Origin of the sequence: Paraburkholderia aspalathi (assembly GCF_905220735.1) — a bacterium.
Lineage (GTDB): Bacteria > Pseudomonadota > Gammaproteobacteria > Burkholderiales > Burkholderiaceae > Paraburkholderia > Paraburkholderia aspalathi.
Map to the genome: position 1 here is coordinate 1 of NZ_CAJNBA010000006.1, position 115,343 is coordinate 115,343.

94 protein-coding genes, 1 tRNA gene, 1 pseudogene and 3 riboswitches (1 of these 99 running past the window's edge) are annotated in these 115,343 nt (G+C 61.9%); of the genes and pseudogenes, 41 read left to right on the forward strand and 55 right to left on the reverse strand.

Annotated elements, in window-relative coordinates; genetic code table 11:
- Positions 1-379: 379 nt before the first annotated feature.
- The 7 genes from fliL to fliR are packed head-to-tail and all read left to right on the forward strand — an operon-like array spanning position 380 to position 5,006.
- Entirely contained in the window at positions 380-886 is a 507-nt protein-coding gene (gene fliL / locus KHO30_RS29250) for a flagellar basal body-associated protein FliL (protein ID WP_200653292.1), read from the forward strand.
- A gap of 53 nt (positions 887-939) precedes the next feature.
- Complete coding sequence (gene fliM, locus KHO30_RS29255; RefSeq protein WP_093640885.1) at positions 940-1,938, forward strand: flagellar motor switch protein FliM; 999 nt, start codon at positions 940-942, stop codon at positions 1,936-1,938.
- Positions 1,931-2,395, forward strand: a complete 465-nt coding sequence (gene fliN, locus KHO30_RS29260; RefSeq protein WP_093640882.1) for a flagellar motor switch protein FliN — start codon at positions 1,931-1,933, stop codon at positions 2,393-2,395. Before fliM ends, fliN begins: the two co-directional genes overlap by 8 nt.
- Positions 2,392-3,027 (forward strand): flagellar biosynthetic protein FliO, encoded by a 636-nt coding sequence (gene fliO / locus KHO30_RS29265; RefSeq protein WP_093640879.1) that lies wholly within the window; start codon positions 2,392-2,394, stop codon positions 3,025-3,027. The genes fliN and fliO overlap by 4 nt, the downstream gene beginning before the upstream one ends.
- Complete coding sequence (gene fliP / locus KHO30_RS29270) at positions 3,027-3,869, forward strand: flagellar type III secretion system pore protein FliP (protein WP_093640876.1); 843 nt, start codon at positions 3,027-3,029, stop codon at positions 3,867-3,869. The genes fliO and fliP overlap by 1 nt, the downstream gene beginning before the upstream one ends.
- 38 nt (positions 3,870-3,907) lie before the next feature.
- Entirely contained in the window at positions 3,908-4,177 is a 270-nt protein-coding gene (fliQ, locus tag KHO30_RS29275; RefSeq protein WP_093640874.1) for a flagellar biosynthesis protein FliQ, read from the forward strand.
- Positions 4,178-4,223: 46 nt separating this feature from the next.
- On the forward strand, positions 4,224-5,006 hold the full coding sequence (fliR, locus tag KHO30_RS29280) for a flagellar biosynthetic protein FliR (protein WP_200621685.1): 783 nt from the start codon (positions 4,224-4,226) through the stop codon (positions 5,004-5,006).
- 76 nt (positions 5,007-5,082) lie between these two features.
- Here the strand turns inward: fliR and flgL are convergent, their stop codons facing one another.
- The 12 genes from flgL to flgB all read right to left on the reverse strand — a co-directional run bounded on the left by flgL (position 5,083) and on the right by flgB (position 17,569).
- The gene (gene flgL, locus KHO30_RS29285; RefSeq protein ID WP_093640868.1) at positions 5,083-6,303 is read right to left on the reverse strand and encodes a flagellar hook-associated protein FlgL; all 1,221 of its coding nucleotides are present in this window, start codon (positions 6,301-6,303) and stop codon (positions 5,083-5,085) included.
- Positions 6,304-6,313: 10 nt separating this feature from the next.
- Positions 6,314-8,296 carry a flagellar hook-associated protein FlgK gene (flgK, locus tag KHO30_RS29290; protein WP_093640865.1) on the reverse strand — a complete coding sequence of 661 codons (1,983 nt, stop codon included), beginning with the start codon at positions 8,294-8,296 and terminating at the stop codon, positions 6,314-6,316.
- Between the two features lie 145 nt (positions 8,297-8,441).
- Positions 8,442-9,215, reverse strand: coding sequence for a flagellar brake protein (locus KHO30_RS29295; protein WP_200653296.1), 774 nt, complete (start codon positions 9,213-9,215; stop codon positions 8,442-8,444).
- 410 nt (positions 9,216-9,625) lie between these two features.
- On the reverse strand, positions 9,626-10,624 hold the full coding sequence (gene flgJ / locus KHO30_RS29300; protein ID WP_093640860.1) for a flagellar assembly peptidoglycan hydrolase FlgJ: 999 nt from the start codon (positions 10,622-10,624) through the stop codon (positions 9,626-9,628).
- A 12-nt stretch (positions 10,625-10,636) separates the two neighbouring features.
- Complete coding sequence (locus KHO30_RS29305; RefSeq protein WP_244864160.1) at positions 10,637-11,833, reverse strand: flagellar basal body P-ring protein FlgI; 1,197 nt, start codon at positions 11,831-11,833, stop codon at positions 10,637-10,639.
- Positions 11,834-11,835: 2 nt separating this feature from the next.
- Positions 11,836-12,534, reverse strand: coding sequence for a flagellar basal body L-ring protein FlgH (gene flgH, locus KHO30_RS29310; RefSeq protein WP_093640857.1), 699 nt, complete (start codon positions 12,532-12,534; stop codon positions 11,836-11,838).
- 36 nt (positions 12,535-12,570) lie between these two features.
- Positions 12,571-13,359 (reverse strand): flagellar basal-body rod protein FlgG, encoded by a 789-nt coding sequence (gene flgG, locus KHO30_RS29315; protein ID WP_054038459.1) that lies wholly within the window; start codon positions 13,357-13,359, stop codon positions 12,571-12,573.
- Positions 13,360-13,418: 59 nt separating this feature from the next.
- A complete protein-coding gene (gene flgF, locus KHO30_RS29320) occupies positions 13,419-14,177 on the reverse strand; it encodes a flagellar basal-body rod protein FlgF (RefSeq protein WP_093640854.1) in 759 nt (252 codons plus the stop codon).
- A gap of 20 nt (positions 14,178-14,197) precedes the next feature.
- Positions 14,198-15,709: a flagellar hook protein FlgE gene (locus KHO30_RS29325; RefSeq protein ID WP_093640850.1), complete on the reverse strand. Its 1,512-nt coding sequence runs from the start codon at positions 15,707-15,709 to the stop codon at positions 14,198-14,200.
- 43 nt (positions 15,710-15,752) lie between these two features.
- On the reverse strand, positions 15,753-16,475 hold the full coding sequence (flgD, locus tag KHO30_RS29330) for a flagellar hook assembly protein FlgD (protein ID WP_093640847.1): 723 nt from the start codon (positions 16,473-16,475) through the stop codon (positions 15,753-15,755).
- A 10-nt stretch (positions 16,476-16,485) separates the two neighbouring features.
- Complete coding sequence (gene flgC, locus KHO30_RS29335; RefSeq protein WP_093640844.1) at positions 16,486-16,911, reverse strand: flagellar basal body rod protein FlgC; 426 nt, start codon at positions 16,909-16,911, stop codon at positions 16,486-16,488.
- A gap of 163 nt (positions 16,912-17,074) precedes the next feature.
- A complete protein-coding gene (gene flgB / locus KHO30_RS29340) occupies positions 17,075-17,569 on the reverse strand; it encodes a flagellar basal body rod protein FlgB (protein ID WP_054038465.1) in 495 nt (164 codons plus the stop codon).
- A 218-nt stretch (positions 17,570-17,787) separates the two neighbouring features.
- Between flgB and flgA the strand changes: the two genes are divergently transcribed.
- The 5 genes from flgA to KHO30_RS29365 all read left to right on the forward strand — a co-directional run bounded on the left by flgA (position 17,788) and on the right by KHO30_RS29365 (position 21,313).
- A complete protein-coding gene (gene flgA, locus KHO30_RS29345; protein ID WP_211703066.1) occupies positions 17,788-19,323 on the forward strand; it encodes a flagellar basal body P-ring formation chaperone FlgA in 1,536 nt (511 codons plus the stop codon).
- A 198-nt stretch (positions 19,324-19,521) separates the two neighbouring features.
- Positions 19,522-19,875, forward strand: coding sequence for a flagellar biosynthesis anti-sigma factor FlgM (flgM, locus tag KHO30_RS29350; RefSeq protein ID WP_093640838.1), 354 nt, complete (start codon positions 19,522-19,524; stop codon positions 19,873-19,875).
- A 94-nt stretch (positions 19,876-19,969) separates the two neighbouring features.
- Positions 19,970-20,416, forward strand: coding sequence for a flagella synthesis protein FlgN (locus KHO30_RS29355; protein WP_211703067.1), 447 nt, complete (start codon positions 19,970-19,972; stop codon positions 20,414-20,416).
- Between the two features lie 307 nt (positions 20,417-20,723).
- A complete protein-coding gene (locus KHO30_RS29360; RefSeq protein ID WP_028198502.1) occupies positions 20,724-20,906 on the forward strand; it encodes a type II toxin-antitoxin system HicA family toxin in 183 nt (60 codons plus the stop codon).
- On the forward strand, positions 20,903-21,313 hold the full coding sequence (locus KHO30_RS29365) for a type II toxin-antitoxin system HicB family antitoxin (RefSeq protein ID WP_093640832.1): 411 nt from the start codon (positions 20,903-20,905) through the stop codon (positions 21,311-21,313). Before KHO30_RS29360 ends, KHO30_RS29365 begins: the two co-directional genes overlap by 4 nt.
- A 57-nt stretch (positions 21,314-21,370) precedes the next feature.
- Here KHO30_RS29365 and KHO30_RS29370 read toward each other — a convergent pair whose 3' ends face one another.
- The 20 genes from KHO30_RS29370 to flhD form a co-directional block, all read right to left on the reverse strand.
- Entirely contained in the window at positions 21,371-22,105 is a 735-nt protein-coding gene (locus KHO30_RS29370; protein ID WP_054038479.1) for an RNA polymerase sigma factor FliA, read from the reverse strand.
- A gap of 28 nt (positions 22,106-22,133) precedes the next feature.
- Positions 22,134-23,003: a nucleotide-binding protein gene (locus KHO30_RS29375; RefSeq protein ID WP_093640829.1), complete on the reverse strand. Its 870-nt coding sequence runs from the start codon at positions 23,001-23,003 to the stop codon at positions 22,134-22,136.
- Positions 22,996-24,897: a flagellar biosynthesis GTPase FlhF gene (gene flhF, locus KHO30_RS29380; protein ID WP_211703068.1), complete on the reverse strand. Its 1,902-nt coding sequence runs from the start codon at positions 24,895-24,897 to the stop codon at positions 22,996-22,998. The genes KHO30_RS29375 and flhF overlap by 8 nt, the downstream gene beginning before the upstream one ends.
- A 350-nt stretch (positions 24,898-25,247) precedes the next feature.
- Positions 25,248-27,350, reverse strand: a complete 2,103-nt coding sequence (gene flhA / locus KHO30_RS29385) for a flagellar biosynthesis protein FlhA (protein ID WP_211703069.1) — start codon at positions 27,348-27,350, stop codon at positions 25,248-25,250.
- Positions 27,347-28,558 (reverse strand): flagellar biosynthesis protein FlhB, encoded by a 1,212-nt coding sequence (flhB, locus tag KHO30_RS29390; RefSeq protein ID WP_211703070.1) that lies wholly within the window; start codon positions 28,556-28,558, stop codon positions 27,347-27,349. Before flhB ends, flhA begins: the two co-directional genes overlap by 4 nt.
- A gap of 229 nt (positions 28,559-28,787) precedes the next feature.
- Positions 28,788-30,077: a DUF3443 domain-containing protein gene (locus KHO30_RS29395; protein ID WP_211703071.1), complete on the reverse strand. Its 1,290-nt coding sequence runs from the start codon at positions 30,075-30,077 to the stop codon at positions 28,788-28,790.
- Between the two features lie 15 nt (positions 30,078-30,092).
- A complete protein-coding gene (locus KHO30_RS29400; protein ID WP_093640815.1) occupies positions 30,093-30,638 on the reverse strand; it encodes a DUF2844 domain-containing protein in 546 nt (181 codons plus the stop codon).
- A 287-nt stretch (positions 30,639-30,925) separates the two neighbouring features.
- Positions 30,926-31,636, reverse strand: coding sequence for a protein phosphatase CheZ (gene cheZ, locus KHO30_RS29405; RefSeq protein WP_054038491.1), 711 nt, complete (start codon positions 31,634-31,636; stop codon positions 30,926-30,928).
- Position 31,637: 1 nt separating this feature from the next.
- A complete protein-coding gene (gene cheY / locus KHO30_RS29410; protein ID WP_093640812.1) occupies positions 31,638-32,033 on the reverse strand; it encodes a chemotaxis response regulator CheY in 396 nt (131 codons plus the stop codon).
- A 116-nt stretch (positions 32,034-32,149) separates the two neighbouring features.
- Positions 32,150-33,238 carry a protein-glutamate methylesterase/protein-glutamine glutaminase gene (locus tag KHO30_RS29415; RefSeq protein WP_167378470.1) on the reverse strand — a complete coding sequence of 363 codons (1,089 nt, stop codon included), beginning with the start codon at positions 33,236-33,238 and terminating at the stop codon, positions 32,150-32,152.
- A gap of 5 nt (positions 33,239-33,243) precedes the next feature.
- A complete protein-coding gene (gene cheD / locus KHO30_RS29420) occupies positions 33,244-34,014 on the reverse strand; it encodes a chemoreceptor glutamine deamidase CheD (RefSeq protein WP_200653302.1) in 771 nt (256 codons plus the stop codon).
- Positions 34,011-34,976, reverse strand: a complete 966-nt coding sequence (locus KHO30_RS29425) for a CheR family methyltransferase (RefSeq protein WP_211703216.1) — start codon at positions 34,974-34,976, stop codon at positions 34,011-34,013. The genes cheD and KHO30_RS29425 overlap by 4 nt, the downstream gene beginning before the upstream one ends.
- A gap of 204 nt (positions 34,977-35,180) precedes the next feature.
- Positions 35,181-37,079 (reverse strand): methyl-accepting chemotaxis protein, encoded by a 1,899-nt coding sequence (locus KHO30_RS29430; RefSeq protein WP_211703072.1) that lies wholly within the window; start codon positions 37,077-37,079, stop codon positions 35,181-35,183.
- Between the two features lie 49 nt (positions 37,080-37,128).
- Complete coding sequence (gene cheW / locus KHO30_RS29435) at positions 37,129-37,659, reverse strand: chemotaxis protein CheW (protein WP_054038497.1); 531 nt, start codon at positions 37,657-37,659, stop codon at positions 37,129-37,131.
- Between the two features lie 51 nt (positions 37,660-37,710).
- A complete protein-coding gene (gene cheA, locus KHO30_RS29440) occupies positions 37,711-40,038 on the reverse strand; it encodes a chemotaxis protein CheA (protein WP_093640801.1) in 2,328 nt (775 codons plus the stop codon).
- A 98-nt stretch (positions 40,039-40,136) separates the two neighbouring features.
- Positions 40,137-40,514, reverse strand: a complete 378-nt coding sequence (locus KHO30_RS29445; RefSeq protein WP_093640799.1) for a response regulator — start codon at positions 40,512-40,514, stop codon at positions 40,137-40,139.
- Positions 40,515-40,598: 84 nt separating this feature from the next.
- Positions 40,599-41,606: a flagellar motor protein MotB gene (gene motB / locus KHO30_RS29450; RefSeq protein WP_093640796.1), complete on the reverse strand. Its 1,008-nt coding sequence runs from the start codon at positions 41,604-41,606 to the stop codon at positions 40,599-40,601.
- A 21-nt stretch (positions 41,607-41,627) separates the two neighbouring features.
- A complete protein-coding gene (motA, locus tag KHO30_RS29455) occupies positions 41,628-42,488 on the reverse strand; it encodes a flagellar motor stator protein MotA (RefSeq protein WP_006050895.1) in 861 nt (286 codons plus the stop codon).
- Positions 42,489-42,727: 239 nt separating this feature from the next.
- Entirely contained in the window at positions 42,728-43,288 is a 561-nt protein-coding gene (gene flhC / locus KHO30_RS29460) for a flagellar transcriptional regulator FlhC (RefSeq protein WP_054038502.1), read from the reverse strand.
- A gap of 51 nt (positions 43,289-43,339) precedes the next feature.
- Positions 43,340-43,660, reverse strand: coding sequence for a flagellar transcriptional regulator FlhD (flhD, locus tag KHO30_RS29465; protein ID WP_093640793.1), 321 nt, complete (start codon positions 43,658-43,660; stop codon positions 43,340-43,342).
- Positions 43,661-44,363: 703 nt separating this feature from the next.
- Here flhD and KHO30_RS29470 point away from each other — a divergent pair.
- Positions 44,364-45,428: a glycosyltransferase family 4 protein gene (locus KHO30_RS29470; protein ID WP_154559871.1), complete on the forward strand. Its 1,065-nt coding sequence runs from the start codon at positions 44,364-44,366 to the stop codon at positions 45,426-45,428.
- Positions 45,429-45,730: 302 nt separating this feature from the next.
- On the opposite strand, the gene KHO30_RS29475 is transcribed toward KHO30_RS29470, so the two are convergent.
- The gene (locus tag KHO30_RS29475; protein WP_093640787.1) at positions 45,731-46,033 is read right to left on the reverse strand and encodes an H-NS histone family protein; all 303 of its coding nucleotides are present in this window, start codon (positions 46,031-46,033) and stop codon (positions 45,731-45,733) included.
- Positions 46,034-46,322: 289 nt separating this feature from the next.
- Between KHO30_RS29475 and aqpZ the strand changes: the two genes are divergently transcribed.
- The 3 genes from aqpZ to KHO30_RS29490 all read left to right on the forward strand — a co-directional run bounded on the left by aqpZ (position 46,323) and on the right by KHO30_RS29490 (position 48,510).
- Positions 46,323-47,063 carry an aquaporin Z gene (gene aqpZ / locus KHO30_RS29480; protein ID WP_093640785.1) on the forward strand — a complete coding sequence of 247 codons (741 nt, stop codon included), beginning with the start codon at positions 46,323-46,325 and terminating at the stop codon, positions 47,061-47,063.
- Positions 47,064-47,226: 163 nt separating this feature from the next.
- Positions 47,227-47,922, forward strand: a complete 696-nt coding sequence (locus KHO30_RS29485) for a histidine phosphatase family protein (protein WP_211703073.1) — start codon at positions 47,227-47,229, stop codon at positions 47,920-47,922.
- A gap of 285 nt (positions 47,923-48,207) precedes the next feature.
- Entirely contained in the window at positions 48,208-48,510 is a 303-nt protein-coding gene (locus KHO30_RS29490; protein WP_211703074.1) for a hypothetical protein, read from the forward strand.
- Positions 48,511-48,595: 85 nt separating this feature from the next.
- On the opposite strand, the gene KHO30_RS29495 is transcribed toward KHO30_RS29490, so the two are convergent.
- Positions 48,596-49,417 carry a Cof-type HAD-IIB family hydrolase gene (locus KHO30_RS29495; protein WP_200620180.1) on the reverse strand — a complete coding sequence of 274 codons (822 nt, stop codon included), beginning with the start codon at positions 49,415-49,417 and terminating at the stop codon, positions 48,596-48,598.
- A gap of 87 nt (positions 49,418-49,504) precedes the next feature.
- Positions 49,505-50,386, reverse strand: coding sequence for a glucosamine kinase nucleotide-binding domain-containing protein (locus tag KHO30_RS29500; protein ID WP_200653784.1), 882 nt, complete (start codon positions 50,384-50,386; stop codon positions 49,505-49,507).
- Positions 50,387-50,526: 140 nt separating this feature from the next.
- On the opposite strand from KHO30_RS29500, the gene KHO30_RS29505 reads away from it, so the two are divergent.
- Positions 50,527-51,123 (forward strand): DNA-3-methyladenine glycosylase I, encoded by a 597-nt coding sequence (locus KHO30_RS29505; protein ID WP_200653785.1) that lies wholly within the window; start codon positions 50,527-50,529, stop codon positions 51,121-51,123.
- A 327-nt stretch (positions 51,124-51,450) separates the two neighbouring features.
- The gene (locus tag KHO30_RS29510) at positions 51,451-51,876 is read left to right on the forward strand and encodes a hypothetical protein (RefSeq protein WP_093640769.1); all 426 of its coding nucleotides are present in this window, start codon (positions 51,451-51,453) and stop codon (positions 51,874-51,876) included.
- 130 nt (positions 51,877-52,006) lie between these two features.
- On the opposite strand, the gene rpsU is transcribed toward KHO30_RS29510, so the two are convergent.
- Positions 52,007-52,219, reverse strand: a complete 213-nt coding sequence (rpsU, locus tag KHO30_RS29515) for a 30S ribosomal protein S21 (RefSeq protein WP_006050883.1) — start codon at positions 52,217-52,219, stop codon at positions 52,007-52,009.
- A gap of 358 nt (positions 52,220-52,577) precedes the next feature.
- Positions 52,578-53,519 (reverse strand): aldo/keto reductase, encoded by a 942-nt coding sequence (locus KHO30_RS29520; protein WP_211703075.1) that lies wholly within the window; start codon positions 53,517-53,519, stop codon positions 52,578-52,580.
- A 267-nt stretch (positions 53,520-53,786) separates the two neighbouring features.
- On the opposite strand from KHO30_RS29520, the gene KHO30_RS29525 reads away from it, so the two are divergent.
- The 6 genes from KHO30_RS29525 to KHO30_RS29550 all read left to right on the forward strand — a co-directional run bounded on the left by KHO30_RS29525 (position 53,787) and on the right by KHO30_RS29550 (position 61,467).
- Positions 53,787-54,935: a flagellin gene (locus KHO30_RS29525; protein ID WP_200653787.1), complete on the forward strand. Its 1,149-nt coding sequence runs from the start codon at positions 53,787-53,789 to the stop codon at positions 54,933-54,935.
- A gap of 156 nt (positions 54,936-55,091) precedes the next feature.
- Positions 55,092-56,606, forward strand: a complete 1,515-nt coding sequence (gene fliD, locus KHO30_RS29530) for a flagellar filament capping protein FliD (RefSeq protein ID WP_211703076.1) — start codon at positions 55,092-55,094, stop codon at positions 56,604-56,606.
- A 3-nt stretch (positions 56,607-56,609) separates the two neighbouring features.
- Positions 56,610-56,924: a flagellar protein FliT gene (locus tag KHO30_RS29535; protein WP_200620174.1), complete on the forward strand. Its 315-nt coding sequence runs from the start codon at positions 56,610-56,612 to the stop codon at positions 56,922-56,924.
- A gap of 308 nt (positions 56,925-57,232) precedes the next feature.
- On the forward strand, positions 57,233-59,578 hold the full coding sequence (locus KHO30_RS29540; RefSeq protein ID WP_425312924.1) for an O-linked N-acetylglucosamine transferase, SPINDLY family protein: 2,346 nt from the start codon (positions 57,233-57,235) through the stop codon (positions 59,576-59,578).
- 46 nt (positions 59,579-59,624) lie between these two features.
- Complete coding sequence (gene vioA, locus KHO30_RS29545; protein WP_211703078.1) at positions 59,625-60,773, forward strand: dTDP-4-amino-4,6-dideoxy-D-glucose aminotransferase VioA; 1,149 nt, start codon at positions 59,625-59,627, stop codon at positions 60,771-60,773.
- A gap of 31 nt (positions 60,774-60,804) precedes the next feature.
- The gene (locus KHO30_RS29550; RefSeq protein ID WP_211703079.1) at positions 60,805-61,467 is read left to right on the forward strand and encodes an acetyltransferase; all 663 of its coding nucleotides are present in this window, start codon (positions 60,805-60,807) and stop codon (positions 61,465-61,467) included.
- Positions 61,468-61,488: 21 nt separating this feature from the next.
- Here the strand turns inward: KHO30_RS29550 and KHO30_RS29555 are convergent, their stop codons facing one another.
- The 6 genes from KHO30_RS29555 to KHO30_RS29580 form a co-directional block, all read right to left on the reverse strand.
- Positions 61,489-63,861 carry a carbohydrate-binding family V/XII gene (locus KHO30_RS29555; RefSeq protein ID WP_211703080.1) on the reverse strand — a complete coding sequence of 791 codons (2,373 nt, stop codon included), beginning with the start codon at positions 63,859-63,861 and terminating at the stop codon, positions 61,489-61,491.
- A gap of 170 nt (positions 63,862-64,031) precedes the next feature.
- Complete coding sequence (locus tag KHO30_RS29560; protein WP_200620192.1) at positions 64,032-64,760, reverse strand: CatB-related O-acetyltransferase; 729 nt, start codon at positions 64,758-64,760, stop codon at positions 64,032-64,034.
- A gap of 281 nt (positions 64,761-65,041) precedes the next feature.
- A complete protein-coding gene (locus KHO30_RS29565; protein WP_093640733.1) occupies positions 65,042-66,013 on the reverse strand; it encodes a SphA family protein in 972 nt (323 codons plus the stop codon).
- Between the two features lie 101 nt (positions 66,014-66,114).
- Positions 66,115-67,602, reverse strand: coding sequence for a DUF1254 domain-containing protein (locus KHO30_RS29570; protein WP_093641138.1), 1,488 nt, complete (start codon positions 67,600-67,602; stop codon positions 66,115-66,117).
- A 28-nt stretch (positions 67,603-67,630) separates the two neighbouring features.
- Positions 67,631-69,055 carry a DUF1254 domain-containing protein gene (locus tag KHO30_RS29575; protein ID WP_211703081.1) on the reverse strand — a complete coding sequence of 475 codons (1,425 nt, stop codon included), beginning with the start codon at positions 69,053-69,055 and terminating at the stop codon, positions 67,631-67,633.
- Positions 69,056-69,092: 37 nt separating this feature from the next.
- Positions 69,093-69,887, reverse strand: a complete 795-nt coding sequence (locus KHO30_RS29580; RefSeq protein ID WP_167378469.1) for a hypothetical protein — start codon at positions 69,885-69,887, stop codon at positions 69,093-69,095.
- 642 nt (positions 69,888-70,529) lie between these two features.
- Here KHO30_RS29580 and KHO30_RS29585 point away from each other — a divergent pair.
- Entirely contained in the window at positions 70,530-71,588 is a 1,059-nt protein-coding gene (locus tag KHO30_RS29585; RefSeq protein ID WP_211703082.1) for an HAD family hydrolase, read from the forward strand.
- A gap of 59 nt (positions 71,589-71,647) precedes the next feature.
- Here KHO30_RS29585 and KHO30_RS29590 read toward each other — a convergent pair whose 3' ends face one another.
- Entirely contained in the window at positions 71,648-72,658 is a 1,011-nt protein-coding gene (locus KHO30_RS29590) for a sodium:calcium antiporter (RefSeq protein WP_211703083.1), read from the reverse strand.
- A 100-nt stretch (positions 72,659-72,758) separates the two neighbouring features.
- A riboswitch (yybP-ykoY riboswitch) is annotated at positions 72,759-72,930 on the reverse strand.
- A gap of 160 nt (positions 72,931-73,090) precedes the next feature.
- Between KHO30_RS29590 and KHO30_RS29595 the strand changes: the two genes are divergently transcribed.
- The 3 genes and pseudogenes from KHO30_RS29595 (at position 73,091) to KHO30_RS29605 (ending at position 76,743) form a co-directional block, all read left to right on the forward strand.
- Positions 73,091-74,110, forward strand: coding sequence for an NADP-dependent oxidoreductase (locus KHO30_RS29595; RefSeq protein ID WP_093640720.1), 1,020 nt, complete (start codon positions 73,091-73,093; stop codon positions 74,108-74,110).
- A gap of 86 nt (positions 74,111-74,196) precedes the next feature.
- Positions 74,197-74,319: pseudogene (locus KHO30_RS39785) on the forward strand (tyrosine-type recombinase/integrase); the annotation flags it as partial.
- 807 nt (positions 74,320-75,126) lie between these two features.
- Complete coding sequence (locus tag KHO30_RS29605; protein ID WP_211703084.1) at positions 75,127-76,743, forward strand: TIGR04141 family sporadically distributed protein; 1,617 nt, start codon at positions 75,127-75,129, stop codon at positions 76,741-76,743.
- A gap of 351 nt (positions 76,744-77,094) precedes the next feature.
- Here the strand turns inward: KHO30_RS29605 and KHO30_RS29610 are convergent, their stop codons facing one another.
- Positions 77,095-78,807 carry a hypothetical protein gene (locus tag KHO30_RS29610; protein ID WP_211703085.1) on the reverse strand — a complete coding sequence of 571 codons (1,713 nt, stop codon included), beginning with the start codon at positions 78,805-78,807 and terminating at the stop codon, positions 77,095-77,097.
- Positions 78,808-79,092: 285 nt separating this feature from the next.
- Here KHO30_RS29610 and KHO30_RS29615 point away from each other — a divergent pair, with 285 nt between their 5' ends.
- Positions 79,093-84,948 (forward strand): ATP-binding protein, encoded by a 5,856-nt coding sequence (locus tag KHO30_RS29615; RefSeq protein ID WP_244864161.1) that lies wholly within the window; start codon positions 79,093-79,095, stop codon positions 84,946-84,948.
- A 334-nt stretch (positions 84,949-85,282) separates the two neighbouring features.
- Here KHO30_RS29615 and KHO30_RS29625 read toward each other — a convergent pair whose 3' ends face one another.
- Both KHO30_RS29625 and KHO30_RS29630 read right to left on the reverse strand, forming a co-directional pair.
- Complete coding sequence (locus tag KHO30_RS29625) at positions 85,283-86,425, reverse strand: hypothetical protein (RefSeq protein WP_211703086.1); 1,143 nt, start codon at positions 86,423-86,425, stop codon at positions 85,283-85,285.
- A gap of 187 nt (positions 86,426-86,612) precedes the next feature.
- Positions 86,613-88,955 carry a YecA family protein gene (locus KHO30_RS29630; RefSeq protein ID WP_211703087.1) on the reverse strand — a complete coding sequence of 781 codons (2,343 nt, stop codon included), beginning with the start codon at positions 88,953-88,955 and terminating at the stop codon, positions 86,613-86,615.
- Positions 88,956-89,864: 909 nt separating this feature from the next.
- Between KHO30_RS29630 and KHO30_RS29635 the strand changes: the two genes are divergently transcribed.
- Entirely contained in the window at positions 89,865-90,275 is a 411-nt protein-coding gene (locus KHO30_RS29635) for a hypothetical protein (protein ID WP_211703088.1), read from the forward strand.
- A 30-nt stretch (positions 90,276-90,305) separates the two neighbouring features.
- Here the strand turns inward: KHO30_RS29635 and KHO30_RS29640 are convergent, their stop codons facing one another.
- The gene (locus tag KHO30_RS29640; RefSeq protein WP_211703089.1) at positions 90,306-91,592 is read right to left on the reverse strand and encodes a tyrosine-type recombinase/integrase; all 1,287 of its coding nucleotides are present in this window, start codon (positions 91,590-91,592) and stop codon (positions 90,306-90,308) included.
- Positions 91,593-91,764: 172 nt separating this feature from the next.
- Positions 91,765-91,840 (reverse strand) — tRNA-Arg (locus tag KHO30_RS29645).
- Positions 91,841-92,136: 296 nt separating this feature from the next.
- On the opposite strand from KHO30_RS29645, the gene KHO30_RS29650 reads away from it, so the two are divergent.
- Entirely contained in the window at positions 92,137-93,036 is a 900-nt protein-coding gene (locus tag KHO30_RS29650; RefSeq protein WP_211703090.1) for a c-type cytochrome, read from the forward strand.
- A 95-nt stretch (positions 93,037-93,131) separates the two neighbouring features.
- Here KHO30_RS29650 and KHO30_RS29655 read toward each other — a convergent pair whose 3' ends face one another.
- Both KHO30_RS29655 and KHO30_RS29660 read right to left on the reverse strand, forming a co-directional pair.
- Positions 93,132-93,710 carry a hypothetical protein gene (locus KHO30_RS29655; protein ID WP_211703091.1) on the reverse strand — a complete coding sequence of 193 codons (579 nt, stop codon included), beginning with the start codon at positions 93,708-93,710 and terminating at the stop codon, positions 93,132-93,134.
- Between the two features lie 102 nt (positions 93,711-93,812).
- Complete coding sequence (locus KHO30_RS29660) at positions 93,813-95,903, reverse strand: UvrD-helicase domain-containing protein (RefSeq protein ID WP_093634471.1); 2,091 nt, start codon at positions 95,901-95,903, stop codon at positions 93,813-93,815.
- A gap of 416 nt (positions 95,904-96,319) precedes the next feature.
- Between KHO30_RS29660 and KHO30_RS29665 the strand changes: the two genes are divergently transcribed.
- The 9 genes from KHO30_RS29665 (at position 96,320) to KHO30_RS29705 (ending at position 107,887) form a co-directional block, all read left to right on the forward strand.
- Positions 96,320-97,369, forward strand: coding sequence for an oxidoreductase (locus KHO30_RS29665; protein ID WP_211703092.1), 1,050 nt, complete (start codon positions 96,320-96,322; stop codon positions 97,367-97,369).
- A gap of 201 nt (positions 97,370-97,570) precedes the next feature.
- Positions 97,571-97,924 carry a hypothetical protein gene (locus KHO30_RS29670; RefSeq protein ID WP_175054049.1) on the forward strand — a complete coding sequence of 118 codons (354 nt, stop codon included), beginning with the start codon at positions 97,571-97,573 and terminating at the stop codon, positions 97,922-97,924.
- A 141-nt stretch (positions 97,925-98,065) separates the two neighbouring features.
- Positions 98,066-98,166: riboswitch (glycine riboswitch) on the forward strand.
- A gap of 34 nt (positions 98,167-98,200) precedes the next feature.
- A riboswitch (glycine riboswitch) is annotated at positions 98,201-98,360 on the forward strand.
- Positions 98,361-98,440: 80 nt separating this feature from the next.
- Positions 98,441-99,559: a glycine cleavage system aminomethyltransferase GcvT gene (gene gcvT / locus KHO30_RS29675; protein ID WP_211703093.1), complete on the forward strand. Its 1,119-nt coding sequence runs from the start codon at positions 98,441-98,443 to the stop codon at positions 99,557-99,559.
- A gap of 63 nt (positions 99,560-99,622) precedes the next feature.
- Positions 99,623-100,003, forward strand: a complete 381-nt coding sequence (gene gcvH / locus KHO30_RS29680; RefSeq protein WP_063497688.1) for a glycine cleavage system protein GcvH — start codon at positions 99,623-99,625, stop codon at positions 100,001-100,003.
- Between the two features lie 94 nt (positions 100,004-100,097).
- Positions 100,098-103,028, forward strand: a complete 2,931-nt coding sequence (gene gcvP, locus KHO30_RS29685) for an aminomethyl-transferring glycine dehydrogenase (RefSeq protein WP_211703094.1) — start codon at positions 100,098-100,100, stop codon at positions 103,026-103,028.
- A gap of 118 nt (positions 103,029-103,146) precedes the next feature.
- Positions 103,147-104,277, forward strand: a complete 1,131-nt coding sequence (locus tag KHO30_RS29690) for an alginate lyase family protein (RefSeq protein ID WP_211703095.1) — start codon at positions 103,147-103,149, stop codon at positions 104,275-104,277.
- Between the two features lie 28 nt (positions 104,278-104,305).
- A complete protein-coding gene (locus tag KHO30_RS29695; RefSeq protein WP_093634477.1) occupies positions 104,306-105,694 on the forward strand; it encodes an L-serine ammonia-lyase in 1,389 nt (462 codons plus the stop codon).
- A gap of 60 nt (positions 105,695-105,754) precedes the next feature.
- Positions 105,755-107,470 (forward strand): thiamine pyrophosphate-binding protein, encoded by a 1,716-nt coding sequence (locus KHO30_RS29700; protein ID WP_211703096.1) that lies wholly within the window; start codon positions 105,755-105,757, stop codon positions 107,468-107,470.
- 150 nt (positions 107,471-107,620) lie between these two features.
- On the forward strand, positions 107,621-107,887 hold the full coding sequence (locus KHO30_RS29705) for a PepSY domain-containing protein (RefSeq protein ID WP_211703097.1): 267 nt from the start codon (positions 107,621-107,623) through the stop codon (positions 107,885-107,887).
- 98 nt (positions 107,888-107,985) lie between these two features.
- On the opposite strand, the gene KHO30_RS29710 is transcribed toward KHO30_RS29705, so the two are convergent.
- Complete coding sequence (locus tag KHO30_RS29710; protein ID WP_211703098.1) at positions 107,986-109,134, reverse strand: branched-chain amino acid ABC transporter substrate-binding protein; 1,149 nt, start codon at positions 109,132-109,134, stop codon at positions 107,986-107,988.
- 88 nt (positions 109,135-109,222) lie between these two features.
- The gene (putA, locus tag KHO30_RS29715) at positions 109,223-113,152 is read right to left on the reverse strand and encodes a trifunctional transcriptional regulator/proline dehydrogenase/L-glutamate gamma-semialdehyde dehydrogenase (protein WP_211703099.1); all 3,930 of its coding nucleotides are present in this window, start codon (positions 113,150-113,152) and stop codon (positions 109,223-109,225) included.
- A gap of 312 nt (positions 113,153-113,464) precedes the next feature.
- Here putA and KHO30_RS29720 point away from each other — a divergent pair, with 312 nt between their 5' ends.
- Positions 113,465-113,635 carry a hypothetical protein gene (locus KHO30_RS29720; protein WP_167378372.1) on the forward strand — a complete coding sequence of 57 codons (171 nt, stop codon included), beginning with the start codon at positions 113,465-113,467 and terminating at the stop codon, positions 113,633-113,635.
- A 111-nt stretch (positions 113,636-113,746) separates the two neighbouring features.
- Here KHO30_RS29720 and KHO30_RS29725 read toward each other — a convergent pair whose 3' ends face one another.
- Both KHO30_RS29725 and KHO30_RS29730 read right to left on the reverse strand, forming a co-directional pair.
- Positions 113,747-113,992: a hypothetical protein gene (locus tag KHO30_RS29725; protein WP_167378373.1), complete on the reverse strand. Its 246-nt coding sequence runs from the start codon at positions 113,990-113,992 to the stop codon at positions 113,747-113,749.
- A protein-coding gene (locus KHO30_RS29730; RefSeq protein ID WP_093634670.1) for a YeiH family protein crosses the window boundary here: on the reverse strand, positions 113,992-115,343 show its 3' portion. It continues 79 nt past the right edge of the window; 1,352 of the gene's 1,431 nt are visible here — the last part of the coding sequence; its start codon lies off the right edge, out of view; the stop codon is at positions 113,992-113,994. Before KHO30_RS29730 ends, KHO30_RS29725 begins: the two co-directional genes overlap by 1 nt.

A 115,343-nucleotide genomic window follows, 5' to 3' on the forward strand; every position in this document is an offset into this window, starting at 1 on the left:
TTCTTCAGGAATGTTCCGTCTGCTCATTTCTCACCTCAGTTGGAGAATTATCCCCTTTAGAGGTGTCCAGGTTCATTGAACCACTACAGTGCCGCCCCGCACAGGGGCAACGCTAATAGACCACTAACAAATCAAGGAAAGGCACCAAAGCCAGATCAGGGAAAGGCCAACGCCCTACGAGCACTGACAAAAGCGCCGCGCAGCCAATCCTCCGCCTGAAAGGGCAAAAAACCTAAATCCCGCGCCGTCAGGCAATCCCCCGCCTGAAAGGCAAAAACCAGAGATAGCCCTCAATAACCCTTCTTTTCGACCCATCGCGCCGCAGGCAAATCAACAACAATCACCATCACCAGCACTAAAGGCAAGCAAAGCAAACCTCATGGCAACCACGACCGCAAACCAGCAAGCCGCGCCCGCTTCCCCGGGCCCCTTGAAGCGCATCATCCTGATCGTCCTCATCGCGATCATCGCCGCAGGCGCTGCCGGCGCGGGTGTGTGGTTCTTCATGTCCAAACGCACCCCGGCCCCCGCGTCAGCGACAACCGCCGCCGCACCGGCGCCGCTCCCCGTGCCGCTCTTCTTCCCGCTCGAATCGATGACAGTCAACCTGCAATCGGACGACGGCCAGCAACACTTCCTGCGGATCGGCCTGACGCTCAAGCTCAACGACCCGAAAACCCAGCAGGAACTCTCCGACCATATGCCGGAAGTGCGTAGCCGCATCCTCCTCGCACTGTCGAACAAACATCCGGAAGAACTCGCACCGCTCGAAGGCAAACGCGCTCTCGCCACCGAACTCCAGACGCTGATCGAAGAGCCGACCGATAAGGGCGCCGCGCCGATCCACGTCCAGGACGTGCTGTTCACCGAATTCGTCGTGCAGTGACGTTATTTAGCGCTGCCATCATTAACCGCTTCGGGACGCACGAGGAATAAGGAATGGGCCACGAAGAGTTCATGTCCCAGGAGGAGGTCGATGCCCTCCTCAAGGGCGTCACCGGCGAGTCCGACTCGGAAACCGAGCAGACCGACCGTGCGGGTGTACGCCCGTACAACATCGCGACGCAGGAACGCATCGTCCGCGGCCGGATGCCCGGCCTCGAAATCATCAACGACCGCTTCGCGCGTCTGTTGCGCGTCGGTATCTTCAACTTCATGCGGCGCTCGGCGGAAATTTCCGTCGGCCCGGTGAAAGTGCAGAAGTACAGCGAGTTCACCCGCAACCTGCCGATCCCGACCAACCTGAACCTGGTCCACGTGAAGCCGTTGCGCGGCACGTCGCTGTTCGTGTTCGACCCGAACCTGGTGTTCTTCGTGGTCGACAACCTGTTCGGCGGCGACGGGCGTTTCCATACCCGCGTCGAAGGCCGTGATTTCACGGCAACCGAGCAGCGCATCATCATGAAGCTGCTCAACCTCACGTTCGAGCACTACGCGGCGTCGTGGAAAAGCGTGCGTCCGCTGCAGTTCGAATTCGTGCGCTCGGAAATGCATACGCAGTTCGCCAACGTGGCGACGCCGAACGAAATCGTCATCGTCACGCAGTTCTCGATCGAGTTCGGCACGACGGGCGGCACGCTGCACATCTGCATGCCGTATTCGATGATCGAGCCGATCCGCGACATTCTCTCGTCGCCGATCCAGGGCGAGGCGCTCGAAGTCGACCGCCGCTGGGTCCGCGTGCTGTCGCAACAGGTGCAGGCAGCAGAAGTGGAACTGACCGCCGACCTGGCCCAGGTACCGGTCACGTTCGAACAGATCCTGAACATGCGCAAGGGCGATGTTCTGCCGATCAACATCCCCGAACACATCACGGCGAAAGTCGACGGTGTGCCGGTGATGGAGTGCGGCTACGGAATTTTCAATGGTCAGTACGCGTTGCGGGTCCAGAAAATGATCAGCGCAGCCGACACGATGAAGGATGGTGGATATGAGTGACCTGAACGCAAAGACTGAGGCCGAACTGGCCGCTGGCGAGCCGCAACTGGCCGCCGACGCAACCAGCGCCGAAGACGAAGCGGCGATGGCCGACTGGGCCAGCGCGCTGGCCGAGCAGAACGACAACACGGAAGTCAGCGCGACCACGGCCGGCGTGTTCCAGCCGCTCTCGAAGGTCGAACCGACCTCGACGCGCAACGACATCGACATGATCCTGGACATCCCCGTCCAGATGACCGTCGAACTCGGCCGCACCAAGATCGCGATCCGCAACCTGCTGCAACTCGCGCAGGGCTCAGTCGTGGAACTGGACGGCATGGCAGGTGAACCGATGGACGTGCTGGTCAACGGCTGCCTGATCGCCCAGGGCGAAGTGGTGGTCGTGAACGACAAGTTCGGCATCCGTCTGACCGACATCATCACGCCGTCCGAACGTATCCGGAAGCTGAATCGATGAAACGCGTTGCCGGTCGCGCCATGCTGCATGCGTCGCGCAATGTTCTCAATCGCGCTGTGCTCGCAGCACTGGCAACGACGGCAGCGGCCACCCCGGCGCTGATGTTCGCAGTGACCTCGGTGGCGACACTCGCCCCTTCAGCCGCCCACGCGGCCGACATGAACGCGGTCAACAACGCCGCGAAAATCGCCTCGGGTGTGGGAGCTGGTACAGCCGTTCCGGCGCTCGGCGTCGGCGCGGTGCTGCAAACCATCGTCGGCCTGCTGGTCGTGATCGGCCTGGTGTTCGCCTGTGCATGGCTCGCGCGCCGCTTCGGCTTGCAGCCGGCCAATCGCGGCGGCCTCGTGAAAACGATCGGCGGCGCCTCGCTCGGCGGCAAGGAGCGGGTCGCGGTGGTGGAGATCGGCGATACGTGGCTCGTGCTCGGCACGGCCCCCGGCAATGTGCGTCTGCTGCACACCATGCCCGCCGGTTCGGCCGCGCTCGATCCGGTCGCAGGCACGCAACCCGGCGCATCGGACGCATCGAGTAAAGGCTCAGCACTGCCCGGCACCTTCGGCCAACGCTTTCGCGATGCTTTAAAAGGCGAAGTGGGCAAACGTTTCAACGGGCAAGGCAACGGGGATCGGTAATGCAGTTCAGTCTTCTATCAGCGCACCCCGTGCAATCAGCACATCAAACGCACGCCACTCGCATGTCCCGCGCCGCCTCGAAAGTCATTCCCGTCCTGCGCCGCGTCGCGCCAGTCGTGTTGCCGGCGCTGATGCTCGCGCTGCCGACGCTGTCGTTCGCGCAAACCGCCGGCTTGCCGGCCTTCAATACGAGCCCGGGTCCGAATGGCGGTACGACGTATTCGCTGAGCGTGCAGACGATGCTGCTGCTCACGATGCTGTCGTTCCTGCCGGCGATGGTGCTGATGATGACGAGCTTCACGCGCATCATCATCGTGTTGTCGCTGCTGCGTCAGGCGCTCGGCACCACCACCACGCCGCCTAACCAGGTGCTGGTCGGTCTCGCGCTGTTCCTCACGCTGTTCGTGATGTCGCCGGTACTCGACAAGGCCTATAACGACGGCTACAAACCTTTCTCCGAAGGCTCGATGCCGATGGAGACCGCAGTCAGCCGCGGCTTGGCGCCGTTCAAGACCTTCATGCTGCGCCAGACCCGCGAAAGCGATCTCGCCCTGTTCGCCCGCATCTCGCATGCAGCGCCCATGCAAGGCCCGGAAGACGTGCCGCTGTCGCTGCTGGTGCCGTCGTTCGTGACGAGCGAACTGAAAACGGGCTTCCAGATCGGCTTCACGATTTTCATCCCGTTCCTCATCATCGACATGGTGGTGGCGAGCGTGCTGATGTCGATGGGGATGATGATGGTGTCGCCCGCCACCATCTCGCTACCGTTCAAGCTGATGCTGTTCGTGCTGGTCGACGGTTGGCAACTGCTGCTCGGCTCGCTCGCGCAGAGCTTTGTTTAACGGGCTCACTCAATTCTTCTCGCTTCCGGTACTACGCCATGAATCAGGAATCCGTCATGACGCTCGCGCACCAGGCCATGTATGTCGGCCTGTTGCTTGCCGCGCCGTTGCTGCTGGTCGCGCTGGTGGTCGGTCTGGTGGTGAGCCTGTTCCAGGCCGCCACGCAGATCAACGAAACCACGCTGTCGTTCATTCCGAAGCTGCTCGCGATCGCCGTCACGATGGTGATCGCCGGTCCGTGGATGTTGACGACCATGCTTGACTATCTGCGCCAGACGCTCACCAACATCCCGTCGCTCGTCAACTGAGCGCGGCCCCGGCCTCAGCTCGGCGCCTGCCCCCTTCCCCACTGCCATGTTTTCCGTCACCTACGCCCAACTGAACGTCTGGCTCACGGCGTTCCTGTGGCCGTTCGTGCGGATTCTCGCGCTGGTGGCGACCGCACCGGTGCTCGGCAACCGCTCGCTGCCCACGCGCGTGAAGATCGGCCTCGCGGCCTTCATCACGATCATCGTCGCGCCCACGCTCGGCGCGCTACCGCAGGTCACCGTGTTTTCCGCCGAAGGCGTGTGGATCATCGTCAATCAGTTCCTGATCGGCATCGCGCTCGGCATGACGATGCAGATCGTGTTCATGGCAATCAGCGCCACCGGCGATTTCGTCGGCCTCGGCATGGGTCTCGGCTTCGCGACATTCTTCGATGCGCAGGCCAGCAGTTCGAGCCAGGTGCTGTCGAGCTACATGAACACCATCGCAATGCTGGTATTTCTGGTGATCGACGGCCATCTGCAAATGATCAGCGCGCTCCTGACCACGTTCCAGTCCGTGCCGGTGTCGGCGAACATTCTGGGCGCGCCCGGCTGGCGCACGCTGGCGAATTTCGGCAGCACGGTGTTTTCGGCGGGCCTGTTGCTGTCGCTGCCGGTGGTCGTCGCGCTCCTGATCACTAATATCTCGCTCGGCATCCTGAACCGCGCCGCACCGCAAATCGGCGTATTCCAGATCGGCTTTCCGCTGACGATGCTGATCGGCATGCTGCTCCTGCAACTGATGATCCCGAACATGATTCCGTTTTTCATGCGCCTGTTCGACGTCGGCCTCGATCAGATGGGGCGCGTGGCGGCGGGGTTGAAGTAGCGCAGCCTACCCAAAACGAAGAAGGGCGGAACCGGCTCACGCCGGCTTCCGCCCTTCTTCGTTTCAGACTGCTCGCTTAATTCAGGTACTGGAACAGCGAGACGCTCTGAATCTTCACAAACGCCTGCTGCGCCGCTTGCAACGCGTTCTGCGTCATCGTGTACTGGCCGATCGTCTTGGCCATGTCGGTCTGCGTCAGATCCGCGAGGTTGCTCGACGTCTGCAATGTGTTGGTTTGCGTGACCGTCTGCAATGCCTGCACTTCCTGCTCGCGGCCACCTACTGCCGCCTGCGCGGTCACGACGTTGTTCATCGTGTTTTCGAGCTGGGTCATGCTGGTGGTCAGCGCGCTCTGGTAGCTCGCCGTCGAAGCGCCGCCCGACACCGGCGTTTGCAATGTGGTGATCAACTGGCTCAGGTTGGCGAACACATCCGTGCTGCCTTGCGTGGCCGGCGTCACCGTGAAGCTGTCGCCCGCGTTCGGCGCGCCGGTGATGTTCACCGTCTGGCCGCCGAGCGTAATCGCCGAGCCGGCCGTGAACGCTTGCGGCGTGCCCGTGGTCACCGTACCGGTCGGCGTGGTCTGGGTCACCGTGTAGGTAGTCGCCGACGAGAAGTTGATCTTGTACGTATCCGCATTGGCCGGATTGGTCGGGTTCGTCAGGCTCACCGTGCTGATCACGCCGGTGCCCGTATTGCCGGTCGTCGCCGCCGGCACGGAGCTGGTGCCGATCGCCGCCACGCTGCCGAAGATCGCAATCCCGTTGTCACCCGTCTGAATGGTGTGCGAGGACGTGATCTGCATGCTCGGCGTGCCGGTATCGCCCGAATAGGCCACGACGCCGGCCGAGTTGGTGGTGTACGGCTGCGCGGTGCTTTGATATCCGCCGAACAGGGCGTTGCCCTGCGGGTCGGTCGCATTGGCGAGCGTCATCAACTGGCTGCGCAAGCTCTGCAATTGCGTCGCGATCGAGCCACGGTCGCCGTCGTTCAGCGAACCGTCGCCAGCACGCAGCACCAGTGTGTGAATGCTCTGCAACACGGTGTTGACGCTGCCGAGCGTCGAATCTTCCTGCTGCAGCGACGCGAGCGCCGTGCTCTGGTTGGTCGTGTACTGCGACAGGCTCGTCGCCGTCGAGCTCAACAGCACTGCCTGCGCCGCGCCGAGCGGATTGTCCGACGGCGTGGAGAGGCTCACACCGCTCGAGATCTCTTGATACAACTGCGACAACTGAGCTTGCTGATCGCTCATCGTCGCCACGTTCATATTGAAGTACTGCGTACTGGAGATGCGCATGTTCAACGCCTCACTGGAAGATGCCAAGTATCGTCTGGAACAGGGTCTGCGCAGTCTGGATGACTTTGCTGTTCGCCTGATAGAGCTGCTGATACTGAAGCAGGTTGGCTGCTTCTTCGTTGATGTTCACGCCCGAGACCGACTGCTGCGCGGTGGTGATCTGCGTCACCAGCGAGGTCTGCGCCGTGCTCGAGGTCTGAATCTGGTTGGTCTGGTTGCCGACCTGGTTGACGTAGTTCGCATACGCGCCCGTCAGCGTGACCGTGCCGCCGGCCAAAGCCTTCGCCGAGGACAGGTTCGACAGCGCCAGCGCATTGCGGCCGTCGTTGTTCGCGCCGGTATTCGGGCCGATGGTGAACGTGTCGCCGCTAGCCGGTGCGCCGCTGATCGTCACCGTCACGCCGTTCATGCTGCCGGCTGTCGCGTTGTTGATCGTCAGCGTCGCGCCGGTGGTCGCCGAATACGGAATGACGGGCGTCGTGGCGGTGTTGTAGGTGGTGGTGGTCGGCGGCGTGCCGGCCGTCACCGTTACCGTCGAGTTCGCCGGGAAGCCGGTCAGGCCCGTGCCGTTGTACGACAGCGTAGTGGTCGCATTCGGCATCGTGTAGCCGGCCGTCACCGTGCCTTGCGTGATCGTGCCCGTGCCGGTATTGCTCGCCGTTGCGGTACCGAGTACCGGTGCGGCAGCGGCGATCGCCGAAGGATCCGTGGTCGCGGTGTTGAAGCTGTTCAGCGCCCCACGGGTCGGTTCGACCGTGAACGAATCGCCGGGGTTCATCGTGCCGGTGGTCGAGAAATTCAGGCCGTTGATCGGCTGGCTCAGATTGGTCGCCGAGCCCACCACCGCGCCGCTCGAATTGTCGGTCAGCGTGTAGGTGGTGCCGTTATAGGCCAGCGTGTAATCGCCGGTGGTCGGCTGCGCGGAATTCGCGAACGAGACGCTCAGCGACGCGTTGCCGGTGTTCTGCGTATTCGCGTAGACGGTCGGGCTGCCTACCGAGAACAGCGCGCCGCCCTGGGCGCCGGCAAGCGTAATGCCGAGGCTGTTCTGCGCGTTGACCTGCGAAGCGAAGCTCACCGCAATCGCGCCGAGCTGCGCTTCGGCCGGATCGAGCGTCTGGCTGCGGAATGCGAGCAGGCCACCGAGTGTGCCGCCCGTGACTTTGCTGTCAGGCAGATCTTGCGGCGCGGCGGCCGGGTTCGCACCGGCGAGGCCGAGATACTGCACCGACAGTTCGCTGGTGTCGCCAGTCGAAGGCGCGGTGCCCAGGTTGTAGCTGTTGGTGGACGACACGAGCGGCTGGCCGTTGCCCATGAACACGCTATAGCTGCCGTTGCTGTTCACGACGTTCACGCCGATCAGTTGCGACAGGTTCGACACAGCCTGATCGCGTTGATCCATCAGCTGGTTCGGCGGTTGACCTTGCGAGCTGGCGGCGGCGATCTGCCCGTTCAGCTGGGCGATCTGCTGCGTGTAGCTGTTGATCTGCGAAACGGTGTTGCTGAGCTGCGTGTTGACGCTCTGGCGCAGCGAGTCGTATTGCTGACCCGCGGCATTGATCTGGTTCGCGAGCGTCTGCGCGCCGCTCATCGCGGTCTGGCGGGTGGCCAGACTCGAGGCGTTGTTCGAGACGTTTTGCAGACCGGTGAAATAGCTGGTGATCGCGCTCGCAATGCCGGCAGTCGGGCTGCCGATCAGATTGTTCAGCTGCGAGATCATCGTGTTGTACGCCGACAGCGAGCTGCCCGAGCTCTGCGCATTGTTCAGCTCAGTGGTCAGGTACTGGCTGTACTGGCGCGTCACGGTGACGGTCGAGACGCCCTGCGGCAAAAAACCGGAACCCGTGTATTGGCCACCGGCTTCCGCATAGACCGGCGTTTCGATCGTGTAGCCCGGCGTCGACGCGTTGCTGATGTTCTGGCCGGTCGTCGTAAGTCCCCACTGGGCTGCGTTCAGTCCACTGAGTCCGAGATTGATGAGGTTGCTCGACATGCGTCATCCTGAAGGGCGACACCGACCACTTGCCGCCGCGTTACTTGAACATCCTGTTTAACGGCCCCCGCGAAGAAAAATTGAGGGCCATTCCGATGCTTGTTTCAACGTTTGCGAGGCGCGTGCAGCAAGGTTCTTGCGCCGTTCAGCGCACCAGTGAGCGGCGCTTCATTTCGAGTTGCGTAATCAGTCGTTGCAGCGTGTTTTCGGCGCTGCCCGGCAGCGTCAGAAAACGGAAGCCGAGTTGATAGCGCTGCGTGCCGTTCGGCAACGCGGTGGAACGGTGCGACACCAGTTGCAGATCGAGCGAAAGGCGGCCGAGCGAGCCGAGAAACAGTTCGCAATCCTGCAGCCGCGTGCCCATCGGCAATTCGGCCACGCGTTCGTCCGCGGTGCGCATGCCGACGCCGCCGAGCGACAGATCGTGCACTTCGAAGCGGAACGTATCGCCTTCGGGCAAACGGCCGGAGCACATATACGGATCGAGAATCGGCGCATCGACGCGGAAATACTCGCGGCGCTGCACGTAGAACAGCACTTCGGGGAAGTCGGACTCGAATGCGGGCAGTCCTTCATAGCGGGTTTCGCGCGGGGTGCCGGTGGCGAACTCGACGCGCACGCCGTCAGGCGAAGCGTGGAACTGGCAGCGCGGCGCGCCCAACAAGCCTCTGTTCTGTTCGGAGAGCGCGCCCCAATCGAAAGTGAAGGTGCGTGCGCGCACGTCGACATCGAGCAGGCGCGTCACGAGCTGACCGCCCACATATTCGACGGTTAGGAAATCGCCTCGATTGACTAGGTTGCGTAACTGAACGCCAATCTCCAGCGGATTGCGGCGGCCGAAATCGGGCGCGCTTTCATCGAGCGTGGCGTGCGACTGGCCGTGTGCGTCGGTCTGGGCGTGCGACTGGGTAGTATCCATGGGCTTGCCGGTATGCATGTTCTTGCGGGCGCGTGCCAGGGCTCCTGCCGGGGCTTTCGCGCGGTCTTCATCGAAGCCGCAGCACGCGCGTTCAACCGGACATTAAATGCTTTCCGGTATCGGGTCTAACTGATTAGCGGCAGCATTCAGCCAAAATTTAGGGCCGTGTAATGAAATATTTGCCGCAAACGTTAAACGCCGATATTCCGGCAGTGGAATCCGTGTGCATTGAATACCGGCAGCCATCACGCCGGTTATGCGGGTGGACCGGCCGCCCGTAGGCGGCCGGCCTCCTCCGTCTTGTTATGCACCTGGCCCCGTCGCGTGCATACTTTATTCAAGAAAATCAAACTGCTTAAACTCACCGGCTGCGCAGCCGAGTGCGACTGCGCACCTGCATTAACGGCAGGTCAGCCCATTTTCTGCATGATGGACATCAGCTTTTTCGCGTAATGCGGATCGGTCGCGTAACCCGCGCGTTGCATGCCGTTGGCAAAGCCATTCACGTCATGCGCGGAATTGATCACCTGAGCATAACGCGGGTTGCCCTTCAGCATGCTCGCGTAGTCGGTCATCGCTTCCTGGTACGAATCGTACGCACGGAATTTTTCGACGGTGCGCTGCGGCTTGCCGTGCACATACTCAGTCGTGACTGTCGAGACGGTCTTGCCGGTCCAGTCCTTGGTCGCCTTGATGCCGAACACGTTGTGGCTGGTCGTGCCGTCCGACTTCCTGATCTCGCTCTTGCCCCAGCCCGATTCGAGCGCGGCCTGGCCGATGATGAAGCGCGCCGGAATGCCGGTTGCCGCGCTGGCCGCTTGAGCCGACTCGGCGAGCTTGTCGACGAAGGCATCGACCTTCGGCGAACTGCCGTCGCCTCTGATCGGCGGAGTCAGCGCGCTGTTGGCCGAGTAGCCCTTGCCCATCGCCAGTTGGCCGTTGGCTTGCGCGTTGCCGTAAGCCTTCGCGAGCGCGTTCAACGCCGCGGTCTGGCCTTCGTCGCCGCCGCTGCCGCCACCAAGCGCATTGGCCATGCCGGTGAGTCCGCCGCCTGCGCCGCTCGCGCCGCCCACCTGCATGCCCTGATTGCGCATCATCTGCTTGAGCATCGCGTCGGCGACACCAATGCCCTTCTGCGACAGCTGTTGCGACAACTGCTGATCCATCATCGACGTGAAGGTGGCGCTGTCATGCGAATCGAACGGGCCATCCTGTGGCGTCGCATCGCGCATGCTCTTCAGCATCATCTGGGTGAACACCGCGTCGAACTGCTGCGCGGCCATCTTCATGCCGGCTTGCGGCGAAGCCTTGGCCTGTGCGCTCAGCTTGCCGAAGCCCTGCACGTCGAGCGCGAAGCGCTGGGTCAGGTCGTTCGCCGCATTGGCGGAGTTGGTCGTATCCGAATTCATCTGTTGTCTTCCTTAGATGATTTCCAGGTCGGCGCGCAAAGAGCCCGCCGCTTTCATGGCCTGCAGGATCGACATCAGATCCGCGGGCGTCGCACCCAGTGCGTTGAGCGCCTTCACCACATCGGCGAGATTGGCGCCGGCGGTCACCATCTTCAGTGCGCCGTTGTCCTGCTTCATCTGAATCTGCGACTGCTTGGCCACCACCGTCTGGCCGTTCGAGAATGCACCCGGCTGACTCACCACCGGCTGCGTATTGATCACCACCGAGAGATTGCCGTGCGCCACCGCGCAGGTTTGCAGCGTGACCATCTGGTTCATCACGATCGAGCCGGTGCGCGCGTTCAGGATCACCTTCGCGGCGGCCTGCGCCGGCTTGACGTCGAGGTTCTGCAATTGCGCCATGAAGGCGACCTGCTGCTCCGGATCGGACGGCGCGCGCAGTTGGATCGTGCGGCCGTCGAGCGCCATGGCGGTGCCGCTGCCGAACGCGTTGTTCACCGCGGCCACGACGCGCTGCGTGGTGTCGTAGTCCATGTCGTTCAGGTCGAGCTGCATCGTGCCCGCTTGCGATACCGAGGTCGGCACCGCGCGTTCGACGATCGCGCCGCCGGCGATGCGGCCCGCGGCCAGCGTATTCACCTGCACCTTGCTACCGTTCGCGCTCGCACCGGCGCCGCCCACCGCCAGGTTGCCCTGGCCGAGCGCATACACCTGGCCGTCGGCACCCTTGAGCGGCGTCAGCAGCAGCGTGCCGCCGCGCAGGCTCTTGGCGTTGCCGAGCGAGGAGACCGTCACGTCGATCGCTTCGCCGGGACGCGCGAACGGTGGCAGCACAGCCGTCACCATCACCGCGGCGACGTTCTTCAACTGGATGTTCGATAGCGACGACTGCTGGTTGGTCGAGCCCGCCGCCTGGTTGTTGATCGAGATGCCGAGGTTCGCCAGCATGTTGGCGAGCGTCTGCGTGGTGAACGGCGTCTGCGTGGTCTGGTCGCCCGTGCCGTCGAGACCGACGACAAGGCCGTAGCCGATCAGCGGGTTGTCGCGCACGCCCTGGATCTGCACGAGGTCCTTCAGGCGTTCGGCATGCGCGGGCGTCACCACCGGCAACGCAGCGCAGGCGAGCGCGAAGAACGCCACAGCACGGCCGAGCTGAACGAGTCGTGTGAAGCGGCTGAGGCGGCCGGAGCGGAAGGAGACGGTACGCATGATCACCACGGCGACACGTTGAGGAAGAACCGCTGCAACCAGCCCATGTTCTCGGCTTCGTTGAGATAGCCCTTCGCGGAGTATTCGATCTTTGCGTCGGCCACCTGGGTCGAGTAGACGGCGTTCAGGTTGGAGATCGTGTTCGGATTCACCACGCCGGAGAAGCGCACGAATTCATCGCCCTGGTTGATCAGCATCTGCTTTTCGCCGCTCACCATCAGGTTGCCGTTCGGCAGCACGCCGGTCACCGTCACGGTGATCGTGCCGTTGAAAGTGTTCGACGCGTTCGCGCCGCCAGTGCCCTGGAACGCGTTGCCGCCGGTTGCGCTCAGGTTGGTCTTGCCGAACAGGCCGCCGAGGAAGCCCGCGGTCGGCACGTTGAAGTTGGTGTTGCCCGAGCGATTCGCGTTGGCGCCCGACGACTTCGTCGCGTTGACGTTTTCCTGAATCACGATCGTCAGGATGTCGCCCACATTGCGCGGCCGCTGATCTTCGAACAGCGGCCGGCCCGCGTAACCCGGATTGAAGATCGAGCCCGGCGACTGTGCTTGCGGCGGCATCGGCGGAACGGCCGTCATCGGCTGCTGGGTGATCGGCTGCTTCGGCACGAGGCCGCAGCCACCCAGTGCCGTGAGCAGCGTGAGCTGCACGAGCGCCTGAGCGGTACGCGAGTGAACCGGATTACGAGTGAAGTGCGACATCTTTGATTACCGCCTGTTAATTCCCAGTCCCTGGCCTTAAACCTGCATCTGGCTGAGGGTCTGCAGCATCTGGTCGGAAGTCGTCACGGCCTTGCTGTTGATTTCGTAAGCGCGCTGCGTCTGGATCATGTTCACCAGTTCCTGCACCACATTCACGTTCGATGCTTCCACGTAACCCTGATTCAGCGTGCCGGCGCCGTTCAGGCCCGGTTGCGCGACGTTCGGCGCACCCGACGAAGCCGTTTCCGAGAACAGGTTTTCACCCTTCGCATCCAGACCGGCCGGGTTGATGAAGGTGGCGATCTGCATCGAGCCGAGCTGCTGGCTGTTGGTCGAGCCGGCGACGGTGATCGACACCACGCCGTCGCTGCCGATGGTCAGCGAGGTCGCGTTGGTCGGAATCGTGATCGCCGGAATCACCTGATAACCACTCGACGTGACGAGCTGGCCTTGCGCATTGGTCTGGAACGAACCGTCACGCGTGTAGGCGGTCGTGCCGTCGGGCATCTGCACCTGGAAAAAGCCCTGACCGTTGATGGCGACGTCTTTCGAGTTGCCGGTCTGCTGCAGGTTGCCCTGCGTGTAGAGACGTTCGGTCGCGACCTGTTGCACACCGGTGCCGAGCTGGATGCCGGACGGCAGTTCGGTGTTTTGCGTCGAGTTCGCACCCGGCTGACGGATGGTCTGATACAGCAGATCCTCGAACACCGCGCGCGAGCCCTTGAAGCCGTTGGTGCTGACGTTCGCGAGGTTGTTCGAAATCACGTCCATCTGCGACTGTTGCGCATTCATGCCGGTGGCGGCGATGTAGAGCGAGCGATTCACTATTCTTCTCCTTTGTCGACCGGAGTTGGCGCTTTAGCGCTTACTCCGGTCCCATCCCGTTAGCTAAAGCTGAGCAGCTGGTTGGCGGACTGATCGTTCTTGTCCGCGTTTTCCAGCAGCTTGGTCTGCATCTGAAACTGGCGAGCGTTGGTGATCATCGCGACCATCGCGCTGACCGGATTCACGTTGCTGCCTTCAAGCGATGCCGGCGCCAGCGTGACGGCCGGATCGGCGTCGGCGGCATTGCCGTCGGCGGTGCGAAAGAGGCCGTCGTCGCCGCGCGTCATGGTTTGCGGATCCGGATTCACCAGCTTCAGCTGATCGACCGTCACCACCGCCGTCGGCGGATCGCCCGGCGTCAGCGCGGACACCGTACCGTCCTTGCCAATGGTGATTTCCGCACCCGGCGGCACCGATACCGGACCGCCGTTGCCGAGCACCGTCTGGTTCATGGCGTTCACCAGTTGACCGTTCTCGTCGACGTGCAGATTGCCGGCGCGCGTATAAGCCTCGTTGCCGTCAGCGGTTTGCACCGCCAGCCAGCCCGGCCCCTGAATCGCCACGTCGAGCGGGTTGCCCGTCTGCTGGATCGGCCCCGGCGTGTAGTCGGCGCCCGGCGTCGACGACAGCACGAAGGTGCGCGTGGTGTCGTCGTTGATCGAACTGCCGTCGCCGAACCCCATCGGCACGGCGCGGAAAGTCGCAAGCTGCGCGCGGAAGCCGGTGGTCGAGGCGTTCGCCAGGTTGTTGGCAACGATAGCCTGCTGTTCGAGCGCTTGCGTGCTGCCCGACATCGCGGTGTAGATCAGCCGATCCATGATGGGTTAGTCCCGGTCGCTTACAGGTTAATCAGGGTCTGGTCGACGGTCTGCTGGGTCTTGATCGTCTGCGCGTTCGCCTGATAGTTGCGTTGCGCGGTGATCAGGTTCACCAGTTCGCTCGTCAGATCGACGTTCGAGTTTTCCACCGCGCCGCCCTGCAGCACGCCGTGGTTGGTCGAGCCCGGTGTGGAGATCTGCGCGACACCCGATTGCGAGGTCTGCTGGAACTCGTTGTTGCCCAGATTCACGAGGCCATTCTGGTTCGAGAAGTTCGCGAGCACGACCTGGCCGAGCGCCGCGGTTTGCTGGTTCGAGTAATTACCGGTTAACGTGCCGTCGGCGCCGATCGTGAAGCTCGTCAGCGTGCCGGCTGCGAAGCCGTCGGGCTGCAGCGAGTTCACGCCGTCCTTGCCGCCGTATTGCGTCGTGCCGGCGATGTTCAACGTCAGGCTCTGCGGCGTCGACGAACCGTCGGTGGTCGGAATGTTGAAGTTGAAGACGAACGGGGTGGTGGTGGCCGTACCGGCCGCGTTGGTCGTGCCGAGCAGCGTGCCCGACGAGTTGAAGTTCGCGTGACCGACCAGGCTCGCGGTGCCGGTCGAGGTGCCCGCGTACACGTTCCACGTGCCGGCCGAGGTCTTGGCGAAATACATGTTGACCGTTTGCGAACCGCCAAGCGAGTCATAGACCGTCGTGCTGGTCGAGTAGTTGTACGTCGACGAGCTGTTCTGGTTGAATGCCACCGGGGTCGGCGCGATCGCGTAGCTGTCGCCGGTCGCCGGCGTGCCGCTGAACGTGATGGTTTGGCCGTTGCCGAGCTGGATCGCGGTGCCTGCTGTGTACGTAGCGGAGGCGGTCGTGGTGCCGAGCGTGCTGTCGGTGACGGTGTAGGTCGTCGGGCTTGTGAAGTTGACGGTGTAGTTGTCGTTGTTCGTGCCCGACGCGGTGTTCGTGATGGTCGCGCCGGTCGTCGTGAGCGTGCCCGCGTTGGTGCCGCCGGCCGTCACGGCGGGCGTGCCGAGCATCAGCGGATCCTGCGCATTCAGGTTCAAACCGGCGACGATCTTGGTGGTGGCTTGCGGCGCGATGTTCGCGGTCGGCACGCTGAGCGGCACGGTTTGCGCGGTGTTGATGACGCCCGCGCTGTTCGCGGCGTAGCCCATCAGTTGCAGGCCTTGCGCGTTGGTGATGTTGCCGTTCTTGTCGAGCTGGAACACGCCGTTGCGCGAGTACACCAGCGAGCCGTTGTTCGACAGCTGGAAGAAGCCGTTGCCGTTGATCGCGACGTCGAGCGCCTGGTTCGTGCTGGTGATCGTGCCTTGCGAGAACTGCTGTTGCACTTCAGAGAGCTTGGTGCCGATGCCGACCTGGTTGCCCACGGCGGTCGCCACCGAATTGGCGTACATGTCGGCGAATTGCGCCGCGCCGCTCTTGAAGCCAACCGTGTTCGCGTTGGCAATGTTGTTGCCGATCACGTCGAGGTCGCTCGACGATGCGGACAAACCACTCAAACCTTGTTGGTAACCCATAACGGTCTCCGTATCTGGAAAGTCGTAACTGACAGAATCTGAATCAGAGGATGGCGGCGACGCTGGTCAGCCCCACGGTCGTGCCGTTCGACAGCACGAGGCCCGGCGTACCGCTGCTCTGCATGACGACGCTTTGCACCGTCGCGCCCGTGAGCGTCGTGGCCGTTGCCTGCTGACCGTTGATCGTGCCGACCGCGCTGATCGTGTAGCTCCCGTCGGGCAGCGTGTTGCCGGCCGAATCGGTCGGCGTCCAGCCCACCGGAATCGTGCCCGCCGACTGCTTGCCGAGGTCGATCGTGTTGACGATCGTGCCCGCCGAGTTCTTCACGACCACCTGCAGGTCGCTCACCGAGTTGGCGAGCTGCACGCCGAACGCGCCGGCCTTGCCGCTTGCAACCGACACCGAGCTGCCGGGCGCGAGCACGGTCGAGCCGATCAGCAGCGCGGCTTGCGACTGCTGGCCTGCCGACATCTGCGTAGCGAGCGAGGTGAGCGTCGTGTTCAGCTGGCTGATGCCCGACACCGTATTGATCTGCGCCAGCTGCGAGGTCATCTGCGAGCTGTCCATCGGATTGGTCGGATCCTGATTCTTCAGCTGCGCAACGAGCAGCTGCAGGAAAGTATTCTGCAGATCGGTCGCCGAGGTGCCCGACGTGCTGCCGCTGGAACTGGTCGAGCTCGAGGCGCTGCTCGTGCCGTTCATCGTATCGAGCAGCGTTTGCGACACGTTCGTGCCGCTGCTGCCGATGGTGGTGTTGGTGGTCAAGGAATTCTCCTCAGGTTCCGATCGTGAGCGTTTTCAACATCAGTGTCTTGGCGGTATTCAGGGTCTCGACGTTGGCCTGGTACGAGCGCGAGGCCGAGATCATGTTGACCATTTCCTGCACCGGGTCGACGTTAGGCAGCGTGACGTAACCGTCTGAATTAGCCGCCGGGTTGCCGGGGTCGTAGGCGGTCTTCATCGGCGTCGGGTCGTCGACCACACCGGTAACCTGCACGCCGCCGATCTGCTGGCCGGAGCCCGTGCGTGCGCCACCGATCGGGCTGACCGCGAACACGACCTGCTTGGCCTTGTACGGCTGGCCGTCCGGGCCGGTCGTGCTGTCCGCGTTGGCGAGATTCGACGCCGTCACGTTGAGCCGCTGCGACTGCGCTGACATCGCGGAGCCTGCAACACCAAAGATGTTCATTAAAGATGGCATGTTTCCTGACCTCTCCTGTGTCGACCAGAGTTCGCGCTTTAGCGCTTACTCTGGTCCCATGCAACGCAGTTGCACGGTTCGACCCGATTTCAAGTTAAATCCCGTAGCGATTTGTTCCTGCGTACTGCGTATCTGGTACTGCGCCGATCGTCGTGCCGGCTATTTACGAACCCGACTGGATTGCCGCGAGCATCGTCTTGATCTGGCCTGACAGCACCGTCATGCCCGATTCGAAGTGCAACGTGTTGTCCGCGAACTGCACGCGCTCCGTATCGATGTCGACCGTGTTGCCGTCGAGCGCGGGTTGCGTCGGAATGCGGTACTGCAGATTGCCGTAGTCGTCCGGCGTACCGCCGGTCGGCGTCAGCGTCGTCTTGCCGGACATGTGACCCGGCGCGGTCGACACCATCGACATGCCGCTCGTCACCCCTGCGGGCTGCGTCATGGCGAGCGTCGAGTTGTTCGAGGCGCCCGTGCCCGCACCGCCGCCGGTCTTCTTCAGCGCGCCGGCCAGCGACGAGGCGAAGTCGACGTCGCGCGCCTTGTACCCGGGGGTGTCGGCGTTGGCGATATTCGACGACAGCAGTTCCTGCCGGTAAGCGCGTACATCGAGCGCCTGGCGGCCAAAGGCGAATTCGGCATCGAGTTTGTCCAGCATAGAAATCTCCGGAGAACGTTCCCGAGGCTTCCCGTTTTGTGCGTCGCGTAAGGATTGCGTCGGCCGGGAAGACCTTTTTGCATGAAGTGCATCTTATGGGCCGAACGCAAGTGGCAATCGGACGAATAACCGGGAAAGGGGGCTTCTATTCAACGTTTGCGCAATGGGCCCGCTCACTAGAATGCAAGGCGTACCGATGCATTCGATGGAGAAACACGATGGACCAGCCCACCTTCGATCCGACGCGCCGCGCAAGCTGCGTGGCGGCGCATCGCGTGAGTGCGGGCCCGGTGCGGCGTGCTTCGCGTGGTGCATCCCGTCTTCTGACGCGTCTGGTTGTGAATCTCGTCGTATGGGTCGCCGGCGGCATCGTGCTGCTGCCTGCCTCGACCCAGGCCCAGCAGGCTCAGGACGCCGGTGGTCCGATCGTGATTCCAGGTCCAGGCGAAAAGAATCCGGCCGCGCTCAACGATCTGGCCGCGCAGATGGAGGCAACGCCCGCGAAACGCACGGGCTCCGCCGCGACGCTCGCCGCCGCTACCGCGCAGTCGCTGACGCCCGGGCCGGTCGCGCGCGACGCCGATCAATTCACGCGCGCCGCCAATGCGAGCGGCTCGATCGTCATTCCGGGCGCAGGCGAGCCGCCTGCCGCGCCGCAAATGATCCGTACCAGTTTCAAGCCGGACGCGAACGGAGTCGTGACGATTCCCGCGCCGGGAAGCGCCAATGCGGCCGCGGCTGCGACTAACCCGCCGGCCGGGATTGCGCGTATCAATGTGACGCCGGGCACGCGTCAGGTCGTGCCGGTTGTGGTGACGCCGGCGCTCAATGCCGGGCGGCAAACCGGCGGTGTGCAGTCGGTCGTCGCCAATGCGCCTAACGGCGTAGCCGCCAGCACGCCCGCGTCCGCATCCGGTGGCTTCGACAGTCTTGCTTCGCGCGGCGAGCCGCCGCAACTGGGCGCGAACGGCAAACCCATCGTGACCACGGCGGTAGCCGCGCCGACATCCGCGCCGATGCCGACGCCGCCGGCCACCATCGCCCGCACGCCGTCGATGCGTCAGGTGGCGCCGGCTGTCGCGCAACAGAATCTGCGGCCCGCAGCGGTGGCGCAACCCGTCCCGCTGGCCGGCCAGCAAGACTCCGAGGCGATTCGCAGTGCAGCGCTCGCCTTCCTGCAGCAGCAATCGGCGGGCTTGCCGGGCAAGGTCGAAATTACCGTCGCGCCGGCGTTTCCGCGCGGACTCGCGGCCTGCACGATGCTCGAACCTTTCATGCCCAGCGGCGCGCGCTTGTGGGGCCGCATGACCGTCGGGGTACGCTGCGCCGGCGAACGGCCCTGGACCATCTATCTGCAAGCGCGCATTTCGCTGCGCGCCACCTACTATCTGGCCGCCCGTGCAATGGCGCCAGGCGAAGTGTTCACCTCCGCCGACCTCGTCGCACGCGACGGCGACCTGACCGGTTTGCCGCAGGCGATCGTCACGGATCCGTCACAAGTAGTCGGGTCGGTGTCGCTCGTGCGCATCGCCGGCGGCATGCCGCTGCGCCGCGACATGCTGAAAAGCGCGTCGTCGGTGTCGATCGGACAAACGGTGCGAGTGGTCGCAGCGGGCGACGGTTTTGCGATTTCGGCCGAAGGCAGCGCGATGAACAACGCGTCGCCGGGCCAGCAAGTGCGGGTGAAGACGGCCAACGGCCAGATCATCTCCGGCATCGTCAAGGATGGTTCGACGGTGGAGATTCAGTTGTGAAGCGGGCCGACTGTAAGCCAGGCAACCCGTCCGCTAGCGTGGATTCACGCGCGGCGGCCGGCACGGCTGGCGCAGTGGATGTCGAACCGGTCGTGGGGCCGGATCGTCTTGAAAGACGAGGCAAAACCTGGAGCGATTGCGCTAAAGTTTTGATCAGCGCTTGCCGTTATCAAGATCAAATCGTTCAGGAAGCCCATCGTGAAAGTCGATTCCACAACCAATTCGAATCTGCCGACGTTGAAAGACGCCCTGTCGCGCTCGCAGCAAAGCGACGCGACGACCGCGAACGGCAACGCACAGACTGCGGGCACGACCTCGCAGCCCACCACCAGCGGTTCGGGCGACGCCAGCGTCAGCCTGTCGGGTCTGTCGCAGCATCTGCGCAGCCTCGCGGCGTCCGGCTCGGCCGATATCGACACGGCGCACGTCGAGTCGATCAAGGCAGCCATCAAGGACGGCTCGCTGAAGATCGATTCCAGCAAGATCGCCGACGGCGTGCTGAATACCGCGCGCGAACTGTTGCAAAGCAAAACCTCGTCGACCGGCAACTAATCGACGCATCGAAGTACGGTGAATTGCCGGGCGGCATTCGACAAACCCGGCTCGTGAATCATGCGCGAGCCGTCGTGTTCAGCGAGTTGTTGAGATGAAAGACGCCCTGCTTGCCACCCTCATCGAAGAATATTCGGCTGTCGAGGCGTTTGCCTCGATTCTGACGCTCGAGACCAAGGCGCTGACTGCCTTGTCGCCGCTGGAACTCCTGCCGCCGATCGTCGAGAAGAAAACCGAACTGATCGGCCTGCTCGCCAGGCTCGAGACCACCCGTGACACGCTGCTTACGGAAATGGGCCTTCCGGCCGGCTGGCCCGGCATGGAGCTCGCGGCCAGCGCGGATACGCGGCTCGCCGACCAATGGGCGCTGCTGCAAAAGGCCGCCGAGCGGGCGCGACGCTTCAATACGAGTAACGGTGAACTGATCCGCGTGCGGATGGACTACAACCAGCGCGCACTGACGGCGCTGCAGGTGGCCGTGCCGCAGAAGGTCGGTTTCTACGGACCGGACGGCCGGATTCCCGCGCGTCCCGCGGCCTGAAAATTTCGTTGGAGCGGTACGTTTCCCGCCGACGCACTTGAGTAGATTGCTTTGAGCAAAAGGGCTCGTCTTTGACGAGCCCTTTTTTGTTTTCCCCTTCCCGCACAGGGCGCCCAAGCCCGCCTCCAATGCGCGTTAGCCATCCGGCCAGGTAGCGCGAAATCCTCCGCCACGTTGAAATCACGGCTTCCCCCACTGGGCCCATCCGCCGTCACGCGCAGCTTTCAAGGCTGCCTTCGACGAACCAGGCGGAACGTTACCCACTAGCGAGGTTGTGTAATCGTGTGTATAGTTCGAGGAGTGCAGTATGAACAGTGCCGAGGTCGTCAAAGTAATTCAAGCGGATGGTTGGCGGCTGATCCGCATATCGGGCAGCCACCACCATTTCCGGCACGCGGTAAAAGCCGGTCTCGTGACCATCCCGCATCCGAAGAAAGATCTTCCGCCCGGCACACTGAACAGCATCTTGAAACAGGCAGGCCTGAAATGAAGAACCTGATTTTCCCGATCGCGATCGAACCCGGTGACACGCATCAAGCGTTCGGCGTGGTCGTTCCCGATATTCCGGGTTGTCATTCGGCGGGAGATTCGCTGGAAGAAGCCTACGCGAACGCGAAGGAGGCGATCGAGGCGCATCTGGATACGCTGCTCGACGAAGGGTTGCCGATTCCCGAACGGCTGACGCTGGACGAGCATCGGCGTAATCCGGACTACTCAGGTTTCACGTGGGGTTTCGTGACAACGCGGAATATTCCGGCGTTGAAGAAGGCGGTGCGTATCAACATCTCACTGCCTGAGGCACTGGTCCAGGATATTGACACCTACGCCCAGGCGCGTGGCATGTCGCGTTCAGCGTTTCTCGCGCTGGCCGCGGAGCATGAGATGGCAGACGCGTAACAGGAGAAAAGACCAGGCGGACGTTGTGCGCACCGCCGGCCAGCCATCCATCTCAGCTCAAGTCGCCTCGGCGTTCGCCCAGGCCATTTCGCGCAGGCGCGTGCGCAAGCGCGCCACGGCCTGGCTGTGCAACTGGCACACCCGCGATTCGCTGACTTCCATCACCGCGCCGATTTCGCGCAGGTTCATACCGCGCTCGTAGTACAGCGACATCAGCAGCTTCTCGCGTTCCGGCAGGCGGTCGATCGCCTCGACCAGCGCCGAGCGCAGGCTGTCGTCCAGCAGCGCCGACAGCGGGTCCGAATGATCGACGCAGTAACGGTCGAGAAACGGTTCGTCGTCCGCGGAGCGGTCGAAGTCTTCGTAGTAGATCAGCTGGCTGCCGTGCAGATCCTGGAGCATCGACTGGTACTCGTCGAGCGGCATTTGCAGATGCTCGGCGATCTCCGTTTCGCTCGCCGAGCGGCCCAGATTCTGTTCGACCTTGTGAACGGCAGATTCGACTTCGCGCGACGTGCGCCGCAAGCTGCGCGGCAGCCAGTCGTTGCTGCGCAACTCGTCGAGCATCGCGCCGCGAATCCGCTGGCTGGCGTAAGTCTCGAACTGCGCGCCCTGGTCTTCCTTGTAGCGGCTCGCCGCGTCCAGCAGTCCGATCATGCCGGCCTGGATCAGGTCGTCGAGATCGACGCTTGCCGGCATCTTGGCAACGAGCTGCAAGCCGAGGCGACGCACGAGAGGCGCGTACTTCGTCAGAACTTCGGCTTGGGAAATCTTTCCCTGAGCGTTATACATCGTGCTCCCCTTGTCCTTGTGCCGCCTCTCAGGCGTGCTGCGCAGACGGTTGGTCGGCGTGTTGCGCCGCTGTAACTGTCGCAGGCGCCATCCACGGCGCTTGCGACGACATCGCTGGCCGCATCGGCCAGTACTGCAATTCGGCGGCAAGGTGCCGGAAGTCGCGCGCGGCCGGTGTCGATGGGAACGCATCGACGACACACCGCGACAACTCCAGGGCTCGCGCCATCCGCACATCGGCGGCTATGCAACCGGCGTCTTCCAGCGCCACCGTCAGGTAGCGTCCCGCCACGCCGGCCAGGTTAACAAAGGCGGTGTGCGCGTCTTCCACGCTCTGCACGTGGTTCACCAGCACGCGAAACTGCGCGGTGGCGTGCGCGTAATGCAGACGCTTCATGCACGCGTACGCCTCGGTGATCGCTTGCGCGGCCACCCTTGTTACGATCATCAGGTCGTGCGCCTGCATCGCGAGCGGCGACAGGTGGCCGTGCTCGTCGAGTTGCGCATCGATCAGCACGATGTCGGCGGAACCGCGCAGCAGCACGTCGAATTGCGCGGCAGTGCGGCCTTCGCGGTTGTTGCGCGAGGCGGCCAGCACGGAGAAGCCCAGCGCGTGGCGCGCGGCGGCATCGTCGAGCGTCATCTCGCCGCGCATCACCGCCGCAAAATTGCCTGCGCCGCGCACGCCGCCGAGCATCGCGCTCACCGATTTCTCGCCGAGGCACTCGTCGATCACCAGCACGTCCTTGCCTTGCTGCGCGAGCGCCGCGGCGAGGTTCACTACCGTCGTCGTACAGCCGACGTTGGCCGAGCCGCCCGTCACCGCAATCACGCGCGAGCCGCTACGGGCCAACAACCGCCGCAGTCCTTCTGCCTGATCCGACATGAACTTATCCAAAGCGAACCTCGTGCAGTTCGGCCGTCGAACGCGCCGACAGCGCGGACAGCAACGCCGGAATGTCGTCGTCGTGCGGCACGAATGGGGAGTTGTCGCGCGGGATGCAGAACGTACTCTTGATCAGGAATTTCTTCGTTGCGACGTACAGGTTTTCCGGCACCTTCTGACCGGTCGACACGTAGTGCACCGGCAGCTTGTAGCGGATCACCGTATCGAGCACGCCGCCCAGATTGGTGGCTTCGTCGAGCTTGGTCAGAATGCAGCCGGCGAGCGGCTGTTGATCCGGTGCGCGCTGATAGGCCTGCACGACTTCGTTCAGCGTATCGCCGTGGCTCGTTGCGTTGAGCAGCAGGAGACGCTGCACCGGCTGACCGGCGCGGCAAAGCATCGCGATCTGGTCGGAGACCAGGCGGTCGCGCTGGCTCATGCCGATCGTGTCGATCAGCACGATGTGTTTGTTGCGCAATTCGGAGAGCGCGAGTTGCAGATCGCCGCCGTCTTTCACCGCGTGAACCGAGACGCCGAGAATCTTGCCGAAGATGCGCAGTTGTTCGTGGCCGCCGATCCGGTAGCTGTCGGTGGTGAGGAGCGCCACCTTGCTGGCGCCGAAGCGCATCACGCAGCGCGCGGCGAGCTTGGCGGTGGTCGTGGTCTTGCCGACGCCCGTCGGGCCCATCAGCGCGAACACGCCGCCGCGCTCCATCAGCGCGTCTTCGTCTTCCATCACCGGCAGGTTCGATTCGAGCACCGAACGCACCCACTCCATGCCGCCTTCCATGTTGTCGACGTCGTCGGGCAGGTTGTCGACCATCATCTGCACGAGCTGCGCGGAGAAGCCAGCGGCGAACAGGTGCTTGGTGAGCGCGGCGCGCGCCGGGCTGCGGCGCTGACGATCGCCCCACAGGAGGCCGGCGAAGTGTTCTTCCATCATCCCGCGCATCGACGACAGCTCGCTCATCACGGTGTCGTTGACGACCTGCTCCATGCGCGTCTTGATCGCTTCGGCGACCGAAGCGGGCGAGCGGGCGTCGTCGGTGGCAGGCATCGATGCGGCCACTTTCTGAGCGGCGCGGCGCGCGGCGAGTTGCGCGCCTTCACGCGCCCACTCGGGCGTATCGGTGACTTGCTGCGCGGCGGGTTTCGAGGCCTGTTGGCCGGCTTCCACTGCGGCGCCGAGGCCCTTGGCCATGGCAGCAGCGGGTGTCATCGCGGCGGGGCGCGCGCTGTACGCGCCCTGCGGTTGCTGTTCGGCGGCGATGCGGCGAGCGTGGTCGATCAGCCAGGGGTTCGATTCGGCCATCGTGCGCGGCGCTTGCGCTTCGGCGGCTTTGAGCAGATCGGCGCGGATGTCTTCGCTGAGACGCGTTGCAGCGGCGCGGGCGCTCGGTTGCTCGGTGTTGACCGCTTGCGGCAGCGACGCGGCAGCGGGTGCGGCCAGCGCCGCTTTGGGCGCGTTCGGCAGCGTGGCCTTCGGCGCGGCGGGGACGGTGGCGGACTTCGCAGTTGCCCCTGAAGCAGTGCCGACGGTGCTAACGACGTTCGGCGTCACATTCTCAGCGCCCGCTTCCGGGCTTGCGCCGAACACCGACGAGAACACATCGGGCATGCCGCTCGCATACGGATTCGCCTGCATCATCGGATTGGCGCGCGGTGCGGCGAGCGCGGGCTGTTGTCCGGCCATGGCATTTATCGGCGTGGCCAGCGGTGCGCCTGCGCTACCGCGCGGCGCTTTCGGCGTAATGGCGGCGAGGTCGCTATCGGCCAGGGCGACGATCTCGACGCTGCCGTCTTCCATCGTGCGGTTGGACAAAACGACGGCATCCGGGCCCAAGGCTTCGCGCACGAGACGCAGAGCATCGCGACTGGTAGCACCGACAAATTTACGAATGTTCAAGCTGGACCCCCGATGAGGTATACGGACTTACTGACTAACGGATTGGCAACATACCGCTTCCCATTGAGATCATTATTGCGAAACCCGTCGAGTGACGATCGATGGATAAAGACCGTTAAAGGCGGGCAATTCGGGCGATGGAAACGCACCTCAATTCACACGCGCGGCGGTTTGAAACAGGCTCTCCGGCGGTGTACGGCGGCGCTTTCGCCGACACAGCATGACCTCCGCCGGTCGCCTGCAGGGCGAAAAGTTAGGCGCGGAAATGAAAACCGGCGCTCGAGGGGCGCCGGCGGAAACCATCGGTCTGGAACGGCTGCGGCTACCTGGCAGGCTTAGCCGCACGGGGTTTAGCCATGCGCCCCGATCAGATTCACCACCTTGATATTGCGCGTATCCGGCACTTCGGCATAAGACAGCACCTTCAACTGCGGCAAGCTGCGGCGCAGGAAGCGCGCGAGCATCGGCCGCAACGCATGCTGCACCAGCAGCACCGGCGAGAGCCCGAGGTTCTGCTGACGCGTCATCGCCTTTTGCGTTTCGTTCAGCAGCGTATGCGCGAGACCCGGTTCGAGGCCCGGATTGGCGCCTGTGGAGAGCGCCTGCGACAACACCCGCTCCAGATTCGAATCGAGGCCCATCACCTGCATGTCGCCTACACCCGGGAACCACTGCTGCGTAATCGCACGGCCCAGCGCGAGGCGCACGGCGGCGGTGAGATCGTGCGCGTCGGTGACCTTCGGCGTGTGTTCGGACAGGGCTTCGAGAATCGTGCGCAGGTCGCGGATCGGCACGCCTTCTTCCAGCAGGTTTTGCAGCACCTTTTGCAGCGTGGTGAGCGGCAGCGACTTCGGTACCAGATCGTCGACGAGCGACGGCGTGTCCTTCTGCATGCGCTCCAGCAGCGCCTGCACTTCGCGGCGACCGAGCAGTTCGGACGCATGCGTGACCACCAGGTGATTCAGGTGGGTGGCCACCACCGTGCTCGAATCGACCACCGTGTAGCCGTACACCTGCGCCTGTTCGCGCAGATTCGTATCGATCCAGATGGCCGGCAGACCGAACGCCGGGTCCTGCGTCGGCGTGCCCGGCAGCGCGGCGGACACCTGCCCCGGGTTGATCGCCAGCCACTGCCCCGGATACGCTTCGCCGACGCCCACCTCGACCCCCTTCAGCGCAATCCGGTAGCCGTTCGGCCGCAATTCGAGGTTGTCGCGGATATGGATCACCGGCGGCAGGAAGCCGATTTCCTGCGCGAATTTCTTGCGGATGCTCTTGATCCGTTTGAGCAGTTCGCCGTCCGAATTCTTGTCGACGAGCGGAATCAGCCGGTACCCGACTTCGAGACCGAGCGTGTCGATCATCGTCACGTCGTCCCAACTGGCTTCGGTATTCTCGACCGGCGCGAGCGTAGCCGGTGCGACATCGACCAGCGTTGCGGTGTTCTTGCGCGCTTCGCTGCGCTTTTTCATCGTGCGGCCGAGCTGGATCAGGCCACCGCCGAGAACCAGAAACGCGAAGTGCGGCATGCCCGGAATCAGGCCCATCAACACCAGAATGCAGCCCGTGATCACCAGTACGCGCGGGTTCGTGAAAAGCTGCCCGGTCAGTTGCGTACCGATGTCTTCGTTGGTCGCGACGCGCGAGACGATCACACCGGCCGCGGTCGAAATCACCAGCGACGGGATCTGTGCGACAAGGCCGTCACCGATCGTCAGCAGCGTGTAGGTCTTGCCTGCCGACGCGAAGTCCATGCCGTGCTGCACCATCCCGACGATCAGGCCGCCGACGATGTTGATCACCATGATCAGCAGGCCGGCAACCGCATCGCCGCGCACGAACTTGCTGGCGCCGTCCATCGAACCGTAGAACTCGGCTTCCTGAGAGACTTCCAGACGGCGCTTGCGGGCTTGATCTTCGTTGATGAGGCCGGCGTTCAGGTCGGCGTCGATCGCCATCTGCTTGCCAGGCATCGCGTCGAGCGTGAAGCGCGCGGACACTTCCGCGATCCGCCCCGCGCCCTTGGTGATCACCATGAAGTTGATGACCATCAAAATGACGAAGACGACGATACCGACCGCGAAGTTGCCGCCCACGAGGAAGTGGCCGAACGACTCGATCACCTGGCCCGCCGCGTCCGGGCCGGTATGGCCTTCGAGCAGCACAACGCGGGTGGAGGCCACGTTCAGCGACAGGCGCAGCAAGGTCGAGAAGAGCAGCACGCTTGGGAAAGCAGCGAAGTCGAGCGGCTTCATCGTGTACATGCTGACGAGCAGCACCATCACGGAGAGCGCGATATTGAAGGTGAACAGCAGATCCAGCAGAAACGGCGGCAACGGCAGAATCATCATGCCGAGGATCATGCAGATCAGCACCGGCCCGGCGAGGGCGCGCAAATTGGTGCCGCTCAAGGCATCCGGCCGTCGGGACAGGAATCCGGCGCGAGCGTTCATGCGGAGGCTCCTGAAACGTCGTCGTTATCTGGGTTAAGTACGTCGGCGGCTTCCTGCTCGGCTTCATCGTCCGGCACGCCGCCCTTGTCGAGGTCCGCCGGCACGTCGAACTCGGTCGGTGCGACCGGCGCGACGCCGCCTTCGGTGTTGAAACGCCGCAACTGATACACCCACGCAAGCACCTCGGCGACCGCGCCATACAGCGGGCCGGGAATCTCACGGTTCAGTTCGACGTTGTGATACAGCGCACGTGCGAGCGGCGGCGCTTCCAGCAGCGGCACGTTGTTTTCGGCGGCGATTTCGCGAATTCGCGCGGCCACCAGGTTCACGCCCTTGGCGACCACCTTCGGCGCGCGCATCTCGCCGTCGGTGTACTGCAGCGCGACGGCGAAGTGCGTCGGGTTGGTCACCACCACGTCGGCCTTGGGCACCTGGGTCATCATGCGGCGACGGGCAATGGCGCGCTGTTGCTGGCGAATCCGGCCTTTGACGTGCGGATCGCCTTCGCTTTCGCGGTGTTCGCGCTTCACTTCTTCCTTCGTCATGCGCAATTTCTTGTGGAACTGCCAGAGTTGATACGGCACATCCAATGCGGCCACGACGAACATGCCCGCGACCGTCATGCCGCAGCACACCGCGATCAGATGCACGGTGTTGGCGAGCGCGAGATGCAGCGGCTGGGTTGCCAGCGCGAGAATTTCCTCGCGGCGATTCCAGATCGCCGAGCCGCCGATGCAGCCCACCACCAGCGTCTTCGCGAGCGACAGGCCGAGCTGAACCGGTCCGTTGATCGAGAATATTTTGCCGAGCCCTTCGATCGGGTTGAGCCGGTTGAACTTGGGCTCGAGGCCTTTCGAAGACAACTGCCAGCCGCCCAGCGCCATCGGCGCGAGCAAGGCGGCAGCGCCGGTGAAGGCCAGAACCGGCAGCAGCGCATACAGGCCCTCGCGGCCCGCGGCGCCCGCGCCGATCAGCATGCGGCGGGTTTCGAACACGGTGGCGTGGTCGAACGTGAAGGACGCCCGCAGCATGCCCTGCAAATGCTCGCCGATGCTGTCGGACATGCCCCAAACGCCGAAGAATCCCGCTGCCAGCAGCGCAAACGTCGACAGCTCCCGCGAACGCACGATCTGCCCTTCCTCGCGCGCCTTCTGCAGGCGCCGGGGAGTGGCTGATTCGGTTTTTTCGAGGTCGCTATCCTCTGCCACAAACGCTCTCCAGTCGGCTGAGGCACGGCGCCTCTTTCCAGTGAGAGCGATTATTCCCGCTCGACGCAAGCGACGATCGGCGGATAAGGGCGGAGAAAGGGGGGTATTTCGAGGGATGGAACAGCCGGCAAGCAGCGCCGGCTGCGGGTGCAGTTGCAACTGCGGCTAGCGGACACCCGCGGCGTTTCGCGCGGGTGTCCAGCCGGTTCTTATGCGTACGACATGCGCCTTAGAAGCCGACGTAAGGCGCCTGAGTGCTGGTCGCGAAGCCGTAGTACATGTAGCGGCCATAAAAGAACGGCAAACCGAGATCGAAGCTGCTGTTGCCGCCAATCTGCCCGGCCAGATCGTTGAACGCATAGTTGCTGGTGTTGCTGAACAGCGTCGACGCGCTCAGGATGCCGATGCTGGCGCTCGCTCTCGTGCTGCTCAGGCCGCCCAGCGTGATCGACCGGGTTTGCGCGGACGACGGGCAATAGAACCCGGCGAAATTACTGCCGCACTGCGCGAGCGAGCTGTCGGCGAAGAAGTACGCGTTCGACCCCGAATCGAAGAACGCCTGCACGGTCGTGCCGTTAAAGACGCTGTTGTTCATGTTGCCGAAGGTATCGGTGGTGAACGTCTGCGTAGCCGCCAGCGCATTGTTTGACTGCGTGTTAATCCCGAACACCAGCGTGCCGGTAGCCGACGATGCACCCGTGTTCGACACCGGTGGCATCTGCACGATCACGCCGTTATTGTCAGCCGTGAAGTTGGCGACCGGATTGGCGACCTGCTGGTTGAGCGGCACCGTGGCACGGGTGCAGGAGGTGCCACACGTGAAATAATTGCTGTAGTTGGCGGCCGTCGACGGGGTCGAACAGGTTGCGCCACAATCGGTGGGCGCCGTGCCGATCCCGAGAATGCCGTTGGCGCCGAGATCGCTGGCCGTGTTTTCCGCCGAGCCGCTGCCGCAGCCGCTGGGCGCTGTGCCGGCCGCCGAATCACCAATGATCTGAATCGGAATGCCCGCTGTAGTTGTCGTCTCGCCGCCAATCTGTACGATCGCGGTGCGCACGGTGCCCCATGTGAAGCCGTCGGCGAAGGTCGCGCACTCGGCGAGTTGCGCACCGCTCAGGGTACTGATCGGCAACCCACCATTGAGCAACGAACTATTCAGCACCGAACTGACCAGACGCAGCCCGAACGAACCGGTATCGACCTGGATATTGTCGATTTTCTGACAGTTGGTCGATGAACCTGGCGCGCATACGGTCACGCTCACCGTCGGAATATTGATGACGCCGCTCACACCGCGCGCGACCGTGATCGGCACGGTGTTCGCCGCCGTCGCGGCGATCGGTTGCTGGGTCGGGCTGGCCGGCAGCGAGCCGCCGTTCAGCACGCTCGACGAATTGTTACTTGAACCGCTGTCGCCGCCACCACCGCCACCGCAGGCGGCAATCACCGACACCAACGCCACGGCCACGACGGCCTGCACCCAGCCCCTGAGCTTCACAGCACTTTGCATGGTTCGCATCGTTCGTCCTCGCCCTTACTGGATGTCGGAACCGCTGACGCCGGCCGGCAACGCCGGCGGCAACCAGGCCTGACCGTTGAACCCGCCCATGTGGCCGCCGGAGCGGACCACGAGGTTGCTCTGATCGACCGCAACGGGGCCACGAGCGCCTCCGCGCGCCGCGCGCACGGCCTTTACACCGGCGACGTACTGCGGGAAATAGCTGCCGAGCAGATCGTTCAGATCCGGCATTTGCGGACCATGCCACGCGATGCCGAAGACCGAACCGTCCGCGGCGAGGTATTCGCGCACCACCGTGCCGTTGCCGAGCGTGGTTTCACGCACGGTGTAGGACGCCGAAGCCGAGGTGGAAGAAGCAGCGTTTGATGCAGAACGCATCACGCTTTGGGCCGCCGTTGCCGAACTGGTGCCGGGCTGCACGGTGCGGGAAGAAACCGACGCATCCGTAGGCGGTGTCATCGGGGTGCCGCCCAAGCCCGCATACGCGGACTGCACGGCTGACAACGAACAGGGTAATGCAAGCGCCATAACGAACCCGGCGCGGCGTACGCGACTCCACATGACAAGGCTCCTCCCGAGCTGCTGCTGCTCGGCTCGCACCTCGTGCGAACCGGCCGCATGTATGCAGATCATACGGCACCGCTGCGGTCGCACTCTGGAGGGATGCCTCACGGTGCCACCGACCGGTGACTGTCTCTCACCGGAATGCCATGCCGCTGCTTGAGTCCGTAGTATGCCTGTGGTTTGTGTCGGCAGACAGCAGGCGCACGCCGGAGCGTGGCCTGCCACCTGAACCGATCCGGCGGTCCGACGATCCTGCCTCGCGCCTTTGCAGGCGCGCCGGCAGGTCAGAAGCCGAGGCTCGCTAGCAGATCGTCGACCTGCGACTGGTCTTGCACCACGTCCGTCTTGCCTTCCGGATTGATCTGCGGACCGTTCAGCAGATGTTCGGGGCTGCCGGTGGACGACGGCTCGGCCGCCAGCGCCGCCGCATTCGCTGCGAACTGCTCGCGCCGCTCGAGCGCGATGTTCTCGACCAGCACGCCGAGCAGCTGCTGCTCGATCAGGTACACGACATCCGTGATCTTCTTGATGACCTGTCCGGTCAGATCCTGGAAGTCCTGCGCCAGCATGATCTCCATCAACTGCGAATTGGTCGCGGTGGTCGCCTCGGGCACGCCGCGCAGAAAGGTGCGCGTGTCGTTCATCAGCGCGCGCACTTCCTCGCGCTCGATCGGCGCCGCATACCACTGCTCCCAGCGCGCGTCGAGTTCGCCGGCGTCTTTCTGCAGTTGTTCCTGGATCGGCTTGGCGACGTCGATCGATGACAGCACGCGCTCGGCGGCCTGCTCGGTCATGTTCGCAATGTACTTGAGACGGTCGCGAGCATCGGGCACGGCTTCCGCCGCACGCTCGACATGCTTGTCGATCCCGAGCTCACGCATCGAGTCACGCAGCGTGCGCGTCAGTTGTCCGATACGGGCGAGGATGCGGTCAGACGCGAGGTCGCCGCTCTCGGCCGCCGCTTCGGCACCTTGCGCGTTGGTCGGCAGAGTCACATCAGCTCCCGGCTTTCGCCATCTTCTCGAGAATCTTGTTGAGCTTCTCGTCGAGCGTCGCGGCCGTGAACGGCTTGACGACATAACCGCTCGCGCCGGCCTGAGCCGCCGCGATGATGTTTTCCTTCTTCGACTCGGCCGTCACCATCAGCACCGGCAGATGCGTCAGGTGGGCGTCGGCGCGGATTTCCTTGAGCATGGCCAGACCGTCGAGGTTCGGCATGTTCCAGTCGGAAATCACGAAGTCATACGCACCGCTGCGCAAACGCGCGAGGCCGGCCTGACCGTCTTCCGCTTCGTCGACGTTCGAGTAGCCGAGCTCCTTGAGCAGGTTGCGAACAATCCGGCGCATCGTCGGAAAGTCGTCAACCACCAGAATCTTCATTCCCTTATCCATTTCATTCCCTTTGCTTGATCCATGATGCGGCGCATGACCGCCAGTTCATTCCGATGCGTATTGACCGGAGTGACTTACTCCGGCCCATGCCTGGCGCTCGCCGTCAGGCCCGCGCATCATACCCGCTGTACGCGGTCGCCCATTGACGACAGACGCGCCATCACACGTCGGCTCATTTCCGGCAGCGAAGCAATTTCGTCCGCGGCGCCGAGCGCAATGGCTTCGCGCGGCATGCCGAATACGATACAGCTCGCTTCGTCCTGTGCAAGGGTATACGCCCCCGCTTTTTTCATGTCCAGTAGTCCGGCGGCGCCATCGCGCCCCATTCCGGTCAGGATCACGCCTACCGCATTCTTGCCTGCATGCTGCGCGGCCGAACGGAACAGCACATCAACCGACGGACGGTGCCGGTTCACCGGCGGTTCGTCCGACAGGTGCGCAATATAGTTCGCGCCGCTGCGAGCCAGCAACAGGTGAGCGTGGCCGGGCGCGATATACGCATGTCCCGGCAGCACGCGTTCACCGTGCTCTGCCTCTTTAACGGTAATCCGGCACAAACCATTAAGGCGTTGTGCAAAAGATTTTGTGAAACCCGGCGGCATATGCTGCGCGATCAGCACGGCAGGCGCATCCGGCGGCAGCGGAACCAGCACTTCGCGGATCGCTTCAGTGCCGCCCGTCGACGCGCCGACAATAATCAGCTTCTCGGTACTGAGCAGCGGATTGTTGAAGAGCGGCGCGGCGGCAGCAGGCGCATGCGCGGCATGCGTGGCCGCGTGCTGCACCGGCGCGGCCTGGCGCACCCGTGCGCGGGCCGCGGCGCGAATCTTGTCGGCGAGCTTTTCCGAGTAGTCGAGCATGCCGTCGCGAATGCCGACCTTCGGCTTGGTGACGAAGTCGACTGCACCCAGTTCCAGCGCGCGCAGCGTGATTTCATTGCCACGCTCGGTCAGTGACGACACCATCACGACCGGCATCGGCCGCAGACGCATCAGCTTCTCGAGGAAATCGAGACCGTCCATGCGCGGCATTTCGACGTCGAGCGTCAGCACGTCCGGGTTGTGCTGCTTGATGAGATCGCGCGCGACCAGCGGGTCAGGTGCGGTCGCCACGACAGTCATGTCCGGCTGGCCGTTGATGATTTCCGTCATCAGGCTGCGGATCAGCGCCGAATCGTCGACGCACAGTACTTTGATCTTTTGCACAGCGCTCACGCCTCCTCTGTAGTTCTGGCGTTGTTTGAATTAATCGGGCGCGGGCTTGCGCCGAACAGTTCGATACGCGGCTTCGTTGCGCCCGCGCCCGCACTGCCGCCTGCCGCGCCGAACAGTTCGATCCTGGGCCGCGTGGCGGCCGGCGTCGAGAACAACTCGACCCGTTTGCGTGCCGCCGCGAGCCGCTCGGCACGCGCTTCGGCGCTTTGCCGCACGAGCGCCTGCTCGCGCTCCGCCACGCCCGCTTCCTGCTGCAGGCGCAACTTCTTGACCATCACCTGGCCGGTGCGCGGCATGAAAGCGACCTTGCGCGGATGGTTGCCCTGCAAATCCTCTGCGACGATGCGGATCTTTTCGAGCGCCAGATAGCGGCGCACGAATTCCGAATTGCGATCGCCGATATTCATCGTCGTCATGCCGGCCAGTACCGCGCCGCCGCCGAACACCTTGGCTTCGAAGCGTTCGCGCCGGCCGCCGGCCTTGATCAGTTCGTTGATCAGCACTTCCATGGCGTACGCGCCATAGCGCATCGAATCCGATGCGGGCTGGCCGGCGTCCGCGCCGTCGTCGGGCAGCATGAAGTGATTCATGCCGCCAATGCCGGCCGTGCGGTCCTGAATGCAGGCCGCGACACACGAACCGAGCACGGTGACGAGCACCATGTCTTCGCTCGTGGTGTAAAACTCGTTCGGCAACAGCTTCACGCCGGGGCGCTGGAAGTGGTTGTCGAAGTACAGATTGGAGGCGATCGGCAAGCTGCTGCTCATGCGGTCACCCCGCTCGTCGTTGCGCTGCCGGCATGGCTCGTGGCGCGTGCCGGCGTGCGTGCGGCGCCTGCATCGCGCGTCAGTTCATAGACGGTCTGACCACGCAGCTTGAACGCCTGCGTCACATAGGTGAAGTTTTCCGAGTGGCCGGCAAACAGCAAACCACCCGATTTCATCAGCGGCTCGAAGCGCGCCAGCACCTGCCCCTGCGTCGGCTTGTCGAAATAGATCATCACGTTGCGGCAGAAGATCGCGTCGAACTGCGAGCGCAACTGGTAATCGCGGTCGGTCAGATTCAGCTGTTCGAAGCGCACCATCGCGCGCACTTCAGGGCGCACCTTGACCATGCCGGCGTGCGCGCCGGTGCCCTTCAGGAAGAAGCGCTTGAGCCGCTCGGGCGACAGGTGCTTCACCTGGTCGAACTGATACATGCCGGCTTCGGCTTTCGCCAGCACCTGCGTGTCGATGTCGGTGGCGAGCACGGTGGCCTGACGCGCACCGCTGTCGCCGAGCGCTTCGATCAGCGTCATCGCGATCGAATACGGTTCCTCACCGGTCGAGGCCGCCGAGCACCACACGGAAACCGGCTGCGCGCGGCGCGGCACGAACTCGGCCAGGATCGGAAAATGATGAGCTTCGCGGAAGAACGCGGTCAGGTTGGTGGTCAGCGCATTGGTGAACGCTTCCCACTCGGCCGGATCGTTTTCCGCTTCGAGCAGATCGAGGTACTGCTTGAAGGTCTCGAGGCCACGGGAACGCAAGCGGCGCGCCAGACGGCTGTACGCCATATCGCGCTTGTGATCCGACAGGGAAATGCCCGCGCTGCGATGAATCAGATCGCGAATGCGAGCGAAATCCGCCGACGTGAATTCGAAATCCCGTCCTTGCTCGCCGGCTCTAGCCGGTTCCGCCCGGGCGGGGCGCGCCGGTTGCGGAGGTTGCTGTTCGCGCGTTGCCATTATGAGAGTCCCTGCCTGCAATACGAGCCATCCCGCCTTTCGCCAACCGAATTGCTTCTGGCGAAAGGGGTTGTGTTCGCGGGGTCGCGCCCACCCGCGAGTTCTGCCAACACGCGATCGGCCCGCGACACGCCTTGTAAGCGTGCTTCGATGATTCGCCCGTCATGGAGCGAGATGCCGAATGACCGCATGTCTCTGTGCCACTTCCTAGAACGTTTCCCAGTCCGCGTCCGATCCTGCCGACGCGGCGCTTGCTACGGCCGGACGCGCTGCGGAGTCGGATGCGGCGCGGGCCGTCTTCGGTTTGAGAGCCGGTTCGACGCGCGTAGTGTCGGCACCGTGGGTGGACGAAGCCGGCGTTGCCGCCTTTGCTGCGCTTGCCGTACTTGCTGCCTTGCCTGCTGCCGGATGCGCTGCTGCATGTGCGGTTGCCTGCGGCGCGGACTTTGCGGACTGAGCGTGCTGGCTGGCGCTCTTGCTGCCGTTCGAACGTGCCGCCGCTTGCGGACGCGCTGCAGCTACAGCTGCCGTTGCGACGCTGCGCGTCTGGCCGCCGGCTACTTTCCAGCCGTTCACCACCGCTTGCAGTTGACGCGTCTGGTCTTCGAGCGACGCTGCCGCAGCCGCTGCCTGCTCGACCAGCGCGGCGTTCTGCTGCGTGACTTCGTCCATCTGCACAACCGCGCGATTCACCTGTTCGATACCGCCCGACTGCTCTTCGGAAGCCGCGCTGATTTCGCCCATGATGTCGGTCACGCGGCGCACCGCCTGCACGATCTCGTCCATCGTGGTGCCCGCGCGGCCGACCAGCGCCGAGCCGCTTTGCACCTTGTCGACCGAGTCGCCGATCAGTTCCTTGATTTCCTTCGCGGCGCTGGCGCTGCGCTGCGCGAGGCTGCGCACTTCGCCTGCGACCACTGCAAAACCGCGGCCCTGTTCGCCTGCCCGCGCGGCTTCGACCGCCGCGTTCAGCGCGAGAATGTTGGTCTGGAAAGCAATGCCTTCGATCACGCCGATGATGTCGACGACCTTGTTCGAACTGGTCGCGATGTCCTGCATCGTCGTGACGACCTGGCTCACCACGTCGCCGCCGCGTGTCGCGATATCCGACGCGTTGACGGCCAACTGGCTCGCCTGGCGCGCGTTCTCGGCGTTCTGGCGCACGGTGCCGGTCAGCTGCTCCATGCTCGAGGCGGTTTCCTGAAGCGACGCGGCCTGCTGTTCGGTGCGTTGCGAGAGATCGGTGTTGCCCATGGCGATTTCGCGCGCGCCGGTGTCGATCGATTCGGTGCTGCTGTGAACCGCCGTCACCATCGTCGCCATGCTTTCCTGCATGCGCTTGATTGCGGCGAACAGGCGACCGATTTCGTTACGGCTGAACACGTTGATCTGCTCGGACAGATCGCCCGAAGCGATCCGTTCGAAGCACGCCGTGGCATCGTTCAGCGGCTGCACGATCAGGCCTCGCAGCGCAAAGCGGATACCCAATACCAGCAGCAGCGCGATCACGGTGACGCCGATGATCAGCGAGGTCATCAACGAAATGTTCGATTGCGCGCTCGATTGCTGATCCGTTGCGAGCTGCTGCAGCGACTTGATAACAGCGGACGCGGCGTTGTCGTAGGCAACGAACCACGGGCTGATCTTCGTATCGGCGATGGCGTGATAGGCAGCCAGATCGTTCGCCCGCAGTGCGGCGAATTCAGGCTCCATGCCGTCGCGCATCAGGGTCGTGCGACGGGCCACCAGTTCGTCCAGTTGCGCCTGATCGACGCCGCTCTTCGGCGTGTCGAGATAGGTCTGCCAGTTCTGGTTGCTCTTGCCGTACAGCTCCTGTGCGCGGTCGAGAACCTTCTTGGCCTGCTCCGTGTCGCCGGCAGCGCTCAACGAATTGAAACGATCCAGCGACACGCGCGACCGCAACAGATACGCCGAAGCATCGTCGAGCGCGTGAATGGCGACCAGATCGCCGCGCGCGATACGGTCGAGCGACTGGCTCGCGCCGTTCAGCGCGGTCAGACCAAGCGCGCCAACCACGACGGTCAGCGCAACCAGAATGACCCCCACCATCGTCAGCGATGTGCGAATCGACCACCTGCTCAGCATCTTGATGCTCCCTCTTCGATCAGTCTTTCTTACTGGCGCGTAGTCATACTTACGCGCTGAGCGTTTCGATCAGCGCCATTTCGCGGCTGGTCATCAGCTTCTCAATGTCCATCAGGATCAGCATGCGGCCGTCGACGGTGCCGAGGCCCGTCAGGTACTCGGTCGTCAGCGTCGCGCCGAATTCCGGCGCCGGCATGATCTGGTCGGTGGCGAGCGTGAGCACGTCCGACACGCCGTCCACCACCATCCCGACCACGCGATGCGCGACGTTCAGGATGATCACCACCGTCTGGTGGTCGTACTCGACGCGGCCCAGATGAAACTTGATGCGCATGTCCACGATCGGCACGATGATGCCGCGCAGATTGATCACGCCTTTGATGAACTCCGGCGCATTGGCGATTCGCGTCACGTTGTCGTAGCCGCGGATTTCCTGCACCTTGAGAATGTCGATGCCGTACTCTTCGGCGCCGAGCGTGAAGACGAGGAATTCCTGACCGCCGGCGTCTGCCTGCTGCGCGTCGCGGCGACCATTCGTCGCGTTCGCGACGCTCGAATTGATGGATTGAACTTCTGCCACGTTAGCCCCCAAACGGTTGGGATGAAATAAGTTGAGTGAGTGTTGCGGATGTCATGCGAGGCTCATCGCGCCGTGCGCATGGCGCGTTTCGCGATTCAGCGCCGCCACGTCCACGATCAGCGCGACACTGCCGTCGCCGAGAATGGTTGCGGCGGAAATGCCGTGCACCTTGCGGTAATTCGTTTCCAGATTCTTCACGACCACCTGCTGCTGCCCCACCAGCTCGTCGATCAGCATCGCAAAGCGGCGCCCTTCGGTTTGCATGATGGTGACGATGCCTTGCGTCGGTTCCTGCTTGGCGTCGTCGACGTTGAACACTTCGTGCAACGCGACGAGCGGCAGATATTCACCGCGTACGCGTACCACGCGTTCGCCGTTGGCCACCGTGTAGATGTCCTCGGCGCGCGGTTGCAGCGACTCCATCACGAAGTTCAGCGGCAGGATGAAGATCTCGTTGCCGACCTTGACCGACATGCCGTCGAGAATCGCCAGTGTGAGCGGCAGAACGATGCGCGTGGTGCTGCCCTTGCCGGCATGCGAAGTGATTTCCACGTGACCACCCATCGACTGGATGTTGCGCTTCACTACGTCCATGCCGACGCCACGGCCCGAGACGTCCGTGACCTGCTCCGCCGTCGAGAAGCCCGGCAGGAAAATCAGGTTCCAGACTTCTTCGTCGGACATCGATTCGCTGACCTGCATGCCCTGCTTGGCGGCCTTCGCGAGAATCTTGTCGCGGCGCAAACCGGCGCCGTCGTCGCTCACTTCGATGACGATGTTGCCGCCATGGTGAGCCGCCGACAGCACCAGCTGGCCGGTCGAATCCTTACCCGCCGCACGCCGCGCTTCCACGGTTTCAATACCGTGGTCGAGACTGTTGCGCACGAGGTGAGTCAATGGATCGATGATCCGTTCAATGAGGCTCTTGTCGAGTTCAGTCGCCTGACCGAAGGTGACGAGTTCCACTTCCTTGCCGAGTTTCGCCGCCAGATCGCGTACGAGACGCGGGAAGCGGCTGAACACGTAGTCCATCGGCATCATGCGGATCGACATCACCGCTTCCTGCAGATCGCGCGCATTGCGCTCGAGCTGCGCCATGCCGTTGAAGAGCCGGTCGTGCAGCGCCGGATCGAACGTGCTGGTGGTTTCGGCCAACATCGCCTGCGTGATCACCAGTTCGCCGACCAGGTTGATCAGCTGATCGACCTTTTCGACGCCGACACGAATCGAGCTGCCTTCCGCGCCACCTGCTGCCGCGGCCGGCCGTGCCGCCTTGCGATCCTGTTCGGCGGTCGCCGTCGCAGTTGCTGCCACGCTTGCCGCCGGTGCGCTGGTCGCTGCTGCGGGTGCAGCCGCGGCAGGCGCCGGCGTAGTCGCTGTCGACGCCGGGGCGTTGAACAGTCCGTGCGTGGCGGCGGCTTGAGCGGGCGCAGCGGTGTGGGCCGCCGGTGCCGACGATGCTGCCTGCTCCGCCTGGTGAGCGTGTGCCGTTTGTGCTGCTTGCGCCGGGGCCGAATCGGCAGCGTCGGGCGTTCCAGGTTCGCCTTGCTGCGTCTCGTCCGCCGGTGCGGTGCCGCGGCCGATCGCGATCTGACTTTCGTCGATCACGAAACAGCACACGGCGATGATGTCGTCGGAGGTCACATCGGTCTGGAGCCACAGCGTCAGATCGCCGCCGCTCTTGACCTGCCCGACAATGTTCCCCAGGTTGCCGAGCTCTTCGGACAGCAGTTCCTGGTCCTTCTCACCTACGCCCCGTAGCGTAATTTTCAGATGGGGACCGGCTGCATCGCCGGCGCCCGCGGCTTGTCCGGTCTGTGCCGGTTCGCCGTCAGTCCATTCACCCGCCGCCTGCACCGCCTGTTCGACGACGTGCTCGGGCGGGGTACCGCCTTGTCCTGCTGTTTCTGCTGTTGATGCTTCTACTGGTGCTGTGGCAGCCACCGGTGCGGCGGCTGCCGGCGCCGCGGCCGCTTCGGCGCCCAGGCGGCTTTCCGCATGCAACTGTTCGAGCTTCGCGCAGATCGCCTTGGCCACAGCCGTGTCCGGCTCGGCGCTCGCACGGTAGTCGGCGAGCTGACCCGACAACACGTCCTTTGTTTCGAGGAACGTATCGATCATGTCCTTGCGCAGCACGAGCTCGTTATTGCGCGCGCGGTCGAGCAGCGATTCGAGAATGTGAGTCGTTTCCGTCAGCGCGGTAAAGCCGAACGTCGCCGCACCGCCCTTGATCGAATGCGCCGCGCGGAAAATTGCCGCGAGGTCTTCGGGGTCCGGATGCGCGATGTCCAGATTGAGCAGCAGCTGCTCCATCTGGGCGAGCAGTTCGTCCGCTTCGTCGAAGAAGGTCTGATAGAACTGAGTGATGTCGAGTGTCATGCCTGGGTCACCGCGAGAGTTCCTGTCTACGCTTGGGCTGTCGTGCCGCCGCGTCGAGAGCTTCTATAACTTGTGTAAAGGTGGCGCTTATAGGGCGCTCATGCGTTGTCCGATTCGGCTAGTGCCGCGACCAGTTCGGTCAACATGTCGGGGTCGAGCGGCTTTTCGATCCAGCCGGTCGCCCCCGCGGCCCGCGCCGCCTCCTTGAACGGTTCGCCCGATTCCGTCGTAAGGACGAGGATGGGCGTCGCCTGGTAAGCCGGATTGCCGCGCAGTTCCGTGATCAGATCGAGGCCGGTTTTGCCCGGCATGTGCTGGTCGGTCAGCACGAGGTCGAACGACATGGCGAGCGCGTTTTCGAGCCCTTCAATGCCGTCCGCCGCGAGCGTCACTTCATAGCCTGCCGTCGTCAGCGTTGCGGCGAGGATTTGCCGCATCGATGCCGAATCGTCGATTGCCAGGATGTGCCTGATCATGAAAACCTCGCTGCACTTACGCTATGGACCGGCTGGCCGTCCGCGCCACCTGGGCGCATGGACCGGCCCGCCGGTCGCTGTCTGTTACTGGGCTGCCGGCGCTGCCGCCGGCACCTTCGGTGCAACCGTCACCGGTTGCGCAAGTCTTTGCAGCAGCGGCTTGGAGCCGGCCGCGTCGTCCGACAAGGTGGTCGTGGTGGAGTCGTCATGGTCAAGCGCCTCCTCCGACTTCTTGTTCAGCACGATGATGCTGATGCGGCGGTTTTCCGGGTCCATCGGGTCCGCCTTGTTCAGGTTCTGCGTCGACGCGAGGCCGAGTACGCGCATCACCTTCGCTTCGTCCATGCCCCCGGCGATCAGCTCGCGGCGCGACGCATTGGCGCGGTCCGCGGACAGTTCCCAGTTGCTGTAGCCCTTCTCGCCACCCGCGTATTGCGCGGCGTCGGTGTGTCCTTGCACGATGATGCGGTTCGGCACGTCGTTCAGCGTGTGGCCGATTTCGCGCAGGATGTCGCGCATGTACGGCTCAACCACGTCTTTCGCGGTCGCGAACATCGGCCGCTTCTGCGAGTCGACGATTTCGATGCGCAGGCCGGTCAGCGTCGAGTCGATGCGGATCTGCTGCTTGAACTGGCGCAGCACCGGGTTCGCTTCGATCGCGGCCATCAGCTTGACCTGCAGATCGTGCAGACGGACCTGTTCGCGGCGCTCCAGCTCGCCCTGCGACTGCTTGATCGAGTCGTCGTTGCTATGCGAGACCGTGCGCTCGGCGCGATTGTTCGTGCCGTCAGTCGAGCGCGTCACGCCCTGCGCGTCGGTCGAAATGTCGCGGCCGCCGCCCTTCAGAATGCTCGAGTCCTCTGCGCTGCGATCGCCGCCCCACAGCGTGATCTTCAACGGCTGGTTGAAGTAATCGGCAATGCCCTTCAACTGCACGGTGGAAGCCGAGCTCAGCAGCCACATCAGCAGGAAGAACGCCATCATCGCGGTCATGAAGTCCGCATACGCGAGCTTCCATGCGCCGCCGTGGTGGCCTTTCTTGGCCGGCGCGGAGCGCTTGACGACAATGGCGCGGTCTTTATCCTTGCTCATCGAATCAGTTCCCGGCGCCCATTACTTGGCTTTGACGCGGCGCACGTGCTCTTCCAGCTCGGCGAACGACGGGCGTTCAGTCGAGAAGAGCACCTTGCGGCCGAATTCGACGGCAATCGCCGGCGCATAGCCATTCAGACTGGCGAGGATCGTCACCTTGATGCACTGGAACATCTTGGTTGACTCGGTCACGCGCTGTTCGGCGACGCTCGCGAGCGGTCCGATCAGCCCGTACGAAAGCAGAATCCCGAGGAAGGTGCCGACCAGCGCCTGGGCGATCATCTCGCCGAGCACTGCGGGCGGCTTGTCGGCGGAAGCCATGGTGTGCACCACGCCCATCACCGCGGCCACGATCCCGAACGCCGGCATCGCGTCGCCGACCTTGTTCAGGGCGTGCGCGGGCGCCTCGCCTTCCTGGTGATGCGTCTCGATCTCCTCGTCCATCAGGCTTTCGATCTCGAACGCGTTCATGTTGCCGCCGACCATCAGACGCAGGTAGTCGGTCAGGAATTCGATGATGTGATGGTCGGCGAGAATCTTCGGGTACTGGGTGAAGATCGGGCTCTTCGACGGATCGTCGATATCGGCTTCCAGCGTCAGCGTGCCTTCCTTGCGCGCCTTGGCCAGCAGGACGTAGAGGAGCGCCATCAGCTCCATGTAGACGTCCTTGTTGTACTTCGCGCCCTTGAACAGGGTCGGGATGACGCGCAGTGTCGCCTTGATCGTCTTCATCCCGTTGCCGAGAATGAATGCGCCGACGCCGGCGCCGACGATCATCAGCACTTCGACAGGCTGCAACAGCGCGCCGAGATGGCCGCCTTCCAGCGCGTAACCGCCGAAAACGGACAATAGCGTCACGAGTGTTCCCACGAAAATCAGCACTGCCGAGCCCTCACAAAGAAGCGACGGTGACCGTCGTTAATCTGGTTTACGGCAACGGAGCAGAAAACTTTGGCGGAAAAGCGGCTCGTCGCTCCGGTGTAAACCAGAGGCGGGTTAAACCGGCCCGGCCGGGTCCCGCGTTGGCGGATCGGGCTGGAAAGCCCGCCGAATGGGGATGCGGGCGTGTGAAACGACCTGTGCGCCGGATTGCGGGCTAAAGGCCGGCACCGCCCTACGGCTCAAATTTCGAGCGCGGCGAGGCTTTCGCGGGCCCGGGCGTCGGCAAATTTCTTTGTCTTACCCGCGCGCGACGGCGGCTGGCACAACCCGCAAACAAAGGCGTGCTGCGGATCGTGGGCATGCGCGACAAAATGTCCGCCGCACCGGCAGCAGGCGGTCATTTGCAGCATTCCGGAGTCGAAGAAGCGCACCAGCGTCCAGGCGCGCGTGAGACTGAGCACGGGCTCGTCGTCGTGCAGCTGGACGTGTTCCAGATAGAGCCGGTAGCTCTTCACAATCGACTGGATCGTCGGACAGCCGCCGTGGCCGGCCATGAAACAGTAGATGTTGTAGAAAAGCGATGAGTGAAAGTTCGGCTGCCAGGTCATGAACCAGTCGGTCGAAAACGGCAACATGCCCTTGGGCGGCGACACCCCTTTCAGCTCCTTGTACAGCTTGATCAGCCGGTCGCGCGACAGGCTGGTTTCCGCTTCCAGCAATTGCAAACGCGCACCGAGCTCGATCAGCTCGATGGCGAGGGTAATTTCCCTGACTTCCTGCACAACGCTCTTATAGGCCATCCGCTTGCAATTCCCCAATCCTGATCGCTTTACTTGAACCAAAAGCTGCCATCAGCTGAGTTGCTCGACTGGCTGGCTTGCCATCAGGATCGCGGAATGCGCCTGGGCCACGGCGCTCGATTTGCCTTTGTCCGCAAGGGCGGACAGTACGGCATGGTCATCGAAACGGAAACGGCACAACACCTGATTGGACGCCGCCAGCTTCACGGTCTGCGCCAAAGACAGGTTGGCGAGGACGTCGGCCAGCTGGTCCGAAATCCCCATGCGAAACATGCCCATAGGCTTGTCTTCGCGCAGCAGACGCTGGGCGAGCAGGAGATAAGAAAGATTGACTTCTCTGATCTCATTGAGCATTTCGCTTGTCGCGCTCATGATTCCCCCGGGTGTATCTGGCTGGTCAGGCCGTTACGGAAACGTTTGCTCGAACGCGCGCACTTAAACCGCACGAATCGGCTCGTTTCTGGTCTTGGGAGCATTGTGTCGAAAGGGGGAGCGGACGAAAATCGGACAGACACCCTGCCTGTTTGACGGATTAATCCGTCATTCGTGTAGGAATTATTCCTACACGGAGGGGTCAGAAAGAAGGCTGAAGCAGCGGAAGTGGCGCTCAGCTTGAGGCCGACGATGCGTTTTGGCTATTTCTTCAGCAGAAATGTGAACCAAACGGTGAGTCTTGAGTGACTCACGATCCGCACCTTGTAGTGGTGAGAAAGAATTATAAGACGTTTTCACTTCTGTGCAACGCGCGTGATGTAGGGCGCGTTTCAGCCCCCGGGACCGCCCCTTGCTGATGTTCCTTTAGCGTTCGGATGCCCATCCTGTCGTGCTTGCCGACTATCGGGACACCCTCCTGCCGACCTGTAACGCATCATGTTTCGCGCTGTAACAACATTAAGCGTTTGAAAAATAACTCGAATTAGCGCGGCCGATCCCGATAATGAAGCTAAGGGATTACCCGATGCAGGTTCGGAACACCCCCGGGCGGCGGCTTACCGCGCCCAACCGTCCGTCAGGCATTCGCTCCTCGCTCGACCCGAGCGCCGTTGTGCGAAGCCGTTTTGAACAGGAGAAACGCATGCGAATCGCACAAATTGCGCCGCTGTATGAAGCTGTCCCGCCGAAACTCTACGGCGGCACCGAACGTGTCGTCTCGTACCTGACCGAAGCGCTGGTCGATCTCGGCCACGACGTCACGCTGTTTGCAAGCGGCGACTCGGTCACCTCGGCGAACCTCGATGCGTGCTGGCCGCGGGCGCTGCGCCTCGATCCGACGATTCGCGATGCGCTGGCTCCGCACGTCCTGATGATGGAAAAGGTGCGCAAGGTCGCGCATGAGTTCGACGTGCTGCACTTTCACCTCGACTACATGCCGTTCCCGCTCTTCACGACCATGGACACGCCGTTCGTGACGACGCTTCACGGCCGTCTGGACTTGCCGGAGCTGCAACCGGTGTTCGACGCGTTCTCGAACGTGCCGGTGGTGTCGATCTCGGATTCGCAGCGCGTGCCGCTGCCCCAGGCCAACTGGCTGAATACGATTTATCACGGTCTGCCGGAGCAACTGCTCACTCCGCAGGCGCACAAGAAGCCGGAATACCTGGCGTTCCTCGGCCGAATCTGTCCGGAGAAGCGCGTCGATACAGCTATCAAGATCGCTGCACAAAGCGGTTTGCCGCTGAAGATCGCCGCCAAGGTGGACAAGGTCGACCAGGAATACTTCAAGAAGGAAATCGAACCGCTGCTCTCCATGGCGCACGTGGAGTTCGTCGGCGAGATCAACGAGGCGCAAAAGCCCGAGTTCCTGTCGGGCGCCAAGGCGCTGCTGTTCCCGATCGACTGGTCGGAGCCGTTCGGTCTCGTGATGATCGAATCGATGGCGTGCGGCACGCCGGTGATCGCCTTCAACCGCGGTTCGGTGCCGGAAGTGATCGACCACGGCGTGACCGGCTACATTGTCGAGGACGTTCAAGGCGCGGTAGCCGCGCTGCAGCGTCTGGACGAACTGTCGCGCACCGAGATTCGCGCGCAGTTCGAGCGCCGCTTCAGTTCGAAAACAATGGCCCAGAATTACGTTGACGGCTATTCGGCACTGATCGAAGCGACGCGCCGCCCGATGCTGCGCCGGGTTGCGGTGGGTTGAGCGATGGGCTTAAGTGGCTGAGGTTTTTATCCGCTCAGCCGCTTAAGTCGTGCTTCTGCCGCTTACGCCGTTTTCTCGCCGTTTTCCGATTCGCACGCCAATCATGAGTAAATTTGCCTGGTGAATCGTTTGCGCGAACGCTTAGCTAGAGTTAACCCGCTTCTACTACGGAAAAGCCGCCTCTCAAGGGCGGCTTTTTTAATTCAGCCATGGATGCGCTTCCATCCCGGATTAGCGCGACGCGAATAAACAACCCGGCGCCGTTCAACCTTCAGTTGGCTTTCGCCCGGACTACAGAGCATTCAGGCCGCGCCAATCAGAAAGCGTTCGCGATTCTTACCGACAATCCACTTTGGCGGTTTGCCGCGTCCGCTCCAGGTATTGCCCGATTTCGGATCCTGGTACTTGGCCGGCAGCGGCGCCTTCTTCGGCGGGCGTCCACGCTTGGCGGCCACCGCAAAGCCGAGGTCTTGCGCGGTCAGACCGTATTCAGCGATCTTTTGGCGGATGTCGGCGACAACATTGTCGACTTCAGTACGACGGGCTTCGTCTGCCTGTGCCTGCAATTTGGCAATCTGTGCCTTGAGGTCTGCATATTGAGACATATCGGTTCTCCCCTTTTTAGAACTCATTCGCTCGCAGACTAGCTGCAATTATAAAAATTCGCAATGGACAATAATACCGATTTAGGAAGAAATCATCTGATAATTATTAAGCGTCGATGAATTGTAAAACGAGATCTTTATCGGGTAATAATAGGTAAAGGCGACTCCACTTTGACAATTCTTGACACCTAATCCGGCTGTCTTTCCCTAGAATTGCGCGCTCAATGGCATGCACTAGCGCTTAGCGTTCATGCCACTCCAAGCGTCAAACATTTTAGGATTACCAATCATGCAGTTGTCAAAGCGCCTTGCTGCCGAGCTGTTCGGCACCTTCTGGCTCGTGCTCGGGGGCTGCGGCAGCGCCGTCCTCGCCGCTAACTTCGCCGGCCCGGTCCACGGCCTCGGCATCGGTTTCGTGGGCGTCTCGCTCGCCTTCGGCCTCACTGTCCTGACAATGGCGTATGCGATCGGCCACATCTCCGGCTGCCACCTGAATCCGGCGGTGAGCGTCGGCCTGACCGTCGCCGGCCGCTTCCCGGCCCGCGACCTGGTGCCGTACATCGTCGCGCAAGTGATCGGCGCGGTGCTGGGTGCGCTGGTGCTGTCGTTGATCGCCTCGGGCAAGCCGGGCTTCGACCTCGTTGCCAGCGGGTTCGCCAGCAACGGCTACGGTGAGCGCTCGCCGGGCCATTACTCGCTCGTAGCGGCATTCATTTGCGAAGTGGTGATGACCGGCTTCTTCCTGTTCGTCATCCTCGGCGCGACCGACAAACGCGCGCCGGCTGGTTTCGCGCCGATCGCCATCGGTCTGTGCCTGACGCTGATTCACCTGATCTCGATTCCGGTTACCAACACGTCGGTCAACCCGGCGCGCTCCACCGGTCCGGCGCTGTTCGTCGGCGGCGCAGCGGTCGATCAGTTGTGGATGTTCTGGGTCGCACCGATTATCGGCGCGGTGATCGCAGGTGTGCTGTACCCGCTCGTCGCCGAAAGCCGCCGCGGCAATTCGCAGGAACTGGCGCTCGACTGATCGGCGAGTGCGCTGGGTGTGCCTGGGTGTGCATACCCTGGGCAATCAAAGCGGGCGCTACGGCGCCCGTTTCGTTTTTGCGCACAATGCGGGCAGGCCCACGGCCTGCCGATAACCCGCTGCTAGAATCGTGCGACTTCCCAAGCTCGCACAGGTGCTACTGATGACCCGTTTCCGCGGATTCCTGCATGGCGTCGCACTCTCCATCGGCGGTTTGTGTGCAGGCGTGCTGGCGTTACCCGCGGCCCATGCGGTGGACAGCAATACCGAAACGCTCGTATTCGTGCGCCACGGCGAGAAACCCGCCAAGGGTTACGGCCAGCTCAATTGCCAGGGGCTCAACCGCGCGCTGGCCCTGCCGGCCGTGATCGCCGCCAAGTTCGGCAAACCGGATGCGATCTACGCACCCGATCCCGGCCAGCAAAAGGACGACAGCGGTCATCCCTATTACTATGTCCGGCCGCTTGCGACCATCGAGCCGACCGCCATCCAGTTCCAGATGCCGGTGCAAACGCCATACGGCTTCGCCCAGATCGATCAACTCGGCACAGCGCTCGTCAATCCGGCCAATCGCAACAAACTGATTGTCGTTGCGTGGGAGCACAAGCTGATCGTGAAGTTGCTGCGCCAGATGATGAGCACGCATGGCGGCAATGCCGCCGATGTCCCCAACTGGCAAAGCGACGACTTCGACAGTATTTATATCGTTCGCCTCAACTGGCAAAACGGCACGGCCCACGCCACGTTCAAGCTTGACCGCCAGGGGTTGAACGGCCGCGCTGCGGATTGCCCATGCGCGGCGCTGCCGGGAGCGCCTTCCGCGGCTGCGGCGGGTGCTTCCTCTGGCTCGGCTGATTAATTGGGTAATACAGATGTAAGCCGCGATTACGGGCGCAGCCGTCCGAATGCTGCAATAGACTATGGGAACTGGATGCCGGCTCGTCCCAGGAAGCCGGGGGGCCTTATTTGACGGGGCTTCGGCCGGAAAACGCATACCGCGTGTTGCGTTCGAATGTTCCTTCTATTGCCTTTCAAACCCTGCGACGATGCTTGCAGTCCGTAACATCTCGTCTCACTAATCAGCGACCGGAATGCGTAGATTGGTCCTGTGCGACAAACATACGTCGCCTCACAGGAGAACAACATGAAACGCATCGTCACTCACTTGCTGGTTGCTGCTGGACTCGCGGCGGGCGCATGCGGTGTCGCGCAAGCCCATACGGATCTGAATATCGGCCTGTCGCTCGGCGCACCGGTTTATGCCCAGCCTGCACCCGCCTACGCAGCGCCGCAGCCGGTGTACTACGGCAACGGCGGCTGGGACCACCGCTACGACCGCGGCGGCTACTATCGCGACGACCACCGGGATAACCGCGGCTGGAATCACAACGACCGCCACTGGGGTCACGATGACCACGGCGATCGCCGTGGCGGGTGGCACGGCTAATCGTAGCGCTGGCTCGTAAGGCCTTCGCCTGGGGAGGCGAACAACCGGCCCGCATCCACGAAAGAGGATGCGGGCCGGTCCGTTTTCAGGACATCAGTTCGTCGTCGAGCGAGAACAGTTTGCGCAGATGGTGCGCCACGCCCGCTTCGAAGTTGTTGCCGATGCGCGGCACGTTTGGCAGACGCGTGATGAGATCGGGATTGGCGTTGTTCATCATGAACGGATGGCCGGCTGTCTCCAGCAGGTCGATATCGTTCATGTTGTCACCGAACGCCACGCAGTGCGAGGCATCGACGCCGAGGCGCTCGAGCACGATCTGCAAAGCACGGCCCTTCGATACGTTCGACGTCATCACCTCAAGGCAATCCGGCAGCGAATAGGTGACGTACAGCGCGTCGCCAAATTCGCGCGCCAGGTTGGCCGAGATTTGCGCGAGATCGGCAGGGTCACCGATGTAGAGGACCTTGGCAATGTCGACGCCGTCGTGTTTCAGCAGGTCGGTGACCTCGTAGGTGAAGCCGGAATCCTGATGGAATTTCAGCAGGTCCGGCGCATCGCGGTCGATCAACCACGCCTGGTCGGCGAACAGGTTGACGATCACACGTCCGTGCTCGCCGACGATTTCCGGCAGCACCAACCGCTGCACGATGGCCGGTGGCAGGTCGTCGGCGTGGATCACGGTGTTGTCCGGCGCGTGAATGCGCGCACCGTTCGACGTGATCAGGTACGGCTCGATGCCCAGCAGGTCGCGAATGCCCGCAACGTCGCTATAGTGGCGCCCCGTGGCGATCACGAAATGCAGCCCGTCGCTTTCCAGCTTACGCACGGTGGCGATCGTGAACGGGTCCACCTGGTGATCGGCGTTGAGCAGCGTACCGTCGAGATCCGTGGCAATGACTTTGTACATAGTGTGGGCAGCCGGGCAGCGTCAAAGATCGCATTTTACCGTTGTGCGCCGGATCCGAGAGATCGCTCCCGGCGCGCCCGGCGATTCTCAACCGCCGATGCGAGCCGCTTCGCGCCGCGCCAACTGCAAACCGCCGTGTGCCGAGTCCGCCAACGGCTCGCGCAAACGGGCTTGATAGCTCTGCGGCACGTACTCGCGCAAGGGTGCGCCGAGACCGCCGCACAGCGCGACCGGCAGGGTCTCCGAAGGGTCGAGCGCGGCAATCATCTTGCCCACTTCCAGGCCGGCTTCGCCGAGCAAACGCGCGGCAAACGGATGCGTGCGATGTGCAAAGACGATCGGCGCGAGCCTTGCGTAAGCGGTTTGATTGGCTTCGCACAGCCAGACCACGAGGCTGTCGCTGTCATGTGCGCCGGTGTGGGCGAGCAGCGCCTGCGCCAGATCGTCGTTGGGTACACGGCCGTCGACCGCCTGCTGGGCGTACACGATGGCTCGCAGCCCAAGCCACGCGCCGCTCGCCTCGTCACCCGATGGGTAACCGAAGCCGCCGGCAGTTCGGCACTCGCCGTTGCCGTCAAGCACAGCCGCCTGACTGCCGGTGCCAAGTGCGACGACCACGCCCTGCGCGCCGCCGTGCGCACCAAGCAAGGTGGTGTACACATCGCTTTCCACCGCAAGCCCGGCTACCGTCGGCGCCTGCGCGCGAAACGCAGCCAGCCAGTCGCGATTATTGACCCCTGCCAACCCGCAACCGAGTACGCAGCGCGCCCAGTCCAATGACATGTCGGCCCGTGCGAATGCGGCGGCGCAGCCGGCCTCAATGGCCTGCCACGCGCGTTCCACGCCGAGACCCAGCCCCGAGGGGCCGCTCGCCGCCTGCGCCAGTTCACGGCCCTGCGCATCGCCGAGTACGACTCGCGTACCCGTGCCGCCGCCGTCAATGCCGATCAGAAAGAGGTCTTTATTCATCGAATCGAGTGAGTTCAGGTGGTGAATAACGCATAGCGTGGCAGGTCAGTTTCAATCCCGCAATCGGCCGAATGGCCAGCTTGCGACGCGCACGACTTCCGCTATGCTGACGGACGACATGACAACGCGGGAGCGCAAAAGTGACACAGCGATGCAACTGGGTATCGAGCGAAGCGCTCGCACACTACCACGACACCGAGTGGGGCGTGCCCTCGCGCGACGATCAGCATTTGTTCGAACTGCTTGTACTGGAAGGCGCCCAGGCAGGCTTGTCATGGTCGACGATTCTCAATAAGCGAACCGGCTACCGCCGCGCCTTCGCCGACTTCGACATCGACAAGGTTGCGCGCTTTACGCCCAAACATGTGGACGCGCTGGTGCTGGACGAAAGTATCGTGCGCCATCGCGGCAAGATCGAGTCGGCCATTACCAACGCGCGCGCCGTGCAGCAGATTCAGGCCGAGCACGGCTCGCTCGCCAACTTCGTATGGTCGTTCGTCGATCAGACGCCGATCCAGAACGATTGGGCATCGTATAAACAGGCGCCCGCATCGACCGAAATTTCGGACGCGCTCAGCAAGGGGCTGAAGCGCTATGGCTGCAAGTTCGTCGGCTCGACGATCTGCTATGCGTTCATGCAGGCAGTCGGCATGGTGAATGACCACGAGGCGAGCTGCATGTGCCGCGCGCGATGCGCGGCGCTTGGCAAGAAGGGACGCAATCGCAAGGCCGGCTGAAGCAGCGCAGCGGCAGCGGTTGGTAGCGCCTGGCGTAAAGCGTCTGAGGCGCCGCTCACGTTCCGGGCGAACGCCGGCCATCCGGTAAAGCCCTGTCTACGCTTTTCACGCGGGCAGTCGTTATAGAGATGGTGAGCGCTGGCCGCCACGGTGGCGGACGGTGTCGCCAGACCGGCATAAGCGGCAGAAAGGGCAAACAAGCCAAACCCGGGAATTGAAGGCTTTTCGCATTGCTAGTCCGGGCTTCATTAATTGGCGCTTATCCGATACTGCCGTTCATGCGCTCGAACAACGAATAACCGCTGCGTAACGCATGGGAGACCAACCATGAAAACCCTTAATTTCCTGACCCATCAGGAGATTTTCGACCAGGCCGTGGACCATCTGCTCGGCCAGAAACGCGCCGCCTTGCTACCGCGTGGCGGCGGCGCATACCGCGGCTACTGCGGCGGTTGCCCGGTCGGCAGCTTCATCAAGCCGCGCGACTACATGACTGCGATGGAAGGCGTTCCAGTGCGCTACATCGGCCGCGCGGCCACTGAGGTGCCTGCGTATATGGATGCCGGCATCTCTGCGCTCAAAAAGGCGCTCCTGCGCGCTCGCCTCAATGTCTACGACCCCGCCACAATCGCTCTGCTGAGTTGCCTGCAGAACGTGCACGACGTGTTCGGCACGTGGGAATGGCATGAGCGTCTGAGCTCGATTGCCCGGCAATTCGGCCTGTCCGCCGAGCGCCTGAAGAGCGCCGCGTAACGAGCCTCGGTGCGGCGGCAAAAACCCAACGTAAATCGACTCCCAAAAGCAAAACGGCGATGTGGCTTCTTTCGAAGCTCACACCGCCGTTCGGCGTACAGTGCGCGAAATGCAGCGCGAAAAAGCGTGCTTAGTGCAGCTTTTTCGGCAGCATCTGGCTGCGCAGGCGCTTGTGCAGGCGCTTCACAGCAGCAGCCTTCTTGCGCTTACGTGCCGTAGTCGGCTTTTCGTACGATTGACGCTCACGCAGTTCAGCGATCAGGCCATTCTTTTCGATTGCGCGACGAAAGCGGCGAATCGCCACTTCGAACGGCTCGTTTTCTTTCAGAAGAATCGTCGTCATGTAATTCCTAACTCAATCACTTGATAGGGGTAAATTGCGTGGCGGATACCGCTCACGCGCCGGCCCTCCGGTCGTTCCGATTCATGGCCAGTAACAGGCAAACGCGGGATAAATCCCGGCCAAACCACGAATGAAACGAGAGGCATAACGGCCACGGAGGCCGGAAAAGAGAGGTGGGGAGTTCACCGCGGAACGCGGACAGACGTAACGCATATGCCGCGTCTGCTGCCGTTTCGCCAACCTTTCATCAATGAAAAACATTGACGAAACAGGCAAAGATCTCAATTCACTCCCGATGATATCAGGAAACTCTCCATCCTACCAGGGGTTTAGCGATCGCGCCAGGTCTCTGCGCGGGTCAGGCGCTTGCCTCGTCCAGCTCGCGGATATCGGTGCCGGTCAGCATCAGATGGACGGCGGCGGCCAGACTTTTGAGCTGGTCAACCGAGGTCGCGCTGGCAATTGGGGCCGTTACACTCGGGCGGGCGATCAGCCATGCCAGCGCGACCGTGGCTGGCGTGCTGCCGTGCCGCCCGGCGACCCGGTCGAGCGCGTCCAGAATCCGCAAACCACGCTCGTTCAGATACTTCTCGACCCGGCTGCCGCGCGCCTTGTTGGCCAGATCGGCCTGCGAACGGTACTTGCCGGACAGAAAGCCGCTTGCAAGGCTCCAGTACACCACCACGCTGAGCTGATTGGCGAGCGCCACCGGCTCGATGTCGCGCTCATACTCCGCGCGGTCGTACAGGTTGTACTCCGGCTGCAGCAACTGGTACTCGGGCAGCCCATGTTGGCGGGACACGGCGAGTGCTTCCTCGACGCGCGCGCCGCTGTAGTTCGACGCGCCGATCACCCGCACCTTGCCCGCCTCGATCAGCTTCTGATACGCGCCGAGGGTTTCGGCCAAAGGCGTTTCGGTGTCGTCGTCGTGAGAAAAATAGACATCGATGTAATCCGTCTGCAAGCGGCGCAGCGAATCCTCGACTGCCGCCTGAATGTTCGCCGCCGACAAACCCTTGCGCTGCGGGTGCTTCGAAACCTTGGTGGCGAGCACGATCCTGTCGCGCTTGCCGCTCCGCCTGAACCACTTGCCGATGATGGTTTCCGATTCGCCACCCTGGTTTCCCGGCGCCCACGCGGAATAGACATCGGCGGTATCGATAAAGTTGAGCCCCGCATCGACAAATGCATCCAGGATCGAAAAGGAGGTCGATTCATCGGCTGTCCAGCCAAATACATTGCCACCGAACATAAGCGGCGCGACCTCTAATTCGGAACGTCCAATCCGGCGTTTTTGCATGATTTTTCCAGGGTTTGTCACAAGAGGAAAGGAGAATACGCCGTCTTTTCAATACCTGCAGTGGATCTCCCGAACAAGGCTGCAAGCGGCTTGCAGACGGGTAGCGGCCCAACCGGCTCGAAAAACAATTGGGTCGCTATTGCACAAAGTTCCTCAAGTTTTTTTTAGACGCGCCGTCAACCTTCACTGAGGCGGCCAGCAATGAACGAGTGCTTCCGCCGATGCCAACGTGGCGTATTGGGCTCAAGGCTTATTTAGGAGATTTTCATGCTCGGAATCAATAGCAACATCAACTCGCTGGTTGCACAGCAAAACCTTAATGGCTCGCAAAGCGCCCTTTCGCAAGCCATCACCCGTCTGTCGTCGGGCAAGCGCATCAACAGCGCGGCTGACGACGCAGCAGGTCTGGCGATCTCGACGCGTATGCAAACGCAGATCAACGGCCTGAACCAGGGCGTGTCGAATGCGAATGACGGCGTGTCGATGGTTCAAACCGCATCGAGCGCACTGTCCTCGCTGACGTCGAGCCTGCAACGTATCCGCCAACTGGCCGTGCAAGCATCGACCGGTTCGCTGTCGTCGAGCGACCAGGCAGCTCTGCAGAAGGAAGTGGCAGCACAGATCTCTGAAGTGAACCGTATCGCGTCGCAAACGACGTACAACGGCACGAACATTCTGGACGGCTCGGCAGGCAGCCTGACGTTCCAGGTCGGCGCGAACGTTGGCCAGACCATCAGCCTGAACCTGAGCCAATCGATGTCGGCAGCGAAGATCGGTGGCGGCCTGGTGCAAACGGGTCAAACGGTCGGCACGGTCTCGCTCAGCGTGGACTCGGCGGGTGCTTACACGACGGCTGCCAGCCCGGCAATCACGGCAATCAACGTGCTGTCGGACGGCCAGGGCGGCTACACCTTCACCGACCAGAATAACCAGGCGATTGCCGCGACCGTCGCACAAGCAGTTTTCGGCGCAGGCGCAACGGCAGGTACGGGCACGCAAGGTACGGCTCTGGCACTCCAGGCCGCTGCAACGACGACGGCAGGTGCGGGTTCCGCTGCTCAGGCATCGGCAGTCGCACAGATCAACGCGATCAACAGCCCGCCGACGGTTTCGAACCTCGACATCAGCACGGTCACCGGCGCGAACGAAGCGATGGTCTCCATCGACAACGCACTGCAGACCGTCAACAACCTGCAAGCTTCGCTGGGTGCCGCACAAAACCGCTTCACGGCAATCTCGACGTCGCAGCAAGCTGAGTCGACCGACCTGTCGTCGGCACAATCGCAAATCACGGACGCCAACTTCGCACAAGAAACGGCGAACCTGAGCAAGGCGCAAGTGCTGCAACAAGCTGGTATCTCGGTGTTGGCGCAAGCTAACTCGAACCCGCAGCAAGTCCTGAAGCTCCTGCAGTAAGAGCTGACGCAGTAAGGTGATGCGCCGCCCGCAAGTGCGGCGCATCACCGGGTTTCAAGCAACGGGAGGCATGCCTCCCGCTGTGCATTCCGCTTGAGAAGTGATGTAGCATCGCGCACCACCCAATACAGATTTCCAGACGCCCGGAGCCTCTGCATGTCCTCGATCTCAACCACGTCTACTGCTGCGTCGACCGCCGCCGCCAACTCAGCGCTGCAGTCGGCCGCTCAATCGATCATCAGCGGCTCGACCGGCAACTCGTCGATGGACGTGTCGACGCTCGTTACGGCACTCGTGAACGCGAAGACTGCCGGACAAACGGCGGCTCTGGCGGCGCAACAAACCACGGATAGCACCACGTTATCCGCATACGGTGCCCTGAGCTCCGCGCTGAGCGCGTTGCAGTCGGGTATCACGAACCTCGCCAACGGCACCACGCTGTCGACTTTCTCGGCAACCGCCAGCGGCACCGGTCTGACGGCGACAGCCGGTGCGGGCGCCGTGGCCGGCAGCTACTCGGTCGCGGTAACGCAGATCGCCAGCTCGCAGGCATTGTCCTCGGCAGCCTTCGGCGCCACGACACAACTGGGCGCCGGCACGTTGACGGTTTCGCTCGGCGGCAAGTCGATGGACATCAACGTCGACAGCACCAACAACACGCTCTCCGGCATCGCGTCCGCAATCAACTCCAGCAGCAGCAACCCTGGCGTCACAGCGACCATCGTGACCGGTACGGACGGCGCCCACCTCGTGCTGCGCGCGGCGAACACGGGTGCCGCCAACGTCATCAACGTCTCGACCAGCAATGTCACGTCCGACACCGGCCTGTCGAGCCTCGGCGTGACCTCGACTGCCAGCACCACGGGCGGCCAATCGTCGATCACGTCGGCGAATTCGAGCAGTGCCTGGACGCAAAGCGGGTTTGCCCAGGACGCGGAATTCTCCGTCGGCGGAATCGCGGCCAGCAGCTCAACGAACTCCGTGACGAGCGCCATTTCCGGCGTCACGATGAACCTGACAGCGGCATCCGCGGGCACCACGCAGACGCTGACCATTGCGACGGATACCACGTCGCAGAGCACCGCGATTAACAACTTCGTCAGCCTCTACAACACCGTCGTCACGACGATGTCGACGCTCACGTCGTTCAACTCGTCGTCCTCGTCGCAAGGCCCGCTGCTGGGCGACTCGACGCTGCAGACGATCAAGAACGCACTGGCTTCGATCGTGGGCGGCTCCGTTGGCTCGGGCAGCACCGGCACCACGCTGGCGTCGATCGGCATCACGTTGAAGGACGACCCGGCAGACGGCACGATGGTGGTCGACAACACCGCGCTCAGCACCGCCCTGACGGCCAACCCGGCAACGGTCGCCTCGCTCTTCAACTCGACCAACGGCATCGCCGAGCAGCTGAACAGCAGCATTACCACCTTCACGCAGACCGGCGGCATCATCGATACGCGCAACAGCGCGCTGAACGCCGACCTGAAGAGCATCACCACACAGCAAACGGCGCTCGCCGACTACACGGCGCAGCTGACGAGCCAGTATCAGGCCCAGTTCACCGCGCTGAACACACTGATGGCGACAATGAACAACAACTCGCAGTACCTGACCGCCCTGTTCGGCGGCACCAACAGCGCCGGCGCGCTGGCGACCAACAAGAGCTAAGCCATGGCCCCGATCGAAATGAATCAGACGGAGTTGGTCGAACGCCTGCTGTCGATCACACGGGAAATCGAACAGGCGGCCTCGCTGGCCGATTGGCCGGAAGCGGCCCGCCTGACCGAACTGCGTTCGCCGCTGCTGATGTCGCTGTCGGCCAATCAGGAACCGGCCGCGTTGGAAATGATCCGCCGGATTCAGGACATCGACGCAGCGTTGCTCGCCGATGCGGAAACCACCCAGAACGAACTGCACACCGAGTTCGAAGCCGCGATCGGGCGCACCAAGGCCGCAGGCGAATATCAGCGGATGGCTCGCCTGTAAGCGGGCTAAAGGTTCAGCGGCCGCTCCTCGCCCGAACCGAACCGGCCGAACCGCGGGATCGACCCGCTGAAAAGGCTCCGCAGCATTGAACTGCAGTACCAGACAATAAGAACTACGCGCTGAAGTAAGGGCGCGCTCGTTCCCTCAGCCCGCCTCGTGCGGGCTTTTTTCTTGGCGTCCGGCCTTCCGCCGCCGCGCCCCATGCGCTAAACAGGCGGCTTTTTTACCGTCATCTCCGCGCATCGGAAACACCCTCCCGGTCGCACAATTTCCGTCATAGACCATTCTGCGCTGACACCATGACTCTCCTGTACGAGCAGCCGACCGCTGAACACTTGACGCCCGAACAGCAGTTCGAGCATGACATCGCTCTCGTTTTGCAGACAGCGCTGGCGCATCACCACAAGGGGGAGTTCGACGACGCCGAGGCGCTGTATAAGGCGATCCTCGAAGCAATGCCCAGCAACACCGACGTGCAGTACAACCTCGGCGTGCTCTACGTGCAGCGCAGTCGTCCTGTCGAGGCACTGCCACACCTGGAAGCCGCGCTCGGCGGCGCACCGGACAACGGCCAATTCTGGGTTGCCTACATCAACGCATTGATCGACGCAGACCAGACCCAGGCGGCCTGGCTGGCACTGGAGATGGGACAGCAAAGGGGATTGAAGGGGCCGGCAGTCGACGGGCTGATTACGCGGATGGCGCGCGGCGGTACTGGCTTAGCGACCGCCGCCGTCGTACCTGTCGTTGCATCGCCGGAACCCACTGTGACGGTGGCCATTTCGACAAACCGGGATGCCTCGGAGCCCCCAACGGCAGCACTCGATACGCGCCGCCCCTCTCCACAAGAAATAAGCCGCTTCAACACCCTCTACGCCAGGGGCCACGTTCCGGATGCCATCAAGCTTGCACAAAGCCTGACTGAACGATTTCCGTCGAGCGGCCTCGCATGGCGTTGCCTCGGTATCGCTCTGCATAAGGCTGGCCAATACAGCGATTCCGCCGAGCCCCTGAGAAACGCCATAAAGTTTGGTAGCGACGATTCCGACGTTCGGAAGGCGCTGGCCGACTTGCTGCGCTTGCTCGGTCACTACGCCGAGGCAGAAGCCGAGTGCAGAAAACTGCTCGAACTGCATCCGGACCATTCAGAAGGTCATCGTATCCTCGGCATGGTGCTCGCCGGCCTCGGCCGCACCCGTGAAGGGATCGCCGAGTGCCGTCGTGCAACCGAACTCACGCCCGACTACTCGGAGTCACATAGCACGCTGGGCGTCGTGCTGCTTAACGCCGGCGCCACAGACGAGGCCGAGCTATGCTTTCGCCGCGCGCTCGAACTCGATCCCAAAAATGCACCGACGCGCAGCAATCTGCTCTTTACCATCGCGCACAACCCTCACATCGCCCCTGAGCAAATCTACGCCGAACATCGCGAATTTGCCCGGATTCACGAAGCATCGCTACGCTTGCCGAAGCCGCGTCACACGAATAGCCGCGCGCCCGATCGCCAGTTGAAAATCGGCATCGTTTCCGGCGACTTGTTCCGGCACGCAGTCGCCTCCTACCTGATGCCGATCATGGAGCCGCTCGCAAAAGACGAGAGCCTGCAGCTCCATGTCTACTACAACCATGTGCAAGAGGATGACTATACGCAGTGGTTACGCACCCAGGCTGACCAATGGAACATGGTTACTGGCATGTCGGACGAGCAATTCATCGCCAAGGTTCGCGCCGACAAAATCGATATCCTGATCGACCTGAGCGGACATACCGGCCGTAACCGACTGCAGGCGTTCGCGCGCAAGCCCGCGCCGATTCAGGTCAGCTGGATCGGTTACCCGGCGACGACCGGTCTCGACGCGATGGACTACTACCTCAGCGACCGCTTCTTTACGCCGTTCGGCGACATGGAGCAGCAGTTCTCCGAGAAACTCGTGCATCTGGCAGCCATCGGACCGTTCCAGCCGGACCGGAATGCCCCGCCGGTCAACATCCTGCCGGCCATGCATAACGGCTATGTCACGTTCGGCAGTTTCAACCGGTTGAACAAGTTGCGCCCCGACGTGATCGCTGTGTGGGCGAGATTGCTTCGCGAGCTGCCCACTGCCCGGATGGTGCTCGGTTCGATGAACGGCGACGAAGGCGACGAAAACCTCATCAACTGGTTCGTCAACGAAGGCATTTCACGAAACCGCCTGACTTTCCGTCCGCGTTCCCGCGTAGAGGTCTACCTGCAACAACACTTTCAGGTGGACATCTGCCTCGACACCTTCCCCTATACCGGTTCGACGACCGTTCTGAACTCGTTGTGGATGGGCACGCCCACGCTGACGATAGCCGGCAGGACAATGGCAAGCCGGGCAGCGACGGCATGGCTCGCCCATGCGGGTCTCGACGCGTTTGCGGCCGAAGATGCGGATGATTTCGTGGCGAAGGGCGTCAAGCTTGCTTCCGACATTCCCGCGCTCGCCAGCATTCGCACGGCGTTGCGCGAGCGTTGCATGCAGTCGCCGCCGTTCCAGCCGGAAGTTGTCGCAGAAAGCCTTTCACGCGCATTTCGCACGATGTGGCAGCGCTGGTGCGCCGACCTGGCGCCGGCGGCCTTCAGCGCACACGATCCGCGAGCAGCAAGCGGCGATCCGGTTCATACCGCATAACGTCCGTCAAACGTGACCCGGACTAAAAAACAGTAGCGAGGAAACCATGGGCTCAAGCGCTCCTCTTCGTGCGATCGCGTCGCTGGACGACGAACGCATCTATGTGACCCAGCCGCATCTGCCGCCGCTGGCCGAGTTCATGCCGTACCTCGAAAAGATCTGGAACAGCAAGATCCTCACCAATGGAGGACCGTTCCATCAGCAACTCGAAAAGGCGCTCTGCGAGTATCTGGGTGTCGAGCATCTCGCGTTGTTCGCAAACGGCACATTGGCGCTCGTGACGGCGCTGCAGGCGCTGCGCATCAATGGCGAAGTCATTACGACGCCCTATTCTTTCGCAGCGACCGCGCATTCGCTCCTGTGGAACGGCATCAAGCCGGTTTTCGTGGACGTCCATCCGGACACGCTCAATCTGGACCCGGAGAAGATCGAAGCGGCGATCACACCGCAAACCACGGCCATCATGCCGGTGCACTGCTACGGCCATCCGTGTGATGTGAAGGCCATCCAGAAGATCGCCGACAACTACAATCTCAAGGTCATCTACGACGCCGCACACGCGTTCGGTGTGCAAACCGAAGATGGCAGCGTGCTCAAGCACGGCGATCTGTCGATCGTCAGTTTCCACGCCACCAAGGTCTTCAACACATTCGAAGGCGGCGCGATCATCTGCCCGGATGCGAAGACGAAGCAGCGTATCGACCATCTGAAGAACTTCGGCTTCGTGGATGAGGTGACCGTTGTGGCCGCCGGTATCAACGGCAAGATGAGCGAAATCAATGCAGCCTTCGGACTGCTGCAACTGCAACACGTCGACAACGCATTGGCAAAACGCAAGGCGATCGACGCGCAGTATCGCGAGTTGCTGGCTAACGTGCCCGGCATTCGCTGCCTGTCGGACGCGGGCGAAAAAGTCGCGAACTACGCGTACTTTCCCGTTCAGGTCGAAGACGATTTTCCAATCAGCCGCGATGCACTGTATGACCACTTTAAGCAACACGATATCTATGCGCGCCGCTACTTCTACCCGCTGATTTCCGAATTCCCGATGTATCGAGGCCTGCCGTCGTCGCATAAGGACAATCTGAGTGCCGCCAGCGCGGCATCGAAACGGATCTTGTGCCTGCCGATCTATCCCGATCTGAATCCGGCACAGGTTGAACGCATTGTCAGCATCATCGCCGGCATTCAATGATTTGAGCCGGTCTTAAAGCGGAATATGGGCAATGCAAAACATCGTGCTTGTCGGGTCTTCCGGCCACGCCAAGGTCGTTATCGACATCGTTGAAAAGCAGGGGCGCTACCGGATCGCCGGGCTCATCGACGCTTTTCGGGTGACTGGCGAAGAGACCCTCGGCTATCCGGTCCTTGGCGGCGAGTCCGATCTGGCGAGATTGACCGCCGAACACGATCTGCAGGGCGTCATCGTAGCGATCGGCGATAACAGCGTTCGCGCCAAAGTGGTCGCCAAAGTGGCCGACGTCTGCCCGCAATTACCCTTCGTGAGTGCTGTGCACCCTGCAGCGAGCGTCGGCGAAGGGACAAGCATCGGCGCCGGCACGGTTGTCATGGCGGGCGCTGTTATCAATGCCGACTGCCGCGTGGGTCGGTTCTGCATTGTGAACACGAAGGCATCGCTCGACCACGATTGCGTGATGGAGGATTTTTCGAGCCTCGCGCCTGGCGTGACCACCGGCGGCAATTGCCGCATCGGTAGCCACGCCGCCGTGAGCATCGGCGCGGTGTTGCGCCATGGAATCACGATTGGCGAGCACAGCGTGGTGGGCGCCGGATCAATCGTTCTGAAGGCAGTCGACGCTTTTTCAGTGACGTACGGAAACCCCGCGAAGAAAATCCGGGATCGCCAGCAGGGTGACAAATATCTTTAGTCGGAATCTGCCGCCCCCGCTTCACCGCCTGAACCGCCCGCCTCCGCCGCCAAAATGCCGCTGCGGCTGAAACTGCCCACTCGCTCGCGCATTCCCAAGATCGTGCCCCTGCTTAAGCGAGTCGAGCCGCTGCGTCTGGCTGGCGTTCGGCTGAACCGGCTGCCAGCCATCCGCGCTGTGCTGCTCCCAGCCACCGCCCTGATCATGCCGGTAGACGTTGCCGTCGCTGCCCGCATACACATTGCCGTTATTCCACGCGACAGCCTTGCCCGTGTCCTTATTGCCCACGATGCCTTTCGTGCCCGCCTGGTGATCGCCTGAATACGCGTTGCCGGTCACGCCCGCGTCTGCCGCGCCGTAGCGTCCGGTCTGCGCGTTGTAGCCGGCGCGCTGCCTACCCGCCGCATAGTCGCCGGTGCCTTCATTGCCGACCACGCCACCGCGCGCCGCCCCGCGGCGTCCCGTCGACGGATTGCTGAACGAGCCCTGCCGCCCGGCGGCGAAGTTGCCGTTGTACGCGTTCTCGACCGCGCCACGGCTCGCCTGGAAGTGGCCACCGGTATAAGGATTGAATCCGGATGCTGCCGTTCCGGCCCAGCTATTGCCAGTCCAACCGTTCCAGCCGCTCGCGTGCGTCACGGTGCCCTGCCCCCAGCGGCCGTAGATATTGGCCTGGTTGACGTTCGCGTATTGCCAGCTCCATGGGCCGCCGCCCCAATACGGCCCCCAGTACGGCCCCCAGTACGGCGACGGCGCGCCCCACGTGGCGCCGATCGCAAAGCCGAAGGCGAAGCCCACTGTCGTGCCGAGCGCGAAGCCGGCGCCGTAGCCATAGGTGGCCGGGTAGCCGTAGTAGACGTCGCCGACATACGGCGCGTACACATAGCCCGTGCCGTACACAACGGTGCCGTCCGCATTGACAACCACGCCCATGTAGCCCGGTGTATAACCGACCACCACGGTATCCGGCGTCGCCGAATAAACGTGAACGTAGGTCACGTAATGCACGGGCGAAGCGGCCGGAATCGTATAGATCGCGGCCGGTACGGTATCGGCAACATGCCACGGGCCACTCGCCGCGTTCGCGGTGAACCAGATCCCGTTGGCGACCGCGAAGAATTGCGACGGCGCCGTCTGGATCACCGGCGTCGCCGTGTTCACTGCATACGACAAAGACGTGCCCGCGATCCCGACAAACTTCGGCGCGCCGTCATAGACCACCTTCAACGTGGTGGTCTTGCGCGATACGGTTGCTGTCTGCGGGATGGTCACTGCAATCGCCGCTTCTTTGGCCTGCGGTGTGCCGGGCACGGAGACAAGCGCATTCGCGTGCGGGTCGTCGGCAGCGATCTTTGCGAAATCGGCGGGGAGGCTCTTGCCGTCGACGAAAGTCCAAGGGCCGGAGAGGCCCGCTGCGGTGAACCAGCGGCCCGACAGCAGCAGGTAGTAGTGATTGTCGCGTGGCTCGACGAAGAGCGCGTGGTCGGCGTTAGTGACGGAGAGCAGATTCACGCCCTTCACCGGTTGCAGCGCCGGCTTGCCGTTCGTCACCACCAGTTCGGCCGGCTGCGCGGCGACCACCACGTCCGGCGCCTGCGCTGGCTTTTTGCCATCGGCGGGAAGCATCGGATCGGACTTCAGATTGGTCTGCGCGCTTTTCGCCGCGGCGACAAGCTCATTTGACGGTGTCGCGTTCAGATGCCACGGACCGCCGAGCGAATTCGCCTCGTACCAATAGCCCGTGGCATTCAGATGCAACGCGCCGCTCGCGTCCTTGAGCAGCATCGCTCGGGTGTTGATCAGGCGTTGATAGTGCGTGTCGCCGAGCGCACGCCAGTTCGCGTCGCCATCGACCAGCACGAGCAGCGTGGGACGTTCGGCAAAGATGATGTTCGGTACGTTGTTCTGCACCGCGAGGCCCGGTTCGCTGCCTTCGTGGGTGCTGGCGTAACTGGCCTGCAGTTGTTCAAGTGAGGTGATGAGACCGTCTTTGGGTATGCGGGCCTGCAAGGCAGTTTTCACCCCAGCGGCGGCGGAGGGCGTAGCCGGCATGTCGACCTGGTCGAAGACGATATCGAGCAGTTGCACTGTCGAACTCGTCTTGTCGACTTCAGCCCGCGCGGTGAAATGCGCGACGCCGTAGTTCGGCGTGGCGCTCTTCGCGCCGACCGCGAAAGCGGCGCGGCCTTCGATCCGGTTGCCCTGCCACACTTCCACCTGCGGTTGATACAACTCGATGCGCTGCTGTGCGCTATCGAAGTCGCGCGGCCAGACGGTCGGCAGCGGCTGCACCGCGGCGGCGGCGAGCGCCTGCCCGGGTGTGGCGAGTGTCACCGCAAGCGACGTGCAGACACCCGCGAGCAACTGCAAAGACCGCTTCATCGTAGTTTTCATTGTGCATCGCTCCATGAGCATTGACGGCGGGATAGACCGGTCATCAGACGCGGCGGACCCAGTCGGCAAATCAACTGGGCCCCGCTGATCGGCAAGGATGCGAATTCGCTCCTGCTCGCCGTCCGCATGACCTCCAATCAAGCAATGCCATCCTGCTCGGTGCAGACGCATCAAGTTTTCGTCGCGGCCATCGCCTCAGTGGACTGGCTTTTTGCGCGCAGCAACTCGGTCAGGATTTCCATCGACCGCCCCTCGTCTACCGTTAAGTCAACGAGAAAACGGTCATTATTTTTTTGCAGCCAAGGCATCGACATGTCCCACCATTCAAGTTCAAGAAGCTTCTCGCGGATACGCTCGGAGAAACGGAACCGAACAAGGCGTGCGGGGCTGCCCACATAGATGCCATAGGGTTCGCTTTTGAAATTGGGCGGCACCACGGTTCTTGCACCGATAACGCAGCCATTTTCAATCGTGGAACCGCCAAGAAACATCGCTTCGTCGCCGATCCATACATCGTTACGGATTACTGTGTCGCCGTATTGAGGCGGTGGGACGTTGTTTAGCCCACTGCCGAAGGCGCTCAGCATCGACGTTGAAATCGTCCGCATGTCGTGCTGCCCATTCAGCAGGAACTTCAGTCTCAAGCCACCTGCGACGAATTTTCCGACTACAAGCTTCTGCAACCCTGCGTCATATTTGGCGATTGAGCCGACACCGATTCCCGAACACTTGCCAATCGAGAAAGTCCCAACCTTCGCTTCTTCATCCAGCCAGTCGCGAAAGAAGTTGTTCGGGATCGTCGAGATCGATCCATCCCGATACCCGAGCACGATAAAAGCCTTCGAAAAAGGGTGTTGAGCTTGAACGCCAATAAAGTCGTCTGATGTGGTTACGTTCATGATGGTCCGCAAAAGGTGGTTCGCATCGCGTCGCCAGCCACGCCTCAACATTGAGGTCGCAAAAGCCGACGATGGTCATGAACAGCATATCGGCGAGCACAGAAATGCACTTTGCCGATTAGGACCGCATTTCACGACCAGTTCGGTGCGTAACCACATTGCGCGGATCAGCGCCATGCGCTGCCCACTTGCACATAAAACGCGTTCTGCCCCGGCCCGTGCGCGACGTCGACGGGAAGCGGCACACACGAGGAGCGGCGGATCACCAGATGCATGCCCCGTTACTGGAAGGTCGCGCTGATCGACAGTTCGACCGCATTCCCCTTGGGCCGGTTGCTGACGTTGAATTCATTGACCCAACGCAGCGACGCCGACACCGGCGTTTTCTGGACTTTGCCCGACCACGTGACCATCGGCCCGATACCCACCGAGTGCCCTTGACTTCCGCCGATGACATCGGCTACTCCGCCGCTGTCATGACCGAGCTGCTGGATATAGCCGCCCACGACACCCACACCCCAGCCGCTGCCGAAGCGCTTGAGCGCGAGCAGGTCGAGCACGCTAACCGGTGCGTTGTGATAGTGCGTGTCGCTGTTCGGCGTGTAGAAGCCAACACCGTAGTTCAACGACAGCTCGATCTCTTCTTTCGGGAACAGCTTCGTGTAGGAGACCGTCGGCGTAAAGGTCCATGTGTTCTGTCCGGCATTGGCGAGCCGGCTCGTGCTGTAAGCGCCGGTCGGCGCGTAAATCTGCACGCTGAACGCGATGTGATCGGTCTTGGTCAGGTGATAGCCCGCCACCACCGGCGTGAAGAAGAGATCGGCGAACTGCGTGCCGTGATCATTCGGCAAACGGCCGTGAAACGACGAGATGTTGGTGTACTGGATTGGCACCCCGAACGAGGATGCGAAGTTCCAGCCGCCCAGCGTAATGCCCCACGTCTTGACCGCGTTGAGAATGGTGTACACCGCCGTGACGTCGACGCCCGCCGTGATCTGACCGGCGATCGGAATCGTCTTGCTCGCGCCGAGCGAGCCTTCGTAATAGATCGTGGTGGCCGACACGATCCAGTCGTCCGTGGGCGGTACGACGCCTGCGTACGGCGTAACCTGCATGCCGGTTATCGGTCTGCCGATGCCACCTTCAGTCGCCCACGCTTGCTGCGAAAGACCCACGCCGGCAGTGGTGAGAAGCGCACCCGTGCACAACCTGGCGAGTGACCGGCTTGCGGACAAACGGTTTGTGCGACTCATAGTCATCCTCACGAAATTAACTTTCCGCACTTCCACCTTGCGGAACAAGGTTTTGACAAACCGCGGCGGCAAGCCGCACGCGTGCGCATCGACGTGTTTTCTTACGGTTCACGCTTAACCGGCGGCGGCGTCCAGCTGCCGTCGAGCGCCGGCTGCTGCGGCCAATAGGCACGTACGTACAACGAGAACGCTTCATTGGCTGGCGCCGGCAGCCAATTGGAGACCTTGTCGTCACCTGGACTCGTGTTCTGCACGTAGAGCGTCAACGAGCCGTCTGCATTGAACTTCAGGTCCTTGTTCTTGGTGCCGAGCGAGTAGCGGTTCTGCGCATTCGGCGAGAAGAAGTGATGCGAGTTGTACAGCGTCAGCGACCAGAAGCCCTTGACCGGCGGCAACTGATCCTTGGCAAACGTCACCGTGTAGCGTGCGTTGCCATCGAGACGCTGACCTGAAGCGTCGGCATCGCCGTAGAAATACTTGGTCTCGTTAGGCTTGTTGACGAAGATGTTCGACTTCGCCACCGCCGTGCGCGTGAAGTAGTCCGTGCCGAAGGCGGCGCCGTTGCTAACGGTGTTCCAGTTCGCAGGCAGCCGCTTGCCAAAGGTGTTGAAGTTGAACAACGGCGTGACCAGATCCGCTTCGGCCTTGGTCCCCTCGTCGACAATCGCGGCCTTGATCGCCGGATCTTTCTGCGCTGCCGCGATCAACCCGCGCGCCTGCGCGTAGATCGCCTCTTCGCCGCGTTGCGGCGGCGTCTCGTCGAGCACGGTGGGCAGCATGTCCCAGAAGCGGTTTGGATCGACCCACTTGATCTCTTCGGCGTTGCCGCCCGCAGCACCACCGGCCTCACCGAAGCTCGGCAACTTCGACCAGTCGGTCTCCTTGACCTTGCCGTCGTATTCGGCGAGCGGATACAGGCCAATCTTCGCGAGCACCGGCTGCACGGCCACGCGATCTTCAGGCGTGTCGTCCATGAAAACGCGCGGAATGAAACTGCCGACCCCAGTCGACGAGCGGAACACCTGGCGGATGCCCTTCGGCACCGGGCCGTGCCAGTCAGGACCTGTCAGGAGATAGAAGCCCGGACGTGTGCCGTACATCTTGCCGAGACTCGCGAAACCGTCGGTACGCAGATCGACAGCCTGATAGACCCAGAAGCGTTTGCCGAAATCGGGCACCTGCACGACCACCGGGGTCTTATTCAGATCGAGAATCGACGAGCCATAGACCACGTCCTGGTTCGGACACGCGACAAATCGCTCCTGCGGCTGAATGTAGTCGCGCAGCATCGACAGATGATTCGGTGGTGCGACCGGCACAATGCCGCCGTTCAGGCCCGGCTGCGGCACCTGCTTCATCGCCAGCAGGCGGCCGTAGACGTTAACCATCGGCCACGCCCAGAAGTAGGTCTGGCGCGCTACCAGCCGTGCGTATTCTTCAGAGATCGCGTAGCCGGCCACTGGGCCCGGTACGGACGCCGCGGTGGCCGTTGCATGGACCGATTGGTCTTGCTGGGTCTTCGCCAGAATGGGCGCGGCGACCGACGCCAGTACGGCGGCCGTGACCCATGTCGCGGTTTTCTTATTCATATTGTCCTCAGGTTCGTCCATGCGCGGCTTAGCGCTTTTGGGGCTCGGGGAATTTCCAGTCGCCGTTGAGCACCTTCTCGTCCGGGCCGTAGATGCGCATGACGAGCGTGTACGCACCGGTGGGCGCCGGCAGCCAGTTCGACGTCTTGTCCGCACCCGGCGACGTGTTCTGCACGTAGATATCCAGCGAGCCGTCAGCGCCGTACTTCAGCCCCTTGGTGCGATCGCCGATCGAGTAACGGTTGATCGGATTCGCGACCAGATGGCGCGCAGGCAGGTCGTACAGCGTCATCGACCAGAAAAATTTCGCGGGCGGCAGGTCCTTCTTGTCGAAGTGCAACACGTACGGCTGCGAGCCGAGCAGTTGAGCGTGTTCGCTGTTCACGCGCGTGCCGACGTACACCGCTTCTTCCTTCGTGTTGCCGTAAATCCCCATCGCCGCCGCGACGGCGCGGGTGGTGTAGTCGTCTTTCAGATCCGCACGGCTGCCGAACAGGCTGAACGAACCGGTGGTGTGTTTTTCAGCGTCTGCCAATGCGGCTTTCCCGTCCGCGACACCTGCTTCAAGCGCGGCGCGCGTTTCCGGCGGCAAGGCAGCCTGATCAAACGGCGCGCCTGGCGCAATGCCGATCTTCGCGAAACGCGCCATCAATTCCTGCTCGGACGGCGCCGGCGGCTGCGTGAACTGCAGCATGAAGTTCAGATACGCGATGAAGTCGACCGAAGTCGCCTTCGCTTCATCCCACTTCGGAAAATCAAGCTTCGCGACGGGCGGCGGTGCAGCCGTGTGTTCGAAGGCCGACAGCGGCGTGAGCTTGTATTGTTTCTGGATCGCCTCGACGTTCTTGACGTCGCTCGCACCATTGAGCGCCGTGCGGCCGAGCGTCAGGATCAGGTCCGTCTCGGAGCGGAACACCTTGTCGATGCCCTTGGGCGTATCGCCGTGCCAGTTCGGGCCGGCGAAGAGATAGTGACCCGCGCCGTTGCCCGTGGCGCGCGAACCGACGTACGCGAAGTTGTAGGTATACAGGTCGATCCACTGGAAGACGTAGTAGCGCTCTTTCGGCACCGCAGGCACCGTCAGCACCCACGGCTCGCGACGCAGATCGAGCCACGCCCACGAGTACGGCGTGTCGTTGTTCGGCGTGACGATGTCCTTGTTCTCAGGACCGTACGGATGCGAGTAGTTGCGGAACTTGCCGAAGCCGCCCACATAAGACTTCGAGCCGGAATCGATCGCCTGCTCGTAAAGCGTCTTGTAGTTGAACAACATCGGATACGCGTAGAGGAACGCGTCTTTGGCGATCGCTCGTGCTTCTTCAGGCGAGGCGGTGACAGCCGCTGTCGCCGCAGTGGGGGCGCTCGCTTGAGCGACGGCTTGCGTATGCGGCAATGTGGTCAGTGACACGGCCGCGATGACTGCGCAAATACGCAGGCGGTTGAACAAGGTCATGGTTAAGCCCTCTGTTTCTATGCTTGGTTTTTTGTGCTTACTTGCCGAACGTCATGTTCAGCCCGGCGAAGATGGTGAACTTCGGCACGCCGGCGCCGGAATGCGCTACCGAGTATTGCGGCTCGATAAACGCGTTGTAGATGGTCGAGCCGCCTTTCCACGCCTTGCCGGCGCCGAGCCCGACCGGGATGTAATAGCTGCCATGCTGCAGATCGAAGGTCCAGGTGCCGGTCGAGCGGATGTACCAACCACCCGGCAGGTTGAAGATGCCGAACGGCTGCGCGGTGAGCGATTGCGTGGTGGGCCGGCTGCTTTGCCCGGCGAACGAGTGTTGCCACTGCACCAGTGCGCCGAGGAGCCGCGCCTTCGTCGCGCTGACGGCGACAGCGGCAAGACCGGCCTGCCACTTGCCGGTGCCGAGGCTAGGGTCCGTGGCAGTCGGCATCGTCACGAGCGGGCCGACGCCGACCTGCACATCGCCTTGCGAGAGCAGGAAGATGTCGAATAGATTCAGGTCGCCGAGACCGGTGTTGTAGCCGCCGCTCGGATCGGGCCGCGTACTGACCGGCACTGTGGCGCGGAAGATTTCCGGCACGCCAATCAGGCTGTTCGGGCCGATCGGCACGGTGGGGCGCAAGAGCAGATCGTTGGTATGCGCACTGGCGCCGAACACGCTCGGCGTGTAGTAATTCTGGATGTTGAATGAGGCTGCCAGATTAAGCGGGTTATTACTTTTATTGGCCTCGTCGGCCGAGGCCTGAGCGAACGCCGGCGACAACATCGCCGAGGCAGCGTATAACGCAGCCGAACTAACCACGCCTTTACAACCCATTCCCGCACCTCGTCTATGGGCATTTCTTATAGGCGAACGCATTCTTTTGCCCAATGCATATAAAGCAAAAGCAATGGCATTCGTATTTTCGAATTGTGTCGAACTAGCGCGAACTAATTCGAGCTAATCGCGGGTGTAAGTTCGCCCGCCCCGGCGGCTACGCGCAACGGGGAAATATGCAAAGCGAATGAGATACGCGATTAATTCGCGCTAAGTCTCTCGAGCAAGCTGGAAAGACAGTACGGCCGGATACAGGGCTTGCATGGACGCTCCTTTCAGACTCAAGAGACGCCGCACCAAACGACGCATGCGGAGGTAAGAAATTCACAATCTGGGAGTGTTGTGGCGGAATGGTAGCAAACGTTTCACGAGATTACAGAGATAAATTTGTAACACGATAGAAAGCTACGCAATTTCGGACGGAGTTAGATTTTGGCCGCCATTCTTATTCCACACAATTGCCATAGTTTTGAGCATTTGTTTGCTTACTGCATAAAAGCCGCATAGCGGCATACACCATTTGCAATTACCGGCATTGACGTCCCCGCTCAAAAAAGCAACAAAATGGGCTGCAACAATCGCCGTGTCCCATTAGACTTGCGCTCGCTCAAAGTTCGATCCACCGCTTTTGATGAGGCTTTCATGATTCGCACGATGCACCGGTACTGCATTGCTTTGACCGTTGTGGTTCTTTCCGCTTGCACCGTTACACCGCACCATGACGCGAGCGAGTCGCCAGCCAGCGCATCGACCGCCGCAAGCCTTGCGTCGTGGAACGACTCCGCGACCAAACGCTCGATTGTCGATTTCGTCACTCTGGTCACCACGCCGGAGTCGAAAGACTTCATCCCGCGTGCGGACCGGATCGCCGTGTTCGACAACGACGGCACGTTGTGGCCGGAGCAACCCGCCTCGGTCCAACTGGTGTTCGCGCTGCAACGCGTGAAGACAGTGGCCGGGCGGCATCCAGAATGGAAACGGCAGGAACCGTTCCGCTCGATTCTGAAAGGCAATTTGAAGAGTGTCGCGGCGAGTGGCGACGCCGGCTCGATGAAGGTGCTGGCGGCGGCACATGCAGGCATGACCAGCGATCAATTCGCCGCGCTCGTGCACGAATGGTTCGACTCCGCGAGCGACCCGCGCTTCAATCGCCCGTACGCCGACCTCGCTTATCAGCCGATGCTCGAGTTGCTCGCCTATCTGCGCGCCAACGGCTTCAGGACCTATCTGGTGACGGGCAGCGATGTCGAGTTCGTCCGTGAGATCGCGCAGCGCGTGTACGGCATTCCGCCCGAGCAGGTGATCGGCAGCACCGTCAAATACAAGTACAGCCAGACGAACAGCGCCGTCGCATTGACCCGGCTTGCGCAGGTCGACACGCTCGTCGACGGCGCGGCCAAACCGCTCGCCATCGACCGTGCGATCGGCCGGCGTCCTGTGATCGCGTTCGGCAACGCGGACGGCGATGTGCCGATGCTCGAATGGACTTCGGCCGGCGACGGTCCGCGCCTCGCGGCGCTGCTGCATCACACCGACGGTGAACGGGAGTATGCGTACGACCGCGTTGCGAAAAGCGGCAAGCTCGACAAGGGGCTGGACGAAGCCGGCACGAAAGGCTGGCTCGTCGTCGATATGAAGGATGACTGGACAACAGTGTTCAAGCCGGATAGCGCGGCAACGGCTGCGGCACCGTCCAACTAAGGGCGGCTTGTTGGGAAGGCCGCGCCTGGCAGCGGCCTTCCCGGCCTTTCATCACTCGCTTAGCGGGTTAGCGTGATGACCAGATAGCTGGCGTACAACACGCCGCACACCAGCAGCGCCCACACCGGCACGCCACGCTCGCGCACGTTGATCCGCAGCCACGCAGCGGCAGCGAGCGTGATCACGATGCCGGTCACCACTTCGATACGCGGCGCCCACGGCGTCAGCAGAATCCCGATCGCGGGCAGCAGCGTGCCCTGAAACACCATCGCGCCGGTGATGTTGCCGAACGCCAGTGTGTCCTTGCCACGGCGAATCCACAGGATGCTGTTGACCTTCTCCGGCAACTCGGTGGCGATCGGAATGATCAGCAGCGACAGCAGCAACGGCGAGACGCCGAGCACCTGCGACACGCCCCGCACGCCGTGGATGAAGCCTTCTGCTCCCCACACCAGCAACGCAACTGCGAGCACCAGTTGCACCGCGATGGTCACGAGATTGGTGGGCAAACCAAGACGCGACAGCAGCATCTTGCCCGGTGCTTCGGTGCCGTGACCGGCGTCGACCAGTTTGTTCGACGCACGGAACGTCATCACCACATAGGTGATGTACACACCGACCAGCGCCGCGCTGAACAGCCCCCGCACGAGCATCTGTTCGTGCGGCACGTACATCGCCGCGGCCGCCAACACAAAGGCGCACAGGAAGTAGTTCAGATCCCGTGTGAAACCCGTGCGTTCGGGCGTGACCCAGCCGCCGGCGCCGCGCGTACCGAGAATCGCCAGCGTCATCAGGAAGGTGGAGAGGGTGGAAAGCATGAGCGGCGCGCCAAGAATCGCGCCGACGCCGATTTCCTGATTGACCGCGCTATCGGTCGTGCCGCCCGCAATCGCAAGCAGCGGGACAAGCGTTTCGGGCAAGGCGGTGCCGACCGCTGCGAACAGCGAACCCGTCACGCCCTCGGAGATTTTGAGACGCTCGCCGAGATGTTCGAGTGCGTTGGTGAAGAGCTCGGCCGCCACCAGAATGACGACCAGCATGATGGCGAGTTCGAACAGGAGACCGGTCATGCGTGGCTCCCTGCAAATGCAAAGGGGAAGCGGCACAGCGGACGGGCAAGTGGGGAGACTGGCAGGGCACAACGATGTTTCACAGGGCAACTCCGCGGTCGGACGCAAGTAACGAACCAATGACGCACCGCGACCCGTCCGACCAGAACGAAGCAGTGCGCCAATGGTCTCGCCAAACCGACCCGGTCGAACGCGCCATGACCCGTAGGCCAAGTATGTTGACGCGCTCTCCTTCAATGGATGAAGGAAGGCTACTCCCCAATGACCGGAGGATTCTAACGGGACGGGCGGCTTTCAACAAGCTTGGAATCTGGCGCCTGCGCCGCTCCCGGTTTCACCGCGCACGTCCAGCGCTGCGACGTCAGGCGGCCAAGTGCGTGATCGCCCCGCTGGTAAGATCACTCACCGTCTACGACAGCAGTGAGTCCTCACATGAACTACCAGAATCGCCAGTGGTTTTACGTCAAGCGCCCGGAAGGACGCGTTGGCGACGAGCATTACGAGTTGCGCGAAAGCGAGCTCGACGACAATTTGTCATCGAATGAAGTGTTGATCCGGGCGCGTATCGTCAGCGTCGATCCGTACATTCGAATCCAGCAGCATGAACGCAATACTTACGACGTGCCGCATCCGCTCGGAATCGTCCAGCGGGCGGGCGTGGTGGGTGAAGTGGTGGCGTCGGCGAGCCCGCTTTTCAAGCAGGGCGACTGGGTGTCGGCCTATAGCGGCTGGCAGCTCTACGCCAAATGCCATCACAGCGAGCTGACCAAACTGAACCCCGACGCGGCGCCGGTTTCGACTGCGCTCGGTGTGCTCGGCATGCCGGGACGCACCGCGTGGTTCGGCTTGATGGAAGCGGGCAAGCCGCGTCCTGGCGACACGCTGGTCGTGTCCGGTGCGGCGGGCGCGGTCGGCTCGCTGGTCGCGCAGTTCGGCAAGCGTGCCGGCTGCCGCGTCATCGGGATCGCCGGCGGCCCGGACAAGTGCGCGTTTCTGACGGACACGTTGAAGCTCGACGGTGCGGTCGACTACCGTGCGCATCCCACACTTGAAGGCTTGCAGTCGGCTCTGCAGGCAGCCACCGGCGGCGTCGATGTCTATTTCGACAACGTGGGAGGCATGGTTACCGATGCGGTAATCCCGCTCATCAAGCGCCGCGCGCGAATCGTGATCTGCGGCGCGATCGCTCAGTACGACGGCGGCCTCGACACGCCGGACCTCGCGCCGCGCTTCCTGCAGCACATGCTGTTTCAGCGCGCGACGATTCAGGGGATTCTCGCCCGCGACTTCACGCACCGGATGGACGAGATGTTACAGACCGTCGCGCCGTGGGTGAAGAACGGTGAAATCGTTTACCAGGAGACATACGTCGACGGTTTTGACGCGTTGCCGAACGCTCTCAATAGCCTGTTCGAAGGGAAGAACCTCGGGAAGCTGCTGGTCAGGGTGTGAAGGCGTGAGTTTCTGAACGACAACCCCGACACTGGCCGGGGTTGTCGTTTGTGGATTGTTTATTTCCGTTTGCTGCGTCTTTGCAGCAACGCGGAACGCCCATCCATGTGCTAAAGGAACTGGGAGGGTGGGAAACGATGGAAATGGTGCAGGGGTACGCGTACCTGTTGGCCGATCACCTGGCGCAGTGGGTGCAGCCGATGACGGCGATGCCAGCGAAACCGCAGTTAGTTGCAATTCGAGGGGACGCGGGAACAGGTGAATTCGCGGGAACCCTTGTCAGGATTGGTGCCCGGCTGGGATCGAAAAAAACGGCAGGAGGCACGCCAGATAAGGCATTGAGCGCCGCCCACTTCCTAACGGGTACAACTCAGGGCACAACCGTCGTGTCATTGCAGTTTTTTGCAACGAATTATTACAAAACAACGACAGCGGACCTTCAGCGCTCCGTCGATCGTGATCAGCGGCACTACGGCTCACGACCCAAGGCGGAAATTCGGTTGTGACTTCTCAAAGACCTCTTTCCAGTACCGCGGACGGCCGGTCGCAACGAAGCGGAAAATGACGCGTCTTCGCGGGTCAGTGATCGCGGCGGATGCTTAATGCCTGCAGCTCGCAGATGAGAAGTGCCTGTTTTGTCGTGCGCGAGCAGCGCATACCATGCACGTGACGCTCGAACAGTGCCGCGCACGGCAACTGCCCAAACAATATCGCGTTGCATCTGCGACCGACGCGATCGTGCCGGCGTCTGTCTTGACCATCGCGCCAAAAAAAGTTGGTGTGTCCGATTGGCGGCTGAATGGAGTCCCGATGACGGCCAGCGATGGCGCTTGAACAGTTCAATTTCGGCACGGGCGCATGAACCGGTCAAAGCTGTCCGCACAACAGTAGACTTACCCGTCGCAAGTTCAATCGTCTCAGGATTTGCGCAAGTTTTCCGTTTACGATGATTGAGAGAACGGCAACGCTCCGTGTCGTGCGACAGGGGCCGACGGACAACACAATGGGGAAATAAGATGGCGAGAAGCTACCGCCGCCTGAACCTTTTTATGGCAAAGCCACTACGCGACGGCCAAACGTTTGGGGACCTGCTCGCTGACGCACCAGTGGACAACTATCCAATGGCAGGCAACTTGGGTATCGACGGGGTGCTCTATGTGAGGCAAAGCACTGAAACGAGGCCTAGTTGGGGTTCAGTGCTCGACGAGGTTACGGGCCGCGTCATACCGAATCTCGCAAATCGATCAAGTTCTGCGGTGCTCCTGCTTCGAGTGGACGGCGACGTCTTCGCTTTTACGTTTGGCTATGGCCGGTATCTGATCGAGCAGTCGCTATTCGTTCAGGACTTTGGCCTCCGCACAGCGCTCAACACGCTCGACGAAAAGTCACTGCGCAGCGTCGACTTGCATACCCTCGAAGATCAGCCCGTTCAGAAGAAGTCTCAGGCTGCTCGCGACTCGGAGGTAGGCGTCTTTGGAATCGACATCCTACGGGATGTTCTTCGCGCTGTGACGGGCGTCCCCAAGCGCGGAGTTGGCCTTATGCAGATCGCCGGTGGAGACGCGACGTTCTCCTTCAGCACCGAAATGGAAGCCGCAAATTTCCCCGAGTTGGCACGCCGCATCAAAGGCTACTACGCCAATGACGACTACAAGACGTCTTTCTCGTGGGTGGACAACGTCCGCAAGGTCAAGGACGATGCATCTATCGATGCGCTGAACGTGCAGCTGGTTCGAGCTGTCTCCGCGCGCAATCCAGGAATCATGGTAACGCTGCCGGAGATCGGCGCATGGGACACAATCCTAGGCTTCAGCTTTACGCGAAATAAGGATGGTGTGCGCCCCATTATTCAGCCTGCCGATTACATCGACACCATTCCTGATTTGGCAAATTTAACCGTCGAGGGCCTGAAGCGCGACCGGCTTTTCGTCCACGATGTCGATGGCAACATTACCGAGCACTCGGTGTATCGCTGTATCTACTTCGAGATCGTCGACGGCGACAAGACGAAGATCATCTTCGATGGCAAGTGGTACGAGGTCGATGCAACATTTATTGGCCGAATTACCGCGACATTGGACTTGGTTCAGATATCCACCCTGACTTTCCCGGCAGTTGAAGTGTGGGACGAAGAAGGCAAATCGAAAATTGAGTCCGAGGGCGACTACAACACTCGAGCGGCCGCGGCGCATGGATATTTTCTGCTGGACAAGAAGCTAGTCAAGACCGACCGGGCCACATCGTCCATAGAACTCTGCGACTTGCTGACTCCTGCCAAGCAGTTGGTACACGTAAAGCATCGCAAGGGCGGATCGGCCGGGCTGAGCCATCTCTTTGCTCAGGGCGGTGTGGCTGCCGAAATCATGCTCGGCGACAAAGCGTTCCGCAAGAAGGCGCGAACGGTGTTACGCGGAGTAAATCCGGCCGCACGTGATCTCGTTCCCTTGGACAACCTCAGAAGCGCTGACTATGAAATTGTTTTCCTGATCCTGGGCGAGGGTAACGCGACACTCAAGCAAAATTTACCGTTCTTCAGCAAGGTCAACTTGTCGAAGGCGTTTGAAAACCTCACCCAACGAGGATTCCGGGTTTCGATCGCCGGTGCTCCGACAACACCTCGTCCGCCCCCCTGATCGGGAAGCCTTCGCAGGTCGGCAAACGGAAGTTAAAGAGGCACTCCGATGCTGGTGCTTCACACCCACGCGCTATCAGTCGACCGTTGATGGCAGTGCGTAGCAACTGCTGTCGATGGCCGACCGGCGGCTCAGCGCAAAGAACGGCTAGTCGGTGGTTCTGCTGCGAAGAGCTCCATACATCCCGCGAAGCGGTCAGTTAAGGAAATGCGCTGGTCGACTGCTTCTGGCCGGGCTGCGTCAGAGGCAGCGGGCACTTCTCGACCCCTATGCTGTCGTTCACCGAATGAGTTTCGACACCGCAAGGCGGCCGTTCGACGAAGCCACTTTTAAGCGGGTAGTGCTTCCTTCTCATGGATTCAGATCACCCGCTCCGAGGGCGAGCAGAATCATGTCGAAGCTTTTGTCGCATTGACCGGCAAGATGCTTGAAGTGGGCTCTTAGGGTCCCATGCGTTGCGCGCGCTTGCCGCTCCTCCTTGTTCTTTTCCTCAACGGAACTGTGTGCCTTCAGGATGTTGCGCAGAGCGTGAAGCCTACTAAACGGCGTGAGGATTGACTTGGCATCATCGACAGCCTTTCCTGAGGCAACAAAAATTTCTGCGATTACGCGTAGAGAGGCCCAACTTGACTCAGCTTTCCTTCCCTTAGCTTCAAGCAGCTTTCGCAAAGGTCTGAGCTGAAATCCCTCAACGAGCAACTGATCGAAGGCCATGATTTCGTTTGCCCATTCAAGGGTCGAGTCCGTGGCCGGATAGCGCACAGCATCCATGTACGCTTCGCTTCTTGGCTGCCACCAGTCAGGTGGCGCGGCATTGAGCTTCCCGATTTTGTACTTCAATAGATGAAGCGGGTCGTATTCGGAACTGAACTCGCCGAGGATGTCGTTTTCATGTGCCCGCTTCGAGATTGTTCCTTTCGGCCACTCGTTGAAAGATTGCCAGTAACGCTGCTCTTCGATCGGAAGGCGGGCTAAATCGCCAATATAGGCATGCACCTGTCCCGCTTCATTGATGTCGTAGCTCCGGAGATACCACGCGTTGCGACAACTGATAGACCGGTCATCAAGGCTGTATTTCTCGGGGTCCGCCTTGAAGCGGTGCAAGACATCAGGACGGAAAAATGCCGGTGAAATCTCCCAAGGCAGGTCCGATTTCTGGAAGTAATTCGAGAGAAACTCCGGCGCACACGACGTTTCGATTTCGACGTTGTTTTTGCGATCAAATATCTTGAACGTCGCATATTGCTTTGTCCTCGTTGGATTCGATTCCTCTTTCCATTCGTCGATGATTTGCTGCAGCGGAATGGTCGAGCGGACGATCATCCGACCGTTGATGTAGCTGGCATTTCCAATGCTGCCCCCATGATAGAAGAGGTCGGGGGCCTTTCTGTCGATGCGCGGATGGTCCCCCCAACCGTTGAACCCTCCAGATTTGAAGCGGGTGAAGTCGAAAAAGTAGACCACGGCCATGTCCGCAAGAGTCATGTATGCGGAAAGGTCCTTGGCCAGGATCGTGACCGCGGTAAGGCTGTCCCGTCCAGGGCTTAGCTCTGTGCGTATCACACGAATAACATCCTCGATGTCTCCGTACTTATCCAGCCGGCAGTACGCGTTGCGTTCTGGCACGAAATGCAGGCCGAGCGCATGCACGAGCTTTTGGCTCAGTTCGACCGGGCTTTCGCCCTTTTGCACGCCGTCAAATGAGCGGCGGAAGATGAGCTTCTCACCACCCGACAGCGATTTTCCTGAGCGCAACGGCGCTTCGAGGTAGACACGATGGCCTTCGCCGCCGCCGTAACTCTTTTGGATGACCCAGCTTTCATCTGTCTGCACGAAAGCGCGCATGAGGTCCTCTTGGTCCGCAGGCGTGACCTGCTTCAGCGGCGCAAGCACGGCATGAATGAGCGTCGCCGGACCACTGGCGTAGATCACAATCTCCTCACTCTGCACGTTCTCCTTCAGAAATACGACAGAGTCTTCGGCCGCGATCAGCCACTCCGTTTCGTCGGTGGTTGGCGCTTGCGAAATGGCCTTCAGGGCTGCGATGTTGAATCGTCGCGTCATAACGCGCCTCCATTCTGATTCTGCACTTATAGCCTACCGTAAAGCCGGCACTGGCTTCCGGCAGTTTGTGGCCGCACTCTGCCCCGACGCCACCATCTCCTGCGGACGGCGCCCCCTTGCATCCATTCGGGCTTTGGCTGTCAACGTCTGCTTCGCAGCGATTGCCGGCCCTCCCCGCCAAAGATCCACGGGCAGCTCTGTTCATCGCCTCCCGGTCATTCGCTAGCCACTCGGCGCCTCTTGCTCAATGGCCGGTATCATGGCGGCCTGAAGGCGAGCCCGTTCATGTCTGAAATCAAGAACACCGCGATCACTGCTGCTGGCTACATCTACCAAAACCGGCAAGGCCTCAGGGTTCTGTGCGACTGGCTTGACGCGCCGTCTCGCTACACCCGAGTGAAATTTGAGTGCGACGACGAGGCCGTTGCGCCGACTGGGCTAGACGACATCGTCGCCGAGCGTGCAGACGGGCTGCTCGACCTTCAACAGGTCAAGTTCACGCCGGCCCCAGACGCGTATCCGCTCTGCTGGGATTGGATGCTCGAGAAGACGGGCAAGACGGCGCGAGCTCGGTCGATGCTGCGCAAGTGGTTCGACGCCTTCAAGGCGCTAGATCCGGCCCGGATTGGCGAGTTCACCTTGACGACCAACCGCCGGCCGGACGCCGATATCGAAGTCTGTCTGGACGGCGGCAAGATCTCCTTCGCCAAGATCCCCGAGCCTAAGCGTTCTGAGGTCATCGCTGAACTTGGGGGCGAGCAAGACTGTGAGGCATTTTTCAGCCAATTGCACATTCTTCACAGCGATAAGGGATTTGAAACACTGGAGCAAGAGGTCGATGCGCGACTTCGCAAGCACGGCACTCTTGAGGGCATTGCCACCCTCAAGAACGCAGCGTTGAACTGGGCGACGCGGAAGAACTTCCCGCCCCCGGACGGTTGGATCGCCTTGGAACAGGTCCGCACCATTCTGCGGTCAACGCCGCCGGCGCCATTGCCCGAGGACTTCGTTGTCCCGCTAGGCTACGAGGTACCCGACGAGACATTCCATCGGGAATTCGTCCGGGACGCCATCGCCGCCACTGGGCGGGCGATCGTGCTCACAGGGCCGCCTGGCCGTGGAAAGAGCACCTACCTGAGCGCGCTGTGCGACACGCTCGCCGAGCGAGGCATTCCCACGGTCCGCCATCACTACTTCCTCTCGACGACGGAGCGGGGGCGTGATCGGGTCAACAGCTACGTGGTCGAGCAGTCCATCGAGGCGCAGGTCAATCGGTTTCATCCCGATGTCGTAGCACCCTCTGGAAGCCTGCGCACGCTCCTCGAAGCATGCGCTTCCCACTACAAGGCGCTGGGCAAGCCGTTCGTACTCGTCCTGGACGGACTGGACCACGTCTGGCGCATCAACGCTACGGACAAGCGGCCACTAGACGACGTGTTCTCCCAAGTAATCCCATGCCCGGACAACATGGTGCTGCTCGTCGGCACTCAACCTGTGGACGACGCCCAGTTGCCCACGGACCTGCTTGCCATCGTGCCAAAGGCCGAGTGGCGCACGCTGCCGGCGATGTCGGAGAACGCAGTCCTGTCTTACCTCCGCAGGGCCGTTCAGGAGGGAAGGCTTACCACTGGCTTCGAGGGCGAGGATGAGGCGGCAAGGCAGCTGCAGGAGGCTGCAACCGCGCTCCGCACGAAGACCAACGGCCATCCTCTGCACGTCATCTATGCCACCGCTGAACTCGAGCACGCCGGTCGCAGCCTGTCGAAGTGGGATGTCGAGCATCTGAAGGGAGACTTGAGCAAAGACGCAAAGTTCTATTACGCATCGCTATGGGAAAGCCTTCCTCCAAGCCTCAAGGATACGCTGCGGCTCGTCTGTGCCTTCTCGTTCTTCTGGCCTAGAGCAGCATTCGGAGAGATCGCCGCGAAAGTCGGCGCGGTGGAGCCTGACGTCGCGAAAGTGGAGCATCTGCTTCACTCTTCGGCGGCCGGCCTGAAGGTTTTCCACGAGAGTTTGGCCGTCTTCGTGCGAGCAACCCCAGACTACGCCGACCGTATCAACGAGCTGATGCCTGCAGTGGCAAGCTGGTTGGAGAGTACCGCACCGACCTCGCTGCGCGTGAACTGGCTCTGGACGGTTCAGGCGAGGCTGGGTGACGCCAAGAACCTCATCGCCGGCCTCACGCGGGACTGGATCATGCTCCGCCTCGAGGAAGGATATCCAGAGTCGCTTTTTGACACACTGCTGTCCGATGCTCTGGTCGCGGCGCTGGATACCAACGAGTTCGCTCAAGCCTATCGACTGGAGCACCTCAAGGCACGGATGGTCGGCGGCAGCCAGTTCCAAATGCAGAACGACGACATGGCCAGGCTAATCTCGTTCACGTTGGCGCTGACTGCAGAGGACGGCGTCGTGCGTGAGGCCGTGGCCTCCAGGCATGAGGCGGACATCCTGCGGGTTGCCGCGCTCGGACTGGCCTTGCGTGCTCGAGGCGACACGGTTCTGGCCGAAACGTGCGGTGAAGAGGCGCTTCGTCGGTTCAGAGGCCTGAGCCGTTTCTCCAGCAGGTACTCGTCGAACGCCGGCTCTGGTGAGTTCAAGTTTTTGGTCGACGCATTTGCGCGGCTTGGTGCCATCGGTGCGACCCCGAGAGCGCTGGTCAAGCTGGTTTCCGACAACGGGCCGGTCGTGTGGCTGCCGCGAGTCCAGATGCTGGTTGAGGAAGGCAATTTGGATGACCTGATGGCGGCCGCTGCGTTGCTTGCCCCCGGTGAGAGTAAGAACGTCCTCAGCGATGCGTGCGTTCGCGCGGCAGCGACCGCTGCAGTGAGCATCGCCGAGCGCGATGATTTCAGCGAGCTTGCCCGGACGCCCTTCGTCGCTGCTGTGGAGGCGGCGCGTACGCGGGTCTCTAAGCCGTTGAACGAGCCTATCCCCATTGAGTGGCTCAAAGGCGACTACTACGAACGTAAGGAGGATCTGGCAACACTTGCGCACCGCTGGTTCTTCAGCGCCGTTCATCTGAGTCTGTGCATGGCTGCGGAAGGGCAGATCGCTTTCGAGTTCTCGCGGGCTCCCGTCTACGAACGCAGGAGGAACATCACCCAATTCCTAGACGCGCTCTCTGCGGTCGGGGCGCAGGTTGCGCATCGCTGGTGGCACGGGGAGTTTGTGGACTTCCATGAACTGTTCGAGTTGCTTAAGACGGTGGAGTTCAGGCGTTTCAGGCAAAGCCATGACGAGAGCTCTGCAGCCGAGGACTTCCGGAGCGCGCTGCATCGCATTGCCTGCGACATCCGGCTGGGCAGCATCCTGTTGGACCACTTCGACGCGGTGGCTCTGACCGAAGAAACCATGACGGCGGCCAGACAGTGCGCCTGGTTTGACAGCGAGTCCTTCCGCACTCAGTACGCGGCCGGGTTGCTGACGAAGATGAGCGACGAAGCGGCGGCGGCGTTCGTTCAGTCCCAGCGTGTCCTGCTTGATGCAGAGATTCGCCAGGAGACTAGCGTACACCTTCAGACGCCTCTTCAGCTCTGTGCCATTGCGTTAGCCCATGGGTTGAGCACCGGCGCTCGCGAGCTATGCAAGCAGACGTGGGAGCTGACGACCGGCTATGCGCATCGCAAGGACCCCACGCTGAACAACACGGTCGACGCCATCGGCTACCTGGTCGATATCGCACCGGACGACGCTCGCCGGTTAATCGGTCTGATTGCGCCGCAGGTCCACCACGTCCTGGACTACACCGACGGGAAGGGCACCAGACATGTTCTGGCGGCCGCTGATCGGTTGCTTGCGAAGTTGATGCCATTAGCGCTAGTGGTCAAGTACGAGGAGCACACGTACGCGGGCGACTGGGCGCAAGCAGAAGACAGTCTGCGGGCATACGTGGAGCAAGGCGTTAGAGATGGTTGGCCCTTGGACGCATTGATGCAAACCGGTCTGCATCCTGAAATCTATGAAGTGTTGAAGCGACTCGCACAAGAAGGCAGTTCAAGCGCTGCGGAGCGGCTTCGTGTCCTTCGGGAGCACGTCGGTTGGGACATCGGCCTACTGGAGCGATTGGAGCATCCCGGCAGCGATAGCGAGAGCAAACCTTACACGGGCGACGTTACAACCTTCGCGCCGGAACAACTAGGCGCCCTGCTCGTCAGCTTGTCGACCAGCTACAACGAGCGAATCAGGCTCCTTCGCGCCTGGTATAAGCACTGGGACGAGGCCGGGCAGGGAAAGCGACTGCTAGCGACGCTCGACGGCTTGCTTCTATCGGAAGAGGGTCGACGCAAGGGCGTCCTGGTCCTGTCTGACCTTGCCTTTGAGACGAGGCGCAAGCTGAGCGGGGTGAACGCGGCATGGAAGTACCTTGTCCGTGCACATATCAACAACGGTGCCTGGATCGGATTTACGGAGAATGAAGAGAATACTCGCAGCAGGCTCGACTTGATCGCCAAACACTACCCGCGACGCTGCGACGAATTTGTGACTGCGACGACCTATGGCATGTTCGGAAATCCTGTACCGCCGCGAGTGGCACCCACGGAACTGATGGTCTACTTCTATGCACGACAGGGGCAGATCGCGAAGGCCGTGAAGTTCGCAGAGACGATGGTCAACTGCGTCATTGAGGACACCCGCACCCTGCCGCTGGCGCGACCGCGCTGGGCGTCGGAGCTGGTCTACGGCGTCGGCGGCTTGATGGACGAACTTCGCATCCTCGTTGCCCGACTTGGATGGCCCTCGACGTCCGCAAGGTGGTGGACCATGCAGGAGCTGGCGGCTCGGCTGGGCAAACAAGCTTCGAGGACCGAGACCGAGGCCGCGCTGCTCGAACTACTCAGCTCGCGCAAACTCGAGGCTGAAGTGGTCGAGGTCCTGTGTATCTTCTGGATGGCGGCACACGCGTACGGCTACACCCCCGTCGCCCAGTTGGCTGAGAGCATCCCGAGGTCATCTATCCTCTCGAACTTGCTGACGGACAGCCTCGGACTATTAGCGGAAGCCGACGACGAAGGCCTAGTAGTGGTGCCCGAAGAGTTCGAGATCCCTCAGGACTTCGACGGCGTGCAAGGCTCCGATTTGCCCAGGATATTCCGTACGTCTCTGAGCCGGCTCGGGGACCATACTGGGTGGCCGTTCGTCCGGCAGATGGCCTTTGAGTGGGCGGCGAATAGAGCCGCTTATCCAGACGCGCCGTTCCAAGGAGACCCCTGGCACTTCACGCGACCACTGGGTGATGGTTTTGTCGGTCACCTCTCCTCGCGAACTGCCCTTCGCGCCATCTCCTCTTACCTTCGCACGCTGGCGGTTGCCGAGGAGTTCTGGGCGATGCCCCCGGATCTGGCGGACGCAAAAGCACTTTTGGCGTTGCCCGTCCATCCGACCTTGGCCTTCCTCAGACCTCGACGCCCGACTTGGTTTCCGGAGAACACCGACTTCGATGGCGATACCGAGGCGATTGAAGCATCCTTGGTAGCCTTGATTGGCCGCGTACAAGCAGCGCGGCCGGGTGACGAACTGATAGCGTTCAGCTCGCCAATCGTGATGTCGATGGATCGGTGTGTGGAAGTTTTGATTGTTCGATGGTCGCAAGCGGAAGGCAGCAAGATCGTCGACACGGACTTGGCTGCGCATCTGGAGGCCGTCTGGACCCGCGACCGGACGCTTCCCAGTGCAGCTCCAGAACCACTGAGTACGACGACGCTCCTGGTTCTTCCCCGTCTTGACCGAATAATGCTGGGTGAGTGCAAGGCCTGGCCGCTTGCCGCACCGCTCGGTTGGGACCGCCTGGGCTACCTTCAGCACGACCTGTATCCGGGTCGGCTCTTTCTTCCAACGCTGCCCGGCTCCGACGAGGCCGAAGTCAGCCCCCATGGTGGGCAACTGGAGATCAAGGTGGACGAGCAGGTCGTCGCGGACCTTTGTTACTGGAATGCGGGCTGGGGAGCTGCGCGTCCGATGCAGTTCGGCGGGAACTGCGGTACGGCGCTCATTTCGCGAGGCACGGGCTACCGTGAAGGGCCAGTTTCGAAGGGTGGGCCGGTGCGCTCGTTCTATCTCTGGCAGGTGCGAACGCTGCACCGAAGCAACACCTTTGACGAGTTTAGCCAAACACTGGCTATGGGTGTCACGTACGTGTAGGTTGCTCGCCAACGAAAAGTTGGTAGCGGCCAACGCACCTAAGCGACCACCAATCTAGCCGGTCCTACCGGCCCTGAAGTTTGGGCCGGTGACTGCTTTTGTTGTCAGCGGTCGTTTTGCGGCAACAACCGAAGGGTCCCCAGCCTGAAGTGGACCATCGACCGAGCTATGCCGATAACCGCTTCCGGCCGCACACGGTCGGTCGCGATGCCGCGAAGCGCAGTCGCCCCCATTCCGACCATTCGCCTGCTTCGCTCAAACATCAGAAATCAAGCTGGAGATATTTGGCCGCGTTAATAGCCACTGCATGCTGTGCGAGTCCAGAATGCGCGTGCTACGGCGTAGTGAGCGCAGCAAAAATCTCACCATAGTTTCTGGCTTTACCGACATGTCCGATTAATCGATCGAAAATGCCAATCGTTCCTCTTGCCCGACGAACACCCTCCAGCGTGCGCTTGTCCACATAGGTACTATCAGCATAGGGAGCAAGACACAGCAGAGAGATATCGTTCAGGTCACTGCCTTTACGTTCCGGCTGGTCGTGAGCATGGATCCGCATGCCCTCCTGAATCACCATGGCTGGAAGGCGGTCCTGTGTCACCGTCCTCTTGAGTTTTTGCCAAGGCAATCCGTTGGCCTCGCAAATAATCCGGAGACGCTTTTGGAAGATCAGAAGGTCCATCGTCTTCCCGAAGGTGGCTGCCGGGTTGATGTCATCAAGTTCGAGGCCCGCATTCACCAAGAACTGGATGGCTGGCGGAAGATCGCCAGTTCCCGCAGCGACTGCATGGCCATCGTGAACAATCATTGAGAAGAACGCATCTGCTATCCCGCCGGGGTCTACAATGCGTTTGTCCCCACGCGTCGCAATCTCGACGGCCAGTTTGTCTCGAAGATGTCCCAGCACCTGAACCGCTTCCTCGCCTGCTCGCAGCGGCTTGTCCAGCCAGTCAGCGATACGCGTGTGGTCGATGTCCACTGCACGCCATCGGGAGATAGCGGCGGTCCTGCGCGCGTTCTCTTGGCGTTCGGCCAATGCCGCGCGAAGAACTCGCCAGTCCAAGAACTCATCGGGAATTGCCTCGATGCCCGGCCCAAACGAAAACAAGCCGTCACGCGCAAGTTCGCGAACCCGGAATACGTCGGCGTCAGGATGTTCATAGGCTGCTACAACCTCAGCCTTCAGCACGTCGAGAACTGATCCAGGGCCAGCGCCCAGATCCGATGGTCGGATCCAGGCCATCAACGGCCAACTCCTGAGATAACGAAGCCGTGTATCAACCAGTTGGTCGTCCTGGTGCTGCAGCAGTTCCTCCAACTGGTGCCAGCAGAGCAGCGGCAGCCATCCTCGTTCAACAAGGTCTGGAACGAATGTCTCCGCGGCACGTCGCCGGTCACAGTTGGCCGAAACCCAGTCGGTCACCAGCCCTGTCAGATGCGATGTGTCAAGAACAACAAGGTGAGGTCGGTTGATCATCGTAAGGACCATCAGTGTGAGCGCATTTCTTTGAATCTCGGCCCGATACGTTCTACCGAGTTCGACCCAAACCCGCCATTCGCCCCTCCGAATTTCGAAGATCAAATAGACCATCGAAAACAGACGCTCAAAGGCCGCTCAACTAAGAAACCTCGAATTGATCTCGCTCAACAGCTCCGGCGCACTCTTAACGGCCATGGCATTTTTTGTACTTTACGCCACTGCCACACGGACACAGATCATTCCGCCCCAGCTTTTTGGTCTTCGCAGGAGGTGCGACATTTTTCGGCTGGTTGAGATTCACTGTCCGCTTGGGTTGAGCCATTCGCGTAGCGTCTTCGTAAATATGGGTGTTTTCTTCCGTTCGCTCAGTCGGTATGTGGACCACGAAAGACTGCGCCCGATGGTAGGTTCCGTCGGCACTAGCCTCTGCCACGACTCCAACGACATTAGAAGCCTTGACGGCCAAGGCGGCGGCACTGGCCTTGTCATTCACTTTGCCCCAATCAACATGGTGGTTGTGTTGTTGAAGCCAGACGAAGAGCGGCCCGCCGTCCCCGCACAGAACAAAGTAACGAGCGGGGTGCTGGTTCAGGGTTTGGCGAAGGTCGCACAGCATCTTAGCCAAGTTACTCCGACCTTCCTCCCCCAAGTCTCGGATATGACTCTCCGCTGAAAGCCATCCGCGTGCTCGGGTGGCGTCAAGCGCTCCGAGCAGCATCAGTACCTCCTTCGGGAAGTCCTGCGTCGGGAACGGCCGGCTTTCCCAGTCCTCACCCTCGAAACTCTTGTCGACGATGTCGCTCATGCCGTTCCAGATGACCATGTTCATCTTGCCATCCTTCAGTTGGTCGGCAATGTCCTGATCGAAGCGGTTCTTCTTCAGATACGCGCCCAAGTGGTCGAACTCGTCAAATAAATGAGCGCGACGCATCCCCGCCACGGCCTGCCGCACTTCCATGTAGTGGGCGAACTCGCCCGGTGTGGGCAGGAAGCGCTTGAGGACAAACAGGTCATCAATGGAAAGAGAGATGAAGGCATGCCGTCCAAGCAACGGCTCAACCTGTGGTAGCTCCTTACAGTACGTGGAAAAAGGTGAGAACGACTCGACCGTCAGCCCGATCGGTACCATCACGCGGTAGTCAGCGCGGCGGACTCGGCCGCACTCTTCGTATTTACCATCCGCCAAGTGATAGAGGGGTACTTCGTCCGCCGAATTCAGATAATTGAAGAAGCGCTCACATTGCTTGTAGGCCTTGAGTACCAAATCCTGTACGGATTGAGCATGGCGGCCGAAATCAAGCGCTGGCGATGCGATGGTGGCAGCCGCGCCGGCCTTGGCTTCAATTAGGAACAGCACGTCATCGATCAGGATGAGGGTGTCGTTTTCGGACCACTGCTTGCTGGCCGGATCTTTGTAGTAGACCTCTTGGAAAACCGTGGCACCGGGAAGCTGGGCGGCCAAAATGTCCACGAACGCAGCTTCGCTCATCGTCTTCTGCCAAGCTTCAAAGGTCTTCTTGTAGTCCGGTTTACGCTGAAGGAGATTGTAGAGAAGCGCACGATACCCCGCATCGCGCGCAAAGCACGGATCGACGGCGTAGTAGTCCGATCCAAGCTGGATTAGTGGTTTCTTCCGGGCAGGCAGCGTCCGGTAGGGTGTCCCAGCAAAATCGCCGGCTGCGAAGAACTCTGTCTCTTCTCCGCGCCGATACGCCAGGTCAGCCAACAACATAGGCGGCAGCTTCGTGTGACGGCTCACGTTGGCGATACCGCCCCGAACGATGTCATCTATCGCCCACCCGGCGGCTCTCGATTGTTCCGCATTGGTCGCTGCCCACGCATCCATGACGTCTTTCAGCGGTTTGTCCTGTGCCTCAGCGAAGGCCTGTGCCGCCTCAATCTGATTCATCATCACCGCGATAGCGTCGGCACGCCCAGAACGTGTAGCGTTGGCCATGGCCTGAAAACCTTCCGCGATAGTGGCAGCATCGACGCCGTACACTTCTTTCAGGACATTATTGTGAGGCGCCAGAACGTAGCGGTAAAACTCGCCTTCCAAGACTTGGTAGCGGTTTCCTCGCAGTACGACCCAGGTGATTTTCGCCTGGAATTCAATATCGGCAGTGCCCGGGCCGAAGACACCGTCTTTGGTATCGGCGGACGAGGCCATGGCAAAAAACAACGCCTGCTCTCTCAGTTTGCGGCCAAGTTCATACAACTCCGTGCACTGGGCTTCGTCGAATTTCATGTCCGCAGGGACGACATCTGACGCGAGAACCGCGTGCACATACTCCAACAGGAACTGATTTTCGTTGATCAGATCCTCCGGACCGTCCGCTTCGTCTGGCTCTTGGGTAATGTTTTGATCTGCCATCGCTTTGATCACATGCTGGGCGTAGATGTAGCCGAGCAGATCATGCGGAGGCATGGAGATAATCAATTCTCGCATGCGAGCTGCAGTGTCTTCCATGTCCTTCAACAGGGAAGCAACGGCTTCTTTCGGCTTCTTTCGGTTTTTTTCGTCCATAACTGCTTATGCCTAGTATTGGCCGAAGCCTTGAACCATGAAGAGTCAATACGAGCGTCGCGAAGTGCGCGACGCAGGACTGTCGCCGCATATTGCCGTGACCGCTGGTGGCTACGGAGCTGCTGCCTTAAAGACGGTGCACCAGAACTGGCAATTGCCGTATCTTGGCCGATCTCGGAAAACTCGACTGGCATATTAGCAATCCAACTAAGCCGTTTCCCTCGTCACGCCTAAGCACATATGGCGCCCAAAACCGGCGCAAGCCTATCCTGCCATACTAAATTTTCATGTTGTTTTTGGTGCCGAGTGTGACTTTGGTGTGCTCGATGTACAAGCCATATGCAACAGCAATGCGCTTCCGCGTAACGGCCGTGCGTTGAGTGTTCAAGGTTTTGGTGCAACGAGGCGGGCAGTGTTGCGCATGGCCTGCGACGGCTACGCGCTCCAAGTGTGATGCATGGAGAAAACCCGTTGACAAGCGGTTGATCTCCAATGTGTTCGACGTGCCACCTAGTACAAGTAAACATTCGATCTGCCATCGCATAACAGCGAACATCCGTACAAGTCGGGTGAGCGCGCGTTGAGGTGGCATGGCGATGGTGAAGCAAGACGGTGGCACGCCGCGTTCGTCCGTCGGTGACTTCAAATGAGTCGCGGTTGTCTTCCGACGTAAATCGATGAGCGCACAGTGTTCAGAACTGTTGATGTCTGTGTGCTTGAGCGGCGCACGCGTGTACTTCCATGTGCGCGGACGAGACGCCGGATAGCAGCAGAAAAATATTTTTCGTTCCGTCATGTTCCTCTGAATTCCGATGTATTCCGCCTATGCCAAGAATCGCCAGCAGCGGGTGTTGACGACGTGTTAACACCTGTTCAAGATGCAAATAAGGTCGTGCGTCGGAGCAAATCATGCATGTCATCAGAAGTTACCCACGAGGGCAATGGGAAGCGCTTGGGCGCAGACTGGATGCGCTTCCAGAAAAACCAAAGGAAGTACAACCCCTCAAGGTAACAGATGGGGTGAGCGCCATTCAGACACAGATGCAGATGGCGCGTGAAAAGGGATACACGCTGAGCGAATTGATCGAGCAAGCTGCGAAAGAAGGTATCGACGTCAGCCTCAATTCCTTGCGATATGCGATGCGTCGCACGGACGAAATGAGACAAGTACAACGTAAAAGCTCTGGCGCCTCCGACAAGCGACCGCGCCGAACAGCCCGCCCCAAAAAAACTCAGTTGCCAATCGACAATCACGCGGGCTCTATGGTGATCCGGGATTCATTCTCGTTCGAGATAACGCCTGACGTTGAGAACCTATAGAAAAGCCAGATGGTAAAAATTCGCCTCGCCTCATGCGGCCCTGGACACCAAGCTCAGCGTTCTAACAGGTTTAGGAATATTTCCCGCCGCTAGTTCATCAAGAAAATCAGCCCAGCACTGAACCATCTCGCGGCGCTGTTCAAGAAACGTTGCACGATCGTAACTGTCGCCCAACTCCTCGCTCGACGCGTGGGCTAGATGACGCTCGATCACCTCCCTGTCCCATCCGAGATATTCCCGGATCAGCGTGCGGGCCGTCGCACGGAAACCATGACCGGTGATCTGCTCTTTAGTGTCGTAACCCAACGTACGTAGCGCACTGTTGATCGTGTTCTCGCTCATGTAGCGCGTCGCCTCGGAGCGCTTGGCTATACTGCGAAAAATCGGCCCCTTCGGCCCGGTTAGCGGATGCAAGTCCCTCAGGATCTCCATGGCCTGTGATGGAAGCGGCACCAAATGCGCTGGCGTGCGGCTATCCCGCTTCTTCCATTCCCGTATCTTCATTTTTTCCGGCGGACAGATCCAAACTTCGCCGTCAAGATCGATATCTTCCCAGTGAGCGAAACGTAACTGGCCAGGTCGCTGGAAAAGCAATGGAGCAAGCTGCAATGCCGCACGGGTAATCACATGGCCGTTGTAGGCTCGGATATCGCGCAGCAGCTGTCCAAGCTGCTTCGGATCGGTGATAGCTGGGTAATGGCGGCTACGTACTGCGGGGAGTCCGCCGGTACGGCCATTGACAAAATTCCTGACTGGTTCCAGAACGCCGGTATCCACTGCGTACTGATACACGTGCTGAATCGTCTCGCGTACCCGCATCGCAGTTTCAAGATTGCCGCGCTCTTTGATGCGGTGCAGACAACGCACAACTTCGGTCGGCTTGATATCCCCCACAGGAAGTTGACCCACCCAGGGAAACACGTGCAGTTCCAGGTAGCGGATGATTTTCTGAGCATAACCGGCAGACCATTGGCGATCCTTTTCTGATGCCTTGTGCCATGCCCGAGCCACCAGTTCAAACGTGTTGAGCCGATCTGCCTGCGCTCGCTCGTGCTTCTCGCGCCGAGCTTCTTTGGGGTCGATCCCGTCTGCTCGCCGCTCCATTTCCTCACGGGCCTTTCGACGAGCCGCGGCAAGCGAAACAACGGGGTACCGGCCGAGCCCTAATTTGATCTCTTTTCCACTGCGCTTGTAGCGGTACAACCAGACCTTACGCGTCTGTCGAACCCGAAGGTACAGCCCATCACCATCCGCCAGAAAATATTCCTTCTCGCGATGCTCTGCATTCTTGATCTGCAAATCGGTGAGCTGTCCCATGGTGTACCCCAAAATCAAAATCGAGGAAAAACCATTTTGGGGTACACCGCCGGGGACATGCAACCGCCGGATTTCCTTGGATATGCTCGGCTTTCCCCGGACGCAAATTTCCCGCAACGCCTTTACTGGCGGGGGCTTTCAGGATTTCAGGGGAGTTCAGCGGAAAACCAGATGGTGCGCCCGGCTGGGATCGAACCAGCAACCCCTGCCTTCGGAGGGCAGTACTCTATCCATTGAGCTACGGGCGCTTCAACACGAAAGCGCGGCAACCTGAACAGGAGCGACGCCAAAGCGAGACCGAAAGAATACCCGGTTTCGGCCGAACCGTCCACCGGGCGGCCTATATGGCGGGATCGCGCGCCTCCTGCCCGCCATCCCGGCGGCGCCGGCCGCACCCCGCGATGCGGGTAAACGCCTGCTGAACACCTCGCCGCGCCCCTCGCCGCCGCCGAAATGTTGCGTCTATAATCGTCCGTGCCTGATTAAAGAACAAGAAGTTGCCGTCACGCTGTACCGCTCACATACCCACGGAGACGAGACAAGCATGAGCGAAGCACCACACGGAGCCCCAATCAAAACCCCCGGGCAGCTCATCGCCGCGATCATTGCCAGTTTTGCGGTACCGATCGTCATCATCGTTCTGCTAGTGATCTACGTCGATAATTCGACGCGCACGGGCGCCGGCACAGACAGTCTTTCCGACGCCGAGGTCAGCGCGCGCATCAAGCCGTTCGCGCAAGTCGACATTCGCGATGCCAACGCGCCGCGCGTCTACAAGACCGGCGAAGAGGTCTATAAGGCCGTTTGCTCCGCGTGTCACGCGTCGGGTGCGGCAGGCGCGCCGAAATTCACCAATACCGCCGACTGGGCGCCGCGCATCGCGCAGGGCTTCGACACGTTGTTGCACACGGCGCTGACTGGCAAGGGCGCGATGCCCGCGCGTGGCGGCACCAGCCCGGACGACTACAGCGACTTCGAAATCGCCCGCGCGGTGGCTTACATGGCGAACAATTCCGGCGCGAGCTTCCCTGAACCGGCACAGCCGGCAGCGGGTGCGGCAGCCGCCGCGTCCGGCGCTGCCGCCGCGGCGCCGGCGGGTGCTTCGGATGCTGGCGCCGCACAAGCCGCTGCAGCAATGGCGGCCATGGCAAGCGTGCCGCAGGCGGCTGCGCCAGCAGCAGGCGGAGCACAAAGCGCGGACGCCTCGCAAGCCGGCAAGGCGCTGTACCAGCAGGTTTGTCAGGCGTGTCACGCGGCCGGCGTGCTGAACGCACCGAAGTTCGGCGACAAGGATGCATGGGCGCCGCGCCTGAAAGAACCGATGGACACGGTCTACAACTACGCACTGCACGGCAAGGGTGCGATGCCGCCCAAGGGTGGCTCGACTGCGTCCGACGCGGACGTGAAAGCCGCCGTCGACTACATGGTCAGCGCGGCGAAGTAAGGCGCTTCCGGCCCCTGTCGCAAAACAAAAAGTCCCTGCACCGTGGCGACACGGGCGGGGATTTTTTATGCGAAATGCGTTTACGCGCCGTCGGGTCAGCCGCCTGCCGATGCAACTGCGGGACGGCTGAACGCCTCGACAAATGCCAACGCCGGCGTGCTACGAGCCAGCGACGTCAAATGCATGTGCAGGTCAGCGGGGACAAGCCACGGATAGCTCAGTCCATCTTGCAACGCTTCGAGCAATTTGCCGTCCACGTCCGCCACAACGTCCATGCGTGCGATGTGGATATGAAACCCCGTGACGGCCGACGTCGCGTCGAAAGTCCACCGATACACCCCATGGCCGACGCGCAATGCGCCAGTTACCCGTTCGCGCATCACAACCAGCCAGGGCAAGGCGTCGATCGTGCCGTTCTCTACCGTAAGCGAATCGCACACGTAATAGGTGCGGCACTGCGCGTACTGCGCACCGAAATCGGTGACGAGCGTTTTAGCAATCGCATCCGTACCGACTGTGCGCGCCGGAAACGCGATATTCGACGTAGCAAGCGAAATTGTGAGAACCGCATCCGGTGCAAAAGCCTCGGCAATGCGATTAGCACGCGTGTTGTCTTTCGCGTCGATGTAGGTTTCGAGCGCGCGACGATAGTGCGCGAGCGGTGGCGGGGGCATGCGAGCGGTCTCCGATTGATGGGCCGTGCCACTGTAGCGCGCGTACGTCGCAAAACCGCCGATGCACCTGCCGCGCCCGGGGTCTTGCATCCACTCCCACGTTCAGGGCTTCTGCAGCAACGCCTTCAAACTCGCAAGCCGGTCTTTCGGCGACATCGGCGCTTCTTCGGGTGTCGGCGGCGGAGCGTCGTCGAGCAGCATTTCGGGGATGAAGCGCGACGGCTCGCACACCACGGTTTCGCGCGCGCGCTTGCGCTTCTTGCACCAGTTCAGATGCAGGCTGCGCTGCGCCCGCGTGATTGCGACGTACATCAGACGACGCTCTTCCTCGATGCGCGCGTCGTCGATCGGCTCGTCGTCCGGACCGCCGCGGTGCGGCATGATGCCTTCTTCGACGCCCACCAGAAACACGTGCGGATACTCCAGCCCCTTCGACGCATGCACCGTCGAAAGCCGTACCGCATCCGGGTCTTCTTCACGGCCTTCGAGCATCGACATCAGCGCGACGGTCTGGATCAGGCCAAGCAGGCTCTTACCGGTGTCGCCGAAGCCGTCGGCGGTGTCGTAGCCGGTTGCCTCGCTCTTCTCCGAACCTTCCGGCTCAGCCTTGGTGCCCTTGCGCTTCAACCATTCCATGAACTCGAGCACGTTCTGCCACTTGGACTGCGCCTGACGTTCGTCGAACGCGTCGTACAGATAGGCTTCGTAGTGAATCGCGTCCATCAGTTCGTCGAGCAGCGTGCCGGCGGCATCCTTCTCGGCGCGATCGGTGAGGCGCTGCATGAAGTCGCAGAACACGCGCATCGGTTCGATCTGACGCGGCGACAGGCGCGCCTCGATGCCGCCCATGTACACCGCTTCGAACAGCGACACCTTCGCCTGGCCCGCGAACGAGCCGAGCGCTTCGAGCGTCGTATTGCCGACACCGCGGCGCGGCGTGGTGATCGCGCGAATGAACGCCGGGTCGTCATTCGCGTTGGCAATCAGGCGCAGATACGCGCAGATATCCTTGATCTCGGCTTTGTCGAAGAACGACTGCCCACCCGACAAAACATACGGAATCCGCTCACGACGCAGCACCTGTTCGAAGATGCGCGCCTGGAAGTTACCGCGGTACAGGATCGCGTAGTCGCGGAAATTCGCGCGCCGCTCGAACTTGTGCGCGGACAGGCGGAACACCACGGACTCGGCCTCGTGCTCTTCATCGTTGCAAGGTGTGACGGTGATCGTGTCGCCCATGCCGTGTTCGGACCACAGCTTCTTTTCGAACAGCTTCGGGTTGTTCGCGATCACGTTGTTCGCGGCGGTCAGAATGCGCACCGTCGAACGGTAGTTCTGTTCGAGCTTGATCAGATGCAGCTTCGGAAAATCCTTGCTGAGCTGCCCGAGATTTTCGAGCGTCGCGCCGCGCCAGCCGTAAATCGCCTGATCGTCGTCGCCGACCGCCGTGAACGCCGCGCGCTTGCCGGCCAGCAGTTTCACCAGTTCGTACTGGCACGCGTTGGTGTCCTGATACTCGTCGATCAGCAGATAGCGCAGCTTGTTCTGCCAGCGATCGCGCACCTGCTCGTTCTTCTCGAAGAGCTCGGCGGGCAGACGGATCAGGTCATCGAAATCGACCGCCTGATACGCATGCAGCGTCGCCACGTAATTGCGGTAGACGATCGCGGCCTGATGTTCGTCCTCGTTCGCGGCGATCGCGATCGCCTGCTCGGGCATGATCATCCCGTTCTTCCACAGCGAGATGATCGACTGGATCTTGCGGATGAAGCCCTTGTCCGTCGAGCCGACCTGCTCCTGGATCATGCCGAAGCAGTCGTCCGAATCCATGATCGAGAACTGTGGCTTCAGGCCGACGTGTTCCGCTTCCTGCCGCAGAATCTGCACGCCGAGCGAGTGGAAGGTGCAGACCGTCAACTGATTGACGGGCACTTTGCGGCCTTCCTTGCCGGGCGTGGTGAGCGTCTTGCCTTCGAGCAGCTTGCCCACGCGCTCGCGCATTTCCAACGCGGCCTTGTTCGTGAACGTGACGGCGGCGATGTGGCGCGGCTCGAAGCCTTTGGCCTCGATCAGGTGGGCGATCTTCTGCGTGATCACGCGCGTCTTGCCGCTGCCTGCGCCGGCGAGCACGAGACACGGACCGTCAAGATAACGGACCGCTTCATTTTGAGCGGGGTTCAGGCCTGCGGACATCGTCAGTGGATGGGTAATGCGGTTGAGGGCGCTTGGGTGCGGAATCGCGAGACCGAAGGCCCGGGGGCATGCTGCGCGGGGCTAGCGGCTGGGACGCTCGACTCGGTGTGAGGGGCATTCCGGCTCGCTGCGCTCCGCGCGAGAGGAGCGATGTTAACACGGATGCCCGAAGCCGATGCCGTGACAGACGCGCTGTCGGACGGCAAGGAAAGGGGGCCGCAATGGCAGCTCGCCAGACGACAAAAACGGAGGCTCAACCGGGCTGCCCGGAACACGGCCACAGCTGCCATCCGGACGCCGCCGACAAACGCCTGCGACGATGCTGACAGCCCGCCTTCGGGACATGCCACAATTACGCTGTTGCGCGCCGCCGCCGCGGTGGCAAAGCGGCGCGCCGTTTTTGCAGGAAGACACGCATGTCCGCATCGCTGAAGATTGGATTGATGGGTTACGGTTTTGCTGGCGCGACCTTTCATGCGCCGGTGATCGAGCACTGCGGGCGGGCCAGCATCGCAGCCATCGCGACGAGCCAGCCCGAGCACGCGCTGGCCGATTACCCGCACGCAAAGGTGGTGGCCGATCTCGACGCCCTGCTGGCGCTCGAAGAAATCGACTGCGTCGTCATCGCGACGCCCAACGACACGCACTTCGACCTGGCGCGCCGCGCGCTGGAAGCAGGCAAACACGTGGTGGTCGACAAACCGGTCACGCTCACCGCCGCCGACGCCCACACGCTTGCCAACATTGCACTGGCTCGCAGCAAGCGGTTCGTCCCCTTTCATAACCGCCGCTGGGACGGTGATTTTCTGACCGTGCGGGATCTGCTTGCCAGCAGAGAATTGGGGCGCATCACGCAATACGAATCGCATTTCGACCGTTTCCGGCCGGAAGTTCGGCAGCGTTGGCGCGAGGAAGCTTCGCGCGGCGGCGGCCTGCTATTCGATCTTGGACCGCACCTGATCGACCAGGCGCTGGCGTTGTTCGGCGCACCGCAGACCGTGTCCGCGACGGTTCGGACGCATCGCGATCAAGCCAGTGCACCGGACTACGTCCATATTCAGCTGGGATACGGTGAATTCGAGGTGGTGTTGCATGCCAGCGCGTTGACTGCGTACGTCGCACCGAGGTTTACGATTCACGGCACGCAAGGGAGCTACGTCAAATACGGGCTCGATACGCAGGAAGATCAGTTGAAAGCCGGCTTGCGGCCGGGCGATGACGGGTTCGGCGCCGGCAATGCGCCCGGTGTGTTGCGTGTGCTTGAAGAGGGTCAGGAAGTCGAGCGGGAGGTGCCCACACGCAACGGCGACTACGTCGGCTTTTATATTGCCTTGGCGGATGCCATTCAGAACGGCGCGAAATTTCCCGTCAGCGCTCAGGACGCAGTCGACGTCATGACGATCATCGAGCTTGCAGCCCGGAGCTCAGAAGAAGGCGTCCGGCTGCCGTTTGAACGCATTCGCTGACGTTTTCCTGCGCTACGGGCCGCTTTCTGCGCCATTGGCGGCAACACGCGAACCATGCCGCCGCCAATGGCAAAAAGCCTGACAAACCCGAAAGGAACATAACGTTACAAATAACCCCGTCTCCGCGGTCAGCGTGAATCCTCGGCAATCCGTTGCTACCCCAGTAGCACCACAAAACGACAACGACTTCCCGGAGTGTCCATGCCCCGTATCGTCCGCGCACTAGCAGCATGCGCATTGCTCAGTTCCCTCGCCGCCTGCGTGGTGGCCCCTCAGCAACCCGCGCCGGCGCCGCGTCCTAACCCGCAACAAATTGCGGATCAGCGCTTCAACCAGGTCAACGGCCGGATCGACAACCTGAGCCGCCGCATCGACGCTCGCGTCAACCAAGGCTACTACCCGCCCCCGCAAGGCGGCGCGTTGCACCATCGCCTCGATGTGATCCGTCAGGAAGCTCACGACATGGCGGCGCAACACGGCGGCGGCCTGTCCGGCGACGAACAACGCGTGCTGAACCAGGAACTGGACAACGCGGCACACGCCATCGGCGAATAATCGCGCCGGTTCAGGCACCAAAGCAAAGAAGCGCGGGCATCACGTCCCGCGCTTTTTTTGACTTTCGCGAAGCCGCAGCGCCAACCCCCATGCCCCTTGCGGGCCTTTATTTGACAAGCCCCCGGCCCTCGCGTACATTCGCCGCACGCGTCGGGAGAGCGTGCTGGCCGCAGAAAATCGCAGGCCGCGCCGCCGAAGGGGCACACCCGCAAACTCTCAGGCAAAAGGACCGACTGCGTCGAAGAACCCGCGCCCAGGCAACATCAAGGCACCGGTTTTTCGCACTCTGGAGAGCGGCAGTAGCCGTCTGCATCGTTTAATCGAGCAGATTCTGGCAAGCTGCCCACCGAAGGGGCGCGCGTTTCACCGTAGCGATCACGGCTTCACCATCGCACGGCAGCGCAATCTCTCAGGTATCGAGGACAGAGGGGTCATGCAACGCAATCGCTCGCAGGCATCAGCCGCGAGGCGTAGCGCCGCATGGCCTTTTTTGTTTCGCGAGACGCCTGAGGCCCCATGACCGAACTCAAACACACCCCGCTCAACGCCACCCATCGTGCGCTCAACGCTCGCATGGTCGATTTCGGCGGCTGGGACATGCCCGTCAACTACGGCTCGCAGATCGACGAACACCGCGCCGTGCGCACCGACGCCGGCATGTTCGACGTCTCGCATATGTGCGTCGTCGATTTCACCGGCGAGCGCGTGCGCGCCTTCTTCGAACACGCGCTGGCCAATAACGTCGCCAAGCTGCAAACGCCGGGCCGCGCGCTCTACTCCTGTCTGCTGAACCCGAATGGCGGTGTGATCGACGATCTGATCGTCTATTACTTCAGCGAGACGCACTTCCGCCTGGTCGTCAACGCCGGCACCGCAGAGAAAGACGTCGCCTGGTTCACCAAGCTCAACACCGAAGGCAGCTACGGCCTGACCATCACGCCGCGCCGCGATCTGGCGATCGTCGCCGTGCAGGGCCCGAACGCCCGCGATAAGGTCTGGCAAGTCGCGCCGTCCAGCCGCACCTCCACCGAACTCCTTAAGCCGTTTAACGCCGCCATCGTCGACAACACGCCGTTTGGCGAATTGATGATTGCCCGCACCGGCTACACCGGCGAAGACGGCTTCGAAATCGTCCTGCCCGCTACGTCCGTCTGCGAATTCTGGGACGCATTAGTGCGTCAAGGCGTGCGCCCCGCGGGTCTCGGCGCGCGCGACACGCTGCGTCTCGAAGCCGGCATGAACCTGTACGGCCAGGATATGGACGACAACGTCTCGCCGCTGGACGCCGGCCTCGCCTGGACCGTCGACCTGACCTCGCCGCGCGACTTCGTCGGCAAGGCCAAGCTTGAGGCCGACGGCTCGCAGGCCTCGTTCGTCGGCCTGATCCTGCTGAAGGAAAACGGCAAGGCGGCAGGCGTGCTGCGTGCTCACCAGAAAGTCGTGACGCCGCAGGGCGAAGGCGAAATCACCAGCGGCACTTTTTCACCCACGATGCAGGAATCGATCGCCTTCGCGCGCGTGCCGAAAGGCGTGCAGCCGGGCGACACCGTTCACGTCCAGATTCGTGACAAAAACGTACCCGCAAGCGTGGTAAAACTGCCGTTCGTACGCAACGGCAAAGTGCTCGCAGTTTAAGCAGCCGGCGCGTGCGTCAATCTTTTTAAGTTCATACCGAATAACACCGCATAGGAGCATCCGATGAGCATCCCGGCCGATCTGAAATACACCGAATCGCACGAGTGGGTCCGCACCGAAGCAGACGGCACGCTGACGGTCGGCATCACCGACCACGCGCAGGAAGCGCTCGGCGACATCGTCTTCTTCGAAGTCCAGGAACTGGGCAAGACCGTCAACGCCGGCGACACCGTCGCCGTGATCGAGTCGGTGAAAGCCGCTTCCGATATCTACGCGCCGGTCTCGGGCGAAATCATCGAAGCGAACCCGGCCGTCGCCGACACGCCGGATGGCGTCAACAGCGCGCCGTACGAGAACTGGCTCTTCAAGATCAAGCCGGCTGCGGACGCATCGCAGGATCGCCTGATCGACGCAGACGCGTACGCAAAGTCCGTCGGCGCCTGATTCACCGCAAGTTGCACCATTACGTTTAAACCCGACAGGCGCGGCGCGTCCGATTCGACAGTCGAACGGACGCCCGCACCGCCAGGAACACCTCATGAAGCTCGAACACCCGGATCGTCTGATGAACCGCACTCCTCTCTCGCTCGCCGCGCTCGAAGTGCATGACGCCTTCGCTGAACGGCACATCGGCCCGGATTCGGCCGACCAGCAAGCGATGCTCGAAGCCCTCGGCTTCGCATCGCGCGCCGCGCTGATCGACGCGGTCATTCCGAAGACGATCCGCCGCACCGAAACGCTGCCGCTCGGCCCCTTCGCCCAGCCGAAGAGCGAAGCCGAAGCGCTCGCCGCGCTGCGTGAGCTGGCGGACAAGAACCAGGTGTTCCGCTCGTATATCGGGCAGGGCTATTACAACGCACACACGCCGACGGTGATCCTGCGTAACGTGCTGGAAAATCCGGCGTGGTACACCGCGTACACGCCGTATCAGCCGGAAATCTCGCAGGGCCGTCTGGAAGCGCTGCTGAACTTCCAGCAAATGATCGTCGACCTGACCGGTCTGGCGATCTCGAACGCATCGCTGCTCGACGAAGCCACCGCCGCCGCTGAAGCGATGACGCTGCTGCAACGCGTCGGCAAGCCGAAGTCGAACGTGTTTTACGTCGCCGACGACGTGCTGCCGCAAACCATCGAAGTGGTGAAGACGCGCGCCACGCCGGTCGGCATCGAAGTGAAAGTCGGCCCGGCAGCGGACGCAGCGAACGCGAATGCGTTCGGCGTGCTGCTGCAATACCCGGGCGTGAACGGCGACGTGCGCGACTACCGCGCACTCGCTGAAGCCATCCATGCAGCAGGCGGCCACGTGGTGGTCGCTGCCGATCTGCTCGCGCTGACCGTTTTGACGCCGCCGGGCGAATGGGGCGCGGACGTAGCCGTCGGCAACACGCAGCGTTTTGGCGTGCCGGTTGGTTTCGGCGGCCCGCACGCGGCTTACCTTGCCGTGCGCGATGAATTCAAGCGCCAGATGCCGGGCCGTCTGGTCGGCGTGACCGTCGATGCGCAAGGCAATCCGGCACTGCGTCTCGCGCTGCAAACGCGCGAACAACATATCCGCCGCGAGAAGGCGACCTCGAACGTGTGTACCGCGCAAGCGCTGCTCGCGATCATGGCCAGCATGTACGCTGTCTATCATGGCCCGCACGGTCTGAAGACGATCGCGCTGCGCGTGAACCGCATTGCTGCGTTGCTCGCAGCCGGCGCGAAGAAGCTCGGTTACACGCTCGTCAACGACACATTCTTCGACACGCTCACGTTCGAAACCGGCGCACGCACCCAGGCGCTGCATGACGCGGCGACGGCGCGGCGCATCAATCTGCGTCGTGTGAGCGACTCGCGCGTCGGCATCTCGATCGACGAAACCACCACGCGCAGCGATCTGGCCGATCTGCTCGCAGCGTTCGCGCAAGCGGCATTTGTCGACGAAGTCCCGCAGATCGACACCCTCGACGCAGAACTCCCCGCAGAGAACACGGTGCCTGCCTCGCTCGAACGCACCAGCGCATACCTCACGCACCACGTGTTCAACCGCCATCATTCTGAAACGGAAATGCTGCGTTACCTGCGCAGCCTCTCCGACAAGGATCTGGCGCTCGACCGCTCCATGATCCCGCTCGGCTCCTGCACGATGAAGCTGAACGCGACCTCGGAAATGCTGCCGGTCACGTGGCCCGAATTCGGTCAGATTCACCCGTTCGCACCGGCTGAGCAAACGGTCGGCTACCGCGAAATGATCGATCAGCTCGAACAGATGCTGGTCGCTGCCACCGGCTACGCAGCGGTGTCGCTGCAGCCGAACGCCGGCTCGCAAGGCGAGTACGCGGGTCTGCTGATCATTCACGCGTACCACGCATCGCGCGGCGAAGGCCACCGCAACGTCTGCCTGATTCCCGCGTCGGCGCACGGCACGAACCCGGCATCGGCGCAGATGGCCGGCATGCAAGTGGTCGTGGTTGCTTGCGACGCGCAAGGCAACGTCGATATCGAAGACCTGAAAAAGAAAGCCGAACAGCACGCTGACAAGCTTGCTGCGATCATGATCACGTATCCGTCCACGCACGGCGTGTTCGAAGCGAACGTCCGCGAAATCTGCGAGATCGTGCATGCGCACGGCGGCCAGGTCTATGTGGACGGCGCCAACATGAACGCCATGGTCGGCCTCTGCGCGCCGGGTCAGTTCGGCGGCGACGTCTCGCACCTGAATCTGCACAAGACTTTCTGCATTCCGCACGGCGGCGGCGGACCGGGTGTCGGCCCGGTTGCGGTCGGCGCGCATCTCGCGCAATTCCTGCCGAATCAGATTTCGTCGGGCTACGAGCGTGCGCCGAACGGTATCGGCGCTGTGTCGGGTGCGCCGTATGGGTCCGCTTCGATCCTGCCGATTTCGTGGATGTACATCGCGATGATGGGTGCGAAGAACCTCACGGCCGCCACCGAAACCGCGATCCTCAACGCGAACTACGTTGCGAACAAACTCGCGCCACATTACCCCGTGCTGTACTCGGGCCCGGGCGGACTGGTCGCGCACGAATGCATTCTGGATCTGCGTCCCATCAAGGACACCAGCGGCATCTCCGTCGACGACGTCGCCAAGCGTCTCGCCGACTATGGCTTCCACGCACCGACCATGAGCTTCCCGGTGCCGGGCACGCTGATGGTCGAGCCGACCGAATCGGAATCGAAGGAAGAACTCGACCGCTTCGTCGAAGCGATGATCGCGATCCGCGAGGAAATCCGCGCTGTGGAAGACGGCCGCTCGGACCGCGAAGACAATCCGCTCAAGCACGCGCCGCACACGGCGGCGGTAGTCATCGCCAACGACTGGAAGCATGCGTATGCGCGCGAAACCGCCGCGTATCCGCTGCCCACGCTGATCGCCAAGAAGTACTGGCCGCCGGTCGGCCGTGCGGACAACGTGTACGGCGACCGCAATCTGTTCTGCTCCTGCGTGCCGATCGCCGACTACGAGTAAGCCGGCCCGCAAACCGCGCAGCGCCTCGAAGGTTGTAAGCAGGCGTTGCGCGGTTCTGTCGCTTGTGTCCGCAAACGGCTAACATCACACACCGAATCAGCCTAACGAGGAGTTTCGCATGGCGCGAAAGGTGCGATTGATGCAAAGCCGGACCGAAATCAGGCGAACCCAAACATGGCAGCAGGCTTGCACGCTATTGCTGGCTGGCGCAGCGGTGCTGCTGCCGCTACGGCAGGCGCAGGCCGCAATGAATTTTTGCGCGGCTCCCGCGCTGCAAACCAGCGAACGCACGAATGCCGATCCAGGCGTCAAGGCGCTGGTGAGCAATGTACTGGCACATTTGAACGATCCGCCGCATGCGCTGGCGAAACTGCATACGGAAGGCACGCTGCCGCACGAGGGCATTTACGATCAAAGCGTCGAGGCGGAGAAGGATCTGGATCTGCTGCGCGACGCCGCGCTCGCCTGGCGCGCGACCAGTGACGACCGTTATCTGAAACTGGTCGACCGCTTGCTGTATGCATGGGTCACGACTTATCAACCCAGTTTCAATCCGATCGACGAAACCCATTTCGAAGGCCTGATTCTCGCCTACGACATGACCGCAAGCGCGTTGCCGGTGAAAACGCGCAATGCATCGATGGCGTTCCTGACGAAGCTCGCGAGCGGCTACATCGAGCAGATCGACGCGCAGCCGCGACCGCTCACGGGTACGTTCAAGAACAACTGGCAAAGCCACCGGATCAAGCTGATCTCGATGGCTGCGTTCACGCTGGATAACCGCAAGATGATCAACGCGGCGCAGCGCCTGTTCGACGAGCATATCGGCGACAACATTGCGCCGGATGGCTCGACGTTCGACTTCGGCGAGCGCGACGCGCTGCACTATGTTACGTACGACCTGCAGCCGCTCGTGACCGCCGCGCTCGCTGCGCGCCGCCACAACCGCAACTGGTTGCCGGAGAAGGGAGCGAACGGCGCGTCGCTGCAAGCCGCGCTGAACTGGCTCACACCGTACGCGGACGGCAGCAAAACGCATGAAGAATTCGTGCATTCGAACGTTCCGTTCGATGCCAAACGGCGCGAGGCCGGTTTGCCCGGCTATTCGGGTCAATGGGATCCGAAAAACGCGACGGAACTGTTTCACCTGGCGGCGCGTCTCGACGGACGCTATACGCCGATCGCGCTGCAGCTCGCACCGACGCCGCCCGCATGGCTCGCCGTGTGCTTACCGCTGCCGGCGCGCTAAACTAACTTTTATCAGCAGGGAGCAGTAAATGGCAGTCAGCGTGTTCGACCTCTTCAAAATCGGCATTGGTCCGTCCAGTTCGCATACGGTCGGGCCGATGCGTGCGGCGCTGATGTTCGCGCAAGGGCTCGAACGTGACGGGCTGCTTGGCGCGACGGCGTCGGTGAAAGTGGATCTGTATGGGTCGCTCGGCGCGACCGGCAAGGGTCACGGCACCGATCGCGGCGTGATGCTCGGCCTGATGGGCGATGCGCCCGACACCGTCGATCCGGATACGATCGCGCAGCGGCTCGAAGCGGTAAAGGCGTCGCGCAAGCTCGCCTTGCTCGGCACGCACGACGTGCCGTTCGTCCAGAAAGATCACATTTCGTTTCTTCGCCAGGCGCTGGCCGAGCATCCGAACGGCCTGAAACTCCGCGCGCTCGATGCACAAGGCGAGACGCTGCGCGAGTCGACCTATCTGTCGGTGGGCGGCGGTTTCGTGGTGACGGCGGGCGCGCCGAACACGAAGGTGCTGAGCGCCGTCGAACAATTGCCGCATTCGTTCCGCAGCGGCAACGAATTACTCGCGCTGTGCAAATCGACCGGCAAGAGCATCGCGCAATTGATGTGGGAAAACGAACGCGTCTGGCATACAGAAGAAGAGACGCGTGCGGGCTTGCTGAAGATCTGGAATGTGATGCAGTCGTGCGTGTCGCGCGGCTGCGGTATCAACAATCCGGATGCCGACGGCCACTTGCCCGGTCCGTTCCAGGTGAAGCGCCGCGCGCCGCAGTTATATCGCGCGCTATCGGGCAATCCTGAGCTGGCGCTGCGCGATCCACTTTCGATGGTCGACTGGATCAATCTCTACGCCATCGCCGTGAATGAAGAAAACGCGGCGGGCGGGCGCGTGGTCACGGCGCCGACTAACGGCGCGGCCGGAATCATCCCGGCGGTGCTGCATTACTACACGCGCTTCATGCCGGGCTCGAACGAGCAGGGTGTGATCGACTTCCTGATGACGGCGGCGGCAATCGGCATTCTGTACAAGCTGAATGCGTCGATTTCAGGCGCGGAAGTGGGATGCCAGGGTGAAGTGGGCGTGGCCTGCTCGATGGCCGCGGGTGGGCTCGCCGCGGTGATGGGCGGCACGCCTGAGCAAGTCGAGAATGCTGCCGAGATCGGCATGGAACATAACCTCGGGCTGACGTGCGATCCGGTCGGCGGGATGGTGCAGATTCCGTGTATCGAACGCAATGCGATGGGCTCGGTGAAAGCCGTGAATGCCGCGCGAATGGCGCTGCGCGGCGACGGCACGCACTACGTGTCGCTGGACTCTGTGATCAAGACGATGATGCAGACCGGCGCGGATATGAAGACGAAGTACAAGGAAACGTCCCGCGGTGGGTTGGCGGTGAATATTGTGGAGTGTTGAGAACACAACGACCCGACCGCACCGATCGCACCCATCGCAATGACTGGAGGCTTCATCGCAATGCCGCTCGCTTCTGAATCTTCTTCCACTGCCCAGACTACCGGCGCACGTCTCGTCGTCGACGCGCTGCTGACGCATGGCGTCGAACGGGTTTTCTGTGTACCCGGCGAGAGCTTTCTCGCGGTGCTCGATTCGCTGCACGACGAAACAGATCGCATCCAGACCATCGTCTGCCGGCACGAAGCGGCGGCCGCGAACATGGCTGAAGCCGTCGGTAAATTGACCGGACGTCCGGGTGTCGCGATCGTCACGCGCGGCCCCGGTGCGACGCATGCATCGATCGGCGTGCACACCGCGTTTCAGGACTCGACGCCGATGATCCTGCTGATCGGTCAGTGCGCGCGTGAGCATCTCGATCGCGAGGCCTTTCAGGAAATCGACTACCGGCGCATGTTCGGTCAGATGGCAAAATGGGTCGCGCAAATCGACGATCCGAAACGCATTCCCGAGTATCTGAGTCATGCATTTCACACGGCGACGTCGGGGCGTCCGGGGCCGGTCGTGTTGTCGTTGCCGGAAGATGTGTTGAGCGAAGCGTGTGATCTTGTTGCCGGCGCACCCGCGTACAAACGTGTGGCGGCGTCGCCGTCTGCGGCGCAGATGGACGAGTTGCGTCGATTGCTGGAAGGCGCGCAACGGCCGATGGTCATTGCCGGCGGCAGCGGTTGGACGCCTGCGGCATGTGCCGATCTGCAACGCTTCGTCGAGAATTGGCAATTGCCGATCGGCCTCGCGTTCCGCTTTCAAGACACGCTCGACAACGAGCATCCGAATTACGCGGGTGATGTCGGGCTCGGTATCAATCCGGCGCTGGCTCAACGTATCCGCGATGCGGACCTGCTGCTCACGCTCGGTCCACGGCTAGGCGAAGCGACGACCAACGGCTACACGCTTCTCGATATTCCGAAGACCAAACAAACGTTGGTGCATGTGCATCAAGGAGCGGAAGAACTCGGGCGTGTGTATGCGGCGGATCTGCCGATTGTCTCCGGCATGCCGGAACTGGCAGCATTGCTTGCCGCGTTAAAGCCGTCGTCCGACAAGCTCGCTTGGAGCGGCGCTGCGGAAGAAGCGCATCGCGCGTATCTCGACTGGCGCAAACCACGCCAGATTCCCGGCGACGTGCAAATGGGCGAAGTGATCCAGCAATTGCGCGCACATCTGCCGGAAGACGCGATCCTTACGAACGGTGCGGGCAACTACGCAACGTGGCTGCATCGGCATTTCTCGTATCGACATTTCCGCTCGCAACTCGCGCCGACCAGTGGCGCGATGGGGTACGGTGTCCCAGCGGCGATTGCGGCGAAGTCGATGTATCCGCAACGCGCCGTGGTCGCATTAGCCGGCGACGGCTGCTTCATGATGTCCGCGCAAGAACTCGCGACGGCAATGCAATACGACTTGCATGTGATTTTCATCGTCGTGAATAACAGCCACTTCGGCACGATCCGGATGCATCAGGAACGGCACTATCCGAATCGTGTGCATGGCACCGGTCTCACGAATCCGGACTTCGCGGCATTCGCAAAGTCGTTCGGCGCACATGGTGAAACAGTTGAGCGGACTGAAGATTTTCTGCCGGCGTTGCAGCGTTCTCTGGAAGCGAAACGCGCGGCAGTGATCGAGATTCGCATGCCGCAAGAGGCGAGCACGCCGGGTGCAACGTTGGAACAGATTCGCGAGCAGGGAAGGAAGCTGCGCGGAGAGACGGCTTAGCGAAAAAAGGCTTGTGGGCAATATCCCTCGGCACCGGCGAGTCTTAAGTCAAATCTTTGATGTACGGCAGACTTACCATGCGATCACCTTGTGCAGCGTTTGACGAATCGGCTACGGTAGCCATCCGTCTGAACGATTCAAGGAGTCGGTATGCTGAAGGCTGCTGTATTTGCAGGTGCGCTGGGATTGTCGAGCGCGGTGTTCGCGATGGACGTGTCCTGTCCAGTTCATCCAACGGCAGAATGGATGAAGGAGAGTGACGCCCGTGCGCAGATCGAAGCGCAAGGTTACAAGATCGCGAAGTTCGAGATCGACGACAACTGCTACGAGGTCGAGGCCTACAACCAGGACGGCAGAAGGATGGAGTTGAACTACGACACCAAGACGCTTGCTGTCATTCGGCAAAAGATGGACTGACGCCATCGGCTCACGCAAGCAGCACAAACCCAAAGCGCCATAAAAAAACCCCGCCGAAGCGGGGTTTCTGACGTCAAAGCGAGCAGCGAAAAAACCGCTTACTTCCCGCCCACGCTTTGCAGCGTCGTCCACTTGCCGTCGACAACCTTGTACAGCGTGATGCCGCCGTTCTTCAGGTCACCCTTGCCGTCGTACGCGAGGTTCGCTGCCGTCACTGCCGGCATCGAGGTCTTCGCGAGCAGCGGCAGATACTTGGCCGGATCGGTCGAGTTAGCCTTCTTCATCGCGTCGAACATCGCCATTGCGCCGTCGTAAGCGTACGGCGAGTACGTTTGCACGTCTTCGTTGAAGCGCTTCTTGTACTTTGCGACGTAGTCCTTGCCGCCCGGCATTTCTTCCAGCGGCAGGCCGGCGAGCGATGCCACCGTGCCGTTTGCTGCGTCACCCGCGAGCTGGATGAAGGTCGGCGTGTGGACCATTTCGCCACCCATCAGCGGTGCCTTGATGCCCAGTGCCTTCATCTGCTTGACCATCGGTGCCGCTTGCGAATCCGCGCCGCCGTAGTAGACCATGTCCGGGTTGACCGACTTCAGCTTGGTCAGGATCGACTTGAAGTCCACTGCCTTGTCATTCGTGTATTCACGATCGACGATCTGGCCGCCTGCTGCCTTCGCTGCCTTCTCGAACTGATCAGCCAGACCTTGGCCATAAGCCGTGCGGTCGTCGACGATCACGATCTTCTTCATGCCCAGGGTCTTCACCGCGAACGTGCCGGCGACCGAACCTTGCTGCGTGTCGGACGTCATCATGCGGAACGTGGTCTTGAAGCCTTGTTGCGTGTACTCAGGCGCCGTCGCCATTGCGATTTCGGGGATGCCCGCGTTCGCGTAGATCCGCGAAGCCGGAATCGTGGTGCCCGAGTTGAAGTGGCCGAGCATGCCCTTGATGCCGTCATCCACCAGCTTTTGTGCAACGGTCGTGCCGGTGCGCGGGTCAGCCTGGTCGTCGGCCGAATCCAGCACGAAGCGAACCGGCTTGCCGCCGATCACCGGCTTGGTGGCGTTCATGTCTTCCACGGCCAGCGTGATGCCGTTCTGGAAGTCCTTACCGTAGTGCGCCTGTGCGCCCGTCATCGGACCAGCAAAACCGATCTTCACGTCTTCGGTCGATTGAGCGTTGGCCGTCCCCGCCAGCGACATTGCTGCAACCAGCGCTGCGCCTGCCAGCTGTTTCATTTTGTGTTGCATAGCTTCTCCTTGGTACCAGGTGTGGATGGAGCGGTTTTTCGGGGTCGCCGTACCGCTTCCGTTTTTTGAAGTAATCGATGAGGTTCGCTCAACCGATCGTCATCAAATTTGCATTGCCGCCTGCTGCTGCCGTATTCACGCTGACCGAGCGTTCCGTCAACAGACGCTCGAGCGCATAGTCTTCATCACCGCTTTCCAGCGCGCCCGCCGCGACGCCCTGCACCGAAACGATCGGTCCCGCACGTTTCGCGACTTCCTTCACCAGCGCCAGCAGTTCATCGCTATCGCCTTCGAACAGCACGGCGTCGAACGGTGTATCTGCGCTCTTCTTCACGCTTGCGTAAGACTTCAACGCGGCGGGCAGCTGCGACACCAATTGTTCACCAGCCGCACCTTCGAACAAGGCGCGATTTCCCGTAGCCAGTGCTGCGGCAAACTGCACGCGCGCACCGCTTGCCGTCGAGGCGATACACAGCACCGTGCCGCGCGCACCCAGCGTGTACGTGTTGCGCTCGCCCGTGGGCCCAGACAATACCGCAGTTGCGCCCGCCGGCACATGCGACAGATAACCGTCGCAGCGCGCAGCCAGCACCGGTTGCTGTTCGCTAATCAGCCAGTCGCGCAGCGCCGTCAAGGCGGCGGACGGATTATCCCCGTTCACGCCGGCTTGCGGCACATCAACGATCAATGCATCGGCCAGCGACTTCGGCAACCCGGCCGGACGCGTCGCCAGCAAACGCTGCAGATACAGCGCACCACCTGCTTTCGGACCCGTGCCCGACAAACCTTCGCCACCGAACGGCTGAACACCCACCACCGCGCCGATCACATTGCGGTTCACGTAGATGTTGCCGACATGCGCGCGGCTGATCACGTGAGCGATCGTTTCGTCGATCCGCGTGTGAATGCCAAGCGTCAGGCCGTAGCCGGTCGTGCGAATCTGTTCGAGCAGCTTGTCCAGCTGGCTGCGGCGGTAACGCACCACATGCAGCACCGGGCCGAACACTTCACGCTTCAATTCGTCGATGCTGTCGAGTTCGATCAGCGTCGGCGGAACAAACGTGCCTTGTCCCGCGCCTTCCGGCATCGGCAGCTGCTCGACCTTGCGGCCTTTCTCGCGCATCGCCGCGACGTGCGCGTCGATACCGCGCTTTGCGTCGAGGTCGATGACCGGGCCGACGTCGATCGACAGGCGATCAGGATTGCCCACCGACAGTTCGCGCATCGCGCCCGTCAGCATTTCGAGCGTGCGGTCCGCGACATCTTCTTGTAGACAAAGAACGCGCAACGCGGAACACCGTTGACCGGCGGAGTCGAACGACGACTGCAGCACGTCCGCGACCACCTGTTCAGCGAGCGCCGAGGAATCGACGATCATCGCGTTCTGGCCGCCAGTTTCGGCGATCAGTGGAATCGGCTTGCCTTCCGGATCGAGGCGATTCGAGAGCGTCTTGTTGATCAGACGCGCGACTTCGGTCGAACCGGTGAACATCACCGCCCGAGTGCGCGGATCGGCCACCAGCGCTGCGCCGACCGTTTCGCCGTTGCCGGGCAGCAGTTGCACCGCGCCCGCTGGCACGCCGGCTTCGCGCAGGATACGCACGGCTTGCGCGGCGATCAGCGGCGTTTGTTCGGCCGGTTTCGCGAGCACAGTGTTACCAGCAGCCAAAGCTGCAGCCACCTGGCCCATGAAAATCGCCAGCGGGAAGTTCCACGGGCTGATACAGACCACCGGACCGAGCGGGCGATGCGTGTCGTTGGAGAACTCGTTGCGGATCTGCGTGGAGTAATAGCGCAGGAAATCGATCGCTTCGCGGATTTCTGCGACCGCGTTCGCCAGCGATTTACCGGCTTCACGGACCACGAGACCCATCAGCGTGTGCATCTGGGCTTCGAGCAGATCGGCGGCACGCGCGAGGCAATCGGCGCGGGCGTCGACCGGCGTCGCTTGCCAGATCGGTGCGGCGGCGACTGCGTGGGCCATGGCGGCGCTCACATGTTCCGAGGTCGCTTCCACCACAGTGCCGACGAGGTCACGATGATCGGCCGGGTTGCGCACATCACGCGCGACACCCACGGCGATTTCGTTGTCTTCGAGCATAGGCGCCGCGCGCCACGGATGATGCGCGCTCGCCAGCAACGCCGACGACAGCGAAGCCAGACGATGTTCGTTCGACAAATCGAGGCCCATCGAATTGAGACGCTCGGCGCCGAACAGGTTGCGCGGCAACGGAATCTTCGCGTGCGGCGCGCCGAGCGGGACGATCTTCGAGGCTTCGTCGGCCGGGTCGGCGATCAGGTCCTTGATCGCAACGCTTTCATCGGCGATGCGGTTCACGAACGAGGTGTTCGCGCCGTTTTCCAGCAGACGGCGCACGAGGTACGCGAGCAGCGTTTCATGCGTACCGACCGGAGCGTACACGCGGCAAGGACGGTTCAGCTTATCGCGGCCGGTGACTTCCTCATACAGCGGTTCACCCATGCCGTGCAGGCATTGGAACTCGTACTGGCCGGGGTAGTAATTATTGCCCGCGAGGTGATAGATCGCCGACAGCGTGTGCGCGTTGTGCGTGGCGAACTGCGGATAGACCGCGTCCGGCGCGCTAAGCAGCTTCTTCGCGCAGGCGAGGTAGGAGACGTCCGTGTAGATCTTGCGCGTGTAGACCGGATAGCCTTCGAGGCCGTCCACTTGTGCGCGCTTGATTTCGGTGTCCCAGTACGCGCCCTTCACGAGGCGGACCATGATGCGGTGACGGCTGCGGCGCGCCAGATCGATCAGGTATTCGATCACGAACGGGCAGCGCTTCTGATACGCCTGCACCACGAAACCAATGCCGTTCCAGCCAGCCAGTTCCGGATCGAAGCACAACGCTTCGAGCAGATCGAGCGAGATTTCTAGGCGGTCGGCCTCTTCGGCGTCGATGTTCAGGCCGATGTCGTAGCGGCGCGCGAGGATCGCCAGCGAGCGGACGCGCGGCAGCAGTTCGCTCATCGTGCGCTCCTGCTGCGAACGCGAGTAGCGTGCGTGCAGCGCGGAGAGCTTGATCGAGATGCCCGGGCCTTCGTAAATGCCGCGACCGCCGGCTGCCTTGCCGATCGCGTGGATCGCCTGTTCGTACGAGGCGTAATAGCGTTGCGCGTCGGCTTCGGTGGTGGCCGCTTCGCCGAGCATGTCGTACGAGTAGCGGAAGCCGCGTGCTTCGTACTTGCGGCTGTTGGCGAGCGCTTCGGAGATGTTCTCGCCGGTGACGAACTGCTCGCCCATCAGGCGCATCGCCATATCGACGCCCTTACGGATCAGCGGCTCGCCGCCCTTCCCGATCAGACGCGTGAGCGCCGACGAGAGGCTCGCCTCACTGTTGGTCCCCACCAGCTTGCCGGTGATCATCAAGCCCCAAGTTGCAGCGTTGACGAACAACGACGGCGCCTGGCCGACGTGCGATTTCCAGTCGCCCTTGCTGATCTTGTCGCGGATCAGCGCGTCACGCGTGGCGCGATCCGGGATACGCAGCAGCGCTTCGGCGAGACACATCAGCGCCACGCCTTCCTGGCTCGACAGCGAAAACTCGTGGATCAGCCCTTCGACGCCACCACCCTTGCTCTTGCCGCGCAGCGTTTCGACCAGCTTGCCGGCCATCGCCTGCACGTCGCCCGCGAGATTGGCCGGCAGACGCGCCTGGCCAAGCAGGAACGGCACACATTCCGGCTCGGGGCGGCGATACGCGGCGGTAATCGCCGCGCGCAGCACCGATTGCGGTTGCACGTTCTGCGCGAATTCGAGGAACGGATGCGACGCACCGTCTTCCTCGTGCTCCACCGCGGCGCCGTCAGCCAGATCGGCCGAGCCGGTATGGCCCGACAATTCCGGCGGCAATTGGCCGTGCTCGATCTTTTCGAGGTACGCGAAGATCGCCTGCTTGATCAGCCAGTGCGGAGTGCGTTCGAGCCGGGTGGCGGCATCTTTCAGCCGGGAACGCAGGAGGTCGTCGACCTTGACGCCAAGGGTGGTGCTAGCCATGTTTCCTTCTTCGGATACCAAACGAATTCGGTGGGAAAGACTAAAAGTTGGGCGAATCGTACGCCTCCAAATAAAAAGGTGCAACCATGCTCAACGCATGGTTGCACCTTTTTGAAAGCCCGGTACGGCGGGGGTTTGCGCCGAATGGCGCTGCGCGTGGCGACGGCGGTTGCGATCAGTACTTTCCCTGGCGTGATTCTTTTCGCTTTTACCCTTATCAGATCGCTCGGCGCGCCGTTATACAGAATATGGATGGTCGCGGCCGCAAGGCACGCACATAAAAACGGTACGGGGTTTTAGAGGACTGGCGAAATGGAAAAGTGGTTAGTGATATTGGGCATCTGGGCGATGTGCGCGACGTGCGGCGTGCTGTTCATCCGCGGCGCGACGCGCGGCCCGGGCAAACGTGAGACGGAAGGAAGGCAGGCGCGTCCGGCATCGCGCGCATCGGCTGGCGATGCGCGGGCAGCTTTGAACGATTGAGGGGCTAAGCCTGGCGGCTAATGATGGACATCAGGACGCCGTTCCTCGACCGACACCTTAAAGCAAGTACGCGCCGCCGGCTCACACCGGGCGGCGGTGCCGACGCGCGCGTCACTGGCGCGGAATGGGGTCGTACTGAGCGCAGGTGTCGTCAGGTGAAACGAGCTGGTCGTGCAGACGGCAAAGCCGGCTGTCCGCCACGCTCGCGCCAAACCCGGAACTGAACACGGCGAGGCCCGGAATGCTCTGCTCCAGTGAATGCCGATCCTCGGCGCGATACCGGCAGTTTGCACAGCGCGGCGCGCACGCATCGAAACGCGCGTGGGCCGTGCCGGCGATGCGGACCGCCTCGCTCATCACGAGCCCTGCCCCAAGCTATTCCAGTACGGTGCGAACACGTGCGCGGACAGCGCGTAGCCGATGGCGATATTGACGACCACGCCCGCCGTGAAGGCCAGAAACGGCTTCAGGCCGGTGGCCGAAAGCGCGCGCAAACGCGTGGTCAAGCCGATGCTCAGGAAACAGAACGTGAACGCCCATGTGCGTAGCGCCGTGATCGGCGCGACGAATTCGGGCGTGACGACCTTGCGGTAGTCGGCCAGCGAGTAGTGGCTGGCGATCCACGTCACCAGCGCCGACGCGATCACGAAGCCGATCACGAACTTCGGAAAACGCGCCCAGATTTCACCGGCGTTGGCCTTGGCTTTGACGCCGCTGTCCTGCGACTCCCAGCGCGTCGTCGCGACGATGGCGAGCGCGAACGCCCAGATACCGATCCAGATATCGCGCCCGACCACCTTCATCAGCGTGAACGCCTGCAGCGATGCCTCGGGAGCGCCCGCAATCGCACCACCCGCGTGCTTCGCGAAGTCGCCGTAGGCTTGCGCGGCGGCAATACCCGCGGCGTCGGCGAATTCCGACGTGCCGATCCATGCGCCCGCCACCGCTGTCGAGAGCCCCAGCGAGCGCGACGCGAAGGGCAGCACGAAAATCATCACGATCGCCCACAAGACCACCAGCGTAATCGCCACCGATGCCTGTTCGCGTTTGGCGCGCACCGCACCGGCAATCGCGATCGCCGCCGACACGCCGCACACCGCGCCGCCCACGCCCAGCACGGCCGCAAAGCGCCGGTCGAGACCGAGCGCCTTGGCGACAAGGAAGATCACGAAGAACGTCACGAGCGAGACGATGGTCGCCTGCCCGACCGCGACCGGCCCCGCCCACACCAGCAAGGTGAACGGCAGCGTCGCGCCGAGCAACACGATACCGACCTTGATATAGAACTCCACGCGCAAGCCCGCAGAAAACCACTCGGGCAACGTGAACACATTGGAAATCAGAAGGCCAAGCGCCAGCGCAACCAATGGCGGCTCGAGGTTGTACTTCGACGCATTGATCCACGCGCCCAGCGTGAAAATCAGCGCCGAGGCGATGAACAGGATCAGGAACGAGCCCAGGAAAATGCCGACCCGCTGCTTCAACGCGGCAAGGCTCACGCCGAACAGCACGGCGAATACGACGAACAGCGCGACATAGTTCGGCAGATGCTTGCCGATGTCCTGCGCGGCCTGTCCCACGCTCGCCCATTTGGCCGGCGCCACCGCCAGCCACTTGATGCTGCTGCCCGAGGCGAACAGCGCCCAGGCAATGACGATCACCAGCAGGCCGATCCAGACAGCCCACCAGTCTTCAGTTGAAAAGAGCC

Coding starts and splice junctions, on each gene's coding strand:
- fliL (WP_200653292.1), top strand. CDS start 380: ATGGCAACCACGACCGCAAACCAGCAAGCCGCGCCCGCTTCCCCGGGC.
- fliM (WP_093640885.1), top strand. CDS start 940: ATGGGCCACGAAGAGTTCATGTCCCAGGAGGAGGTCGATGCCCTCCTC.
- fliN (WP_093640882.1), top strand. CDS start 1,931: ATGAGTGACCTGAACGCAAAGACTGAGGCCGAACTGGCCGCTGGCGAG.
- fliO (WP_093640879.1), top strand. CDS start 2,392: ATGAAACGCGTTGCCGGTCGCGCCATGCTGCATGCGTCGCGCAATGTT.
- fliP (WP_093640876.1), top strand. CDS start 3,027: ATGCAGTTCAGTCTTCTATCAGCGCACCCCGTGCAATCAGCACATCAA.
- fliQ (WP_093640874.1), top strand. CDS start 3,908: ATGAATCAGGAATCCGTCATGACGCTCGCGCACCAGGCCATGTATGTC.
- fliR (WP_200621685.1), top strand. CDS start 4,224: ATGTTTTCCGTCACCTACGCCCAACTGAACGTCTGGCTCACGGCGTTC.
- flgL (WP_093640868.1), bottom strand. CDS start 6,303: ATGCGCATCTCCAGTACGCAGTACTTCAATATGAACGTGGCGACGATG.
- flgK (WP_093640865.1), bottom strand. CDS start 8,296: ATGTCGAGCAACCTCATCAATCTCGGACTCAGTGGACTGAACGCAGCC.
- KHO30_RS29295 (WP_200653296.1), bottom strand. CDS start 9,215: ATGGATACTACCCAGTCGCACGCCCAGACCGACGCACACGGCCAGTCG.
- flgJ (WP_093640860.1), bottom strand. CDS start 10,624: ATGAATTCGGATACGACCAACTCCGCCAATGCGGCGAACGACCTGACC.
- KHO30_RS29305 (WP_244864160.1), bottom strand. CDS start 11,833: ATGCGTACCGTCTCCTTCCGCTCCGGCCGCCTCAGCCGCTTCACACGA.
- flgH (WP_093640857.1), bottom strand. CDS start 12,534: ATGTCGCACTTCACTCGTAATCCGGTTCACTCGCGTACCGCTCAGGCG.
- flgF (WP_093640854.1), bottom strand. CDS start 14,177: ATGGATCGGCTGATCTACACCGCGATGTCGGGCAGCACGCAAGCGCTC.
- KHO30_RS29325 (WP_093640850.1), bottom strand. CDS start 15,709: ATGGGTTACCAACAAGGTTTGAGTGGTTTGTCCGCATCGTCGAGCGAC.
- flgC (WP_093640844.1), bottom strand. CDS start 16,911: ATGCCATCTTTAATGAACATCTTTGGTGTTGCAGGCTCCGCGATGTCA.
- flgB (WP_054038465.1), bottom strand. CDS start 17,569: ATGCTGGACAAACTCGATGCCGAATTCGCCTTTGGCCGCCAGGCGCTC.
- flgA (WP_211703066.1), top strand. CDS start 17,788: ATGGACCAGCCCACCTTCGATCCGACGCGCCGCGCAAGCTGCGTGGCG.
- KHO30_RS29355 (WP_211703067.1), top strand. CDS start 19,970: ATGAAAGACGCCCTGCTTGCCACCCTCATCGAAGAATATTCGGCTGTC.
- KHO30_RS29360 (WP_028198502.1), top strand. CDS start 20,724: ATGAACAGTGCCGAGGTCGTCAAAGTAATTCAAGCGGATGGTTGGCGG.
- KHO30_RS29365 (WP_093640832.1), top strand. CDS start 20,903: ATGAAGAACCTGATTTTCCCGATCGCGATCGAACCCGGTGACACGCAT.
- KHO30_RS29370 (WP_054038479.1), bottom strand. CDS start 22,105: ATGTATAACGCTCAGGGAAAGATTTCCCAAGCCGAAGTTCTGACGAAG.
- flhA (WP_211703069.1), bottom strand. CDS start 27,350: ATGAACGCTCGCGCCGGATTCCTGTCCCGACGGCCGGATGCCTTGAGC.
- KHO30_RS29395 (WP_211703071.1), bottom strand. CDS start 30,077: ATGCGAACCATGCAAAGTGCTGTGAAGCTCAGGGGCTGGGTGCAGGCC.
- KHO30_RS29400 (WP_093640815.1), bottom strand. CDS start 30,638: ATGTGGAGTCGCGTACGCCGCGCCGGGTTCGTTATGGCGCTTGCATTA.
- cheY (WP_093640812.1), bottom strand. CDS start 32,033: ATGGATAAGGGAATGAAGATTCTGGTGGTTGACGACTTTCCGACGATG.
- cheD (WP_200653302.1), bottom strand. CDS start 34,014: ATGAGCAGCAGCTTGCCGATCGCCTCCAATCTGTACTTCGACAACCAC.
- KHO30_RS29430 (WP_211703072.1), bottom strand. CDS start 37,079: ATGCTGAGCAGGTGGTCGATTCGCACATCGCTGACGATGGTGGGGGTC.
- cheA (WP_093640801.1), bottom strand. CDS start 40,038: ATGACACTCGACATCACTCAGTTCTATCAGACCTTCTTCGACGAAGCG.
- KHO30_RS29445 (WP_093640799.1), bottom strand. CDS start 40,514: ATGATCAGGCACATCCTGGCAATCGACGATTCGGCATCGATGCGGCAA.
- motB (WP_093640796.1), bottom strand. CDS start 41,606: ATGAGCAAGGATAAAGACCGCGCCATTGTCGTCAAGCGCTCCGCGCCG.
- flhC (WP_054038502.1), bottom strand. CDS start 43,288: ATGGCCTATAAGAGCGTTGTGCAGGAAGTCAGGGAAATTACCCTCGCC.
- flhD (WP_093640793.1), bottom strand. CDS start 43,660: ATGAGCGCGACAAGCGAAATGCTCAATGAGATCAGAGAAGTCAATCTT.
- KHO30_RS29470 (WP_154559871.1), top strand. CDS start 44,364: ATGCGAATCGCACAAATTGCGCCGCTGTATGAAGCTGTCCCGCCGAAA.
- KHO30_RS29475 (WP_093640787.1), bottom strand. CDS start 46,033: ATGTCTCAATATGCAGACCTCAAGGCACAGATTGCCAAATTGCAGGCA.
- aqpZ (WP_093640785.1), top strand. CDS start 46,323: ATGCAGTTGTCAAAGCGCCTTGCTGCCGAGCTGTTCGGCACCTTCTGG.
- KHO30_RS29485 (WP_211703073.1), top strand. CDS start 47,227: ATGACCCGTTTCCGCGGATTCCTGCATGGCGTCGCACTCTCCATCGGC.
- KHO30_RS29490 (WP_211703074.1), top strand. CDS start 48,208: ATGAAACGCATCGTCACTCACTTGCTGGTTGCTGCTGGACTCGCGGCG.
- KHO30_RS29495 (WP_200620180.1), bottom strand. CDS start 49,417: ATGTACAAAGTCATTGCCACGGATCTCGACGGTACGCTGCTCAACGCC.
- KHO30_RS29500 (WP_200653784.1), bottom strand. CDS start 50,386: ATGAATAAAGACCTCTTTCTGATCGGCATTGACGGCGGCGGCACGGGT.
- KHO30_RS29510 (WP_093640769.1), top strand. CDS start 51,451: ATGAAAACCCTTAATTTCCTGACCCATCAGGAGATTTTCGACCAGGCC.
- rpsU (WP_006050883.1), bottom strand. CDS start 52,219: ATGACGACGATTCTTCTGAAAGAAAACGAGCCGTTCGAAGTGGCGATT.
- KHO30_RS29520 (WP_211703075.1), bottom strand. CDS start 53,519: ATGCAAAAACGCCGGATTGGACGTTCCGAATTAGAGGTCGCGCCGCTT.
- KHO30_RS29525 (WP_200653787.1), top strand. CDS start 53,787: ATGCTCGGAATCAATAGCAACATCAACTCGCTGGTTGCACAGCAAAAC.
- fliD (WP_211703076.1), top strand. CDS start 55,092: ATGTCCTCGATCTCAACCACGTCTACTGCTGCGTCGACCGCCGCCGCC.
- KHO30_RS29535 (WP_200620174.1), top strand. CDS start 56,610: ATGGCCCCGATCGAAATGAATCAGACGGAGTTGGTCGAACGCCTGCTG.
- vioA (WP_211703078.1), top strand. CDS start 59,625: ATGGGCTCAAGCGCTCCTCTTCGTGCGATCGCGTCGCTGGACGACGAA.
- KHO30_RS29550 (WP_211703079.1), top strand. CDS start 60,805: ATGCAAAACATCGTGCTTGTCGGGTCTTCCGGCCACGCCAAGGTCGTT.
- KHO30_RS29555 (WP_211703080.1), bottom strand. CDS start 63,861: ATGAAAACTACGATGAAGCGGTCTTTGCAGTTGCTCGCGGGTGTCTGC.
- KHO30_RS29560 (WP_200620192.1), bottom strand. CDS start 64,760: ATGAACGTAACCACATCAGACGACTTTATTGGCGTTCAAGCTCAACAC.
- KHO30_RS29565 (WP_093640733.1), bottom strand. CDS start 66,013: ATGAGTCGCACAAACCGTTTGTCCGCAAGCCGGTCACTCGCCAGGTTG.
- KHO30_RS29570 (WP_093641138.1), bottom strand. CDS start 67,602: ATGAATAAGAAAACCGCGACATGGGTCACGGCCGCCGTACTGGCGTCG.
- KHO30_RS29575 (WP_211703081.1), bottom strand. CDS start 69,055: ATGACCTTGTTCAACCGCCTGCGTATTTGCGCAGTCATCGCGGCCGTG.
- KHO30_RS29580 (WP_167378469.1), bottom strand. CDS start 69,887: ATGGGTTGTAAAGGCGTGGTTAGTTCGGCTGCGTTATACGCTGCCTCG.
- KHO30_RS29585 (WP_211703082.1), top strand. CDS start 70,530: ATGATTCGCACGATGCACCGGTACTGCATTGCTTTGACCGTTGTGGTT.
- KHO30_RS29590 (WP_211703083.1), bottom strand. CDS start 72,658: ATGACCGGTCTCCTGTTCGAACTCGCCATCATGCTGGTCGTCATTCTG.
- KHO30_RS29595 (WP_093640720.1), top strand. CDS start 73,091: ATGAACTACCAGAATCGCCAGTGGTTTTACGTCAAGCGCCCGGAAGGA.
- KHO30_RS29605 (WP_211703084.1), top strand. CDS start 75,127: ATGGCGAGAAGCTACCGCCGCCTGAACCTTTTTATGGCAAAGCCACTA.
- KHO30_RS29610 (WP_211703085.1), bottom strand. CDS start 78,807: ATGACGCGACGATTCAACATCGCAGCCCTGAAGGCCATTTCGCAAGCG.
- KHO30_RS29615 (WP_244864161.1), top strand. CDS start 79,093: ATGTCTGAAATCAAGAACACCGCGATCACTGCTGCTGGCTACATCTAC.
- KHO30_RS29625 (WP_211703086.1), bottom strand. CDS start 86,425: ATGATCAACCGACCTCACCTTGTTGTTCTTGACACATCGCATCTGACA.
- KHO30_RS29630 (WP_211703087.1), bottom strand. CDS start 88,955: ATGGACGAAAAAAACCGAAAGAAGCCGAAAGAAGCCGTTGCTTCCCTG.
- KHO30_RS29635 (WP_211703088.1), top strand. CDS start 89,865: ATGCATGTCATCAGAAGTTACCCACGAGGGCAATGGGAAGCGCTTGGG.
- KHO30_RS29640 (WP_211703089.1), bottom strand. CDS start 91,592: ATGGGACAGCTCACCGATTTGCAGATCAAGAATGCAGAGCATCGCGAG.
- KHO30_RS29650 (WP_211703090.1), top strand. CDS start 92,137: ATGAGCGAAGCACCACACGGAGCCCCAATCAAAACCCCCGGGCAGCTC.
- KHO30_RS29655 (WP_211703091.1), bottom strand. CDS start 93,710: ATGCCCCCGCCACCGCTCGCGCACTATCGTCGCGCGCTCGAAACCTAC.
- KHO30_RS29660 (WP_093634471.1), bottom strand. CDS start 95,903: ATGTCCGCAGGCCTGAACCCCGCTCAAAATGAAGCGGTCCGTTATCTT.
- KHO30_RS29665 (WP_211703092.1), top strand. CDS start 96,320: ATGTCCGCATCGCTGAAGATTGGATTGATGGGTTACGGTTTTGCTGGC.
- KHO30_RS29670 (WP_175054049.1), top strand. CDS start 97,571: ATGCCCCGTATCGTCCGCGCACTAGCAGCATGCGCATTGCTCAGTTCC.
- gcvT (WP_211703093.1), top strand. CDS start 98,441: ATGACCGAACTCAAACACACCCCGCTCAACGCCACCCATCGTGCGCTC.
- gcvH (WP_063497688.1), top strand. CDS start 99,623: ATGAGCATCCCGGCCGATCTGAAATACACCGAATCGCACGAGTGGGTC.
- gcvP (WP_211703094.1), top strand. CDS start 100,098: ATGAAGCTCGAACACCCGGATCGTCTGATGAACCGCACTCCTCTCTCG.
- KHO30_RS29690 (WP_211703095.1), top strand. CDS start 103,147: ATGGCGCGAAAGGTGCGATTGATGCAAAGCCGGACCGAAATCAGGCGA.
- KHO30_RS29695 (WP_093634477.1), top strand. CDS start 104,306: ATGGCAGTCAGCGTGTTCGACCTCTTCAAAATCGGCATTGGTCCGTCC.
- KHO30_RS29700 (WP_211703096.1), top strand. CDS start 105,755: ATGCCGCTCGCTTCTGAATCTTCTTCCACTGCCCAGACTACCGGCGCA.
- KHO30_RS29705 (WP_211703097.1), top strand. CDS start 107,621: ATGCTGAAGGCTGCTGTATTTGCAGGTGCGCTGGGATTGTCGAGCGCG.
- KHO30_RS29710 (WP_211703098.1), bottom strand. CDS start 109,134: ATGCAACACAAAATGAAACAGCTGGCAGGCGCAGCGCTGGTTGCAGCA.
- putA (WP_211703099.1), bottom strand. CDS start 113,152: ATGGCTAGCACCACCCTTGGCGTCAAGGTCGACGACCTCCTGCGTTCC.
- KHO30_RS29720 (WP_167378372.1), top strand. CDS start 113,465: ATGGAAAAGTGGTTAGTGATATTGGGCATCTGGGCGATGTGCGCGACG.
- KHO30_RS29725 (WP_167378373.1), bottom strand. CDS start 113,992: ATGAGCGAGGCGGTCCGCATCGCCGGCACGGCCCACGCGCGTTTCGAT.